This window comes from Pseudomonas sp. AIG, assembly GCF_977020205.1.
Map to the genome: position 1 here is coordinate 1 of NZ_CDROCK010000013.1, position 115,343 is coordinate 115,343.

The following is a 115,343-nucleotide window of genomic DNA, read 5'->3' on the forward strand; positions in this document are numbered from 1 at the left end:
CGGCGCCGTTCGACAGGGTCACGGTGACTGGCGAGCCAGCCGCGTTGGTCAGCGTTGCGGTGTAGATGATCGAGCCACCTTCAGCAACCGAACCCGTCGCGCTGAGCGACAAGTGGGTGGTGTCGACGGTATCGGTGACCGTGGTCGAAACCGGGGTCTTGTCGGCAACGAGGTTCTCGTAGTTGCCGCCGGTCACGCCGGTGATCGAGTTGGTCAGTGGCGCCTGACCGGTCAGCACATCGTTCGGTGCGGTGGTGGTCACGGTGCCGGTGGTTTTGCCGACTTCGATGGTGATGTTCTGGCCGTTGGCCAACGTCACGACGACAGGCGAACCGGTGACTGGCGCGCCGACGGTGGCGGTGTAGGTGACAGTGCCGCCCTCAGCCGCGGTCTCGGTGGCGGTCAGTTTGACCGTCGAAGTATCGATGGTGTCAGTGACGTCGGTCACGGCTGGAACGGTGCTTGGCACCAGGTTCTCGAAGTTGCCGCCCGTGGCGTCCCTGATGGTCACTTCGACTTTGCCGGCGTCTTTGTAGACGTCATCGGCTGGGGCCGCAACGGTCACGGTGCCAGTGGTCTTGCCCGCTTCGATGGTGATGACCGAACCGTTCGAAAGGGTCACGGTCACCGGGGTGCCAGCCGGGTTGGTCAAGGTCGCGGTGTAAACGATCGAACCACCTTCAGCCACGGTGCCAGTGGCGCTGAGCGTCAGGTCGGTGGTGTCAATGGTGTCAGTCACGGTGGTGCTGACCGGGGTTTTGTCGGCCACGAGGTTTTCGTAGTTGCCGCCTGTTACGCCGGTGATCGAGTTGGTCAGCGGTGCATGGTCGTTCAACGCGTCGTTTGGCGCGGTGGTGGTCACGGTGCCGGTGGTTTTGCCCACTTCAATGGTGATGTTCTGGCCGTTGGCCAGGGTCACCACGACAGGCGAACCGGTGACCGGCGCACCCACGGTAGCGGTGTAGGTCACAGTGCCGCCTTCAGCCGCCGTCTCGGTGGCGGTCAGTTTGACCGTCGAGGTATCGATGGTGTCAGTGACGTCGGTGACGGCTGGAACGGTGCTTGGCACCAGGTTCTCGAAGTTGCCGCCCGTGGCGTCCTTGATGGTCACTTCGACTTTGCCCGCGTCTTTATAGACGTCATCGGCAGGTGCAGCGACGGTCACAGTACCGGTGGTTTTGCCGGCCTCGATGGTGATCACCGAGCCGTTCGACAGGGTCACGGTGACAGGCGAGCCTGCGGCGTTGGTCAGGGTCGCGGTATAAGTGATCTGGCCGCCTTCGGCCACTGTGCCGGTTGCGCTCAGCGTCAGGTCGGTGGTGTCAGTGGTGTCAGTAACAGTGGTGCTGACCGGGGTCTTGTCGGCGACGAGGTCTTCGTAATTGCCGCCGCTCACGCCCGTGATCGCGTTGGTGATCGGTGCATGGCCGGTCAACGCGTCATTCGGTGCAGTAGTGGTCACGGTGCCGGTGGTTTTGCCGACTTCAATCGTGATGTTCTGACCATTGGCCAGGGTCACGACCACAGGCGAACCGGTCACCGGAGCGCCAACAGTGGCGGTGTAAGTGACGGTGCCACCTTCAGCCGCCGACTCGGTGGCGGTCAGTTTGACCGTGGTAGTGTCGACGGTATCGGTTACGTCGGTGACGGCCGGAACGGTGCTCGGCACCAGATTCTCGAAGTTGCCGCCCGTGGCGTCCTTGATCGTGACTTCGACTTTGCCGGCGTCTTTGTAGACGTCATCGGCGGGTGCGGCGACGGTCACGGTGCCGGTGGTTTTACCGGCGTCAATGGTGATTACCGAGCCGTTGCTCAAGGTCACAGTGACGGGCGAACCGGCTGCATTGGTCAGCGTGGCGGTGTAAACAATCGAACCACCCTCAGCCACAGAGCCGGTGGCGCTCAGGGACAGGTTGGTGGTATCGGCAACATCGGTAACGCTGGTCGAAACCGGGGTCTTGTCGGCCACCAGATCTTCGTAATTACCGCCCGAAACGCCAGTGATCGAGTTGGTCAGCGGCGCATTGCCGGTCAACGCGTCATTCGGTGCAGTGGTGGTCACAGTGCCCGTGGTTTTGCCGACTTCGATGGTGATGCTCTGGCCGTTGGCCAAGGTCACGACAACAGGCGAACCGGTCACCGGCGCGCCAACGGTAGCGGTGTAAGTGACGGTGCCACCTTCAGCGACGGAGGTGTCGGCCGTCAATTTAACGGTCGAGGTGTCGATGGTGTCGGTGACTTCGGTCACGGCTGGAACGGTGCTCGGCACCAGGTTCTCGAAGTTGCCGCCGGAAGCGTCCTTGATGGTCACTTCAACCTTGCCGGCGTCTTTATAGACGTCATCGGCAGGCGCCGGAACGGTCACGGAGCCGGTGGTTTTGCCGGCGTCGATGGTGATCACCGAGCCGTTGCTCAGGGTCACGGTCACCGGTGTCCCGGCAGGATTGGTCAAGGTTGCTGTGTAAACGATCGAACCACCTTCGGCCACGGTCCCGGTCGCTGTCAGCGACAGGTTGGTGTCGTCGATCGAATCGGTAATGGTGGTGGTCGCTGGCGTGGTGTTCGGCACCAGGTTTTCAAAGTTACCGCCGCTAGTGCCGGTGATGGTGGTGCTGACGGTGCTGCCATTGTTGTAAACGTCATTGGCCGCCGTCGGTACGTTGACGGAGCCGGTGGTCTTGCCGGCTTCAATGGTGATGGTCGAGCCGTTCGACAGGGTGATCGTCACCGGGGTTTGCGCGGCATTGGTCAGCGTCGCGGTGTAAGTGATCTGGCCGCCTTCGACGACCGTACCGGTGGCGGTGAGGCTGACGCTGGTGGTGTCGATCGAATCGGTCACCGTGGTAGTGGCTGGCGTGGTGTTCGGCACCAGGCTTTCGAAGTTGCCACCGGTCGCGCCGGTAATGGTGGTGCTGACGGTGCCGCCATTGTTGTAAACGTCATTGGCCGCCGTCGGCACGTTGACGGTGCCGGTGGTCTGGCCGGCTTCAATGGTGATGGTCGAACCGTTCGACAGGGTGACGGTGACCGGGGTTTGCGCCGGATTGGTCAGGGTCGCGGTGTAGGTGATCTGGCCACCTTCGACCACTGTACCGGTGGCGGTCAGGGTCAGATTAGTGGTGTCGATCGAATCAGTGATGGTGGTCACCGCCGGCGTCGGGTTCGGCACCAGGTTTTCGAAGTTGCCGCCGTTGGCACCGGTGATGGTGGTGGTGACGGTACTGCCGTTGTTATAGACGTCGTTGGCCGGGGTCGGCACGTTGACGGTGCCGGTGGTCTGGCCGGCGCCGATGGTGATGGTCGAGCCGTTCGACAGGGTGACGGTCACCGGGGTTTGCGCCGGGTTGGTCAGGGTTGCGGTGTAAGTGATCTGCCCGCCTTCGGTGACGCTCGGCCCCGCCGTCAGGGTGACGGTGGTGGTGTCGATGGTGTCGGTGACCTGCGTGGTGGCCGGGGTGGTTGGCGGCGTCACGGTGATGCCGTTGCCGCCGGTGGTGCCGGTGACGGTCACATCGATCTGGCTCGGGTCGTTATAAACCGTGTCGTTCGGCGCCAGCGGCACATTGACGGTGCCGGTGGTGGAACCGGCAGGAATCACAATCACCGCGCCGTTGGACAGGGTGATGGTCAGGTCGGTCAATGGCGCCTGGGTCAGGGTCGCGGTGTAGACCAGCACGCCGCCGGCTTCGGTGATGGACGGCGTAGCGCTAAGGCTCAGGGTCGACTCACGCAGAGCGTTAGTGGTGGTATCGGTGGTCTGGCCGCCGGTGATGTTTTGCCCGGCCTGACCGGCAGCATTGATGCCTGCAGTCGGGAAACCAATGGTCGGGTCAACGCGGCCAGCGGTGGCGTCGAGCATCACGAAACTGTGACCGCCACCGGCGGCACCGCCAGTGCCTGCGGCGCTCGGGCCTGCAGCAGTGGCGTCAAGCGCGGTAGTCGGGTCGACACCGGCGGCGATGGCTTGCTGCAGTTCTGCTACCGACGGCGCAGCCTGCGCGGTGGCCTCAGCCAAGTCAGTGCTGGAGTCGGGCGCGGTGGCGCTCCACTGGGTTTCGCGACCCAGATCCAGGGTGCGGCCATCAGCCAATTCAAGCGACACGGCGCCAGACAGACCGGTGTCGATCTGGTCGCCGACAAACAGGCGATCGCCTTCAACGAGTACCCGACGGACGCCCTCTGGGGACACCACGAATACCTGACCGACAATGCTTTTGACGATGGCAACAACACTGCTCATTGAAGACTCTCCGGGGTGTCACGTTCAGTTGACTTCCATGGACCTGATGGCATGGGCGCCGATTCAGTCTGGACGTACTTTAAAAATTTGCGAAACAAGTTTGACGCGTCTTTTCGTCAATAATTTGGCTAGATTCTTTCGCTATTAACTTTATGCCAAACTATTGACCTTCTGGGTGCCATCCTAAACAATCGCCCCACTAATGTCACATTGATATTTCCGCGGCGACCTGTCCTTCAGCGTGTGATCCAGTTCCTGTTTTGAACTTTCCGACATACGGTCAATCTGGTTGCCATCATCCGACGCAGCGCCACGTTTTGCTGTGATTCAAGACAAGAAGTTCTGGGAAATTCCTATCATGCGTTCGCCCCTGCTTTTCGCCGTACCCTTCGCCCTCGCCGCCTCTTTTGTACAAGCACAATCCTTACCAGAAGCCATGCAGCAGGCACTGGATGTCCATCCGGAAATCCAGGCAGGGGTCAACAGTCGTTTGGCGGCGGATTATCAATTAAGAGCGGCAAAAGGTGGATACCTGCCGAAGGTCGATCTGCTCGGCGGTTATGGCCGTGAGGGCACCGACAGCGTCACCACCCGCGCCAATTCCGGTAACCACTACGAAACCCTGAACCGTAGCGAGTCAAGTTTACGTCTCTCGCAAATGGTCTTCGACGGTTTTGCGACGTCCAGCGAAGTCGGGCGTCAACAAGCCACCGTCAACTCGCGCGCTTACTCCTTGCTGGGCACTTCCGAGCGCACCGCGCTGACTGTCGCCCAGGTCTATCTGGACGTGCTGACCCGCCGCGAATTTGTGCGTCTGGCCGAAGAAAACCTCAAGAGCCACCAGCGCATCTACGACCAGATCCAGTTGCGCACCCAACGCGGCGTTGGCAGCGGTGCCGACCTCGATCAGGCTGAAGCGCGGATGGCCCAGGCGCGCAACAACCTGATCACCGAGCAGACCAACCTCGCTGACTCGGAAACCAACTTCCTCAGCGCCGTTGGCCAGATGCCCGATCAACTCGAGCGTCCGGCGCCGTTCATGGCGATGATGCCGGCCAACCTCAATGAAGCGCGCCAGCAGATGCTGGAAAACAGTCCGATCCTGCGTTCGGCCGAGTCCGACATCGCCGCCGCCGAGAAGCAATACGAAACCGCCAAATCGACCTTCTACCCACGTTTCGACGCCGAACTGGGCCGTACCGCCGACAACGATCTCGACGGCCAGAATGGCCACAACAACGAATGGCAGGCGATGTTGCGCATGCGCTTCAACCTCTATTCCGGTGGCAGCAACAAAGCTGATCTGGAATCCAAGTCGTACCTGTCGAACCAGGCGTTGGACATCCGCAACAACGCTTTGCGTCAGTTGAACGAAGAGCTCGGCCTGGCCTGGAACGCCTTGAACAACGCCAACGCGCAGGTGCCGATCGCGCAGCAATACGTCGATCACAGCACCTCGGTGCGCACCGCCTACCAGCGTCAGTTCAGCCTCGGCGAACGCACCCTGCTCGATTTGCTCGACAGCGAAAACGAGTTGTTCACCGCTTCGCGGCGTCTGGCGGAAATCAAAAACATTCAGTTATTTACTCAGTACCGAATCAAGGCGACCATGGGCGAGTTGCTCAGAAGCCAGGGAGTGGTCGCACCGTTGGCATCCGTTGTGCAAAACGACGTCAAGCCCAAGGTCCAGCTGCCTGGGATGAATTGAGTTATCCCTTTTCAACTGTCAAAGAGTGTCGAGCGTGGAATCAGAAGTCAGTCGAGTTCAACTCAGTCATGATCCACGCGCGTTGCACGACGATCCGTTACTGGACGGCCTGCTCGCCCTTTGCATGCTGCATCAGAAACCCGCCAGCGCGGCGATGCTGACCACCGGCCTGCCGCTGCCCAAACAACGCCTGAGTGTCGAGTTGCTGCCCCGCGCGGCGGCTCGCGCCGGCCTGCAAGGTCGGGTGCTACAGCGCAAGCTGGAAGAGATTCCGGCGATCGCCATGCCGGCGTTGCTGCTGCTCAAGGATGGCCGCAGCGCCGTCCTGCTCGGCTGGCAGGGTGACAACGAAGCGCGGGTGCTGCTCAGTGAAACCGACGGTGGCGAGTCCGTCGTCAGTCGCGAACTGCTCGCCGACGACTACACCGGCAAAGTCTTCTTCGCCCAGCCGCAGCACAAATTCGACGTCAACCACGGCACGCTGATTCCGCGTGCACGCTCGTGGTTCCGCGACACCCTCAAGCGTTCGCGCTGGCTGTATGCCGATGCGATCGCCGCGAGTTTCCTGATCAACATCATCGCCATGGCCGCGCCGCTGTTCGTGATGAACGTCTACGACCGCGTGGTGCCGAACCAGGCCGAAGCGACCCTGTGGGTGCTGGCGCTGGGCATCACCGGCGCCTACCTCTTTGACCTGATCCTCAAGAGCCTGCGCAGCCTGTGCCTGGATCTGGCCGGGAAGAAAACCGACCTGATCATCTCCGCCACACTGTTCGAACGCATCGTCGGCATGTCGATGAAATACCGCCCGGCGCGGGTCGGCAGCTTTGCGCAGAACATCCACGAGTTTCAGAGCCTGCGCGACTTCCTCGCCTCGCTGACCCTGACCAGCCTGATCGACCTGCCGTTCACCATTCTGATCTTCATCGTCATCGCCATTCTCGGCGGGCATCTGGTGTGGATTCCGGTGCTGGCCTTCCCGATTGCCCTGCTGATCGGCTATGCGCTGCAGAAGCCTTTGGTGGCCACCATGGAACGCACCATGGCCCTTGGTGCCGAGCGCCAGTCGAGCCTGATCGAAACCCTCGCCGGCCTCGACGCGGTCAAGGTCAACAATGCCGAAAGCGAACGCCAGTATCAGTGGGAACAGACCATCGGCACCCTCAGCCGCCTCGAACTGCGGGTGAAAATGCTCTCCGGTCTGGCGATGAACATCACCTTGCTGATCCAGCAACTGGCCGGGGTGATCATGATCGTCTTCGGCGTCTACCAGATCATTGCCGGCAACCTGAGCATGGGCGGTCTGATTGCCTGCTACATGCTTAGCGGCCGCGCCCTCAGTCCGCTGGCGTCGCTGTCGGGTCTGCTGACCCGTTACCAGCAAGCGCGGGTGACCATGACCTCGGTCGACCAGATGATGGAGCTGCCGCAAGAGCGCAATTTCGAAGAGCGCCCGCTGAGCCGCAAGGTTTTGCAGGGTGCGATCGAGTGCCGCCAGCTCAACTTCACCTACCCGGAACAACAGAACCCGGCGCTGAAGAACATCAATCTGGTGATCCGTCCCGGCGAGAAGATCGGCATCATCGGCCGCAGCGGCTCGGGCAAAAGTTCGCTGGCGAAACTGCTGGTCGGCCTCTATCAGCCGGACGACGGCGCGTTGCTGGTCGACGGTGTGGATATTCGCCAAATCGACGTCAGCGAACTGCGCTACAACATCGGTTACGTGCCGCAAGACATCCAGCTGCTGGCCGGCACCCTGCGTGACAACCTCGTCTCCGGCGCACGTTATGTCGAAGACGAGCTGGTCCTGCAGGCGGCCGAACTGGCCGGCGTCCACGAATTCGCCCGTCTGCACCCGCAAGGTTATGAGCTGCAAGTCGGCGAGCGCGGGCAGAACCTCTCCGGCGGTCAACGACAGAACGTCGCGCTGGCCCGGGCCTTGTTGCTCAACCCGCCGATCCTGCTGATGGACGAGCCGACCAGCGCGATGGACAACACCGGTGAAGAACGCCTCAAGCAACGCCTCGCCGCCGTCATTGAAAACAAGACCGTGGTGCTGGTGACGCACCGGGCTTCACTGTTGTCGCTGGTCGATCGTCTGCTGGTGATCGACCGTGGGCAAATTCTCGCCGATGGCCCGAAAGCCGCCGTGATGGAAGCATTGAAGAAGGGGCAAATCAGTGTTGCTTAAGTCGGGTTTCAAGGATTCGATCCGTCGCTACTTCAAAGGCTCGGCATCACTGCAGGGCCAGCCGCTGCCGGAGGTCAACAAGGCGCTGATCGAAGACGCCCCGCGCGTCGTGCGCCTGACCATCTGGGCGATCATCGGCTTCTTTATCTTTCTGCTGCTGTGGGCCAACTTCGCCGTGATCGACGAAGTGACCAAGGGCGACGGCAAAGCGATTCCGTCGTCGAAGATTCAGAAAATCCAGAACCTTGAGGGCGGGATCATCTCTGAGCTGTTCGTCAAGGAAGGCCAGATTGTCGAGGCCGGCGCACCGCTGATTCGCCTCGACGACACACGGTTTGCCTCCAACGTCGGCGAAACCGAAGCCGATCGCCTGTCGATGCTGCTGCGCGTAGAACGCCTCAGCGCCGAGGTCGATGACCGTCCGCTGAATTTCCCCGAGGACGTGCTCAAAGCCGTGCCGGGTCAGGCAAAAAGCGAAGAGTCGCTGTACATCAGCCGCCGTCAGCAACTGCACGATGAGATCGGTGGTTTGCAGGAACAGTTGATCCAGCGTCAGCAAGAGCTGCGCGAGTTCGGCTCCAAGCAGGCGCAGTATCGTCAGCAGCTCGGCTTGCAGCGGCAGGAAATCAACATGTCCGAGCCGCTGGTGGCCCAGGGCGCGGTTTCGCCGGTGGAAGTGCTACGTCTGAAGCGTGCCGAGGTGGAAACCCGCGGTCAGCTGGATGCAACGACGCTTGCCATCCCGCGTGCCGAATCGGCGATCAAGGAAGTGCAGCGCAAGATCGACGAGACGCGCGGCAAATTCCGTAGCGAAGCGCTGACCCAGCTCAATGAGGCGCGCACCGACCTGAACAAGGCCAGCGCGACCGGCAAGGCGCTGGAAGACCGTGTCAGCCGGACGCTGGTGACATCGCCGGTGCGCGGTATCGTCAACAAGTTGCTGGTCAACACCATCGGCGGCGTGATCCAGCCGGGCAGCGACATGGTCGAAATCGTCCCGCTGGACGACACCTTGTTGGTCGAAGCGAAGATCCGTCCGCAGGACATCGCGTTCCTGCACCCGGGGCAGGAAGCGATCGTCAAGTTCACCGCGTATGACTACACCATTTACGGCGGGCTCAAAGCCAAGCTTGAGCAGATCGGTGCCGACACCATCACCGACGAAGACAAGAAAACCACGTACTACATCATCAAGGTGCGCACTGAGCGCAGCCACTTGGGTACTGATGAAAAGCCATTGCTGATCATTCCGGGGATGGTTGCGTCGGTGGACATCATTACTGGCAAGAAGTCGGTGTTGAGCTACCTGCTCAAGCCGATCATCCGCGCGCGGGCAGAAGCGTTGCACGAGCGCTGATTCTCTAGCGGCCTTACCGGCCTCATCGCGAGCAGGCTCACTCCTACAGTAATCGCATTTCTCCAGATGGAATGCGATCACTGTAGGAGTGAGCCTGCTCGCGATGGCGGCAGCCCAAACACCACATCTCTGTCAATAAGTGACAAAAACCGTCACTCACCATCCAGTCCATTCCTCACCAATCGCCATATCGTTATTCATTAACGGTATTTAATTTCCGATTCTTATAGCTATAAAGTCATCCCCCTGCGTACCTGCCGACCAATCGGCGCGCCGCACGACCTGAACCAACACGCAATCCAGCGTGAGTGTCTGATCGACGAGCGCGCCCGTGAGCGCGCCGTGCGTGGGAGATGGAAAGATGTCCGCAGCTACTGCTTCCCCAAGCGCCGCGACCGCCGCGCCGCAATCCTTTGAAATCCGCCCGTTCAGCGGTGCCGTCGGCGCCGAGATCATTGGCCTCGACCTCACCCTGCCGATCAATGATCAAGACTTTGCGCGCATCCATCGCGCGCACCTGGATCACCACGTCGTGGTATTCCGCGACCAGCAAATCACCCCGCAACAGCAGATCGACTTCAGCCGCCGCTTCGGCGTGTTGCAGATCCACGTGCTCAAGCAATTCCTGTTAGCCAATCACCCGGAAATCCTCATCGTTTCCAACATCATCGAAAACGGCCAGAACATTGGCCTCGGCGATGCCGGCAAGTTCTGGCACTCCGACCTTTCCTATAAAGAGCTGCCGAGTCTCGGCTCGATGCTGCATGCACAAGAGTTGCCGTCCGAGGGCGGCGACACGTTGTTCGCCGACATGCACAAAGCCTGGGACAGCTTGCCCGAAGCGTTGCGCAAAGCGGTTGAAGGCCGCAGCGCTGCGCATTCCTACACGGCGCGTTACAGCGAAACCAAATTCGAAGGCAACTGGCGCCCGACGCTGACCCCGGAGCAACTGGCCCAGGTTGCGGAAGTGGTGCATCCGGTGGTGCGTACGCACCCGGAAAACGGCCGCAAGGCGTTGTTCGTCAGCGAAGGTTTCACCACACGCATCGTCGGCCTGCCCGACGACGAGAGCCAGCAATTGCTAACTGAGCTCTACGCCCACAGCGTGCTGCCGCAAAACATCTACCGCCATCAGTGGCAGCCTCACGATCTGGTGTTCTGGGACAACCGTTCGCTGATCCATCTCGCCGCCGGCTGCCCGGCGCACCTGCGCCGCAAGCTGTATCGCACAACCATTCAGGGCGACGCGCCTTTCTGATTCGCCGGAGATTGATCAAAAAATGAACGCTCCCTTGCCAGGCCACGCGGCCAGCAACCCGATCGCCCGCAGCGACGTGCTGCTGGCGGTTGATCACGTCAGCCTCGAATACCGCACGCCGCAACGTGTGGTGCGCGCCACCCACCAAGTCAGTTTTGAAATCGATCCGGGCGATCGCTACGTGCTGCTCGGCCCGTCCGGTTGCGGCAAATCGACTTTGCTGAAAGCGGTCGCCGGGTTTATTCAACCGTGCGAAGGCGAAATCCGTCTGCAAGGCCAACGCGTCGATGCGCCGGGGCCGGATCGGATCGTGGTGTTCCAGGAATTCGATCAGCTGCCGCCGTGGAAAACCGTCAAACAGAACGTGATGTTTCCACTGCTTGCCTCCCGAACGCTAAAGAAAAAAGAAGCCGAAGAACGCGCGCTGCACTATCTGGAAAAAGTCGGACTGGCGGCGTTTGCCGATGCTTACCCGCACACCTTGTCTGGTGGCATGAAAGCGCGTGTGGCGATTGCCCGAGCGTTGGCGATGCAGCCGAAGATCCTCTTGATGGACGAGCCGTTCGCCGCACTCGATGCACTGACCCGCCGCAAGATGCAGGAAGAATTGCTGCTGCTCTGGGAGGAGGTGCGCTTCACCCTGCTGTTCGTCACCCACTCGATTGAAGAGGCGTTGGTGGTCGGCAATCGCATCCTGCTCCTTTCGCCGCATCCGGGCCGGGTGCGCGCCGAAGTGCACAGTCATCAATACGATCTGCACAGCTTGGGTGGCGTGGCATTTCAGGAATCGGCGCGGCGCATTCATCGTCTGCTGTTCGACGAAGGCCAGTCGCCGGAAACCGAGCGTGACCACGACTTCAACGACATTCGCATCGCCTATTGAGCGGCCAGGAGGACTACCCGATGAGCCATTCATCATCTGTGCGTGAAGAATTTGAGATTGTGCTGGAGCCGCTGACCGAGGTGCCGGTCGAGCGTGAACTGTCGCTCGGCACGCGGCTGTGGCAGCAGGGCTGGCTGCGCAAAAGCCTGATCCTGATTGTGCTCGCTGTCGTGTGGGAAGTGGTCGCGCGGATTCAGAACAACGACCTGATGCTGCCGAGTTTCCTGCAGACCAGCCACGCGCTGTTCGAGGGCCTGCTCAGCGGTGAGTTGCTGGCCAAGGTGTGGATATCGTTGGTGGTGCTGATCAAGGGTTACCTAATCGGTATTGTGCTGGCATTTGCCCTGACCACGCTGGCGGTGTCGACGCAGTTGGGCCGTGATCTGCTGAGCACGATGACCTCGATGTTCAACCCGTTGCCGGCGATTGCCCTGTTGCCCTTGGCGCTGCTGTGGTTTGGCTTGGGGCAGAACAGCCTGATTTTCGTGCTGGTGCATTCGGTGTTGTGGGCGCTGGCGCTGAATACCTATGCCGGGTTCCTCGGGGTTTCCGAAACCCTGCGCATGGCGGGTCGCAATTACGGTTTGAAGGGGTTGCGACTGGTGCTCTTTATTCTGATTCCGGCGGCGTTGCCGTCGATTCTGGCCGGATTGAAGATCGGCTGGGCATTTGCCTGGCGCACATTGATTGCGGCGGAGCTGGTGTTTGGCGCGACCAGTGGCAAGGGCGGGTTGGGCTGGTACATCTTCCAGAACCGTAATGAGCTGTACACCGACAAGGTGTTTGCCGGGTTGGCGGTGGTGATTCTGATTGGCTTGCTGGTGGAGAATCTGGTGTTCGATACGCTGGAGCGGGTGACCGTGAAGCGTTGGGGGATGCAGCGGTAGTTCTGTGGCGTTGCGTCTGGCCCCTTCGCGAGCAAGCTCGCTCCCACAGGAGAATGCATTCCAAATGTGGGAGCGAGCCTGCTCGCGAAGGCGTCTTTGAAGGCGCCGCCAAAGCTGAAGGATGTTTGCTAGCATTGCGCCTAGATCAATCCTGATCAGCCAAGAGTGCTCAGCATGCAGCTCCCGGACATGAACCTTCTGGTCGCCCTCGACGCCTTGCTCGACGAGGGCAGTGTGGTCGGCGCCGCGCGGCGGATGAACCTCAGTCCGGCGGCCATGAGCCGCACGCTGACGCGAATCCGCGAGGCCATCGGCGATCCGATCCTCGTGCGTGCCGGCCGGGGTCTGGTGCCGACGCCCAAGGCATTGGCGTTGCGCGAGCAGGTGCGCGAGGTGGTCGAGCAGGCTGCGCTGCTGTTCCGTTCTGCTGATACGGTGGAGCTCGGCACGCTGCGTCGGCGCTTCAGCATCCGCGCCAATGACTTTTTCATCGGTGTCTACGGCGGCAAGCTGTTCGACACCCTCGATCAACTGGCGCCGCACTGCGAGTTGCGCTTCGTCCCGGAGGGCGACGGCGATGATGAAGCCTTGCGTGAAGGCCGCATCGATCTGAGCGTCAGCAACACTCGGCCGGTCACCCCTGAAGTCAAAGTACAGAACCTGTTTTCTACGCACTTCGTGGGCTTGGTGCGTGAAGATCATCCATTGCTCGACGGCGAAATCACTGCCGAGCGCTACGCCGGGTTTTCCCACATCAGCATGTCGCGACGCGGCATCGCGCGCGGCCCGATCGATACGGCACTGAATGCGCTGGGGCTGGAGCGCCGTGTGGCGGTGATCGCGCCAAGTTTCCATGCGGCGATGTTTGCTTTGCCTGATTCCGATCTGATCTTGCCCGTACCTAAAGAGGCGCTGCTCAGCGTACGCCGGCTCGGATTGAAACTGCGCTCGTTCGACCTGCCGATCCCGTTGCCGACGCTAATGCTGACCCAGGCCTGGCACCCGCGTTTCGACAAGGATCCGGCGCACCGCTGGCTGCGCGAAACCCTCAAGGCTTGCTGCGACGAAACGTGGCTGGCTGCACAACCCTAAAGATCAAAAGATCGCAGCCTTCGGCAGCTCCTACATTGGAATGCATATCCCTGTAGGAGCTGCCGAAGGCTGCGATCTTTTGCTTTTAATGATTGCGTCTAGCGCACTTATAACCTGCCAATAAGTCAATTTTCGTCATTGCCAAGCCCGACTAAGATGCTCCGGTATTTTTCCCTCCGGAGTGAGTATTCATGACATCCCTGACGGCGGCGGCGCCTATCGCTGCGGCCAGCCCGGCGACGGCAGTGACGCCACCGGTATTCGGGGCGCGGATCATCATCGGCCTGGTCGGTGTGCTGCTGGCGGTGCTGGTGTCGGGCCTCAACGAGATGGTCACCAAGGTGGCCCTGGCCGACATCCGTGGCGCGCTGAGCATCGGTTACGACGAAGGCACCTGGCTGGTTGCCAGCTACACTGCCACCTCGGTCGCGGCCATGGCCTTCGCGCCGTGGTGTTCGGTGACTTTCTCGCTGCGCCGCTTCACTCTTTGTGCGATTGGTCTGTTCACCTTGCTGGGTGTGCTGTGCCCGTTCGCGCCGAACTACGAAAGCCTGCTGTTGATGCGCATCCTGCAAGGTCTGGCCGGCGGTGCGTTGCCGCCGATGCTGATGACTGTTGCTCTACGATTTCTGCCCGCCAACATCAAACTCTATGGCCTGGCCGGCTATGCACTGACGGCGACATTCGGCCCGGGCCTCGGCACGCCACTGGCCGGTTTGTGGACGGAATACGTCGGCTGGCAATGGACGTTCTGGCAAATCATCGTGCCGTGCCTGATCGCGATGGCGATGGTGGCGTACGGTCTCCCGCAGGATCCGCTGCGTCTGGAGCGTCTCAAGTCATTTAACTGGAAAGGCCTGCTGCTGGGCTTTCCGGCGATCTGCATGCTGGTGATCGGTGTGTTGCAGGGCAATCGCCTGGACTGGTTCGAGTCGAGCCTGATCTGCGGCTTGCTCGGCGCCGGCTCGCTGCTGCTGGTGGCGTTTCTGATCAACGAGTGGTCGCAACCTGTTCCGTTTTTCAAGTTGCAGATGCTCGGTATCCGCAACTTGTCGTTCGCCTTGATGACATTGGCCGGTGTGCTGGTGGTGCTGCAAGCGGTGGTGTTGATTCCGTCGAGTTATCTGGCGCAGGTGCAGGGTTATCGGCCGGCGCAGACCGCGCCGATCATGCTGATCGCCGCATTGCCGCAACTGATTGCGCTGCCGTTGGTGGCGGCGCTGTGCAACCTGCGCTGGGTCGATTGTCGTTGGGTGCTCGGAATCGGTTTGAGCATGCTGGTGCTGTCCTGCCTCGGTGGCTCGCTGCTGACCGCGCAATGGATTCGCGACAACTTCTACGTTCTGCAATGGCTGCAGATCTTCGGCCAGCCAATGTCGGTGCTGCCGCTATTGATGTTGTCCACCGGCAGCATCCAGCCGCAGGACGGGCCGTTCGCCTCCGCGTGGTTCAACACGGTGAAAGGCTTGGCGGCCGTGGTCGCTACCGGGGTGATCGAAGCGCTGACCACATCGCGCCTGCATTTCCACTCGACCATGTTGGTCGACAGCCTCGGTAATTCGCCGTTGGCCGATCGCAGCGATCCGGGCCTCGCCCATCGCCTGCACGAACAGGCTGTGGTGCTGACCTCTTCCGATCTTTACGTGTGCATGGCTGGCGTCGCGGTGGCGCTGATTCTGCTGATTTTCTGGCTGCCGACGCGGATCTTTCCGCCGCGCGCGCCTACCTGATTGCTGCACTGAACAATGAAGGTTTTTATGACGACTCAAGCAAAGCAAAAACTCGCGGTGGCTGTGGCGGCCGCGCTGGCGGTCGGCGTGCTGGTGTATCTGGCGCTGCCCGGCGTGTTTGGCAAACGTACCCAGCAAAATACCAACGATGCCTTCGTCTCCGCTGACTACACCCTGGTGGTGCCGCGTGTCGCCGGTTTCATCAAGGAAGTGCTGGTGGAAGACAACCAGCAAGTGAAGGCCGGGCAGTTGCTGGCGCTGATCGATGATCGCGATTTGCGCGCCTCAGCCGAAGCGGCGGACGCGCAGACCCTGGTGGCGCGGGCGCAATTGCAGAACGCCAAGGCGACACTGGAGCGTCAGACTTCGGTGATCGCCCAAGCGCAAGCCTCGGTTATGTCGGCCAAGGCTGAAATGTCTTTCGCCCAGCAGGAATTGAATCGCTACAACCACTTGGCGGGCGTTGGTGCCGGCACCGTGCAGAACGCGCAACAGGCGCGTACTCGCATCGATCAGGCCACGGCTCATCTCGACACCGCCACGGCGAAACTGGCGGCAGAGCGCAAGCAGGTCGAGATTCTCATGGCTCAGCGCGATGCCGCCGAAGGCAGTTTGAAGCACGCGCAAGCGGCGCTGGAAATTGCCAGTTTCGAACTCTCCTACACGCGCATCACCGCGCCGCAGGACGGCATGATCGGCGAGCGCGCCGTGCGCGTCGGCGCTTACGTGACGCCGGGCAGCAAGTTGCTGGCGGTGGTGCCGCTGAAGCAGGCGTATGTAGTGGCGAATTTTCAGGAGACGCAACTGACTGACGTGCAGCCGGGGCAAGAGGTGCAGGTGCGTGTCGACAGCCTGGGCGGCGAGGCGTTGAGTGGTCGCGTCGAGAGTATCGCCCCGGCGACGGGCGTGACCTTTGCGGCGGTGAAACCGGACAATGCCACCGGTAACTTCACCAAGGTGGTGCAGCGGATTCCGGTGAAAATCATCCTGGAACCGGGTCAGCCGTTGGCCGAGCGGTTGCGCGTGGGCATGTCGGTGGAGGCGAGCATTGATACGCGCAGTTCAGAGAAGTCCGTGCGTGAGGTGACTCAGCGATGAGCCGTGTTGACCGAACCAACGCCTTCGCGAGCAGGCTCGCTCCCACAGGGAAAACGCAATCCAAAATGTGGGAGCGAGCCTGCTCGCGAAGCGGCCCGTGGCAGCAAATCACCTTGAGTGCCTTGCTCGCACTAACTCTCACCGCTTGCACTGTCGGCCCTGACTTTCAGAAGCCCGAAGCCCCACAAATCGCCGACTGGGCCAAACCCGCCAAGTCCGCCCCCAGCCAGGCCGTCAGCGAACCTCTCAACGAACGCTGGTGGGAAGTCTTCCACGACGCGCAACTGTCCGCGCTCACTCAACGTGCGGTGCAGAGCAACCTCGATCTGCAACTGGCCAGCAGCCGTCTGCAACAAAGCCGCGCCGCTCGCCAGGTCATCACCGCTGACCGCTATCCAAACACTGCGGCCACCGGCAGCTACGCGCGCGAACGCAACAGCGGCAAAGGCCTGAGCGACCCGTCCGGACACAACGGCGATTCCGCCTTCAACCTGTGGGACGCCGGTTTCTCCGCCTCGTGGGAACTGGATTTCTGGGGCCGCGTGCGCCGCGAAACCGAAGCTGCCGACGCCAACCTTGAAGTCGCCGAAAACGACCGTCGCGGGGTGCTGCTGGCGGTGCTCGCCGACACCGCACAAAACTACATTCAACTGCGCGGCGTGCAGAACACCCGCGCCGTCACCGAGCAGAACCTCGACGTCGCGCGGCACAGCCTGAAACTCTCGCAACTACGGCTGGCCGATGGCGTGGCGACTGATCTCGACGTCGCCGAAGCCGCTGCGCAGGTCGCGGCCATCGAATCGCGCTTGCCGGCGCTGGAGCAACGCCAATCGCAACTGATCAATGCGATCAGCCTGTTGATGGGCGAACCACCACAGGCTCTCGCGAAGGAGTTATCCACAGACGCCGCCGTGCCGCAGTCGCCGCTGCAAGTTGCCATCGGCCTACCGTCACAACTGGCCGAACGCCGACCGGATATCCGCCAGGCCGAAGCGCGCCTGCATGCGGCCACCGCCAACATCGGCGTGGCCAAGGGCGATTTCTATCCGCGCATCACCCTGTCGGGCAACCTCGGTTCACAAGCCATGCAACTCAGCGATTTCGGCTCGTGGGGCTCGCGCGCCTTCGGCATCGGCCCGCAATTCAGCTTGCCGCTGTTTGACGGCGGACGCCTGCGTGGCGTGTTGCAATTGCGCGAAGCTCAACAGCAGGAAGCCGCCGTCGCCTATCAGCAAACCGTGCTGCGCGCCTGGCATGAAATCGACGATCAACTGACCGCCTACAACGCCAGTCAGCGCCGCCGCGACAGCCTCGCCGAAGCCGTGCGCCAGAACCAGATCGCCCTGCGCACCGCGCAACAGCAATACGTCGAAGGCGTGGTCGACTTCGTCAACGTCCTCACCGTGCAAGGCGCGTTGCTGGCGACGCAGGAACAGTGGGTGGAGAGCTCGACCGGCGTTTCGCTGGCGATGGTCGGGTTGTACAAGGCGCTGGGTGGGGGGTGGGAGTCGGTGTATCCGGCAGGAGGGATGGCGCAGCTTTGAGGTTTCCGCTAGAGGGCGAATTCGGCTAATAAAGCATTTCAACGGCTGAGTGGGCAGAACCTCAGCCTGCGAAATTTTCGATCTTGATTTGTCCGTCGGGAAACGTGGCGATGATTTCAAGTTCTCCGCCCATCGCCCGGATGTAGTTGCGCAGTGTGCTGATGTACATATCCGTGCGCCGCTCCATCTTCGAGATCGCGGCCTGATTGACATGCAACGTTTCGGCAAGCGTTGCCTGACTCAGCGCTTTGGCCTGACGCAGCTCGTTCAGCGGCATTTCCTTGATGTGTTGTTCGTAGATCGAATGGGCGCGCTCCCGGGCTTCGGGGGTCATGCGCGCCTCGAGTTCGGCAAATTTCTTAGCCATTTTTACAACCCTCTTTGCGCAATGTATTGAGATGCTCATCGTACAGTCGGTCGGCGAGCGGAACGTTAACTTCATACCAGCGATCCTGACCGGTTTTGTCTCCACCGATCAATAGCAGCGCACAGCGTCTTGGATCAAACGCATAGAGTATGCGGTAGGGTCGTCCGGCATGTTGAACTCGCAGTTCTCGTAAATGGCCATGCCGCGCGCCGTTGATCGCGCTGCTGTGCGGAAAGCGCAACCCTGGGCCAAATTGCCCCAGCAGTTTCACGCTCGCAGCCACGGAGCTCTGCTCGTTTTCAGTCAGATCTTCCCACCAGTCGCCGAACTCGTCGGTGTATTCGATATCCCAATTCATGGGGATCGAATATGAGTGTTATGGAATATTCCATCAAGGTTATATTTTCGATAGGTTGACCATAGCTCCTCAATCGATCTACAGCAAGGATTGCGATGCAATGATGGCCTTTCGCTTGACGCTAACCCCCGCTGTCGTAGACTCCGCACATCCGTCAGGGAGTAGCGGTTATGCAGCGTTTTCGCGGTTGGGTTATCGGATTGACCTTAATAACGTGTGCAGTTCAGGCGCAAACGCCCGGGCCAGACGATCCGCTGCTGGATCATCCGGGGACGGCGGCGGCCACCGCGAGCAGTGAGGCGCGGGGGGTGTTGCGGGCGCGCGATCAGGCGACGCTGGCCAGTGAGCTTTCCGGGCGGATTGTCGAGTTGCCGTTCAGCGAGGGCGAGTCGTTCAAGAAGGGCGATACGCTGGCGAAGTTCGATTGCTCTGCTTATCAAGCACAGCTCAATGCCGCACAAGCGGCCAGCCGGGGTGCCGGTGAAGAGCTGGCGCACAACAAACAGTTGGCTGCACTCAATTCCGTCGGGCGTTTCGAAGTGGCGCGGGCCGAGGCCAAGGTCAGCGAAACCCAGGCGCAATCCCAGGTGTATCAAGTGCAGGTCAAACGCTGCAGCGTGATTGCGCCGTTCGACGGGCAAGTGGTCGAGCGTAAAGTGCAGCGCTATGAGAGCGTACCAGCCGGCGCACCGCTGCTCGATGTAGTGGATAACCGCACTCTGGAAATTCATCTGCTGGTGCCGTCGCGCTGGATGGCCAGACTCAAGCCCGGCCAGACCTTCAGCTTCGTTCCCGATGAAACCGGCCAGCCGATCGACGCCACGGTCAAACGCCTCGGCGCGCGAATTGATGAGGGCAGCCAGACCCTGTTGCTGGTCGCAACACTCCCCGAAGCCAAAGGTTTGCTCGCTGGCATGAGCGGTACCGCGCGTTTCCCGGAGCTTAAGTGAACGCGCCGGTGAGCGGCGCCGCTGAACAGGTGTTCGCGCGGTTTCTCGACCTTGAACGGCAGACTCGCGCTGCCCGTGATGCCGCGCAACTGGCCTACAGCCTGGTCAATGACGGCCAGGCATTGTTTGGCTTTCGTCATGCCGCGTTATTGATCGCCGGCAAGGTGCACGCCGTGACGGGCGTCAGCGCGGTCGAGCCGAATGCGCCGTTCGTGGCGTTCGTCGAGCAGGCCGTGGCGCAGTTGTTCAAGCAGGATGTGTTGAAGCAGGCGCGAGTGATCGCGCCGCAGATGCTCAGCGAATCGATTCAGGCCGACTGGCGCAGTCTGTCCGCTGCGCAGGTGTTCTGGTTACCGCTGGTTGATCGTGACGCTCAGGTGTTTGGCGGTTTATGGCTGGCCCGCGATGTGCCGTGGAACCCTTCCGAACAAGTCCTGCTGTCGCAATTGGGCGACACCTACAGCCACGCTTGGCTGGCGCTGCAACCGCGTAAACCTTGGCGGCTGCGCTGGACCCGTAAACGTCAGGTGGCGTTGGTCGCGGTGTTGTTGCTCGGGCTGTTGATCCCGGTGCGTCAATCGGTGCTGGCCCCGGCCGAAGTGGTGCCACTGGGCGGGCGCGTGGTGGCGGCGCCGCTGGACGGGGTGATCGCCGAGTTTCGGGTCAAACCCAATCAAACGGTGAAAAACGGCGACGTGCTGGTGCGTTTCGAAAGCACCACGCTCAAGGCGCAGGCCGACGTTGCCGAGCGTGCGTTGGGTGTGGCCGAAGCTGAGCTGAAATCCAATTCCCAGCGCTCGTTTGCCGATGCCGAATCGAGTGCAAAAGTCGATTTGCTCGCCGCTCGCGTTGAACAGAAACGCGCCGAACGTGACTACGCCCGCGAGCTGCTCAAGCGCAGCGAAGTGCGCGCCGAACGTGACGGCATCGCGGTGTTCGCCGACGCCGAGCGTTTGACCGGCAAACCGGTACAGACCGGCGAGCGCCTGATGGAAATCGCCGATCCGAACCAGGCCGAACTGCGCATCGAACTGGCGGTGGGCGATGCGATCTCGTTGGAGCCTGGTGCCGAAGTGGCGTTGTTTCTCGACAGCGATCCGCTGAAGCGCCATCTCGCCACACTGGAACGCTCGGCGTACGAGGCGCAGCCGACGGCGGGCGGTCAACTGGCCTATCGGCTCGACGCCAATTTTACCGAGGCGCCGCCACGCATCGGTCTGCGCGGCACGGCGAAAATCTTCGGCGACCGCGCGCCGCTGGCGCTGTACCTGCTGCGCCGGCCTTTGGCCGGTTTGCGCCAGAGCGTGGGCCTCTAGATGAATCTGCCGAGCCTGCGTGCCGACCTGCAATTGTCGCCCGCGGCGCCGGCCCTGGACGGTTCGCCGCGCTGGACCCTCGCCGATCCGGTGCGCGGGCGTTACTTCAAGCTCGGCGCGGCGGCGATGCGTCTGCTGCGCCACTGGTCGCTGGGTGAGGCTGAGGAAGTCTTGCGCGCGGCCAATCGTGAGCCTGGCTTGCCGCTGGACGGCACGGAGCTTGAGCAGTTGCTGGCGTTTCTGCGCGGCCACGATTTGATCTCTGCGCTCGACGATCAACAGCGCGCCAGTTATCGACTCAAAGCATTGGCGCAAAAGCAAAGCCTGTGGCAAATCCTCCTGCATCAATACCTGTTTTTCCGCATACCGCTATGGCGCCCGGACGCGTTTCTCAATCGCGCCTGGCCGTGGCTTGCGCGCTTCGGCCCGCGCCTGCTGCGCTACGGGTTACCGGCGACGCTGGCGTTGGGTGTGTTTCTGGTCTCGCGCGACTGGCAGCGTTTTGTCGGGACGTTTCCGCACCTGTTCAGCCTCGGCGGCGCATTGGCGTTTGGCGTGGCGTTGTTCTTTGCCAAGCTCTGTCACGAATTCGGCCATGCGTTCATGGCCAAGCGCGCCGGGTGTCGAGTGCAGAGCATGGGCGTGGCGTTCATGGTCTTGCTGCCGATGTTCTACACCGATGTCAGCGACGCCTGGCGGGTCAATGATCGCCGTGCGCGATTGCTGATCGGTGCCGGCGGCGTGCTCGCGGAATTGCTGTTGGCGTGTATGGCGCTACTCGCATGGTCGTTGCTGCCAGATGGACCGGGGCGCACAGCGGCGTTCATGCTCGCCAGCGCCACGTGGATCACCACGCTGGTGGTCAACCTCAATCCGTTCATGCGTTTTGATGGTTATTTCTGATCAGTGATTTCTGGGAAGTCGACAACTTGCAGGGGCGCGCATTTGCCCTGTGCCGTTGGCGCCTGCGCGAGTTTTTGTTCGGTTATGGCGCCCCGGCGCCGGAGCCGTGGTCGCCGAAGATGCAACGGCGTTTGCTGATCTGGGGGTATGGCTCATGGTTGTGGCGTGCAGCGTTGTTTTTCGGGATTGCACTGGCGGTCTATCACCTGTTCTTCAAGGTGTTGGGGATCTTCCTGATGCTGGTGGAGCTGGTGTGGTTCATTTTTCTGCCGATCATGCGTGAGTGGCGCCAGTGGTGGAGCCGCCGCGAACAGGCGCACGGCCCGCGCGTGTTGCTCAGTGCGTTGGCGCTGCTCGGATTGTTGCTGGTGCTGGTCGTGCCGTGGCGCAGTTCGGTGGAATTGCCGACGATGCTTGAGGCCGGGCGCGCCAGTGCCCTGCATGCACCGACGTCGGCGCGGGTCAAAGCAGTGAACGTGACGGACGGGCAGAAAGTCGCTCAGGGCGATGTGCTGATCGAACTGGAGTCGCCGGATCTAGAATCGCGGCTGGCGATCGTGCGTCGGGAAATCCAGATCCAGCAGCTGTTGATGCGTCGTCAGGCCAGTCGCAGCGAAACCGCCGCCGACGCAGGCATTGTCGAGCAGCGATTGGCCGAAGCGGTCGCCGAATACCGCGGGCTGACGGCGCAACGCGAACGTTTGCTGCTGCGCGCACCGCAGGCCGGCAGCGTGCGTGATCTGCTGCCGAACATGACGGTCGGGCGCTGGTTGTCGACCCGCGATGCACTGGCCCGGGTCGTCGAAGACGGCGCGCGCCTGCGCGGTTATCTCGCCGAAGCCGAATTGTGGCGAGTCAAATCCGGGGCCAGTGGCCGCTTCATCGCCGATGACCCGATGCACCCGGCACTCGCCGTGCAATTGAATGAAATCGACACCAACGGCGTGGCCTACGTCGATCAGGAGGCGCTGACCTCCGATCACCACGGGCCGATTGCCGTGCGCCGCGATCAACAGCAGCGGGCCGAACCGGTGCAGGCGCAATACGGCGCGCGGCTCAGCGTGCTCGATACCGCGCCGACACCGCCGCAACCGTTGCGCGGTGTTGTGATTTTGCAGGGCAGCGGCGAGTCACTGCTCGGCGTAGCCTGGCGGCGAATGGCGGCGCTGGGGGTCAGGGAAAGCGGTTTCTAACGGAGAGCACGATGGCGGACAACGCAGCAGTGGCGGCAGATGGATTGGTGGTGCGGCCTTCGCGGGCAACCGACGCGCCGTTTTTGCAAAGCCTGTATCAGACGGCGCGGCCGGACCTGCAATGGATCGACGGTGAACAGGAGTGGGTGCAGCAAGTGGTCGCGCAGCAGTTTCAGGTGCAGGAGCAGGGCATGGGCGACAACTACCCCAACGCCATGCACTACGTGGTGGAAAAACTCGGCACGGCGATTGGCGCGTTGAGTACTGATTTCGGCGCCAACGAGATTCGCGTGTTGTACCTGGCGTTTATTCCGCAGGCGCGTGGCCAGGGCTTTGGGCGGGCGGTGCTGCAAGGCGTGCAGAAAGCCGCGCAGCAGATTCGCTGCCCGGTGGCGACGGTGGTCTGGACCAGCAATCCCCATGCGCGACGGCATTACCTCGCGCTGGGTTTCGCCGTAGAAGAACGCAACCCGGCGGCAGAGCGACTGGTCTGGTATCCCCATTAATCTCCGTGCAGGAGCCGCCGAAGGCTGCTCCTTCGGTTCGGGTCAGTTGAAGGTGATGTGGAAGTAAGCCAGCTCTGGCGGCCGCCCCATCGGTGGTACGCGCGACACGAAGATGCCGTCCACTCGCCCCAGTTCAGGCAACTCCAGTGCACATAAACCATCGACGAATTCAGTCGCTTCCAGGCTGCTCAGTTCGACGCTGAATGGCATGCGCTCGCTGTAACGCATTTGCGCCAGCGGTTTCTCTGCGAGTTCGCCGATATGGATTTGCAATGCGCTGCCATCGGGCAGATACAGGGTGCCGATCCGCCCGAGAAGGGCCTGGAAATGTTGGCTTTTAACCGATTGCAGCATGGTCTCGCTCCGGCAAAGTGGGGAGCCGGGGGAGGGTGATCCCCCGGTGGTCGATCAGTTACGCGAAGGGAAAATGCCGTTCAGCGCGATGCTGAAGTTGAGCACCAGATACGGGTTCATGATGGGCAGCGGCAAGCCGTTGCCAGTTGGCGAGATCGTGCCGCTGATGGTGGTGGCCGCGCCTTTGAGCGGAACGGGTGACGCGCCCTGAGCATCGGAAAAGATATTCGCCAGACCTGGTCCGGTCCCCGAAGCACCAATGTAGGCATTGGTCGCCGTCGGAGCGCCCAACGGGTTGCTTGCCGGGTTGGCCAGTTGCACGGTGGTGGTGGCGGTGAGGCCGGCGAGGGTGTGGGTGTGGTTCGGCAGGTTGTTGAGGGTGGCGGTGACTTGTTCGGCGCCGGAGATTTCTCCCATGACTCTCGGCGTCAGGCCCCCGCCATTGCCTTGGCAGATCGGCATGCGGCTCTGCAGGTTGGGCAGGCCGAAATTGACGGTGCCGTTGCCGCCGTAGGTGGTGCCGAGCAATGCAAACAGCGCCTGGTTCTGGTTGATTCCGATGATCTGACCGTTGCACAAGGCCCAGCCGCTGGGCGCGTAGTTGAAGGCAAACGTCAGAACAGTGCCCATGTAAACGTCCATAAAGTCCTTATCCTTCTGATTGGTTGTCGGCGGGCCGCTAGTGGGATCAGGCTGATGCTATTGCCTTGGCACTCCGTGGCCAGGTCACGCCACGCCAGAGCGTAGACGCGGATTGGCAAGGTTGCCGGGTGTCGTGAAGTCGCAAATCGGCATCGACGGTGCTCCTGCGCCTGACCTAGAGTGACTGGCAGGTTCTGGCTCATACAGGCGTGGTGTCGTGGCACGGCAAGAGGAAGCAATGGCGGTCAACAGAGTGACACCGGTGGGCGACACACAGGATCCGCATGCGACACCGGGGTCGTGGTTTGCCCGCTTGCGCGTGATCCGCTGGGCCAGGGAACACTGGCTGCTGCCGATCCTGCTCTTGGCCGCCGCTGTGCGTTTTTACGATCTGACCGCTGCGGCGATCTGGGGTGATGAAGGTTCCAGCCTGCTGCTGGCGCGCTATTCGTTGGCCGATATCTGGCGCCACGCCGCATTCGATGTGCACCCGCCGCTGTACTTCATGCTGCTGCATGGCTGGATTGAACTGTTCGGCGACGGCATTTTTGCCATCCGCAGCCTCAGCGCTCTGGCCGGAATCGCCGCGGTCGGCATGGGCATCTGGCTGGTGGATCGCTTGGCCACGCGCCGCGCGGCGATCCTCGCCGGGCTGCTGGTGGCGCTGTTGCCGACGGCGGTGCGCTACAGCCAGGAAGTGCGCATGTATTCGCTGCTCGGCCTGTTGTTGATCGCCGCGACGCTGGCGCTGGTCTACTGGATCCGCCGGCCGCAGCGTCATCGCTATCTGGTGATTTATGCGCTGTTGATGACGGCGGCGCTCTACACCCATTACTTCGCGGTGCTGGCGGCGCTGTGTCACTGGATTTATCTGACGGTGATTCGGTTTCAGCGCGGCTATCGCTTGCGACATATCCAGCGCCCGGGCTGGTGGCTGGCGAATCTGGCCATCGCGGCGGTGTACTTGCCGTGGCTACCCAACTTGCTTGATCTGACGCAGCACATGGAGCAGCTCAAGGTCGGTGGTGATGTCGGCTGGGAGGACCCGGTGACGCTGGCGTCGTTGCCGTCGATGATCTGGACATGGTTGATCCAGGATGACGGCGAACACTTGCCGTTGCTGGTGTTCGGCGCATTGCCGCTGGCGTTGCTGCTGCTGGCGGCGGTGGCGCTGCTGCGTGATCGCAGTGTGTCGCGCGGCAGTGTCCTGCTGGCGTTGTACACCGGCTTACCGCTGTTGCTGGTGTTTGCGGTGTCGTTCATCACGCCGGTATTCATCGAGCGCTATCTGACCGCCTACGCCTTGGGGTTGCCGCTGCTGGCGGCGCTGGCCATCGACCGTTTGTACAGCCGCGTGCGGGTCCTCGCGTTAGCGCTGCTGGTGGCGTTGCTCGGGGTGGAAATGGTTGGTCTGAATAACAACGCGGCGGTCGACAGCAGTGATCAGTTCGATCGCGTGGTGAACTACGTCAATCAGCATTTCCAGCCCGGTGATCGCATCATCACCAGCGACATGCTCTGGTACTTGAGTTACGTCTACTACGATCGCACCGACGCACAGGTGCGGCTGTACACGCCGCCGGCTGCAGATGGCCGCTCGACGCGGCCGAATCAATATGGTTTCGGTACGCTGGTCAGCGACGATGTCTACCTCGACAGCCTTGCCGAGATTTCTGGCAACGCGCGGATATGGCTGGTCGGCACCCAGGATGACCCGACAGAGTTTGCAGCGCTGCCCGCCACTTGGCAGATCAGCGCGCAAGTCCATGCGGGCGGGGCGCAAGCGCGGTTGATCACGCCGCAATCCGCAGCCAAATAGGTGCGGGGCGGACTAAAACGTTTCACCTTTAAATTCGCGATAAAAAATTAACTGGATAGTTCTTTTTGCTCTGATTTGATATCAAAACACTACTAGTCGCAGGGTGGTTGTTGGACTACGCTTTGTCGGACAAAGGGACTTTAGATCAGGGTGAAGGGATTGCAGCAGTTCCACTTTATCTCCGGCTTGCCGCGCTCAGGCTCCACCCTGCTTTCTGCGATTCTTCTGCAGAACCCGCGCTTTCACGCCGGCATGACCAGCCCGGTCGGATCGCTGTTCGCCAGTGTCCTCGAGCAATGCAGCGCCGGCAGCGAGTACGGTGCGGTGATCGACACCGACATGCGCCGTCGCCTGTTGCGCGGTCTGTTCGATTCCTTCTATGCCGACAAGGCCGACAAACCGGTGGTGTTCGACACCAACCGGCAGTGGAGCTCGCGTCTGCCGGCACTCAACGACCTGTTTCCTCACGCCAAAGTCATCGCCTGCGTGCGCAACGTCGCCTGGGTGATGGACAGTCTCGAACGGCTGTACCGCGCCAATCCCTTTGAAAACACCAAGCTGTTTGGCGATGCCGTCGAGCGCAACACGGTGTACAGCCGTTGCGAAACCCTGGCGCAGCGCAATCGCCTGGTGGGTTTTGCCTGGGCCGCGCTCAAGGAAGCCTATTACGGCGAGCATGCCGACTCATTGCTGATCATCGATTACGACCTGCTGACCCAAGCGCCGGAGCGCGTGTTGCGGCTGGTTTACGAGTTCATTGGCGAGCCCTGGTTTGAGCACGATTTCGAACATCTGGCCTATGACGCGCCGGAGTTCGACCAGGGCCTTGGCCTGGCTGGCCTGCACAAGGTCAAACCGAAAGTGGCCTTGCAGTCACGGCGCACCATTCTGCCGCCCGACCTGTTCAAGCAATACGCTGATTTGTCCTTTTGGCTCGATGGCTCAGCCAGCGCCGCCAATGTCATTCGTATGAAGTCCGACGCCGCGATCAGTTGATCGCGGCGTTTTTCATTGATGCCTTACGTACCTTCGTTCGAGTTCGGGTGAGCAACATGTGGTGGAGCATTTTTGGCGGTGCAAAAGTCAGGTCTCGGGCAACCGCAGGTCAGCGTTCGCTGGCCTCGCCGATGATCATGTCGCTGGAGCCGCGCATGCTGTTCGACGGCGCGGTGGCCGCCACCGTGGCCGATACCGCTGCGCAGGCCGACAGCCATGCGCCCACCGCGGCCGAGGCGGCCAAGGCGCCGGTGGCTGACCATCCCGTAGCGAGCAAAGACACCCACGGCCAGGCTGATGCCACACCGGCGGCCAGCCCGGTCGCGGTGCCCGGTCAGAGTGTGGTGTTCGTCGATTCGCGGGTGAAGGACGCCGACAGCCTGCTGCAAGGGATTGCTCCCGGCACGCAGGTAGTAAAACTCGACGCGACCAAGGACGGTTTGCAGCAGATCGCCGATTTTCTCGATCAACATCACGGCGTCAGCTCGGTGCAGATCATTGCCCACGGCAATGCCGGTGATTTGTGGCTGGGCAATAGTTATCTGTCGGCGGACAACGTCGCCCAGCGCAGCGCGGTCCTCGCGGAAATCGGCAAGGACATGAATGCTGGTGGCGACATTCTGATTTACGGCTGCTACACCGCCGAAGGTGATCGTGGCTTGAGTTTCGTCGACTCGCTGGCGCAGTTGACCGGACGTGATGTGGCCGCTTCGAACAATCGCACCGGTGTCGGCGGCGACTGGGATCTGGAGATCGCCACCGGCACCATCGAAAGCGCCAACGTGCTGTCGAGCAAAGCCATGAGCGAGTACCAGTGGGGCCTGGCCACCTGGACGGCGACCAACAACCTCAACTCGGGTGTCGGCTCCCTGCGCGCGGCGCTGGCTTCGGCGCAGAACGGCGACATTGTCACGTTCAGTTCCGGCATGACCGTGCAGCTTACTTCCGAGCTGCTGATCAACAAGAACATCACCGTCGATGGCGACCTGAACAACGACGGCGTGGCCGACGTGACCCTCGATGGTCAGTACAAAACCCGCGTGGTGGAAGTCACCTCCGGCAGCACCGTGACTCTCGACGGCCTGGTGATCACCAAAGGTCTGGTCGCCGGCAATGGTGGTAATGGCGGCTCAGCGGCGGCAGGCGCCATGGGCGGCGGCATTTTCAACGCCGGCATTCTTACCCTGAACAACGTCACCGTGACCGCGAACGCCGCTTCCGGCGGTGGCGGCGGCGGGGGGGTGACCGGCGGTTATGTCGGCGGTGGCGGTGGCGGCGGTGCGGGTATCGGCGGCCAGACCGGTGGCCATGGTGGTTCTTCCGGCCCGGCCACCGGCACCTATGCCGGCGGCGCAGGCAGTGCCAATGCCGGCGGTTATGGCGGTGGTTATAGCCCGACCGACATGGGCGGCCGAGGCGGCACCAGCACCGGTGGCGTGGGCGGCAATGGCGGCAGCGCCGGTGCCGGTTACAGTCATGGCGGCAATGGTGGTTCGGCCAGCAATGGCAGCCTGTCGATTGGCGGCGGCGGTGGTGGTTCCGGCTGGGACAAAGTCGGCGGTGTCGGCGGCAATGCGGCCGGCGGTATCTACAACGCTGCGAGCGGCACCCTGAAAGTCATCGGCACCTCGGTCATCAGCAACAACATTGCTGCCGGCGGCGGCGGTGGTGGTGGCGGTGGGGTCGGCAGCAACGGTGCCGATGGCGGTGCCGGCGGTCGCGGCGTCGGGGCTATCTGGAACAACGGCGGCGTGGTGCTGATCACCGCAAGCAACTTTGCCGCGATCAGCGGCAACGGCGCCGCCAGCGGTGGCGGTGGACTTTCCAACGGTGGTTCGACCGGCACGACGCCGAGCGCATTGGTGGGGATCTACAACAACGGCGGTACGCTCAACACCGCTTACGTGGAACCGCCGACCGCCACTGTCGTGGTCGCCGATCCGTCCTTGAGCATCGGTGAAACGTCCCTGGTGACCATCACCTTCAGCCGCGCCGTCAACGGTTTTACCAATGCCGACCTGACCATTGCCAACGGCACGTTGACCGCTGTATCCAGCGCCGACGGCGGTATCACCTGGACGGCGACGTTTACGCCGACCAACAACATCACCGACACCACCAACCTCATCACCCTCGATAACACCGGGGTGACGGCAGTCTCCGACAGCGTGGCAGGCGTCGGCACCACCAACTCGAACAATTACGCGATCGATACCCAGCGCCCGACTGCGACCATCGCCATGGCCGACACCGCGCTGAAAATCGGTGACACCTCACAGGTGACCATCACTTTCAGCGAAGCGGTGAGCGGGTTCACCAACGCCGACCTGACGATTGCCAACGGTACGCTGACCAATGTCTCCAGTGCCGACGGCGGCATTACCTGGACGGCGACCTTCACGCCGAGCAGCAGCATCAATGACGCGACCAACCTGATCACCCTGAACAACAGCGGTGTCGCGGATCTGGCCGGCAACGCCGGCAGCGGCACCACCGATTCAGCCAATTACGCCATCGACACCGTGCGACCGACAGCGACCATTGTCGTTGCCGACACCAATCTCGCGGCAGGCGAAACCTCTGTAGTGACCATCACCTTCAGCGAAGCGGTGAGCGGCTTCACCGCCGCCGACCTGACGGTGGCCAACGGCACCTTGACCGGACTGAGCAGCAGCGACGGCGGCATCACCTGGACCGCCACGCTGACGCCAACCACGAGCGTCACCGACGCGACCAACCTGATCACCCTGAACAACACCGGCGTCGCGGATCTGGCCGGCAACACCGGTACCGGCACCACCGATTCCAACAACTATGCGATCGATACGCTACGGCCGACGGCAACCATTGTGGTCGCCGACACTGCGCTGAAAATCGGCGAAACCTCGCTGGTGACCATCACCTTCAGCGAAGCGGTCAGCGGCTTCACCAACGCCGATCTGAGCATTGCCAACGGTACGTTGAGCGCAGTCAGCAGCGCTGATGGCGGCATCACCTGGACGGCCACTTTCACGCCGACCAGCAGCATCACCGACGCCACCAACCTGATCACGCTGAATAACAGCGGGGTCGCCGATCTGGCGGGCAATACCGGCGTCGGCACCACCGATTCCAACAATTACGCGGTCGACACCGTGCGGCCGACCGCCACCGTGGTGTTCGCGCAAAACACCTTGAAGATCGGCGACACCTCGCTGGTGACCATCACCTTCAGTGAAGCGGTGAGCGGTTTCACCAACGCCGACCTGACCATCGCCAACGGCACCCTGACGGCGGTCAGCAGTGCGGACGGCGGGATTACCTGGACGGCGACGTTTACGCCAAGCGCGAACATCACCGATGCCACCAATCTGGTGACACTGGACAACACCGGCGTCGCCGACCTGGCCGGCAACGCTGGCAGCGGCACCACCGACTCGAACAACTACAGCATTGATACCCAGCGGCCAACCGCAACCATCGTCATGGCCGATCCTGCCCTGAGCGCCGGCGAAACCTCGCTGGTGACCATTACCTTCAGCGAAGCGGTCAGCGGTTTCACCAACGCCGACCTGACCGTCCCCAACGGTACGCTCACGGCGGTCAGTAGTGCGGACGGCGGCATCACCTGGACGGCGACGTTCACGCCGAACGTGGCGATCAACGACAGCACCAACGTCATCACCCTGGCCAACGCCGGGATCGCTGACCTGGCCGGGAACGCCGGCACGGGCACGACCAACTCCGGCAACTTCACCATCAACACGGTGGCGCCAACCGCCACCATCGTCGTCGCGGACAACAGCCTGACCCTCGGCGAAACGTCGCTGGTGACCATCACCTTCAGCGAAGCCGTGAGCGGTTTCAACAACGCCGACCTGACGATTGCCAACGGCACGCTCAGCGCAGTGAGCAGCAGCGACGGCGGCATTACCTGGACGGCGACCTTCACCCCGACCAGCAACATCACCGACGCTACCAACCTGATCATCCTCGACAACAGTGGTGTGCAAAACGCTTCCGGCAACGCCGGCAATGGCACCACCAACTCGAACAACTACGCCATCGACACTCAGCGCCCGACCGCCACCATTGCACTCGCCGATTCGGCGTTGGGCGTCGGTCAGACCACCACCGTGACCATCACCTTCAGCGAGGCGGTGAGCGGTTTGACTCTGGCTGATCTGACCGTGGCCAACGGCACGCTCTCCGGGCTGAGCACCTCGGACAACATCACCTACACGGCGACGTTTACGCCGTCGGCGGGCATCACCGACACCAGCAATATCATCACTCTGGACAACACCGGCATCACTGACATAGCGGGCAATACCGGCAGCGGCACCACCGATTCGGCCAACTATGTCATCGATAGCCAGCGTCCGACCGCCACGATCGTTATCAGTGACACCGATCTGCGTCCCGGCGAAACTGCGCTCGTCACGATCACTTTCAGCGAGGCGGTCACGGGCTTCGACAATTCCGACCTGAGCGTTGCCAACGGCACGCTGAGCAACGTCTCGTCGAGCGACGGCGGCATCACCTGGACCGCCACGTTTACCCCGACCATTGGCCTCAGCGATGCCACTAACCTGATCGTGCTGAACAACGCGGGCATCAGCGATCTGGCGGGCAATGCCGGCATCGGCATCACCAACTCGGCCAACTACGCGGTGCAGACCGAAGTGCCGACGGCGACCATCGTCGTTGCGGACACCTCGCTCAAGGCCGGTGAAAATTCGACGGTGACCATCACCTTCAGTGAAGCGGTCAGCGGTTTCAGCAACGCTGACCTGACCATCGCCAACGGCACCCTGAGCAATGTGGCCTCCAGCGACGGCGGCATCACCTGGACCGCGACGTTTACGCCGACGGCCAACATCACCGACACCAGCAACCTGATCACCCTCGACAACAGCGGCGTGACCAACGCCTCCGGCAACAGCGGCGTCGGCACCACCGACTCGAACAATTTCGCTATCGACACAGCGTTGCCGACCGCGACCATTGTGGTCGCCGACAATCGTCTGGGCATTGGTGAAACCACCACGGTGACCATCACTTTCAGTGAAGCGGTCAGCGGTTTTGACCTGTCGGACATCAGCGTCGCCAACGGCACACTGGCGAATCTGACCAGCAGCGATGGCGGCATCACCTGGACCGCCACCCTGACGCCAACCGCCAACGTCAACGATGCGACCAACCTGATTATCGTCGACACCGCCGGCGTGCAGGATCTGGCCGGCAACCTTGGCGCCAGCATCGCCATCTCCAACAACTATGCACTCGACGCGATCCGGCCCACGGTGGATATCGTGGTCGCCAATCCGCACCTGGGTATCGGCCAGACCACCACGGTGACCTTCACTTTCAGCGAGGCGGTGAGCAATTTCGACTTGTCCGATCTGAGCGTGACCAACGGTGATCTCAGCAACCTGAGCAGCGGCGATGGCGGCAAGACCTGGACCGCGACGTTCACGCCGACCGTCAATGTTACCGACCCAAGCAACTTCATTGCGCTGGACACCAGCAACGTCACCGACCTGGCCGGCAACGTCGGCAGCACAGTGGCGGTGTCGAACAACTATGCGCTGGACAGTGAGCGCCCGACGGCCACGGTGGTCATCGGCAACCCGAATCTGGGCATCGGCCAGACCTCGCAGGTGACCATCACCTTCAATGAGGCGGTCAGTGGTTTTGATCTGGCGGACATCAATGTCGGCAACGGCAGCCTGTCCAACCTGAGCAGCAGCGACGGCGGCAAAACCTGGACCGCGACCCTGACGCCGAATGCCAACGTCAACAGCGCCAGCAATGCCATCAGCGTCAACAGCGCCGGGGTCAGTGATCTGTCCGGCAACACTGGCAGCGGAATCAACAACTCGAACAACTACGCGATCAACACTGTGCCGCCAGTCGTTCCACCAACGCCGCCCACTGCGCCAACCAGTGTGGTGATTCCCGATCCACTGATTCGCAGCAGCGATCCGGTGGTGCCGCCACCGCCGCCGAACGTCCCGCTGCAACCGATCATTTTCACAGCGCCCACCGGCGATCTCGGTTCACCGCTGACCTTTGCACCCCTGTTCGAGCAACGGGTGATCGGCAATGGCATCCGTCCGTTGGGCGATATCTTCATGAACCACGGTGCCCTCAGCCCGAGCTTCATCGCGCAGGTGTTCAGCAGCAGCGACAGCGGCGGTGATGGCTCCGGCCACGGCTTCCTCGGCTTCGGCGGTGGTGATGGCGGCGTATTCGGTACGAGCACGCTGTCGAGCCTGTTCAACCAGAACAGCGGCGCCGAGCGCGATTCGCTGAACGCGTTTGGCAGTCACTCACTCAAGGCTGGCGACGTTTCTCAAGGCCTGCGTGGCGTATTTGGCGCGCCGACGCTGGGCCAGCAACTGCAACAACTCAAAGACAACGAACAGCACCGGGTCGACAACCTGGCGGCAGCACTGCAACAGGTCGGCATCAGCGAAATATCGGCCTGAAAAACCATAACTCAACACTGTGCGGGACCTAGGGGCGATCCAGGGATGAAGAGAAGTCAGAAGTTGTTCGGCGCCAGCCTGCTGGCGCTGGCGATCAGCGGATGTGCAGTGACCAGTGAACCGATTGAGCGCAGCGTCAGTGAACAGCGTGCCAAAAGCGATCTGCAAGGCATGTACAAGGATCAGGAACCGCTGCGCGGTCCGTTGACCCTGCACCAGGCCATGGCCCGCGCCGTGAAATACAACCTCGAAGGACGCTTGAAGATCATGGAGGAAGCGCTGGCCAAGCGGCAGCTCGACCTCGCCAGTTTCGACATGCTGCCGCGCATGGCGCTGGACGCCGGTTACGTCGGGCGCAACAACGTCAACGCCTCCAGTAGCCAGAGTGTACGCACCGGCACCCAGTCGCTGGAACCGTCGACCTCGCAGGATCGCGACCGCGACGTCGCCGACCTGACCATGGTCTGGAACGTCCTCGACTTCGGCGTCAGCTACATCAGCGCCAAGCAGCAGGGCGACCAGCGTCTGATCGTTCAGGAACGGCGCCGCAAGGTGATCAACACCATCGTTCAGGACGTGCGCTCGGCCTATTGGCGGGCGATGGCCGCCGAACGTCTGCTCAAGCAGATCGACAGCCTGATGGCGCGGGTACAGACCGCCCGCGACAACAGCCAGACCCTGAGCGACCAACGCATTGGCGACCCGGTGCAGTCGCTCGGTTACCAGCGTTCGCTGATCGAGGCGACCCGGCAACTGGAAGAACAACGCCGTGCCTTGTCGCTGGCGAAGACCGAACTGGCGACGCTGATCAACTTGCCGCTGGGCACCCCTTTAACCTTGGCGACCGATGACGGTTATCAGATTCCTGAGCTCAAGGTCGATCTGGCCAAACTCGAACAGGAAGCCCTGACCAGTCGCCCGGAATTGCGTGAGCAGGATTACCAGACGCGCATCAGCGCCGCCGAAACCCGCAAGGCCATGTTGCGCTTGCTGCCGGGCCTTGAGTTCTCTGCCGGCGGTCATTACGACAGCAACTCCTTCCTCGTCGAACAGGGCTGGGCCGACTACGGCGTCAAGGTCACCTGGAACCTGTTCAATGTGATCTCTGCCCCGGCAGCGATCAACGTCGCCAAGGCTGGCGAAGAAGTCGCCACTGCGCGACGTCAGGCGATGTCGATCGCAGTCCTCGCGCAGTTGTATGTAGCGAATGCCAACTATCAAGAAGCCATGCGCCAGTTCAAGACCAACCAACAGTTGTCGGACATCGACGGGCAAATCGTCGGTCAATTGCGCAATCGTCATCAGGCGGCCGGGATTGGTGAACTGGAACTGATTCAAGGCGAGCTGAACAACCTGCAAGCGGACCTGCGTCGCGATCTGTCGTACGCCGATTTACGCAATGCCTACGGCCAGATCTTCGCCAGTGCCGGCCTCGATCCGTTGCCGGATCAGGTGCAGTCGACCGAAGTGCAGTCGATCGCCACCGCGCTGGCCAATCGCGAGTCGGCGTGGGCGTCGGGGGATATTTCGGTGCCGGTGGTGGCGCATGCCCCAGCGCAGTGATGTGCTGGCGCCCGGCGCCAGCATCAGCCGCACGCAACGCGAGGCCCGCAATGGTCATCGGGGTGCGGCGATTCTGCTGACCGGTTTACCGGCGGCAGGCAAATCGACATTGGCGCAAGCGCTGCAGGCCGCCCTGTTCGGGTGTGGCCGGCAAAGTGTGGTGCTCGATGGCGACAGTTTGCGGACAGGGCTCAACCAGGATTTGGGCTTCAGCGATGCCGATCGCCAGGAAAACATTCGCCGCGCCAGCGAACTCGCGGCGCTGCTGGTGGACAACGGGCAGATCGTGATTCTGGCGATGATTGCGCCGCTGGCCGAGCTGCGTGAGGTGTTTGCGCAGCGCTTGGGTGACGACTATCGCGAGGTCTGGTGCAGCGCGTCACTGGCGGTGTGCGAGCAGCGTGATCCGAAAGGGCATTACGCCCGCGCCCGACGCGGCGACCTGCCCGGTTTTACCGGCGTTTGCGCGCCCTATGAGCCACCGGCGCAGCCGTCATTGGTGCTCGACACCGGCGGGAAATCGGTCGACGCCTGTCTCGATCGTCTGCTGACCTGGCTCGGCGAGTGTGCGGTGTTGCCCAAGACATGAGTTGCCCGGCGTATTCGCGATTGCCGGTAACGGTGGATTTGCCCTTGCTGCTGCAGGCACTGGCAGCGATTGCCGACAACGCCTGGCGCAGCCATTTCAATGCAGATTATTTTTCCGGCGACTGGAGCGGTGTGGCGCTCATTTCGGCGGTCGATGCGCTGACCGAGCTGTCTCCCGGGCGCGGTGAGCCGGTGCAGCGTGGCCCTTGGCTGAGTGATGAGCGCTGGCAACAAGGGCTGCAAAATCTTTCACTGGACATCGTCAGCGCGCGATTGCTGCGCCTGGGGCCGGGTGGACGAATTCACCCGCATCGCGATTACGACCTTGATGGCCCGCAGGCCGATCGGCGTTTGCACATTCCGTTGCTCAGTCCGCCGAACGTCGATTTCTGGCTCGACGGGCAGCGCATGCCCATGCAGGCCGGCGAATGCTGGTTTCTTGATCTCGCTCGTCAACATCGTGTGGATAACCGCGATACATCGGCGCGGGTTCATCTGGTGCTCGATTGCCGGCCCGATGCGTGGCTTGAGCAGATGATCAGCGCGGGAGTGGGCAGCACGCCGGAACCGGGTTTGGTGGATACGCCGTTGCAGCGCTTTCAGAGGCTGGTGGCTGAAGATGCTTCGCTGTCTCTGGCCTTGCGTACGCTGCATGATCCAGACGTTTTCATCAATCGAGCGCTGGCGTTGGGCGCTGAGCATGGTTTGTCGTTCTCTTACGAGGAATTGCGTGCAGCGATGCGCGACGGCCGTCGGCAATGGAACGAACAATGGAGCGGGTGAATTTCGACGGCTGGTTGCCGATCCGTGTCTGGCCGGTTGACGGGCAGTGGCAGGTGGACTGGTGCTGGTTCGATGACACGCCGCTGCATCAGCCGTTTTTTCGCGACGCGGTCGAAGATGCATTACGGCTGCCGTTCAATCAGGCGTTTCGGCGCCAGACACCGCTGACAGCGCTGAGCGCATGGCAAGCGCAGAGCCCTGGGCTTGTACCGAGTGCATTTGTGCTGCACGCCTCGCGCTGCGGTTCGACGCTGATCAGTCAGATGCTCGCCCGACTCGACGATCACATCGTCGTGTCCGAGCCACCGCCGCTGGACGCCTTGTTACGCAGTGATCTACCCGCCGGCGAACGCCGGGCCGCCATCATCGGATTGCTCTCGGCCTATGGCCAGCCCCGGCGCGGTGTGGAAAAGCGCCTGGTGATCAAACTCGATGCGTGGAATATCGGTGAATGGCCGCTACTACAGAATTGTTTCGCGGATACGCCGTGGTTGTTTCTCTATCGCGATCCTTTGGAAATTGCCGTTTCTCATCTGCGCCGGCCGGGGATGCACATGGTGCCGGGCATGCTGGGCGAGTGTGTGCTGGAGGACGGTTTGCCGTTCGAGGGGCGCGAAGACTTTATCGCCCGGCGCTTGGGGCGATTGTTGGCGGCGGGGGTGAAGCATTGCCGTGACTCGGGTGGTTTACCGGTGAATTACAGCGAGTTGCCCAAGGCGATGGCGGGGCGGTTGGCGCGGTTTTTCCGCTTGAACGATGAACAGTGCAAGCAGGTCTTTGCAGCGACCGTGCAGCATGCGAAACAGCCCTCGCAAGCGTTCATTGCCGACGGCGAAGACAAACGCCGCGAAGCTTCGGCACTGTTGCGAATGCACGTACAGAATTACACCCGAGCGCCCTACGAGGCGTTGGAAAAACTTCGTCTGAGCGCCACAGGGTCTGCCTCATGACTTGCCGGACAAATCCGCCATGCCCTTGAGCAATTCAATCGGCAACGGAAAGACAATCGTCGAACTCTTGTCGCCGGCAATCGAACTCAAGGTCTGCATATAGCGCAACTGCATCGCCCCGGGTTGACGTCCGAGCATTTCCGCCGCCTGCATGAGTTTTTCCGAGGCCTGCAGTTCGCCTTCGGCGTGAATCACTTTGGCCCGCCGCTCGCGCTCGGCTTCTGCCTGTTTGGCAATGGCGCGCACCATCGACTCGTTGAGGTCGACATGCTTGATCTCGACGTTGGCGACTTTGATCCCCCAGGCATCGGTCTGTGCATCGAGTACCTGCTGGATGTCGATATTCAACTGTTCGCGTTCGGCCAGCAGCTCATCCAGTTCATGTTTGCCGAGCACCGCACGCAGGGTGGTTTGCGCCAGTTGGCTGGTGGCGGAAAGATAATCCTCGACCTGAATAATCGCCTTCTGTGGATCAAGGACGCGGAAATACAGCACGGCGTTGACCTTCACCGACACGTTGTCGCGGGTGATCACATCCTGCGGCGGAACATCGAGCACCACCGTGCGCAGGTCGACCCGAACCATTTGCTGGACCACCGGGATCAGCAGGATCAGGCCGGGGCCTTTGACCTGCCAAAAACGGCCGAGCTGAAACACCACGCCGCGCTCGTATTCACGCAGGATGCGAAACGTCGAGCCGGCGAGGGCAATGACCAGTAACAGCAGCGCGACAAAACCGATTTGCAGACCCATGATCACTCTCCGAGCGGCGCCGCGTCAGCCGCGGCCACTTGCAGCATCAATCCCTTGCGCCCTACCACGCGCACCGATTGCCCGGTGTGCAGCGGTGTCGCGCTGAGCACTTGCCAGCGCTCACCTTGCAGTTGCACCCAGCCGTTACACGCATTGCCCGGTTGCACCGTGGTGATCGCGGTGACACTGCCGAGCAGGCCGGCGTCGCCGCTGACGGCGTGGCGCGGGCGGGTTTTCAGGGCGCGGATCAGCAGCGCGATCAACAGCAGGGCGCTGATCAGACCGAGGCCGATCATCATCGGCACCGGCAGTTCGGCGTTGCTGAGGATCAGCGCGCCGATGACGAACATGATGATCCCGCCCAACCCGATAACGCCGTAATTGGGCAGCGCGGCTTCGGCGATCAGAAAGACGATGCCCAAGGTGATCAACCATAAACCCACCGGGCTCATTGCCGGCAACGGGGTGTCGGCAGCCAGGGCTGAGCCGCTGAACAGCAGGAGCAAGGCAAACGCACAACATCGACTGTTCACGTGACCCTCCGCGAGCGTCATGTCTGGTTCTTACAGTCTAGTTGAGGGATGCAGTGGTTGAATTTTGATCAGTGTGAGGATGTGTCCAGTGAGCGGATTTCCCTGCATCGACGGCCCGCCGAACTAGACTCAAAAGCACGGCAACCACCGTTCAGCGCAACACCGAGGTGCATCATGCGTATGGCTAAAAAGGTGCAGAGCAGCTTGAACCGCGCGCACTGCGAATACGACATCGTCGCCCACCGACATTCGTCCAGCAGCCTGGAAACCGCACGGGTCGCCGGCGTGCCCGCCGAGCGTGTGGCCAAATCGATCATCCTCGACGACCACCACGGCCATTACCTGATGGCCGTGCTACCGGCCAGCCGTCACCTGGATTTGAGCAAAGTGCGCAACAGCGGCGAATGGCAACTGACCCGCGAAAGCAATCTGGCGCACATCTTCGACGACTGCGAACGCGGCGCGGTGCCGCCGCTGGGCGACTCCTACGGGCTGGACATGGTCATCGACCCGCTGCTGACCCGGCAGAAGGATATTTATCTGGAGGCGGGCAACCACAATTACCTGCTGCACATGAGCATGCCGGAGTTTCTGAAAATGGTGCCGCATGCCGAGGTGCGGGAGTTGAGTGATTAGGTTTTGTGGTGCCGGCACCGACGCCTTCGCGAGCAGGTAGACCGCATTCCCCTGTGGGAGCGAGCCTGCTCGCGAATAATCTTCCACACAGCCCATTTTTGAAGGAGTTGATCAATGGAGAGTCCAACGCACAGTTTGCCATCCCTGTTCAAACAACTCGGCCTTCCCGACGATCCGGTCAACATCGACAAATTCATCGCCACCCATTCCCCGCTAAAACCCGAATTGCATTTGGCTGACGCGTTTTTCTGGTCGAAGAGCCAAGCGGAGTTTTTACGGGACGAGATTCTGGATGACGCCGACTGGGCGGAGGTAGTGGATCAGTTGGATGTGTTGTTGCGTAAGGGCAGAAGTGTGTAAAAAAAATTGTAGGAAAAGGCTGAAATGTAAAAAAAACATGCGCGATGTAAAAAAAACTGGGCTTTAATCGTCGCAGTGAATTTTTTGTGTGGACGATGACGATGCCAACTGTTGGATATGCCCACCTGCGTGATGCGCTGAAGCTTAATGCATTTGCCCCCAAGCGCATTGCGATGATCAAACCGGTTACCCGGATTACCTTGATCGGTGAGTGTCTAGCGGTTCCAAACGGCGTCGCGCCGGCACAGGGTTCGACACTTGAGCACATCTTGTTTGCTCTGAAGCATGAGGGAATAAACCTGTGCATTCTTGCTCAGGCGCTTGAAACCGTTGAAGCGGACGAGTTGCTAGGTGAGTTGAGCCGATCACCTAACGGGGTATTTATCCGCAAGGCCTGTTTTCTTTGGGAAAGTTTCACGGGCAAACAGCTGGAATATTCCGTACCGGTTCGGGGCAACGTTGTCGCTTTGTTTGATCCCAAGCGTTATGTCACCGGGCCTGCAATTCGAAATAGTCGTTGGCGGGTAGATTTTAACGGGTTGGGGTCAATGCGTTACTGCACCACAGTCGAGCGTACGACGGAACTGCAGGCGCTGCTTGATCTGGACATCCTTGGTCGAGCCCAGGCTTTTATGGCGACGTTGCCGCCGGAAATGATGGATCGGGCAATCAATTGGGCCTATCTGCATGAGACCCGCGATTCTTTCGCCATTGAGAAAGAAGAGCCCAACGAAGAAAAGTCGCGCCGTTTTGTTCGGCTTCTCCGCCAAGCCCATGAGCGAACAGAGTTGAGCGAAGACTATTTGGTCGAGTTGCAGAACAGTACGGTTTCCAATCCTTTCGATAAAGCTGTGCTTTTCCGTCATGAACAGAACCATTTACACAACGGCTTGAGAGGCGCAGCTGGCGTCAGCTATGTCCCGCCTCCACCGCAATTGTGCAGGGAGTTGATGGACGAGTTGATGAGTTTTGCCAATCACTCAGCCAAGCAGGTTGAACCGTTGATAGCTGCAGCGGTTGTGGCTTTCGGGTTTGTCTTTCTTCACCCGTTCATGGATGGCAATGGTCGACTTTCACGTTTCCTGATTCACCAGACGCTTTGCCACTCTGGCGCTCTAAAAAATGGTTTGTTGTTACCGGTTTCCGTAGCAATGAAACACGAAGAGTCTGGCTATCTCGAAGCGTTAAAGGAGTTCTCGAAACCAGCAAGAGAGTTCTGGAATGTCACTTGGCTGGACGCTGATCAGATGGCTTTCGATTTTATTGGGCACGACTCGATCTATCGATTCTGGAACGGGACTCAATGTGCAGAACTTACCTTGCAGATGGCCTTGCGAGCATTGGAAGTGGAGCTGCGCGAGGAGACCGAGTTTCTTGAAAAATACGACTACGTCATCAAAGAGGTGAATGGGCGTTTTGACGTACGGGGGAGCGACCTCTCGAAACTGGTAATGATGTGTCTGGACAACGGTGACAAAGTTTCAAAGCATCGACGTAAGCAGTTTCAGTTCAGCGTGCCGGAGGAGGTTTTCGATTTCATTGAGCAGATAGCGGGTGATTTCGATTCGGTAGGCTAACCCTGAACAGGCAATTTGTTTCAAAACTTGACTGAAATTCCCCTCCAATGCGATATTGATAGTTAGCAAACTAACAGTGTGCATTCCCCCGTGCCGAACGATCTCGACGCTCTCCAGATGAATATCAGCAGTGCCATGGTGGTGGCCGCCAGGCATTGGCGGAAGATCTGCCAGACCACGCTGGTCAACTACGGAATCTCCGAAGCCTGCGCCGTGCCGCTGTTGATGATCGGTCGCTTGGGCGAGGGCGTGCGCCAGGTGCAAGTGGCGCAGGCCGCCGGGATGGAGAGTCCGTCGCTGGTGCGTCTGCTCGATCAGTTGTGCCATTCCGGTTATGTCTGCCGCACCGAAGATGCTCAGGATCGCCGCGCCAAGTGCCTGAGCCTGACCGACACCGGGCGTGAACTGGTGCAGGCGGTCGAGATCGAACTGGTGCGCTTGCGTCATGAGGTGCTTGAAGGCATCGATCAAAGCGATCTGGAAGCTACGCTTCGGGTACTCAGAGCTTTTGAGGCGGCCAATCCGCCTGTGGTGGTCAATTCTTGAACGGTTTTTTCTCCGGCATTCCGCCGGCCCGCGACTGGTTCTACGGGATCCGGACTTTTGCAGCGTCGATGATCGCGCTGTACATCGCCTTGCTCATGCAAATGCCGCGTCCGTATTGGGCGATGGCCACGGTGTATATCGTCTCCAGCCCGTTTCTCGGGCCGACCAGTTCCAAGGCGTTGTACCGTGCCATCGGTACTTTTCTCGGTGCCGCGGCGGCGGTTTTTTTCGTGCCGATGTTCGTCCAGAGCCCGTATGTGCTGGTGGTGGTCATCGCGCTGTGGACGGGGATTCTGTTGTTCATGTCCCTGCATTTGCGCACGGCCAACAGCTACGCGCTGATGCTCGCCGGTTACACCTTGCCGCTGATTGCCTTGCCGGTGGTGGATAACCCGCTGGCGGTGTGGGACGTGGCGGAAGCGCGCACGGAAGAGATTTTTCTCGGCATCGCCGTCGCTGCGGTGGTCGGTGCGATGTTCTGGCCACGGCGTCTGGCGCCGGTGTTCAACGATGCTGTGAGCAAGTGGTTCGCCGACGCAACGACCTACAGCCTGAAATTCCTCAGCCGCGATGTGCAGCCAGAAGAAGTCACTGCTCTGCGCATGGCCATGGTCGCCAACTTCAACAGCCTTGAGCTGATGATCGGCCAGTTGCCTCACGAAGGCTCGCGACCGCAAACCGTGCGCAATACCAAAGAGTTGCGCGGGCGCATGATTCATCTATTACCGGTGATCGATGCGCTGGAAGACTCGCTCTACGCCCTCGAACGGCGTACCCCGGAATTGGTGGAAAAATTCGAACCGCTGCTGGCCGCGACCCGCGAGTGGCTCGCTCACCAGGACGCCGATCTCGATCGCTGGCAAGCGCTGAAAGATCAGCTCGAAGCCTTGCAACCGAGCGTCGAGGCGCTTGAGGATCGCAGGCAACTGCTGTTCTCCAACTCGATTTATCGCCTCGGCGAATTCATCGATTTGTGGCAGGACTGCCGCAGCCTGCAGGACGCGATTCTTTGCGAGCGCCAGGACAGCTGGCGCGCGGTGTATCGCCACTGGCGTCTGGGTCGGCTGACACCGTTTATCGACCGTGGGCTGATGCTCTACTCGGTGGCCTCGACGATTCTGGCGATCATCACTGCTTCGGTGTTGTGGATTCTGCTCGGTTGGCCGGACGGCGGCAGCGCGGTGATTCTGGCGGCGGTGGCGTGCAGTTTTTTCGCCTCGATGGACGATCCGGCGCCGCAGATTTACCGGTTCTTTTTCTGGACCGGGATGTCGGTGCTGTTCGCCAGCCTTTACCTGTTTTTGATTCTGCCCAACCTGCATGACTTTCCGATGCTGGTGTTGGCGTTTTCCATCCCGTTTATCTGCGTCGGCACCCTGACCGTGCAGCCGCGTTTCTACCTCGGCATGCTGCTGACACTGGTCAACACCTCGTCGTTCATCAGTATTCAGGGCGCTTACGACGCGGACTTTTTCGCCTTCGTGAACTCCAACCTGGCGGGGCCGATAGGTCTGTTGTTCGCGTTTATCTGGACGCTGGTGGCGCGCCCGTTCGGCGCCGAGCTGGCGGCCAAGCGCCTGACGCGTTTCAGCTGGAAAGACATCGTCCACATGACCGAGCCGGCCAACCTCGCCGAGCACCGCAAATTGGGTGTGCAGTTGCTCGATCGGCTGATGCAGCACCTGCCACGTCTGGCCTTGACCGGGCAGGACACCGGCATCGCCATGCGCGAAGTGCGCGTCGGCCTGAACCTGCTCGATTTGCTCGCCTACACCCCACGGGTGACCGGTGCGCCGAACCTGTTGTTGCAGCAAGTGGTCAGTGAAGTCGGCGAGTATTTCCGTGCCTGCCTCAAGGCTGGCGAACGCTTGCCGGCCCCGGCTCCGTTGCTGATGACCCTGGATCGCACCCGCCGTGCGCTCAGTGGCCACGGCGACGATGAAACCCGGCTAAACCTGTTGCACGCCTTGAGCGGTTTGCGTCTGGCGTTGTTGCCCGGCGTTGAATTCGTTTCCAGCGCCGAGCCCGAAGAACCGCTGCCCGATGGAGCGCCCCTATGATCGGTGATCTGGACATCAGCGGCATTTTCCTGCCGACCCTGCTGGTGTTGATGGGCATCACTTATGTGCTGTTTTTGCTGGTGCATGCCGTGCTCACGCGCGTGCACTTTTACCGTCTGGTCTGGCACCGGGCATTGTTCAACGTGGCCCTCTACGCGGTACTGCTGTACGGCGTGGACTCACTCAGTCGATACCTGATGACATGAAAAAACCGTTCTTGACCATCGGTCGCGTGGTACTGACCCTGCTGATCGTGACTTTTGCCGTTGTCCTCGTCTGGCGCATGGTGATGTATTACATGTTTGCGCCGTGGACCCGTGACGGCCACATTCGTGCCGACATCATCCAGATCGCCCCGGACGTGTCCGGACTGATCCAGCAGGTGGAAGTGAAAGACAACCAGTTGATCAAGCGTGGCCAGGTGCTGTTCAGCATCGACCAGGATCGCTTCAAACTGGCCCTGCGCCAGGCCAAAGCGGCTGTTGCCGACCGCGAAGAAACCCTCGCTCAGGCCCAGCGCGAAGCCAAGCGTAACCGTGGCCTCGGCAACCTCGTACCGGCTGAGCAATTGGAAGAAAGCCAGTCGAAGGTTGCCCGCGCGCAATCGGCACTGGCCGAAGCCATGGTCACCGTGGACAGCGCCCAGCTCAACCTCGACCGTTCGGTGATTCGCAGCCCAGTCGACGGTTACGTCAACGACCGCGCGCCGCGTCCGCAGGAATTCGTCACCGCCGGGCGTCCGGTGTTGTCGGTGGTCGACAGCAATTCGTTCCACATCGACGGCTATTTCGAAGAGACCAAACTCGACGGCATTCATGTCGGCCAGTCGGTGGATATCCGTGTGATCGGCGACCGCGCGAAATTGCGCGGGCATGTCGAAAGCATCGTCGCCGGCATCGAAGACCGCGACCGTACCAGCGGCAGCAACCTGCTGCCGAACGTCAACCCGGCGTTCAGTTGGGTGCGGCTGGCGCAGCGGATTCCGGTGCGGATTGCCTTTGACGATGTGCCGGAAGACTTCCGCATGATCGCCGGGCGTACTGCCACCGTTTCAATCATCGAAGGCTCGAAAGTCGACGATAAAAACCAGGAGCCCGCGCAATGAGCAGGGCGCTGATGATCGCCGGGTTGGGCGTGATGCTGTCGGCCTGTCAGATGGTCGGGCCGGATTATCACGTGCCTGAGGAGGCAGCGGTTCAGCGCAAGGATTTTCAGGGCGAACTGGCGGTGGCCGGCAAACCTGTAGTTTCGGCGCCGGTGCCGGCGGATTGGTGGCGTCTTTATAAGGATGCGCGGCTTGATCAACTGGTGCAGCAGGCCATGGCCTCCAACACCGATTTGCGCGTCGCGGCGGCGAACCTGCAACGGGCTCGCGCTCAGGTCGATGAGGCCGAAGCCGCGGGCGGCTGGAGCGCAGGTGTGAAGATGGGCGCGCAGCGTTTGCAAGAGTCTGGTCAGGCATTCTTGCTGCCGGAAAAAGTCCCGGTCGATAACGTCGGCGACATCGGCATCAGCGCTTCTTATCAGTTCGATCTGTGGGGCACTTTGCAACGCGGCATCGAAGGCGCGAAGGCCAATGCCGACGCGACCCAGGCCGCGGCTGATACCGCGCGCATCACCTTGGTGGCGGACGTGGTTCGCGCTTACACCCAAGTCTGCGCGGCCAACGAAGAACGCGAAATTGCCCAGCACTCTCTCGACCTGCAATCGCAAAGCACCACGCTGATCCAGCGGCTGCGTGACGCCGGTCGTGGTGACGAAACCCAGGTCACCCGTTCGCAAACCCAGTTCAAATCTCTGCGCGCCGACTTGCCGCGTTATGAGGCCGCGCGTCAGGCCGGGCTGTTCCGTTTGTCGATGTTGCTGGCGAAACCGGTTGATCAGTTGCCCGCCGGCACCGCGACCTGCGCCGAGTTGCCGAAAATCGCCCAGTTGGTGCCGGTAGGCGATGGCGCTGCGCTGCTCAAACGTCGCCCGGACATTCGCCAGGCCGAACGTCGTCTGGCCGCTTCGACCGCCGGCATCGGCGTCGCCACTGGCGAGTTGTATCCGGACATCAGTATCGGCGCGACCATCGGCACTGTTGGTCTCATCGATGACTTGGGTGATCCGTCGACCAACCGCTGGGGTTTCGGCCCGTCGCTGAGCTGGAAAGTGCCGACCAACGGCGCTCGTGCGCGAATCCGCGAGGCAGAAGCGGCGACCCAAGGCGCACTGGCGCACTTCGACGGCGTGGTGCTCAACGCCATTCGCGAAACCCAGACCGGTCTGGCTCAGTACAGCGCCTTGCTGCAACGCCGCGATGCGCTGGCCGATGCCGAGCAGTCAGCGAAACTGGCCGCCGACCAGACGCACCGCTTCTTTCAGGCCGGTCGCGAGTCGTTCCTCGCCGACCTGCAAGCGACCCGCACCTACACCGATGTCACCGCGCAACTGGCCGCCGCCAACACCCAGGTCGCCATGAGCCAGATCGATTTGTTCCTCGCCCTGGGCGGCGGTTGGGAAAGCGGACGAACGCACGCTGCAAGCCCCGGCAAACCCTGAGGCCGTTGCTATGCTTTGAAGTGTTGGAAGGGCGCCCCGAGCAAGGTGCCGTTTCAGCGCACATTGCTAGCGCTGGTCTAGGGGAAACCAATAATGAAAAACCCTTACGCTCTCGGCTTCTGGTGCGCCCTCGCAGCGCTGGTGCTGCTCTCGGCCACCTATTTCTACGGCATCATGCTGGCCCACCAGATCGACAAGGCGATGGTATTCCTCGACAGCGCAACGGCGTTGATTGCGGTCATGGCAATCGTTGTCGTGGCGTGGGCGTCGGTTCAGGTGCAGCGGGTCAAGAAACGGCAGCTTGAACAGGGCAAGACATTGGTGCTGATCTGGGACACCAAAGTCGCCCTGCGCCGGGTCGAAACCGTGTTCGACCGGTATTTCTGGGGCAGTTACTGGCAACCCGGCCGCACCTTCGCCGAAGTCATGGGCGAACTCACCGGCACACCGCTGGAAAAAAGCCTCGAAGCGCTGAAAAAACAGTGCCTGGAACTCGACAAGCAGATAGATGGCGAGGGCTGGCACTGGCTCAACAATGCCCGGGAATTGTCCGATGTCGCGACGGCCATGGCCCGCGAGCGCTATCAGCTGGATTTCTGTGACCCGCGCGCTGACGGGCCGGGTGGGGCGGTGATTGATCGGGATTTTGAAGTGCTGGTGTACACCTGGACCGCACGCCTCAAAAGCTTTGATCATCAGCTGGATGAGATCGAGGTTCAGTATTCCTGATTCCCGCCGAATCGACCGGCCTCATCGCGAGCAGGCGAAGGCCTACATTTGGAATGCGTTCCCCTGTAGGCCTTCGCCTGCTCGCGATGGCGACTTAAAAAACACCGAAACTCTCACTGCCCGCCCACTGTCCACTCCCCATAGACACTCTTTAACCTTTAAACATTGGGCCACCTTGCGCGCCCGGTGCTAATCTCCACCGCTGAATTCAGCGCAGTCGAGCCGCGACCCGGTCACGGGTTCAGGGAAGACGACCACACTCACAGCCACGGAAATCGATCAGGTCATTCATGAATAAATCAGCAGGCGTGCTCCTCGGAATTGTTGTTGCCATCGGCGCGATCAGCGCGGGTGGGGCCTGGTACACCGGGACCAAGATTGAAGGCGTGCTGAACAACGCCGTCAGCAATGCCAACAAAGAGCTGCAAACCGCCATGGCCGGCTCCAACGGCACCGCGTCGCTGGAGCTGGTGTCGCTGGATCGCCACACTTTCACCAGCACCGCGCACTATCGCCTCAAGGGTGAAGGCGAGATGTTTGGCGACAAGCCGGTCGAACTGTTGTTTGTCGACCACATCGAGCATGGGCCGCTGCCGTTCTCGCGTCTGGTTTCGCTGAAATGGCTGCCGGTCATGGCCACCAGCAACTACGAGCTGGAAAAAAACCCGGCCACCGAAAAATGGTTCGCCGCCACCAAGGGCGCCGCGCCGCTCAAAGGCGTGACCAGCATCGGCTACGACGAATCCACCACCAGCACCCTCGACCTGCTGCCGTTCGAAACCGCGCTGGATGAGCAGTCGAGCCTGAAATTCTCCGGCCTGACCATGAACATTTCTGCCAACGCCCAGGCGCAGAAGGTCAAGGCGGACGGTTACATGGACAACCTGAAACTGGTCACCGTGGCTGAAGATCAGGCGCCAGTGCAGGTCGAGCTCAACGGTCTGACCCTGGCCAGCAACCTTGCCAAGAGCAGCTACGGCTACTACACCGGGGAAAACACCCTGGTGCTGACCAACAGCAAAACCACCTTCGGCACCAAGCAATCGGTGCTCGGCGTGAAGAACTTCGAAATGAAGAACCTCACCGAAGAAAACGGCAGCAATGCGTCTGGCCGTGCGGACTACAAGATTGGCGAAGTCAGCCTCAACGACAAGAAAATCGGCTCGGCGAACATGGCCATGAGCCTGAAAAACCTCGACATCCCGTCGACCATGTCGCTGATGCAGATCTACCAGACCAAATTGCAGCCATACGAAAAAGCCGCCGCCGAAGCCGCCGCTCAAGGTTTGCCAGCACCCGAGCTGAACCTGACCGACGCTGAAAATGCCCAGGTCAAAGCCGACCTGCAAAAACTGCTGGCCGCCGGCCCGCAGTTTGCGCTGGAAAACCTTTCGTTCAACACCGCCAACGGTGAGAGCAAGGCCAATCTGGTCATTGACCTGACCAAACCGCAATCGATGGATCTGCCGCCGGATCAACTGGGCAAACAACTGATCGCGTTGCTTGATCTGAATATCCAGGTTTCGAAGCCGATGCTGATCGATCTGCTCAGCGTGCAGGCGCAACTGGATGGTCAGACCGATGCCAAGGCCATCGTCGATCAGTCCAAGGAAGCGGCCGACATGTTCGCCGGCATGGCGGTCGGTTCGCAGTTGGCCGTTGTCGATGGCACCAATGTGGTGACCAAGCTGCATTACGCCGCGAATCAGGTCGAATTCAACGGCCAGAAGATGACCGTCGAGCAGTTCGTCGGCTTCCTGATGAGCAAGTTCGCGGGCGTCACGCAAGTGCAGTAATTCTGCGTCCTTAATAGCAACGCCCGGCCTCTGTATCGCACAGACGCCGGGCGTTTTGCTGTCTGGCGTTCGGGTTTTCGGTGTGCTGGCTGAACCGCCAGCACGATTCTGAACAATTATTGTGTTCTGGATATTGCTCTACGCTTGCGTGCAAGACTGCCTGACTAAGCTTGGCCGTTGCATGTGCATTGGCGGCCACCGTTACGAATGGGCAAGGAGGGCATTGCGACCCGGCTGGCCATGTAAGGATGCTGACGAATGCCGCGTATTGATGTTCCTGTATTACATCGTGGTTTACGCCCTTTGTTTCGAGTCGCGCTGTGCAGCCAGTTGCTCTGGCCGGCGCTGGCGTTTGCCGACACACCCTACGATCAGATGGTGCGCGACGCCCGTGCCGGGCAGTACACGCCGGCGCTGACGGTTTTGCGCCAGGTGCCACCCGGCCAGTCGAGCACCGGGCAGATCAGTGATCACCTGCAAATCGCCAGTTGGGCTGGCCTCGATGCCGAAGTGGTGCAGGTCTATGAAACCCAGGGCCGCGATCGCGTCCTGCCGGTTCAGGCGCTGACCGCCACCGCCCGCGCCTACCGCAACCTCAAGCGCTGGGATCAGGCGACTCAGGTCTACAACAAGGCCTTGGCGCTGGAGCCGGATAATGCCGACCTGCAATTGGGCCTGGCCCTGACTCAGGCTGACGCTGGTAAACCCGACGAAGCGGTGACCCGCGCCAAAGCGCTGGTGGCGGCCAAGCCCGATGATCCTTCGCGCCGTCTCGCCTTGGGCTACGCCCTGACCCGCGACAACAAACCCTACGATGCCCTGTTCGAATACGATCAGGCCTTCAAGCGCGCCGGCACTAAACCGGAAGTCGCCCGCGAATACGTGGTCGCCTTGCAAAAGGCGCGTCTGCCGGAGCCGGCGCTGCGCCTGGCCAATCAACGTCCGGGCCTGATCGATCCGGTGACCCTGCGTCGCCTCGAAGGCGATCTCGCCGCCGAGCGCGTACGCCTGGCCGAACTCGCCACCCGCAGCGAAAAAGAGCGCTACGTCATCGCCGACCGCGCGTTGGCCGATTACGACAAACTGCTCGCCACCTGGACACCCGACTCGACCGCCCACGACGACGTGATTCGCTGGCGCATTGACCGCATGGGTGCGCTCAAGGCCCGCGCACGCACCGCCGACGTCATCACCGAGTACCAGAAGCTGCAAGCCGAAGGCGTGAAGATTCCGACGTACGCCCTGCGCTGGGTAGCGGCGTCGTATCTGGATCAACGCCAGCCAGAAGTCGCTACCGACCTCTATCGCCAGGTGTTGTCGGCGCCGGACGCTGATGTCGGTGATCGCCTCGAAGACACCACGGCGCTGTACTACTCGCTGCTGGAAAGCGACCGCGCCGAAGAGGCACGCAAGGTCGCCGAAGACTTGGCCAAGACTCAGCGCCCGCGTATCGAGTTAAAAGGCTTGCCGATCGGCAACCCCAACGATGAATGGATGGACGCCCAGCAACTGGCGGCGCAGGCCGGCACCTACGGTTCCGATCTGCCCCATGGCGAGGAGCGCTTGCAGACGCTGGTCGATCAGGCGCCGGGTAACGTCGGTTTACGTCTGGCTCAGGCCGACTTGTACCTGGCCCGCAACTGGCCGCGCCGAGCAGAAATGCAGCTCAAGGAAACCGAGAGCATGGTGCCGCGCGACATGGGTCTGGAAATCGGTCAGGCCCACACCGCCATGGAACTGCAGGAATGGCGGCAAATGGATGCGCTGACCGACGACGTCGTCGCCCGTTATCCGGATAACCGCCAGGTGCAGCGTCTGGCCCGTGAGCGCGAAGTGCATGACATGTCGGAACTGCGCGTCGAAGCTTACGGCGGCAAGGCCAATGGTGGCGGCAGCGGCGATGCCGGCGCCGTCAGCGGCAGCCGCGATTTTGGCATCCAGACCACCCTGTACAGCCCGCCCATCGATGAAGACTGGCGCGTGTTCGCCGGGGCCGGTTATGCCACCGGCGACTTCGCTGAAGGCACCGGTAACCATCGCTTCCAGCGTGTTGGCCTGGAGCGCCGTACCCGCGACATGACCCTTGAAGCGGAAGTTTCCAATCACTCCTACGGTTTCGGCGACAAACAGGGCGCGCGTCTGGCGATCGCCCGAGACATCAACGACAACTGGCAATACGGCGGCAGCCTTGAATACCTGTCGGCCGAGACGCCGTTGCGCGCGCTTAACAGTGACATCAAGGCTAATGGCGGCAGCGGTTTCATCCGCTGGCGCGCCAACGAAAGCCGCGAGTGGCGCCTGTCGGTGAGCCCGTCGCACTTCAGCGACGGCAACAACCGCGTTGAAGCCTTGCTCACCGGTCGCGAGGGCGTCTACAGCGCGCCGAACGTGCAGGTCGATGCCGGGCTGGAAGTTGGCACCAGCCATAACTCCAAGTCTGATGACGTGCCGTACTTCAACCCCAAAAGCGACTTCAGCGTGATGCCGCTGGTCAACGTCAATCACGTGCTCTACCACCGCTACGAAACCTCCTGGAGCCAACAATTCCAGGCCGGGGCAGGTACGTACAGCCAGCGTGATCACGGCACCGGCGGTATGGCCTTGCTCGGCTACGGCCAGCGTTATGCCTGGAACGACGTGTTCGAGGTGGGCGGCTTGTTCAGTGTGATCAACCGGCCTTACGACGGTGATCGGGAGACCGATCTGCGTCTGCTCGTCGACCTCACTTTCCGCTTCTAGAAGAGTTTGAAGATGCCTTTGATTTCGCGTTTCATCCTTCTGCTGGGAGCGCTGCTGGTCAGCGCCTGCGCCCAGCAAGCTCCGGCCTTCGCGCCGCCGTCCGAGCGTCCGCTGGCGGCCAGTGAAAAACCGTGGCCGAAAAATCACGTGCTCGGCATCGCCTATCACGATGTTGAAGACCGCGATCCCGATCAGGCCGTTGTGGCGGTGCGCACCGAACGCATGATCGAACAACTCGCGTGGCTGCGCGAGAACGGCTACAAACCGGTGACGGTCGACCAGATCATGGCCGCGCGCAAGGGCGGCCCGGAGCTGCCAGCGAAAGCGATCCTGCTCAGCTTCGACGATGGTTATTCGAGTTTCTACACCCGCGTACTCCCCGTTTTGCGCGCCTATAACTGGCACGCGCTGCTGGCGCCGGTCGGCAGCTGGATCGACACGCCGCTCAATCAGCCAGTGGATTTCGCCGGTGCCCCGCGTGCGCGTTCCGACTTTTTGACCTGGGATCAGGTGCGTGAAATCTCGCAATCCGGTCTGGTCGAAATCGCCGCTCACACCGACGCCAATCACAAAGGGATTCTGGCCAACCCGCAGGGCAATATGCAGCCGGCGGCAGCGACCCGGCGCTACGATCCAGTGACCAAGCGCTATGAATCCGAAGCCGATTTTCAGGCGCGGATTCGTACCGATGTGAGCAACATCTCGGAGAAAATCCGCAAGGTCACCGGTAAGAAGCCGCGCGTCTGGGTCTGGCCGTACGGCACGGCGGACGGTACTTCGTTGACCGTGGTCGGTGAGCAGGGCTATGAAATGGCCCTGACCCTGGACGACGGTCTCGACGCCCTCGACAACCTGATGAGCAGCCCACGCTTCCTTGTGGCCTCCGATCCTGACGGCGAGCACTTCGCCAACAGCATCGTCGGTGTGCAATCGGATTTCGCCATGCGCGTGGTCCACGTCGATCTCGACAATGTCTACGACCCGGATCCGGCGCAACAGGACATCAACCTCGGCAAACTGGTGCAGCGTATGGCTGACATGGGCGCCAACACGGTGTTCCTGCAAGCCTTCGCCGATCCCAAGGGCGATGGTCTGGTGCACTCGCTGTACTTCCCCAACCGCCACTTGCCGGTACGTGCGGACATCTTCGACCGTGTCGCCTGGCAACTGCGCACCCGTGCCCATGTGAAAGTTTTCGCGTGGATGCCGGTGCTGAGTTTCGGCCTCGATTCGAAACTGCCTCGGGTCACGCGCTGGGATCCGAAAACCGGCACCACAGCAGTCGATCCGGACCAGTACAAACGCCTGTCGCCGTTCGATCCCGAGGTGCGGCGGATCATCGGTGAAATCTATGAAGACGTGGCGCGCCTGACTTCGGTCGACGGCATCCTCTACCACGACGACGCGGTACTGTCGGATTTCGAAGACGCCAGTCCTGAAGCCTTGAAAGCCTACGCCGCCCATGGTTTGCCGGACTCGATTGCCGCCCTGCGCGACGACCCGGCAGCGATGCAGCGCTGGACACGCTTCAAGAGCCAATTCCTGATCGACTTCACCAACGAGCTGACCGCCAAAGTCCGTGCGATTCGAGGCCCGCAGGTGCAGACCGCGCGCAACATCTTCGCCGAGCCGATGCTCAATCCCGGCAGCGAAGCCTGGTACGCACAGAACCTCGACGACTTCTTGCAGACCTACGACTGGACCGCGCCGATGGCCATGCCATTGATGGAAAAACAGACCCAGGCGCAGTCCGGCCCGTGGTTGGAGGCGTTGGTGGCTACGGTCAAGAAACGTCCCGGCGCGCTGGATCGCACGGTGTTCGAATTGCAGGCACGCGATTGGACCAAGAAGGATCAGGCCGACATCGACGGCGCGCACCTGGCGGACTGGATGGGCCGTCTCAAGCGTCAGGGCGCGACCAGTTTCGGTTACTACCCGGACAACTTCCTCGACAACCTGCCGGACCTGAAAACCGTAAGGCCTGCACTCTCCAACAAATGGAATCCATAACATGCTGGATAGACTGTTAGCCCTGCTTGTTCTGGCGCTCGTCCTCGGCGTGCCGCTGGGCCTGATCTTCCTGGTCACCGGGCAGTTCCTGATGGACTTCGTGTTCTTCTACCCGCTGTTCATGTCCGGGTTGTGGATCGCCGGTGGTCTGTATTTCTGGCTGCACTGGGAGCGCCACTGGCCGTGGCAGGACGACACCCTGCCACCGCCACTGGAAGGCGAGCCGCTGATCTCGATCCTGATTCCTTGCTACAACGAAGGTGACAACGCCGCCGACACCATCCACGCGGCGCTGGCCCAGCATTACCCGAACATCGAAGTCATCGCGATCAACGACGGCTCCAAGGACAACACTGCCGAAGTGCTGGATGCGCTGGCCAAGGAAGATCCGCGTCTGCGCGTGCTGCATCTGGCGGAGAACCAGGGCAAAGCGGTCGCCTTGCGCATGGGCGCTATCGCCGCGCGCAGTGAATATCTGGTGTGCATCGACGGTGATGCGCTGTTGGCGCCGAACACGGCGGCTTATCTGGTCGCGCCGATGCTGGATAACGCACGCCTTGGTGCGGTGACCGGCAACCCGCGGATTCGCACGCGTTCGACGCTGGTCGGGCGGGTGCAGGTCGGTGAGTTCTCATCGATCATCGGGCTGATCAAGCGTACGCAACGGGTGTTCGGGCGGATCTTCACAGTGTCCGGGGTGATCGTCGCGTTCCGCCGTACCGCGCTGAACCGCGTCGGTTACTGGAGCCCGGACATGATCACCGAAGACATCGACATCAGCTGGAAGCTGCAACTCGATCACTGGAGCATCTTCTACGAGCCGCGCGCGCTGTGCTGGATCCTCATGCCGGAAACCCTCGGCGGCTTGTGGAAGCAGCGTTTGCGCTGGGCCCAGGGCGGTGCCGAAGTGCTGTTCAAGAACATTCGCGGCATCTGGCAGTACCGCCATCGATACCTGTGGCCGCTGCTGTTCGAATACTGCCTGTCGACCGGTTGGGCGTTTACCTTCCTGCTCTCGGTGATTTTCTGGGGCGTCGGCAAGTTTGTGGTCATGCCCGAGGCGATCGCAGTGGATCACCTGATGCCGCCGGCATTTACCGGGTTGCTGCTGGCGTTTGTTTGTCTGGTGCAGTTCGCCGTCAGCATCATCATCGACCGCCGCTACGAGCCGGGGTTGGGCAAGACCATGTTCTGGGTGGTCTGGTACCCGATTGCGTTCTGGTTTGTCAGTTTACTGACCACGCTGGTCAGCTTCCCGAAAGTCTTGTTCGGTCAACATCAGAAACGTGCGCGTTGGGTCAGTCCTGACCGGGGTATCAAACCGATCGGCGACGACGAAGAGGAGGTCATCAAATGAAAATGATCCGGACCCGCCAGCGGCCCTTTCTGGTCGTGGTCGATGTGGTGCTTACCGTGGTGGCGTGGGTGGGGCTGCTGTTCTTGCTGATACGTGGGTTATGGCCATTGATTGAAACCCATGCCGGTGGACCGCGTATCGATAACTCGGCGTTCGAAGCGCTGGGCACGTTGCAGATTTATCTGTGGGTAGCGTTGGTCAATGCGGTGATTCTGATCGGTTGGGCGCGTTATCAACAGCGCAAAAGCCGCAGTTTCGCCCAGCGCCGGTTGCCGTCGCCGGTAATCGACGATGAAGGGCTGAGCAAGAGTTTCAAACTCTGCGATGAGCGCTTTCAGAAGCTGCGCACGCCTGGGGTGATGACCATCCACAACGATCAGGAAGGTGACATCAGCCATGTGGTGACGCATTTCTGGCCGGTGCAACAGCAGGAATTGCCACCGCCGCTGGCACCGCTGGAGCATCCACGGGTGATCTTTCTGCATGCTGAAGATGACGATAATCGCGAGCCCTTGCTTCGTTAATTGATCGTTCCCACGCTCTGCGTGGGAATGCCTCTTGGGACGCTCCGCGTCCAGTGACGCGGAGCGTCACGGGCTGCATTCCCACGCAGGAGCGTGGGAACGATCAAGCGTAATCGCGGATCAGTTCCCAAGCCTCTTCCATCGGCAGCGGTTGCTTCATGCGCTCGGTGAGTAACGCGATCGCTCTTTCTTTCTCGCAAGCCACGGCGGCAACTACCATACCGTTTCTACCGAACAGCCCAATAAATGGCGGATGTTCAGGCTCGCCGAGAAACTCCACCTCATCCCAGTGCTCAGCGTGGCCGAGGTAGTCGTAATTCTTGCCGAAGTGCCAGGTCCAGAAGAACGGCACGTCGAGGTAATGTTCGTCGCCACCGAGCATGTTGGCGGCAGCGATGCGCGCGTGCTGCTGGGCCAGGCGCCAATGTTCGATCCGTTGCGCCTGGCCGTGGAGCGGGAACGTGGCGATGTCGCCGATGGCCCACAGATTTTCGCTCACACGCATGCCGTCATCGACGCGCAGTGACTGATCCTTTTCCCTCGGCAGTGACGCGAAAGCTTCGGTGGCTGGTTGTACACCGATCCCGACCAGTACCAGATCCGCAGAAAGCCGCAGGCCATTGTCCAGCAGCACCGCTTCGACCTTGCCCTCACCGATGATCTCGGTGGCTTCGTGCTCGGTGATGAACTTCACGCCGTTTTCCTCGTGCAAAGCGCGGATGGCTTTGCCCACGGCCTCGCCAAACTGCGCGGCGAAGGGAATCGCGTGGCGAGCCAGCACCGTGACGTCGAGGCCATACTGGCGCAGGGCCGAGGCGCATTCGAGGGCGATAAAGCTGTCACCGATGATCACGGCGCGTTGATCGGGGCTGGCCGCTTTCATGATCTGTTCGGCTTGGGCTTTTGAGCGCAGCACGAACACCTGCGGAAGTTCGGCTCCGGGTAACTTCAGCGGGTTGGGCTCACCGCCAGTGGCCAGCACGGCCGCGTCATAGCGCAAGATCTGGCCATCGCTCAAGTGCAAAACCTTGCTTGAGGCGTCGAGCGAGGTGATCTCGTTTTCCAGTCGCTCAATACGCTGCTCTTTATAAAAAGCTTCATCTCGCAGCGGAGGGGTTTCCTCGGGGGGCATTTCTCCAGCGAGGACAAATTTGCTCAGCACCGTGCGGTCGTAACCGGCATCCGCCTCGCGATCAATCATCACGATCCGGCCACCAAAGCCCTTTTCCCGCAGCGCCGCCGCACAAGCGGTGCCGGCCGCACCCGCGCCGATAATCACGAAAGTACGCGGATCGTCCGATGGCGGCGTATGTGTATCCGGCAATGACTGGTCATCGACCCATACCTCATCGCCACGCAGTTCCAGCGGATAGCGCTTGAGACTGTCGAGCGCCGGTGGCTCGCACAGCGCGCCGTCTTCTGCGCGAAACGCAGCCTTGTGCCACGGGCAGATCAGGCGCCCGTGACACAACGCACCGTCAGCCAGCGGCGCCCCGGCATGTGGGCATTCACCCTGAAAGGCGCGTAGCTGCTCACCGACGCGCAGCAGCACAATCTTGCAGTCGCCGATTTCAACTGGCAGGCCACGGTCCTCAGGGACATCGGCAATACGGGCGACACGGTGCAGGGACATATTCGACTTCCTCGCAGGCATTTCTCTTGTGAGTTTGCGTCGTAGTGCGAGGTTCAGCCATTTGCCACTGCCACGGCACGAACGGTACAGCTATAGTTTGCAAGCCGACGACGGCCCCACTGCACAAGGTGCTCCCGGAATGACCCGATTGACCTCTCTCAACCCATGGCTGGCGGCTCTCGCCGTCACCCTTTGCGTGCAGTTTCCGGCGCAGGCCCAGGAGCGTTTCACCCTGAACATCCCGGGTGTTTCCGATAACCGCCTGTTCACCTCGGCCGCGGCCAGTGATGCCGCCGGTTGCGGCGGCAAGAACCAGTCGCCAGCCCTAAGCTGGAACGCAGGGCCTGCCGGCACCCAGAGCTACGCGATCGTCATGCACGACCCGGACGGCCAGAAAGGCCTGGGCGTCGATCACTGGATTCACTACGGCATCAAAGCCACCACGCACCAGATTGCGGCGGGCGTCGGTGCCAAATCCGCGTTCGAAGGTGTTGGCGGCACCAACAGCAAGGGCAACACCCATTACATGGGGCCGTGCCCGCCAGTGGGCGACAGTGCGCACCACTACATCATCCAGATCTACGCACTGGATCTGGCGCCAGACGCCTTGCCGGCCGGTTTGACCCGCGCCGAACTGATGGAGAAAATCAAAGGACACGTGTTGCGTAACAGCAGCGCGGTGCGGCGTTATCACCGCTGAAAATATTTTTAGCGGCGTTTAACCCGAACTGAAAGGGCTGCCCGTCTCAGTGGATGAATGATCAATTTCATCCCGAGGTCAGCCCCCATGTCCCTTTCTGTGTATTTCTTGCGGCCCGTCACTGTCGGTGTGCTGCTGGCGGTGGCCGGCTGCGGTGTGTCCTCCAACCCGGAATCCGCCGCCGTGCCGGCACCCGCTCACCCTGCGCAGATGATTCAACAGGACGCCGTGATGGCTGACAGCTCAATGGCCAAACGCGCGCTGTACAGGATGCCCAATGCGGGCAGCGCGCCGATGCCGTTGAGTGAAAGTTATCCACAGAGCTATCGCGACGAGCAGCGCGAGCAGTATCAGGCGTTAGCCGATAACCCGATCCACAGCGTGGCGGAAACGCCGGTTTCGACTTTCAGTGCCGACGTCGATACGGGCGCTTATGCCAACGTCCGCCGCTTACTCAATCAGGGGCGCCTGCCGCCGGAAGGCGCGGTGCGGCTGGAGGAAATGGTCAATTACTTCCCCTACGACTATGCGCTACCCAGCGATGGCTCGCCGTTTGGCGTGACCACAGAATTGGCGGCCTCACCGTGGAACCCGCACACCCGCTTGCTGCGCATCGGCATCAAGGCATCCGACCGCGCGGTGGCGGAACTGGCACCGGCCAATCTGGTATTTCTGGTCGACGTGTCCGGCTCGATGGATCGCCGCGAAGGCTTGCCGATGGTCAAAAGCACGCTGAAATTGCTGGTCGATCAGTTGCGCGATCAGGATCGTGTGTCGCTGGTGGTGTATGCCGGCGAATCGAGAGTGGTGCTGGAGCCGACTTCCGGACGCGAAAAAGCGAAAATTCGTACAGCCATCGAGCAATTGACGGCGGGCGGTTCGACGGCTGGCGCCTCGGGTATCGAACTGGCCTACCAAATGGCGCAGCAGGCCTTCATCCCCAAAGGCATCAACCGCATCCTGTTGGCCACCGATGGTGATTTCAACGTCGGCGTCAGCGACTTCGATAGCCTCAAACAAATGGCTGTGGATAAACGCAAAAGCGGAATTTCCCTGACGACGCTGGGTTTCGGTGTGGATAACTACAATGAACACTTGATGGAACAACTGGCCGACGCCGGCGACGGCAACTACGCCTACATCGACAACCTGCGCGAGGCGCGCAAAGTGTTGGTGGATCAGTTGAGCTCGACCCTCGCCGTGGTGGCGCAAAACGTCAAACTGCAGGTGGAGTTCAACCCGGCGCAGGTCAGCGAATATCGCCTGCTTGGCTACGAAAACCGCGCGTTGAAACGTGAGGATTTCAGCAATGACAAAGTCGATGCCGGCGAAATCGGCGCAGGACACACGGTGACCGCGTTGTACGAAATTGTTCCGGCGGGCGAAAAGGGCTGGCTGGAGCCGTTGCGTTACGGCAAATCTGACGCCGCTGTTTCGGCAAAGAGCGGGGAATTGGCGATGATGCGTGTGCGTTATCAACAGCCTGAAGGTGGGAAAAGTCTGCTGATCGAGCGGCCGATTGCCAATCGGGTCACGCCTGCCAGCGAAGACCTGCGCTTTGCCGCTGCAGTTGCCGCGTTTTCCCAGCAACTCAAGGACGGTCGTTACACCGGCGACTTCAGCCTGAAAGATACGGAGACACTGGCCCGTGGCGCGCGTGGCGATGATCGCTTTGGCCTGCGTAACGAGTTCGTGCAACTGGTCGAGCTGGCGCAGAGCTTGCGCAACTCAACCGCAGCGAGCGCACAGCCCACTGAACGACGGATTGAATAAGTGAGTCGTCTGAAAGGCTTCTTCAGCCAGCTGTTTGCCTCGGCAGACAGCTCAACCGCCAGCAGCGATGAATCGCTGCTGGCGCGTTATCGCGAGGGCGATGGTGCGGCGTTCGAGATCTTGTACGCGCGCCATCGTCAGGGGCTGTATCGGTTTCTCCTCGGATTGAGCGGCAAACCGGAACTGGCCGACGAAGTATTTCAGGAGACCTGGCTGAGCCTGATCCGCAGTAGCAGTCAGCCACAAGGCCGGGCGACTTTTCGTACGTGGCTGTTCCAGATCGCGCGCAATCGCCTGATCGATCACTGGCGCAAGCATGGCGCCCAGCAACCGCTGCACGACAGTTATGATGAACAAGCGCATGCCGTCAGCGACGAGGCGAACGATCCCGAACAATTGCTCAGCCTCAGTCGCGACAGCCAGCGCCTGGAAAGCGCCCTGCAAACCCTGCCCGCCGACCAGCGCGAAGTGTTCCTGCTGCGCGCCCACGGCGACCTCGACCTGGCACAAATCGCCAGCCTCACCGAAGCATCGCTGGAAACCGTCAAAAGCCGCTTGCGCTACGCCCAGCAAAAACTGCGTCGGCTGCTGGCCGAGGAGGTACTGACATGACTGACGCCCGCCAGACACCCGAAAATCCGCTGATCAAACATGTGCGCGAACAGCACAACGCCGAACCACCAGCGCATATCGATGCGTTCATCCTCGACGCCGCGCAGCGTCAAACCCCTGCGCCGAAACCCAGCCTGTGGCAACGCTGGCTGGACGCTTGCCGCAAACCACGCTGGCAAGTCGCGTTCGCCAGCCTCGTCGGCGTGGCACTGATGTTGTCGCTGGTACAGCGCGCGCCTGAACCGGTGCGCCAGTACGACTACGCCCCAGCCCCCGAACTTGCCGTACCGATGACCGACACGGACTCAGCGCAACTGCACCGATTGTCCGCTCCGGCCGGCGCCATGCCTGCACCTGTACCGATGATGGAAATGGCCGCGCCGATGCAAGATCAAGCGATCAGCGCCGATGAAACCAAACTCAGCAAACGCGCCGCCGCCCCGGCCAACGGCCTCGACGCGCAACTGCACGAAGTCCTGCGCCTGCGCGAATCCGGCCAATCGCAAGCCGCCGACAGCCTGTTCAACAACCTGCACAAACGCTACCCGAACGCCGATCTCGACGCCCGACTCGAACAGTTGCAGAAAAAATGACCGCCTGATCCCCCAGCCATTTGGCATTACCCCGCAAAAACGCGCACTATCGGGGCATTGCCGATGCGCTGGAGGACAACGTGGCAGCAAAAATTGACCGCATCGCCCAACTGCTCAACTGCCCGGAGAAGGGCGAAGAGATGCGGCGAGCGATTACCGAGACGCGTAAGGAATTTCTGCTGAATCAGCCGGAAGAGGATGTCGTTGATGAAGACGACGTTTTTGAGGAGGTTGAGGAGGAAGACGACGAGGATGAGGATTACGATGAGTTTGATTGGACAACGGAGTGAAGTCGTTCCGCTCCCTTTGCATCCACAAAAAAGCCCCGGACCATGACAGTCCGGGGCTTTCTCGTTTAAATCGATGGTGCACCAGGCGGGATTCGAACCCACGACCCCTGCCTTCGGAGGGCAGTACTCTATCCAGCTGAGCTACTGGTGCAGCGGGCGACATCATACCTAGGTCGGCTCGGGGCGTCCATGCTGGGTTTTGGCGCGGATTGTCAGTGCGCGTGTCGGCGCAAATCGCGGTATTCCCTAAAGCGGTAACGTCCTGCAAAACCCTCGCTTGGCGCTTTCTCGGGACTGTTCTATGGTTTTGTTGCGGCTGAGGCTTTTGGCTCGTTGATCTGAAAAATTCCACAAACACGCCGTTTTTGTTCTTTTTTTCGAACGACCTATTGTCCTTTACCCCCTTTGATCCTACGATCCGTTTGAGATTTCAAACGCTCGTTGACCGGGCGTTGAAGCGCCGGTGTTTCGAATCGTGCACTGTCGATGCGCCACACCCGGTCACTGATTTCCCTGACGGCAGCCTTGCGAGGCGCCTTTCTACAATCATAATTTGCTCCGCGCAGGCCGCGGTGCTGTTAAGGAAAGCCGACATGCAGCTTAAAGACACCCTGTTGTTCCGCCAGCAAGCCTTCATTGATGGCGCTTGGGTCGATGCGGACAACGGTCAGACGATCAAGGTCAACAACCCGGCCACCGGCGAAATTCTCGGTACCGTGCCAAAAATGGGCGCTGCCGAAACCCGCCGTGCCATTGAAGCTGCTGACAAAGCGCTGCCGGCCTGGCGTGCCCTGACCGCCAAAGAGCGCGCCGGCAAGCTGCGTCGCTGGTTCGAACTGATGATCGAGAACCAGGACGACCTCGCGCGCCTGATGACCCTCGAACAGGGCAAGCCGCTGGCCGAAGCCAAGGGCGAAATCGTTTACGCCGCTTCGTTTATCGAGTGGTTCGCCGAAGAAGCCAAGCGCATCTACGGAGACGTGATTCCGGGCCACCAGCCAGACAAGCGCCTGATCGTGATCAAGCAGCCAATCGGCGTGACCGCCGCGATCACCCCTTGGAACTTCCCGGCGGCGATGATCACCCGTAAGGCCGGCCCGGCACTGGCCGCCGGTTGCACCATGGTGCTCAAGCCTGCTTCGCAAACTCCATTCTCTGCATTCGCACTGGCCGAACTGGCTCAGCGTGCCGGAATTCCTGCGGGCGTGTTCAGCGTGGTGTCCGGCAGCGCCGGCGACATCGGCAGCGAGCTGACCAGCAACCCGATCGTGCGCAAGCTGTCCTTCACCGGTTCGACCGAAATCGGTCGTCAGCTGATGTCGGAATGCGCCAAGGACATCAAGAAAGTCTCGCTGGAACTGGGCGGTAACGCGCCGTTCATCGTGTTCGACGATGCGGACCTGGATAAGGCCGTCGAAGGCGCGATCATTTCCAAGTACCGCAACAACGGCCAGACCTGCGTCTGCGCCAACCGCCTGTACATTCAGGATTCGGTCTACGACGCGTTCGCCGAGAAGCTGAAAGTGGCTGTAGCCAAACTGAAGATCGGCAATGGTCTGGAAGACGGCACCACCACGGGTCCGCTGATTGACGAAAAAGCGGTGGCCAAGGTGCAAGAGCACATTGCTGACGCCGTCTCCAAAGGCGCCACCGTGCTGGCTGGCGGCAAGGCGATGGAAGGCAACTTCTTCGAACCGACCATCCTGACCAACGTGCCGAAAAACGCCGCCGTGGCCAAGGAAGAAACCTTCGGCCCATTGGCGCCGCTGTTCCGCTTCAAAGACGAAGCCGAAGTGATCGCGATGTCCAACGACACCGAGTTCGGTCTGGCTTCGTACTTCTATGCTCGCGACCTGGGTCGTGTGTTCCGTGTCGCTGAAGCGCTGGAATACGGCATGGTCGGCGTCAACACCGGGTTGATCTCCAACGAAGTCGCGCCGTTCGGCGGCATCAAGGCCTCGGGCCTGGGCCGTGAAGGCTCCAAGTACGGCATCGAAGATTACCTGGAAATCAAATACCTCTGCCTGGGCATCTAAGCTCGGACAAGGATCGCTGCAAACGCAAAGGGCACGAGAGCGCTGTCCCTTTGCGTGGTTTCAAACCGGATTTTTCTCTGCGGCCAGGAACGCCGTGGCAGTCGATCATCGCATGCTGCCACCGTCGATTTCTCCCGCTTAATCCTTGAACCACGCCGCCCGATGAGCGGCGAATGAGGACTGTAATGAGCAAGACTAACGCTGAACTGATGGCCCGTCGTACCGCAGCTGTTCCACGTGGTGTTGGCCAGATTCACCCGATCTTCGCTGAATCGGCAAAGAACGCTACCGTGACTGACGTTGAAGGTCGTGAGTTCATCGACTTCGCTGGCGGCATCGCGGTACTGAACACCGGCCACGTGCACCCGAAAATCATCGCGGCCGTGACCGAACAGCTGAACAAGCTGACCCACACCTGCTTCCAGGTGCTGGCCTACGAGCCGTACGTTGAGCTGTGCGAAAAAATCAACGCCAAGGTGCCAGGTGATTTCGCCAAGAAAACCCTGCTGGTCACCACCGGTTCCGAAGCCGTGGAAAACGCCGTGAAAATCGCCCGTGCTGCCACTGGCCGCGCTGGCGTGATCGCCTTCACCGGCGCCTACCACGGTCGCACCATGATGACCTTGGGCCTGACCGGTAAAGTCGTGCCTTACTCGGCCGGCATGGGGCTGATGCCAGGCGGCATCTTCCGCGCGCTGTACCCGAACGAACTGCATGGCGTGAGCATCGACGACTCGATCGCTTCCATCGAACGCATCTTCAAGAACGACGCCGAGCCGAAAGACATCGCCGCGATCATCATCGAGCCGGTACAGGGTGAAGGTGGTTTCTACGTTGCGCCGAAGGAATTCATGAAGCGTCTGCGCGCGCTGTGCGACCAGCACGGCATCCTGCTGATCGCTGACGAAGTACAGACCGGCGCTGGCCGTACCGGTACGTTCTTCGCCATGGAACAGATGGGCGTTGCTGCCGACCTGACCACTTTCGCCAAGTCCATCGCTGGCGGCTTCCCGCTGGCTGGCGTTTGCGGCAAGGCCGAATACATGGACGCCATCGCTCCAGGCGGCCTCGGTGGCACCTACGCCGGTAGCCCGATCGCTTGCGCCGCTGCGCTGGCGGTGATGGAAGTGTTCGAAGAAGAACAACTGCTGGACCGCTGCAAGGCTGTTGGCGAGCGTCTGGTCACTGGCCTGAAAGCTATCCAGGCCAAGTACCCGGTGATCGGCGAAGTCCGTGCCCTGGGCGCGATGATCGCGGTCGAGCTGTTCGAAAACGGCGACAGCCACAAGCCGAACGCTGCAGCAGTAGCATCGGTGGTGGCCAAGGCGCGCGACAAGGGTCTGATCCTGCTGTCCTGCGGCACCTACGGCAACGTTCTGCGCGTCCTCGTACCGCTGACCTCGCCGGACGAGCAACTGGACAAAGGTCTGGCGATCATCGAAGAGTGCTTCTCCGAGCTCTGATCTCCCGTGTGACCTGATCGACAAAAAACCCGCTTCGGCGGGTTTTTTTACGCCCCTTGAAACACATCGGGCGCTTTAGCGCTGTATCGAATCGCCAGCATTGGCTAAGGTTCAGGCATTGCAAGGGAGAGCGCGCATGACTGCCGTTGAATTACCCGCCGTACCGCGAGTGCTGATTGCCGAAGCCGATCCGTGGTCCCGCGACCTGCTCAAACAAGTGCTGTTGAACGTGCGTTGCGATGCGCGGCTGGATCTGTGTGCCGATGGCCAGCAAGCCCTGTCGATGCTCAGCGAAATTCCTTATGACCTCGCCATCGTTGATTGGGAGCTACCCGGTGTCGATGGTTTGAATGTGCTGCGCAGTGTGCGTCAGCGCAAACGCAATCCGCCGCTGCCGTTCATTCTGATGAGCAGCCGCAACGACAGTGCCAGTGTGCGCGAAGCGATTCCGTTGGCGCCGACGGCGTATCTGACCAAACCGTTGAACATGGAAAGTCTGACCGAGCGATTGCAGGGCTTGCTGCTCAATGCCGGTGAGGAAGTGTTCTGTGAGGTGCCGGCATTGGCGCCGGGCATGACTCTGTCGGTTTTCCTTGAGCGCCGCCGAGAGCAGGCTGACGGCGCGCCGTTGATGACCGATGTGCAAGTGGCGGTCAAACGCAGCCTCAACCCCAGCGGGCTGGATCTGAAGCTGCTGGAAGATGAAATTAAAACCGATCCGCAGATCACTGCTGTGTTGATCGCCGCGGCCAACAGCGCCGCGCAGCACCATGGCGCGCCGGTGCAAACATTGGCGCAAGCCCTGCATCGTTTGGGCACCGGACAGAGCATGAACCTCATTCTGGGGCTGGCGCTCAAGCGCAGTGCGAAACTCAGTGATCCGTGTCTGGCTGATTACGCCGAGCGCTATTGGGGGCTGTCGCTGCACACCGCTGAATACGCACGTACCCTGGCGCGCCTGCTCGATCTGGATCAGGAGCGTTGCTATTGCGCGGGCATGTTGCATCGTCTCGGCGATCTGGCGTTGCTGCGGTGTTTGCAGGAATGGCAGCAGGCCGGTGGTGAGCTGGATGAGCTGGAGGAAGTCGGCGAGGCGCTGGCCGAGTTTGGCGCGGCGTATGGTTCGGCCCTGCGTACTCGCTGGCGATTGCCGCTGGAGCTGCGTGAGCTGATTGCCTCGGTGTACCAGCTCGGCGGTGGCGTGTATTCGCGTGAGGCGCTGGTGATGAACATGGCGGCGCAGATGGCACACCTGACTGAGCATGAAGGCATTGAGGAACTGGCGAAGAGTCGCACGGCGCGATTGTTGAAGATCGGCTTGCCGGAATTGATGCGGATGCGCAAATAACCTGACTTACGCAAACCTCTGTAGGAGTGAGCCTGCTCGCGATAGCGGTGTGTCAGTCAATTCTGTGTGTCCGACACACCGCTATCGCGAGCAGGCTCACTCCTACAATGGATCTCTGTGTAGCTGAGATACGGGTCAGGCAGAAATGATGCGGTTCTTGCCCTGTCGCTTGGCCTCATACATCGCCGCATCTGCTCGGGCGAACAGGCTGTCGAGGTTTTCATCGCCATCGGTAAGATTGGTCAGACCCTGGCTGACGGTGATGCCAAATGTCTGCCCGTCATGGCTGAAACTCAAGCGCTGAATCTCCTGCTGCAGCCGTTCAGCCACCTGCATGGCCATGTCCGGGGCGCAACCCGGAAACACCGCCGCAAACTCTTCCCCGCCAATCCGTCCGAACAGATCACCGCGACGTAACGATCCACGCCCGCACTCGGCGATCCGCTGCAACACGTTGTCGCCTTCGGGATGGCCGTAACTGTCGTTGATCACTTTAAAGTCATCGATATCGAGCAGCAAAAACGCCATGGGCGAACCCTGGACACGCGCTTCTTCGAACTCGCGGTTGGCGCATTCGAAGAAGTGCCGGCGATTGCTGCTTTGCGTCAGCACGTCAGTGGTTGCCAAGCGATGCAGCTCGGTTTCCATCTGCTTCTTGTCGGTGATGTCTTCGGCGATGCCGACGATGATCACTGGTTGTCCGGGTTCGTCCTGACGATTGATGAAGCATTTGTCGCTGAGCCAGCGTACCTGGCCGTCGGCGGCGATGATCCGGTATTCGCGGTCTTCCACTGCGCCTCGGTGCAAGACTTCGGCGAGACTGCGTTCGGCGTATTCCAGGTCGTCGGGGTAGATGCTGTCGCGCCATTGGTTGTAGTCGGCGAGCAGCAGGCCGGCGGAGCGGCCGAAAATCCGTTCATAGGCGGGGCTGACGGACAGCACCTGCCGGGTTTCCCAGTTGAAAGCCCAAAGCACGGCGTTGACGCTGACCAGCAATGAGCTGAACAGCTGTTCGCGTTCGCTCAAACGGGCGACTTCGCCTTGGGCGTGCATCAACGCCATGAGGGTTTGCGCGGCCTCGGGCCACTGCGGAAGGGATGAGTCTTTTTGGTTGTTATTGACCATCGGCACAGATCTCAAGGACGTGCCGCAATTCGACAACGGCCACAGTACAGCCCGCCGGGATGGCGAAGTGTCTTTGAGATAGGCGATTTTTAGCGAAGTTCCGAAGGGTGCACCCGGGAGCCGGGTGCACCGATCAACGGTCTCAGACCGCCGCAGGACGCAGCGAGTAGGTCTTCAACTGGTCAGCGAATTCACGCAGGGACTGGATACCGCTGGCTTCTGCCTCGTGAATCCATTCCTTGATGGCGGCGAGCATGTCGTGGCCATTTGCGCTGGTCTTGACCCAGATCTGCTGCAGGGCCAGGCGTTTTTCGTAAATTACCTTCAACGCCTGGCTGTGTTCGAGCATGGTCTGGATGCGCAAGTGGTGGCGATCTTCGAGCAGGCTGGTTTCCCGCGACAGCAGGCGTTTGGCGCGGTGGAACTGATGGCGCACCGAATGATCGACCTTGGCCAGCTCCTGCTTGACCAGCGGCCCGATGACCAACTTGCGGTACTGGGCCATGATCTGGAAGCGGTTGTTGAGGATCGCCATGGCGGTGTCCATGTCCAGATTGCCCTTGCCTTCAACGCGGTGGGCGATCGGCGCCACGCGCTGAACCTTGGCCAGGCGCAGGAAGCAGAAGACTTTGATCCACGCCCAACCGAGGTCGAACTCCCACTTCTTCACCGACAGTTTGGCCGAGTTAGGGTAGGTGTGATGGTTGTTGTGCAGCTCTTCGCCACCGATCAGGATGCCCCACGGCACCAGATTGGTCGCCGCGTCGCGGCATTCGAAGTTGCGATAGCCGACGGCATGGCCCAGGCCGTTGATCACGCCAGCGGCCCAGACCGGGATCCACATCATCTGGATCGCCCAGATGGTGATGCCGATGGTGCCGAACAGCAGCAGGTCGATGACGCCCATGATTGCCACGCCCAACAGCGGGTAGCGGCTGTAAACGTTGCGCTCGATCCAGTCTTCAGGGCAGTTCTTGCCGTAGATGCGCAGGGTTTCCGGGTTTTGCGCTTCGGCGCGGTACAGCTCGGCACCGGTACGCAGCACGGTGGAAAGGCCTTTGATGACCGGGCTGTGCGGGTCGTCTTCGGTTTCGCACTTGGCGTGGTGTTTACGGTGGATGGCGGTCCACTCGCGGGTGTTCTGTGCGGTGGTCAGCCACAGCCAGAAACGGAAGAAGTGCTTCAGGCCGGCATTCAGCTCAAGCGAGCGATGGGCCGAGTAGCGGTGCAGATAGACCGTGACGGCAACAATCGTCACGTGGGTCATCAGCAGGGTGACTGCGACCAGAGACCAGGCCGACAAGCCAAGAAAACCTTCGTACCACATAGGCTATAGGGCCCTCGATAAAGATAAAAACAGCCGTTGCATTATCACCAAGCACACAGATAAAACCAGTCGCCCTTTCAGATAAGAGTCGCTGGATGTTTCTTGACCTATAATTCCAACCTTTTTGTAGGGACATGGACAGCCGAATGCCTGCCACTTACCGCGATGCATTGCGTGCAGCGCTGCTCTATCTCGTGCTTGCCGCTGTCTGGCTGCAAAGCACTGATCATTTATTAAACAATTTCTTCGATAACTCCGTCGATCTTGCCCGATGGCAACTGATCAACGGTTATATCTTTGCGGTACTCAGCGCCGGGTTGATCTTCCTGGCACGGGCGCGCTTGTGTGAGTTTCTCGGGATTGGTGCGCGGTTGCGTGAGCGCCACGCCGATCGCGAACGCCTGCGCCAGGCGGCGGCAGTGTTCGATTGCACCCGCGAAGGGGTGTTGGTCACCAACCATCAAGGGCTGATCGTGCACGTCAATCGTGCGTTCATCGAGATCACCGGTTATCAACGCGAGGAAGTGCTCGGGCAGCAGCCGAGTCTGTTCAAGTCCGGCCATCATCCGCCGGGGTTCTACCAGGCGATGTTTGCCACACTGGAGTCGCGGGGTGAATGGAGCGGCGAGATCTGGAACCGCCGAAAAAGCGGCGAGATTTATCCACAGTGGCAAACCATTCGGGTCATTCACGATGATCAGGGGCGGCTCAGCCATTACGTCGCGGTGTTTTCCGACATCAGTGCGATCAAGGATTCCGAGCATGAACTCAAACACCTCGCGCACCACGATCCGCTGACGGATCTGCCCAATCGACTGCTGTTCAGCGACCGCACCGAACAGGCGCTGGCCTCGGCGCAGAACCACAAGCGCGGCTGCGCATTGCTGATGCTGGATCTCGATCATTTCAAAATGATCAACGACAGCCTCGGCCATAACATCGGCGATCGCTTGCTCAAGGGCGTGGCGACACGCTTGCAGGCGCTGTTTGGCCCCGGCATTACCCTGGCGCGCCTTGGAGGGGACGAGTTCGCCGTGCTGGCGGAAAGTTGTCCACAGTTGGTGCAGGCGGCGGCGCTGGCGCAACACATTCTCGATGCGTTGAAGGAGCCGTTCTGCATCGATGGTCATGAACTGTTCATTAACACCAGCATCGGCATCAGCCTGTTCCCCAGCGACGCGTTGAGTGCCGACCAACTCTTGCGCAATGCCGATGCGGCGCTGTTCAAGGCCAAGAGCAGCGGCCGCAACGGTTACGCCTTGTACACCGAAGAACTCACCGCCCACGCCCAGCAACGGGTCGAAATCGCTTTCGAACTACGCCGGGCGCTGGAGCAGCAGGAGCTGCGGGTTTACTACCAACCCGTACATGACTTGAAAACCAGTCGCCTGATTGGCGTCGAAGCGCTGGTGCGCTGGCAGCATCCGCAGCGCGGTCTGGTCTCACCGGCGGAATTCATCCCGATTGCCGAGCGTACCGGGCTGATTGCCGAAATCGACGCTTGGGTGATGCAGCAGGCGTGTCGACAAATGTGCCAGTGGCAGCAGGCCGGGATCGTGCTGTCGTTTGTCGCGGTGAATGTTTCGTCACGATTGTTTGCCCGTCGTGAGCTGTATCAACAGGTGGCGCAGGTGTTGCGCGAAACCGGGCTGGATCCGGCGTATCTGGAGCTGGAAGTCACCGAGAGCGCGGTGATGGATGATCCGGAAGTGGCGCTGGAGCAGATGCACCGCTTGCGCGAACTGGGCATTCGCCTGGCCATCGATGATTTTGGTACGGGCTATTCGTCGCTGTTACGGCTCAAGCGCTTGCCGGTGCAGAAACTGAAGATCGATCAGGGCTTCGTCGCCGGGCTGCCGTGGGACGAGGATGACGCAGCGATCGTACGGGTGATTATCGCGCTGGCCCGGAGCATGGGCATGCAAGTGCATGCCGAGGGCATCGAGCAGGTTGAGCAGGCGGCGTTTCTGTTGGGACAGGAATGTGATCTGGGGCAGGGGTACTGGTTTGGGCGGCCGAGTCCGGCGAAGGAGATTGATTGGGCAAGGGCGCCGTTGATTAGCTAAGACAGGGGCAAGCTTGTTCCTGCGCTCAGCAAAGGGACGCTCTGCGTCGGCCCAAAATCGCGGCGCAGAGCGCCGCCGGCTGCATTCCTTTGCTGCGCGTGGGAACGATCAGTTTTTCAGTTATATAAACATTCTTAAATAGTCTTTTTAAGAATATCCGCGCCTCTCTTATATTGCTCCTACGCCGAACGCAGTGCCGCCCACTGCCAGGCAAATCCCATTCAAAGGAGCAGCACCATGAGCGCATCCCTTCGCAGCGTTGACGGTCAGGACGAAAGCACCATCTTGCGTGAAATCCAGAGCGCCCTGCGCGATCTGCGGTTTGGCGCGGTGGAGATCACTGTGCACAACGCGCAGGTCGTGCAGATCGAACGCAAAGAGAAATTCCGTTTGCAGCAACCGGGCAAACAACCGGGCTGAGTTGAAGATCAAAAGATCGCAGCCTGCGGCAGCTCCTACAGGGGGCTGTGTGTAGGAGCTGCCGAAGGCTGCGATCTTTAGCCGGCACATCCGATTCCAGATATTCATAAGAAAAAGCCACCACCAAGAATTCCAGGAGCTTTCACCATGTCGTCGATTCGCCGTTACGCTTTGGCCGCGCTGGCCAGTGCCGTGTTTGCCGGTTCCGCGGTTGCCAAGGATTACGAACTGCTCAACGTGTCGTATGACCCGACGCGCGAGCTGTATCAGGACTACAACGCTGAATTCATCAAGTTCTGGCAGAAAGATCACGCCGGCGACACCGTGAAAATCCAGCAATCCCATGGCGGTTCGGGCAAACAGGGCCGTGCGGTAATCGACGGTCTGCGTGCTGACGTCGTGACTTTGGCCCTGGCCGGCGACATCGACGAAATCGCCAAACTCGGCAAAACCCTGCCCGCCGACTGGCAGAAGCGTCTGCCGGAAGCGAGCACGCCGTACACCTCGACCATCGTCTTCCTGGTGCGCAAGGGCAACCCGAAAGGCATCAAGGACTGGGGCGATCTGGTCAAGAACGACGTCTCGGTGATCACCCCGAACCCGAAAACATCCGGCGGTGCACGCTGGAACTTCCTCGCCGCGTGGGCCTACGGCCTGAAAGCCAACGGCGGTGACGAAGCCAAAGCCAAAGAGTATGTGCAGACTCTGTTCAAACACGTGCCCGTGCTGGACACCGGTGCGCGCGGTTCGACCATTACCTTCGTCAACAACGGTCAGGGTGACGTGTTGCTGGCCTGGGAAAACGAAGCGTTTCTGGCACTGAAAGAAGATGGCGGCGCCGACAAGTTCGACATCGTCGTGCCTTCGCTGTCGATCCTCGCCGAGCCGCCGGTTGCCGTGGTCGACAAGAATGCCGAGAAGAAAGGCAACGAGCAGATCGCCGAAGCCTATCTGAAGCACCTGTACAGCCCGGCCGGTCAGGAAATTGCCGCGAAGAACTTCTACCGTCCGCGTGACAAGGACGTGGCCGCGAAGTACGCCCAGCAGTTCCCGAAACTGGACCTGGTGACCATCGACAAGGACTTCGGCGGCTGGAAAACCGCACAACCGAAATTCTTCAACGACGGTGGTGTGTTCGACCAGATTTATCAGGCGCAGTAATCTGACTTCAGCCACACATCAAGCCTGAAGCCAGGCGCGGAAAATGTGGGAGCGAGCTTGCTCGCGAAAGCGCAGTGTCAGACGACGTAGAGTTGGCTGATACTCCCTCTTCGCGAGCAAGCTCGCTCCCACATTGGTGCGTTCAGCGGATCGCTTTTTAACCAAGGACTTTTATGTCGCGTCGTATCTCCCCCGTCATACCCGGCTTCGGGCTGACGCTGGGCTACACCTTGGTGTACCTCAGCCTGATTGTGCTTATCCCGCTGGCGGCGATGTTCGTCCACGCCGCCCAACTCACCTGGGATCAGTTCTGGGCGATCATTTCCGCACCACGGGTGCTGGCCGCGTTGAAGCTGAGCTTCGGCACCGCGCTGTGTGCGGCGATCATCAACGGCATCATCGGCACGCTGCTGGCCTGGGTGCTGGTGCGCTACACCTTCCCGGGGCGCAAGGTGATCGACGCGATGATCGATCTGCCGTTCGCCCTGCCGACCGCCGTGGCCGGTATCGCGTTGACTGCGCTGTACGCGCCGGCCGGTCTGGTCGGGCAATTCGCCGCTGACCTCGGTTTCAAAATCGCCTACACCCCGCTCGGTATCACTCTGGCGCTGACCTTCGTCACCCTGCCGTTCGTGGTGCGCACGGTGCAGCCGGTGCTGGCCGACATTCCCCGTGAAGTCGAAGAAGCTGCCGCGTGCCTCGGGGCGAAACCGTTGCAGGTATTCCGCCACATCCTCGTCCCGGCGCTGTTGCCTGCCTGGCTCACTGGTTTTGCCTTGGCGTTCGCGCGAGGCGTCGGCGAGTACGGTTCGGTGATTTTCATCGCCGGCAACATGCCGATGAAAACCGAGATTCTGCCGCTGCTGATCATGGTCAAACTCGACCAATACGATTACACCGGCGCCACCGCTATCGGCGTGTTGATGCTGGTGGTTTCCTTCGTCCTGTTGCTGCTGATCAATTTGCTGCAGCGGCGCATCGAAACCCCATAAGGAGGCGCGAACAATGTCCCAATCGTCTATTGCGGCCGCCTCTTCGGCCAACGCTGCACGCCGTGGCAGCGCCACGTCGCGCAGAATCCTGATCGGCCTTGGCTGGCTGGTTTTTTTCCTGTTTCTGCTGCTGCCGTTGTTCATCGTGGTATCGCAGGGGTTGAAGAATGGCCTCGGTGCGTTCTTCACCGCGATCTTTGAACCGGATGCACTGTCGGCACTGAAACTCACCGTGTTCGCCGTGCTGATTTCGGTGCCGTTGAACCTGGTGTTCGGCGTCAGCGCCGCGTGGTGCGTGAGCAAATACTCGTTCCGTGGCAAGAGCATGCTGGTGACGCTGATCGACCTGCCATTCTCGGTGTCGCCGGTGATCGCCGGTCTGGTCTACGTGCTGATGTTCGGCGCGCAGGGCCTGTTCGGGCCGTGGTTGCAGGATCACGACATCCAGATCGTCTTCGCCCTGCCGGGCATCGTGCTGGCGACGATTTTCGTCACCGTGCCGTTCGTGGCCCGCGAGCTGATCCCGCTGATGCAGGAACAAGGCACGCAGGAAGAGGAAGCCGCGCGGTTGCTCGGCGCTAACGGCTGGCAGATGTTCTGGTACGTGACCGTCCCCAACATCAAATGGGGCCTGATCTATGGCGTGGTGCTGTGTACCGCGCGGGCCATGGGTGAATTCGGTGCGGTGTCGGTGGTGTCCGGGCACATTCGCGGGGTGACCAATACCTTGCCGCTGCACGTCGAGATCCTCTACAACGAATACAACCACGTGGCCGCGTTCGCCGTGGCGAGCCTGTTGCTGATCCTGGCGCTCTTCATCCTGCTGCTCAAGCAGTGGAGCGAAAACCGTATCAACCGCCTGCGCGCCAGCGCCGCGGAGGAATAATTCATGTCGATCGAAGTGCGTAACGTCAGCAAGAATTTCAATGCGTTCAAGGCGCTGGACAACATCAGCCTGGACATCCACAGCGGTGAACTGGTCGCGTTGCTTGGCCCGTCGGGCTGCGGCAAGACCACCCTGCTGCGGATTATCGCCGGCCTGGAAACCCCGGATCAGGGCAACATCGTTTTTCATGGCGAAGACGTTTCCGGCCACGACGTGCGTGATCGCAACGTCGGTTTTGTGTTCCAGCATTACGCCTTGTTCCGCCACATGACCGTGTTCGACAACGTCGCCTTCGGCCTGCGCATGAAACCGAAAAACCAGCGTCCGAGCGAAAGCCAGATTGCGGTCAAGGTTCACGAACTGCTGAACATGGTGCAGCTGGATTGGCTGTCGGATCGTTACCCGGAGCAATTGTCCGGTGGCCAGCGTCAGCGGATTGCTTTGGCCCGCGCCTTGGCGGTCGAGCCGAAAGTGTTGCTGCTGGATGAGCCATTCGGCGCCCTCGACGCCAAGGTGCGTAAAGAGCTGCGTCGCTGGTTGGCGCGCCTGCACGAAGACATCAACCTGACCTCGGTGTTCGTGACCCACGACCAGGAAGAAGCGATGGAAGTCGCCGACCGTATCGTGGTGATGAACAAGGGTGTGATCGAGCAGATCGGCTCACCGGGCGACGTCTACGAAAACCCGGCCAGCGATTTCGTTTATCACTTCCTCGGCGATTCGAACCGCTTGCTGTTGAGCGACGACAATCACGTGCTGTTCCGCCCGCATGAGGTGTCGTTGTCCAAGCATGAGCTGGAAGATCACCATGCCGCTGAGGTGCGTGATATTCGGCCGTTGGGCGCGACCACGCGGGTGACGTTGAAGGTAGAAGGGCAGACTGATTTGATCGAGGCCGAAGTGGTGAAAGACCACGACAGCCTGATCGGCTTGGCCAAGGGGGAGACCCTGTTCTTCAAGCCGAAGGTCTGGCAGAAAGTCGCCAGCCTTTAAGATCGAAAGCTTCGCGAGCAAGCTCGCTCCCACAGGGAATTCGGTCAGACATGAAGTTTGTGTTCAGCACCAGTCCACTGTGGGAGCGAGCTTGCTCGCGAATGCGATTTAGACAGCCGCACGATTCGGATTAACCCGCACAACCCCCGCCCGCGCCTCGATCTGTTCTTTCAACTCATGCCGCATCCCCAGCATGAACGCCACCTCGGCCACGACAAACAACGGCCCGACAATCAGCCCCGACACATCATCGACAAACGCTGGTTTGCGCCCTTCATAGTGATGCCCGACAAACTGGATCACCCAGCCCACTACAAACATCGCTAACCCGCTGCTCAGCCAGACCATCGTGCTCTGCTGTGCCAATACATGCCCGACCCAGACCGACAAGCCCATCAGCACGGTCATTAACACGCCAAGCTTCACCTCCAGTCGAAGGTAAAACCACGCCGAGGCCAGCGCCACGATCACGGCTGGAGATATCCACAAGCCGCCCAGCGACCATTCTGGCCGTGACAACAACACCGCCACCGCCACCACAATCAGCGGAATGCCGATAAAGTGGCTGGCGATGTTACGCGGGTCACGGTGGTAGGCGGCGTATTGACTGAGATGGTCGACGAGGCTTTTCATTGTTGTTCCTCCGGTAGGGTTGATCGCATCATCCCTCGGGATCAGGGTTCGCTCTGTCAGGCAGGCGACAATCCAGGAGTGTTTATGCAAATACGTTCGCGATTGATGACCGGGCAGTGGTTCAGTCATTTGCCAGTGTCCTTTCAGGATAGTCTGCTGGCGGCGGCCCGGGAGCGGCGGCTGACGGCGGGGCAGCGCTTGTTTCAGCGTGGTGATGCGCCATGCGGCTTGTACGCGGTGCTTGAGGGCGCGGTGCGTATCGGCGCGGTGAGCGAGCAGGGCAAGGAAGCGTTGTTGAGTCTGGTCGAGGCGCCGCATTGGTTCGGCGAAATCTGCCTGTTCGATGGCCAGCCGCGTACGCATGACGCCTATGCCGTCGGGCCGTGCATGTTGCTGAATATTCCGCAGGCGACGCTGTTGAAACTGCTTGATGAGCAGCCGGTGTACTGGCGACATCTGGCGCTGCTGATGAGCCACAAACTGCGCCTGACCTTTATCAATCTTGAACAACTGAGCCTGCTCCCGGCACCGGCGCGCCTGGCCCATCGCTTGCTGATGATTGCCGAAGGCTACGGCGAACTCGACGCGCCACGCCGAGTACTGCAACTGCCCCAGGAGCAGTTGGCCTCGATGCTGTCGCTGTCGCGGCAGACCACCAACCAGATTCTCAAGGATCTGCAGGGGCAGGGGATTATCGGACTCGGGTATGGCGAGATCGAAATCCTCGACGCCGCGCGATTGCGCGCCCTGGCCACGATCTAGGATCTAACACCGAACCATTGTAGGAGTGAGCCTGCTCGCGATAGCGGTCTGTCAGTCACAGATTGATCAACTGACAGATTGCTATCGCGAGCAGGCTCACTCCTACAGGGGGATTTTGGTAGTGCTCAGGAACCGCGATAGGTCGAGAAACCGTACGGGCTAAGCAGCAGTGGGATGTGGTAATGCTGATCGGTCTGCTTCACTTCAAAAATCACCGGAATCTCCGGGAAAAAGGTGTCGTGCTTGATCTTCTTGAAGTATTCGCCGGTCTTGAACACCACCCGGTACTCACCCGCTTCAAAAGGCTGTTTGGCCGGGAACAGCTCGGCGATGCGCCCTTGTTCATTGGTCGTGCCCTGAGCCAGTGGCTGCCAGTTCTGGCCGACGTGTTTTTCCAGCGTCACGTTGATGCCCGGCGACGGCAGGCCGTTTTCCAGATTGAGCACGTGCACGCTCAACGGGTTGCCAGCAGCCAGCGCCAGGCTTGAAAAAGCACTCAGGCCGAGCGCGGCGAAGGTCATGCGCAAAGTATTCATGGATGCATCTCCTTATTGGGAACGGGTGATGGCCAGACCGGTTTTCTCGGCAGCCTTGATTGCACAGTTTTCGTCTTGCTCACCGCCGCCGGAGCCGGCCACGCCCATCGCACCGACCAGTTCATCAGCCGCGAACAGCGGAATACCGCCGCCGAGCAACAACAATTCGTCGAGGGTGTTGAGGTTGGCGGTTTCCGGATTGCTGCGAGCGCGCTCGGCGAACAGTCGGGTGGCGGTTTTGGTCGACAGCGCGGTGTACGCCTTGCGCTGGCTGGCGGCGGTGTTGTGCGGGCCAACGCCGTCGCCGCGCAAGGTCACCAGCAAGTTGCCGCCGCGATCGAGCACCGACACCGTGCCGGTGCAATTGGTCATGGCGGTGTCGGCGAGCAGACGTGCGGTTTTCAGGTCGAGGTCAGCGTGACGCGGCAGTTCCGGGCTGGCGTAAACCCCGGCGCTGAGGCCGAGGGTCAGGCTGGCGAGCAAGAATTTCAGGGTCATGGACAAGCTCCAGAAGCGAAGGTCGCCACCTTAATCGCCGGTCTTCGTCAGAACCTCGTCAGTCTGATTACAAGTTTGTAATGGGCAACGCCGCCGAAGGCGCCTAGCCTGTGTGCCTATCAATCGAGGTGTGCCATGCGTTTGCTGGTCGTAGAAGATGAAGCCAAAACCGCGAATTTCCTCGCCAAAGGCCTGGGCGAGTCGGGTTTTGCCGTGGACGTGGCGCTCAACGGCCTCGATGGGCGCTACTTTATCGAGCAGCAGGAATATGACCTGATCATCCTCGACGTGATGCTGCCCGGCCTCAACGGCTGGCAATTGTTGCAACTGATCCGCCAGCGCGGCGCCACGCCGGTATTGTTCCTGACCGCCAAGGACGCCATTGAAGACCGCGTGCGCGGCCTCGAACTGGGCGCCGATGATTACTTGCTCAAACCCTTCGCCTTCGCCGAACTGCTCGCGCGGGTACGCACGTTGCTGCGGCGGGGGCCGATGCGTGAAGCTGAGTCATACAACATTGCTGATCTGGAAATCGACGTACTACGGCGCCGCGTCAGCCGTGGTGGCCAGCGCATTGCCCTGACTAACAAGGAGTTCGCCCTGCTGCAATTGCTCGCCAGCCGCCAAGGCGAAGTGCTGTCGCGCACGTTGATTGCCTCGCAGGTGTGGAACCTGAATTTCGACAGCGACACCAACATGGTCGAAGTGGCGGTGCGTCGTTTGCGCGCGAAAGTCGATGATCCGTACATGCCGAAACTGATCCACACCGTGCGCGGCGTCGGTTATCAGCTGGAAGCTCCTGACGATGCGCTCTAGGTCGATCGCCTGGCGTTTGGCGCTGGCGTTCGCGATGGTTTGCGCTTTGGTACTGAGCGCGATTGGCGTGTTTCTCTATCGTTCGCTGGCCGCAGAAATCGCCTACCGCGACGACCTCGCGTTGCTCGGTCGACTGGAGCAAGTGCGCGCCTTGCTCGCCGACAGCGACAGCCTAGGCGCACTTCAGGCGCGGCCACGGCTGTATCAAAACATGCTTGGCAATCTCGACAGCCTGTTGCTGGTGCGCCGTGCCGATGGCTCCAGTGTGATCGCCATCAATCCCCGTCAACGCGTTCTCCCGGCGCTCAATGCAATCGCGCGCGAGCAAGCGCCGCAGCGCCGTGACGTGCTGACGTGGCAAGCGCCGGACGGTAGCGAATTGGCGCTGTTGTCCGGCGAAGCGCAAGGGCCGAATGGCGAGCCGCTAACGGTCATCGCCGGTAAAGTACTGAGCGAGCGCGAGCAGATGCTCGGCAGCTATCGCATGCGCTTGTACCTGTCGGTTGGGCTCGGTGCGTTGCTCGCTTTTGCCTTGGGCTTGCTGTTGCTACGCCGGGGCTTGCGACCGTTACGGCAGTTGAGCGCAGCCGTGCGCGGCATCGATCTGCGCAGCCTCGATCAACGTTTACCTGCCGCTGGCACACCCACGGAACTGCTTGAACCGGTACAGGCACTCAACGGCATGCTGGCACGACTGGACGACAGCGTGCAGCGCCTGTCGCAGTTCTCCGCCGACCTCGCCCACGAAATTCGTACACCGTTGCACACGCTGCTCGCCAGTAACGGCCAGGCACTGAATCATCCGCGCAGCACCGAGGAATATCAGGAAGTGCTGGCCTCGAACATGGAAGAGTTCGAACGGCTCAAGCGCATGGCGGAAAACCTGATGTTCCTCGCCCGGGCAGAACAGGCCGAACGCGCGCTGAATCTGCAAACCCTGGATTTGCACAGCGTTGGCAGTGAACTGTGTGATTACTTTGAAGCCTTGGCGGATGACCGTAACGTGCGGCTCGACAATCAACTGCACGGTGAACTGCTTGCCGATCAGCAACTGTTGCAACGGGCGCTCGGCAATCTGCTGGCCAATGCCGTGCGTCATGCCGATCCCGCCAGCGTGATCAGCCTGCGTCGCCGCGACGAGCCGGGTGAGTGCTGGTTGCAAGTGCACAACCTCGGCCCGGCGATTACGCAGGAACATCTAAGCAAACTCTTCGACCGCTTCTACCGCGTTGATCCTTCACGAGCAGAGCCGGGGGATTCGGGTGGCTTGGGGCTGGCGATCGTGCAGTCGATCATGCAGTTGCATGGGGGACAGGTGCGGGTGATTAGTGATGCTGACGGCACCGTTTTTGAGCTGGGGTTTGTGGTGAGCAAGCGCTGCTTAAATCGTGAGGCTAGTCAGATTTAGATTGGCTTGCAGAAATATGCATCAAATAGAATGCATATTTGCTGAATTTTCTAAAATGCATCGTAAGTAATGCAGGCATCCACAATGGAAAAAATAGGTAAGTTGATTCGAGAGCTTCGTAAGGCTGAGGGACTTTCTCAGCATATGTTAGCCCAACAGTACGGCATGAGCCGCGCGACGATTTCTGGTATCGAAAACAACACCGTTTCTGAGATTGGCTTGCGTAAGGTGGAGGCAATATTGAATGGTTTGGGCTATGAACTCGCTGCGGTTTCTCGACCGTCTCGTCCGACGCTGGATACGCTGAAAAAGGAAAACTTCCATCGCTAAGTCAACCTATCAATTGAAAAGCGCTCGTTAGCTGACCATCAACGCAACCCATCACGAAACTGCCCCGGCGTCATCCCTGTCCAGCGCTTGAACGCGCGGCTGAAGCTGCTGGTGTCGGCGAACCCGAGCAAATAACTCACCTCACTCAACGAGCACTGCGGATCGCGCAGGTGCAGCAATGCCAGATTCTCGCGGCTCTCGTTCAACAACGTATCAAAGCGACAACCCTCATCCGCCAGATGTCTTTGCAGGCTGCGCAAACTCAGGTGCAAGGCCTGAGCAATTCGCTCAGCACTCGGCTCACCTTCCGGCAATTGTTCTTCGATGGCATCGCGCACCTTGCGCTCCCAAGTCAGCGGCTGGAGCTGGGCCATCGTGCGTTTAAGCACCGCTTCATTGTGTTCGGCGAGTTCCGGGTTGGCGTCGTCGAGGTGGCTGTCGAAGTCGGCGAGGGCGAATTCCAGGCGATCTTCGGCACAGCCGAAATGCACCGGGGCGCGGAAGACTTTGTGCCATTGGTGCGCATCGTTTGGCTCCGGGCGGCGCAGGTACACGGCCAGCGGCGCGTAGTCGCGGCCGAGGCGATTGCGGCAGGTGCGCACGTAGATCGCGGTGAAGGCGTCGATGGCTTCGAAGGCCGGCGCGGGATTGCCTGACGGAATTTTCAGACGAAATTGATAGCGGTCGTCGCCACGACTCAGCTCCAGTTCCAGCGCATCGCTGACCACCGGGTGATAGCGCACGATACGTTCGAACACCTCGCGCAGGCTGCCGCTGGCCACCAGCGCATAACCGAGGGCATGGAACGTGGTCGGGCTGACGAACCGCGACACGCGCAAACCGATCGCCGGGTCGCCGCTGACCTGCACGGCGATCTCCCACAGGCGCGTGGTGCCTGACAGCGGATAGCGCGCGTTGGGGTCGTCCATTAAATTCGGATCAAGCCCGGCCTGCTGGCACAGGGCAATGCTGTCCAGCCCCAGCGCATCGAGTTGCTTGCGCAAGGCACGGGTCCAGCTGGCGAGGGAGGTCGGTTCCTTCATGCTGATTGGCGCTTCCGGTCAACAGGTTGGCGTTCTCGGCTACCGCAATTGAAGCCTTGGCGAGGCACGATGCGAACATCATAAACCCGAGGATGGAAGCATGGACGGTACTTCTGCAAGTCCCCAGCGACACAATGCGGCGCAGCGATCAGCGCATATTCGCCAAGTGGTGCTGGCCAAAGGCGTTGAATTGCGTGAGCGCTACCCGATTCTCAAGCATCAGGATGCGCTGGGCGCGGGGATTTTGGTCTTTGCCCTGATCGGGATGATCGGCTCGGCGGCGCTGTACATCAGCGGCCATATGGCGTGGTGGTTGTGCCTGCTGCTCAACGCTTTTTTTGCGTCGCTGACCCATGAACTGGAGCACGATCTGATCCACAGCATGTATTTCCGCAAGCAGCGTGTGCCGCACAATTTGATGATGGGCCTGGTGTGGCTGGCGCGGCCGAGCACGATCAATCCGTGGATTCGCCGGCATCTGCACCTCAATCATCACAAGGTCTCCGGCACTGAAACCGACATGGAAGAACGCGCGATCACCAACGGCGAACCGTGGGGTTTTGCACGCTTGCTGATGGTCGGCGACAACGTCATGTCGGCGTTCATCCGCATGCTGCGGGCCAAGACCTGGGCGCACAAGTTCAGCATCATCAAGCGCACACTTAAGGTCTACGCACCGCTGGCGCTGGTGCATTGGGGCGCGTGGTATGTGTTTCTCGGTTTTCATGCAGCCAATGGCATCGCGTACCTGATGGGCTCGCCGATTGAATGGTCAGCGACGACGTTGTCGGTGATGCAGGTAATTGATATCGCCGCTGTGGTGATCATCGGCCCGAACGTGTTGCGCACGTTTTGCCTGCACTTCATCAGCTCGAACATGCATTACTACGGTGATGTAGAGATGGGCAATGTGCTGCAGCAGTGTCAGGTGCTCAACCCTTGGTGGTTGTGGCCGCTGCAGGCTTTTTGCTTCAACTTTGGCAGCAGTCACGGGATCCATCATTTTGTGGTGAAGGAGCCGTTTTATATTCGCCAGATGACCGTGCCGGTGGCGCATAAGGTGATGCGTGAGATGGGGGTGCGGTTTAATGATTTTGGGACGTTTGGGCGGGCTAACCGGTTTGTTCGTCGGGATGAAGTTGCGGTGTCTGGGGAGGCGGTGGAGGCCTGACAAGCAGCCCCTCACCCTAGCCCTCTCCCGGAGGGAGAGGGGACCGATTGGGGGATATTGAAGAGTTACGCCGCCATGAAAGTGCTTCGTTGAATCCATAATCGACTCGTTTTCACAGGTCGATATTTAACGGAAGACACCTCAGTCAGTCCCCTCTCCCTCCGGGAGAGGGTTAGGGTGAGGGGCTTTTGATCTTCCCCTTCAATCCGGCTGAAACGGCGACTCACTCAAAATCACCCCGGTCTCCTCGACATACTGCTGCCAATGCCCGATCAACGCGCTGAGCTTCTGCGGCTGACTCACCGCCAGATCATGAATCTCCCCCGGATCACTACTCAAATCATACAGCTGCCAGGTCGCCGGCCCGACAGGCCCGGGGATCCACACCGCTTTCCACGATCCCTGCCGAATCGCCCTTCGCCCAAACAATTCCCAACCCGTCACCGTGTGCTCGTCATGCACCTGCGCAGTCTCACCCGACAAGAACCCCAGCCACGATTTGCCGCGCAACGGCGCCACCGGTTTGCCGTGCCAGAGCTTGCCCGGATGGCGCACGCCAGCCAGATCGAGAATCGTCGGGGTGATGTCCATCACCGTGCCGAAACCATGGCTGATCTGCCCTTTGATCGCCAATTGTGGATAGTGCAACAGCGCCGGCACGCGAATCCCGCCCTCGGTAGTAAACGCCTTGAACAGCCGCGACGGTGCGGTAGCCACTTGCGCCCAATTCGGCCCGTACCAGACATAGGAATTGGCGCGGCCAATGTTGTCGAGGCTGTTGTCGTAATGCTGGCTGAGGTACGTCACCAGTTCCGGGCCGAATTTGGGGAACGCTTCAAGCAGCGCACCTTCGGCACCGTTGTCAGACATGAACAGGATGAACGTGTTGTCGAGCTGCCCCTGCTGGCGCAGATAGTCGACGACCCGGCCAATGTTCCAGTCCATGCGCTCGACCATCGCCGCGTAGACCTCCATGGCCCGCGCGGAAATCTGTTTTTGCTCCTCGCTCAGCGCGTCCCACTGCTGGGTTAACTGAATCAGCGGGTGCGGCTCTACGTCCGGTTCAATCAGACCGAGGGCTTTGAGTTTTTCCAGACGCTCCAGGCGCAGCACTTCTGGGCCTGCGTCATAGCGGCCACGGTATTTCTCGACGATGTCGGCGGGCGCCTGCAACGGCCAGTGCGGTGCGGAGAATGGCAAATAGGCGAAGAACGGCCGGGTCTGGTCACGTTCCTTGAGGTACTGCAGCAACTTGTCGCCGAAGGCATCGGAGGAATAAAAGTCCTTCGGCAACTCATCAAGGAAAGTATCGTCCTCGATGTACAGCGCCGGAGTGGATTTCAGCAGGCCGGGGGTTTGCTCGTCGTAGGTCGGCTCGAAACCGTAGTGGTTGGCCGCGCCCGGCAGCAGCGAAAACGAGCGCTCGAAACCCCGCGCATGGGGCGCCAGTTCAGCCTTCAAACCGAGGTGCCATTTGCCGCTCATCAAGGTTTGATAACCGGCCTCGCGCAGCAACTCCGGCAGCGCCACCACGCGGTCGTTGAGGTAGCCCTCATAACCCGGTTTACCGATCAGTTCCGGCGTCAGCGTTTCGGCCATGGTGCCGATGCCGGCGATGTGGTGATCGGTGCCGGTGAGCAGCATCGAACGGGTCGGCGAGCAGGTCGGTGCGGTGTGAAAGTCGGTCAGGCGCAGACCGTTGTTGGCCAGGGCATCAAGGTGCGGCGTGGCGATTTCGCCGCCGAACGCACCGATGTCGGAGAAGCCGAGATCGTCGGCCAGAATCACCAGAAAATTGGGACGTTGCGGCATCGCAAAACTCCTGTTCAGCAGGCAATGAACGTCAGCGGCAGATCGCGGATCTGCACCGGCACGCTCGGTTGGTAATGGTCGTCACTGGTCAGTTCGTGCAGCAGCTCTTCACGCAACTGATGGAAGTCGAAACTGCTGCGCTGGCGCGGATGCGGCAGGGCGATGTCGACCACTTGCTTGATCCGCCCCGGACGCGGCTCCATCACCACCACACGGTCGGCGAGGAAGATCGCTTCTTCGACGTCGTGGGTGACGAGGATCGTGGTGATTTTTGCGCGGTCACGGATCGCCAGCAGCTCGTCCTGCATCTGCTGGCGAGTCAGCGCATCGAGGGCACCGAAGGGTTCATCGAGCAGCAGAATGCGTGGGCTGGCAACCAGGCCGCGAGCGATCGCCACACGCTGGGCCATGCCGCCGGAGAGCTGATGCGGATAGGCGCGAGTGAAGTCGCGCAGGCCGACCAGATCGATAAAGTCGTTGATCCGCTGTTGCTTCTGCGCAGCGCTCAGTGGCTCGTTGACCAGGCCCAGGCCGATATTGTCGGCGACGGTCAGCCAAGGGAACAAACGGTGTTCCTGAAAGACGATGCCACGCTCGCCACCGATGCCGCTGACGGCTTTGCCATCCACGGTAATCTGTCCGCGAAACTGCGTATCAAGGCCCACCAATAACCGCAGTAACGTCGATTTACCGCAGCCGCTGGAACCGACAATCGCGACAAACTCGCCCTCGGCAATGTCCAGGTTGAATTCGCGAATCGCCTCCAGTTCGAAACCGTCGACGTCGAAGGATTTGCCTACGTGTTTAAAGCTGACAATCGGTGCGTTCATGCGTGTCTCCAGCGGGTCGCGCGAATTTCCAGGCGTTGGCCAATGAGGTTGAGCAGGGCGCCGGTGAGGCCGACGAAAAGCATGCCGGCCATGATCAAGTCCATGCGCAGCAGTTGTTGTGCGCCGATCATCTGGCTGCCGATGCCGCCGTTGGACGGCATGAAATATTCGGCGCCGATGGTGCCGAGCCAGGCGTAGATCAAGCTCAATCTGAGGCCTGCGAAAATCCCCGGCGCAGCGCCCGGCAGCACCAGTCGGCGCAGGCGTTGGCCGAGGCTCAGGCGCAGCACTTGTGCGGCTTCGTTGAGTTGTGGCGAGAGATTGGCGACGCTGCGTTGCGTGGCGATAAACAAAGGGAAGAACGCGGCGAGGGCGACGAACACCCACTTGGCCAGTTCGCCGAGACCGAACCAGGCAGTGAGCAGCGGCACCCAGGCGAAAATGGCAATTTGGCGGATGGCCGCGAGGGTCGGGCCGAGCAGGCGTTCGCTGATGTTCGATAGACCCAGCAGCAGGCCCAAGGCAAATCCGAGTCCGCCGCCGAGCAACAGGCCGCCGAGCGTGCGGCCGAGACTGAGCGCCATGCCGCTGATCAGCGTGCCATCGAGCAGACCGTCCCAGGCAGTGATCAACACCGCCAACGGGCTGACCAGGATGTTGGCGTCGACCCACTGCTGTTCACTCGCCAATTGCCACAGCGCCAGCAGGCTCAGCGGCAACAGCCACGGTTGCAGACGCTGCCAGCCTTCATGACGCGGGCCGCGACGAATTTCAGCGGTGGCCGGGTGCGGCCAGTGCACCAGTTGTTTGTCCAGCAGACCAATGCCGCGATCCATCGCCACGCCGATCACACCGATGACCACGATGCAGACGAACACGATGTCGAGCATGAACAATTGTCGCGCCCAGACCATCAGGTAACCGATGCCTTCGCTGGAGGCCAATAGTTCGACCGCCAGCAACGAAGTCCATCCGGCGGCCAGTGCCAGACGCACGCCAGCCATAAACGCGGGGAGGGCGGCGGGCAAGACCAGGCGGCGCACCAGCAAGTGCGGCGGCAGACGCAGAACCGCGGCGGCTTCACGCAATTTCGGCTGTGCGTCGCGTACGCCGACCAGTGTGTGCAGGGTCACCGGCACCACCACCGCTTTGATCAGCACCACCAGTTTCAACACCTCGCCGATGCCGAAAAACACCATGAACAACGGAATCCAGGCCAGCGTCGGTATTTGCGAAAGTCCGGCGAAGGTCGGGAAGATCAAACGTTCAAGACGCGGACTGAAACCCAGAGCCGCCCCCAATACCGCGCCCGCCGAAATCCCTGCGAGCAAACCCCAGAACAATCGCTGCAGGCTGATCCACAAATGGCTCCACAGCTCGCCATGCGCCAGCTCGACGGCGCTGTTCCACACCAGTGATGGCGCGGGCAGGATCTGCTCGCTCATCCAGGCATTGCGCGCGGCCAGCCACCACAGGGCGAACAGGCTGAGGGGCAACAGCCACGGCAACAGGCGTTGGTTCAGGCTTGGCCAGGTACGACGGCTTTTCAGCGGCGGCGCGGGGAGTGGGAGACTGAGCAAGGATTGGCGGGCCATGGGTGACCTCCGTTGTCGGGTTGGCTCAAGATCAAAAGATCGCAGCCTTCGGCAGCTCCTACGGGGGGAATGCGTCCTTGAATTGACCCCTGTAGGAGCTGCCGAAGGCTGCGATCTCTTGCGATATTAACTAAGAGCTAATGGTTATAAACAATCTGTAATAAGTTGTTTTTAGAGATAAGCAGCGCCATTTAAGGCTTCCAGACCACACGCATCCAATGCATTCGAAGAATATTTTCGATGCTGTTAATGCATACGCCGCTGCAAGCCCCGTTAATGCTTGCTTAGCGTTAAAAGCTATAAAAATGTGCATTTATAGTATTTAAGCGAAGGTATTCATTCGGCCTACTTTCGGCTCCTCAACGCCCGTCGTGATCAAGGAGCTGCACCCATGAACCTCCCCTTCAAACGTGTTTTCAGTCTGTTTGCCGTTCCTGCACTGGCGGGCCTGCTGGCGTTCACCGCTCACGCTGATGAACTCAAGGAAATCAGAATCGCCGTGCCCGACCTGAGCGCCGGCACCCAGCACAGCGGCGGCGGTGTGGTCGACGTGTTGCGTGATCAGCAGATCTTCGAAAAAGCCTTCGCCGATCAAGGCATCAAGATTCAGTGGAATTTTTTCAAGGGCGCCGGGCCGGTGATCAATGAGGCGTTTGCCAATGGTCAGGTTGATCTGGCGTATCTGGGCGACCTGGCGGCAATCATCGGCAAGTCCAATGGCCTCGATACGCGGTTGCTCAGCGCCAGTGCCCGTGGGGTGAAGCAATATCTGGGCGTGGTGCCGGGCTCCGGAATCAAGACCCTGCAGGATTTGAAAGGCAAGCGCGTGGCAATCTTTCGGGGCACTGCGACGCAACTCTCATTCGATGCAGCGCTGGCCAGTCAAGGCTTGAGCGAGAAGGATCTGAAAGTCATCAACCTCGACTTCACTGGCGCGACCGCTGCGCTGGCGGCGAAGCAAATCGATGCGTCGTGGGGCAGCTCTGGTTTGGCGGCGTTGCAGACCAAGGGTCTGGCCGAGTTGCCGCTGAATACCAAGGATCTCGGTGGTGCGGGCAGTGTGCAGTCGGTGCTGGTTGGCACCGGCAAGTTTGTCGACGCGCATCCGGAGGCGGTGGCGAAGTTGCTCAAGGCGCAGCAGCAGGCGGTCGAGTGGCTGACCCAGGACAGCAACAAGGCTGCTTACGTGCAATTGGTCTCGGGGCTGGCGAGTTATCCACCGGTGATCCTCACTGAGGATCTGAAAGATCAGAAGTTGAGCGACGTGTTCCCGTCGACACTGGATCCGGTGTTCCTTGGCAGCTTGCAGGACAAAGTTGATCTGGCGGCGCAGCAGAAGCTGATTCGCAAGCCGTTCAAGGTCAACGATTGGGTGGCGCCTGAGCTGGCAGCGGCCAAGCTCTAACGTACACCGATCGTTCCCACGCTCTGCGTGGGAACGCATCACTGGACGCTCTGCGTCCGCTTTGGGACGCGGAGCGTCCCGGGCTGCATTCCCACGCAGAGCGTGGGAACGATCCCCTTAAACAGCGACGCTGACGTCCTGCCGATCCACCGCCACCAACGTCTCGATCAGCGCCCGTGCCGCCGGCGACAGGCGAAACCCGGTGCGACTGACAATCCCGCAGCGCGCATTCATGCTCTCCAGGTTCTGCGGCAAATTACGCCAGTGCAACAACACCAGCGACCCCTTGGCAATGTCCTCGACAAACGCCTCTTCCGTACCGACGCCGATCGCATTCGATTGCAGCACCACTTTCACCAGCGCCGGAAAGTGCTCGGTCTCGATGGTCGGTGAAAAATCGATGCGTCCACTGAGGTTCGCCAGCAATTTACGAATGCCCGGCGGGATCAGCGTGGTCGCCAGCGGGTAGTCGAACATGTCGTTAGTCGACAGGCTTTCCTTGGCCAGCAACGGATGCCCCGGCCGGCAGAAAAACACCCCACGCTTGGGTGTCAGTGCCTGGGTCTGGAAGTTTGGATCGGACTCGAAATGGCGGATGTCGGCGATGAAGAATTCGATCTCTTCACGGCTCAGCGCGCGGCTGAGTTTTTCCCAGTTATCCACTTGAAAGCAGGTGCGCACTTTCGGGTGCGCATTGATGAATTGCGCCACCGCGTCCGGCACCAGTTTCACTGCTGGTGCCGGGCCGCAACCGAAGTGCACTTCGCCGGCATCGAGCTTGGTCATCTGCGTCACTTCGGCGCTGAGCAAGGCTGCGCCCTGCACCAGGCTAAGGGCGTGCTGCAGCACGACCTGGCCCTCTGGTGTGGGGCGCAGATCCTTGTTGCCGCGATCCACCAGCACGCAGCCGAACTCTTGCTCGAGCCCCTGAATACTGCGGCTGAACGCCGGTTGAGTGATGCCCATTGCGTCCGCCGCACGGACAAAACTGCGGTGTTCGTTGAGGGCGATGAAGTAACGCAACTGGCGAAGATCCATATGCTTTTCCGGCATCCTAAAAATAGCTCGAAGGCATTTGCGACGAGGGTTGTTAGAGGTTTTAAATGCAAGCTCTTATTCCGTCAACGAAGCATGTGAATATCTATTAGATGTAAATGGAATATAGATAGAGCGTTGTTTCGCTGCCGTCCAACCGTAAGCAGTCGATGAGGGTCTACCCATGAGCAATGCCGCACTCGCAGTAAAACCCGCTGTTCACACGCTGGAAATCCATCCGGTGGCCGGTCGTATCGGTGCCGAGATCCGTGGTGTGCATTTGTCCGGTGAGCTGGACGCCGCCACCGTCGAAGCCATTCAACAGGCGCTGGTGCAATACAAAGTCGTGTTCTTCCGCGAACAGACTCAGCTCGATGATCAGCGCCAGGAAGCCTTTGCCCATTTGCTCGGAGAACCTGTGGCGCATCCGACCGTGCCGTCCCGTGAAGGCACGCGTTATCTGCTCGAACTGGACGGCGCTGAAGGCCAGCGCGCCAACTCCTGGCACACCGACGTGACCTTCGTCGATGCCTACCCGAAAGCCTCGATCCTGCGCTCGGTGGTAGCCCCGGCCTTCGGTGGCGACACCCTGTGGGCCAACACCGCCACGGCGTACAACGGCTTGCCGACCGAGCTGCGTGAACTGGCCGACAAACTGGTCGCCGTGCACAGCAACGAATACGACTACGCCAGCGCGAAACCGGACGTCTCGGCGGAGAAGCTTGAGCGCTATCGCAAAGTCTTCACCTCGACCGTGTACGAGACCGAGCACCCGGTGGTGCGCGTGCACCCGATCAGCGGCGAGAAGAGTTTGCTGCTGGGGCATTTCGTCAAACGTATCAAGGGTTATTCGCAGGCGGATTCGGCGCATCTGTTCGGCTTGTTGCAGAGCCATGTGATTCGCCAGGAAAACACCGTGCGCTGGCGCTGGAAGGCCGGTGATGTGGCGATCTGGGATAACCGTTCGACGCAGCATTATGCGATTGATGATTACGGGACTCAGGATCGGGTGGTGCGTCGGGTGACGCTCAAGGGGGAAGTGCCGGTTGGGGCGAATGGGCAGCGTAGCCAGACCATCAAAGGTCGCGATTGAAGATCAAAAACCCCTCATCGGAACGCCGCCCGCCCAGCCCTCTCCCAGAGGGAGAGGGAGCCGACCGAGTTGTCTCGCGTTAGATATCGACCTGAAAGACCTTATCGATTATGGATTCGGTGAAGCACGATCAGGTCGGTGTACCTCTGAAATATCCCCCATTTAGTCCCCTCTCCCTCTGGGAGAGGGTTAGGGTGAGGGGCTCTTAAAGCTACCAAACACCAATCTGAACAACCTTCTCTGTCTCCGGCTCACCATAACGAAACCGCTGCCCCCGCCAATCAATCTCCTGATGGCTGATGGTCGTGCGCCGCTTCAACCCACGCACCCATTCAAACAAATACCCCGAATGCTCCTCACGCACCACCGCATACGCCGGATCCTCGCCCAAATCCCGCAACTCCTGCGGATCATTCAACAGGTCAAACAACTGCGGCCGAAAGCCGTCGTACGCCAGGTATTTCCAGCGCTCGCTGCGCACCATGGTCATGCGGCAACGATCAATCGGCTGACCCAGACGCTCACGCGCCGGCGCCTGGAAGGCGTAGTCGTATTCGCTGATTGCATAGCGGCGCCAGTCCGGATTTTCGCCGTGCAACAGTGGGATCAACGAACGGCCTTCAAGCCGATGCTCTGCCCCTGGCAAGCCCAGAGCCGCAAGGAATGTCGGCACCGCATCGATGGTTTCTGTCAGTCGATCATCGACGGTTCCCCGGGTGACATCCGCCGCCGCCCGAGGGTCGCGCACGATCAATGGCACCCCCACTGCCTGCTCCAGCAAGAACTCCTTCTCGCCGAGCCAGTGATCACCGAGAAAGTCGCCGTGATCGCTGGTGAACACGATCAGCGTGTCATCCCAGCGGCCATTGCTCTGCAGAAAATCGAACAGCCGCCCGAGTTGATCATCCACCTGCTTGATCAGACCCATGTACGTAGGGATTACAGTTAATCGTACTGAATCGCGGGAAAAGTTGAGGCTTTCCTCATGCTGGCGAAAGGCAGTGTATACGGGGTGTTTGCTGGCTTCGGAGGGCGTCGCGCGGACCGCTTCGAGAATCGATTTCGTACTGTACAAGGCGTGGTACGGCGCTGGTACGATGTAGGGCCAGTGCGGTTTGATATAGGAAAGGTGTAAACACCACGATTTCTCGCCTTGCTCGGTGATGAAGTCGATGGCTCGATTTGTAGTGTAGACAGTCTCTGAGTGCTGCTCGGGAATTCGTGCTGGCAAATTCGCATGACGCATTTGCCAGCCGCTGAGGATTTCACCATTGGCGCCTTCGGCGGCGTTGGCCCAGTCGTGCCAGGGGTTTTTGCCGTCGAAGCCGTGTTCACGCAGGTAATGGGTATAGGGCGCGGATTCGCGTTTGTCGTCGAACAGCGGATCGTCGGGGTAGATGCCGTCGTGGCGCATGTACGGTTCGAAACCGACTTCGTTGAGGATTTCGGCTTGCTCGCTGTCAGGATTGATCGCCAGGCGTTGCAAGGCATCGACATTCGCCGTGGCGTGGGTCTTGCCGACCAGCGCCGTACGGATGCCGTGAGGGCGCAGGTAATCGCCAATCGTCAGTTCCTCCAGCGGCAGCGGCACGGCGTTCCACGCCACTTGATGGCTGCTGACATAACGTCCGGTGTAGGCCGACATCCGCGATGGGCCGCAGATCGTGCCTTGGGTGTAGGCGCGGCTGAAACGTACACCGGCGGCGGCCAGGCGATCGATGTTTGGCGTGTGCAGATGCGGATGGCCGTAGCAGGACAGGTAATCGCGGCGCAGTTGGTCGCACATGATGTACAGCACGTTGCGCACGGGGTTTGGCGGGGTGGGCATGGGGTTCACCGGTCAGAAGGACAGGCGAGGGTTTTCGCTTTCGGCGGGGGTGTTCGGCAAGTGCATTTGGGGAATGGGTTTTATGCAGGAAATGCATCGGTGCCTGTGCCGGCCTCTTCGCGAGCAGGCTCGCTCCCACAGGGTTGGTGGCGATCACAAATTCTGTATTCACCACAGTCCACTGTGGGAGCGAGCCTGCTCGCGAAGGCGTCATCTCAGACAGCGAGATTCTGCAGCGAGCAAACCTCCTCATCCTGCTGATCTATCTCTTTGATCTGCTCGATCATCGCCTCCGCCAACGGCGACAACCGATACCCCGCGCGGCTGACAATTCCGTAACGGGTGTACAGCTCCTCAAGATCATCCGCCAGTCCTTCGATGCGCAAGCACACCAACTCGCCCCTGGCCTGATGCAACGCATCGGAATACGCCCCGACAATCCCGATCGCATCCGAACGCAGCACCACGCTGAGCAGGCTCGAGCTGTTTTCACACTCCACATTTGGTGTGAAATCCGGCCGCCCGCTGAGGTCGACTATGACCTTGCGCAGGTTCGGCGGACGAATACTTACCGCCAGGGGATAGCTCATCAATTGCTCGGCCGTGACCCGTTCAAACCCGGCCAAAGGGTGGCCGGCACGGCAGCAGAAATACCACTTGCGCGGTCGCAACCGGTGGGTCAGGTAATCCGGATCTGCCTCGAAGTGCCGAGTGTCCGCGACAAAAAATTCAAACTCTTCGCTGAGTAACCGCTTACTCAGACTCTGCCAGTCATCGACCTGAAACTGCACCCGCGCTTTCGGATAACGCCCGATAAAGCTGCCAATCGCCCGCGGAATCAAACCCGCCGCCGGCGCCGGCCCACAACCGAAGCGCAATTCCCCCGCCTCCAGCCCGTTGAACTGGCTGATCTCGTTGGCCATCTGCTGCGCGCCGCTGACCAGTCGCCGCGCGTGTTCAAGCAGCACCTGGCCCTGTTTGGTCGGCGGTAATTCCTTGCGTCCGCGATCAACCAACTGACAGCCGACGCTGTGCTCGAGTGCCTGAATGCTGCGGCTGAACGCTGACTGCGACAGGTTCACCGCCTGCGCGCCGGCGACGAAGCTGCGTTGTTCAGCCAAGGCGATGAAGTGACGAAGTTGGCGCAAGTCGATATGCATTTTTCACATAAAAAATATCCGGGAAATGCATTGGATATGCATTAGGTCGACTCCTTATAAAGGCAATCTCTTATGCAGTAAATATTTGTAAATCCATAAATAAATAACTTAAAAGAATATGCAGCGCTAAAGATGTCTGTGTGTTTTTTGACCAGGAGCCGCGCCATGAGTCCGTTGAACCTTGCGTCACCCCTAACGCCACGACGGCTCAAACGCCTGCCTCTGGCCCTGTTGCTGGCAGGGTGCGCGAGCTGGACTCACGGTTACGCCGCCGACTCCGAAACCCCGGCGCCGGTGCCGGCCGGCAAGCCGGCCGCCAACAGTTCGCAATTGGAAACCGTGACCGTTACCACCCGTCGCCGCGAGGAAAGTTCGCAGGATGTACCGACGCCGATGAGCGTGGTCAGCGGGCAGAATCTGGAGACGCAACGGGTCTACCGGATTCAGGATTTGCAGCAACTGGTGCCTAGCGTCAACGTCGCCTACATGCACGCACGCCAGTCCAGCGTGTCGATCCGTGGCCTCGGTAATAACCCGGCCAGTGATGGTCTGGAAGGCAGCGTCGGCTTGTACATCGACAACGTCTATCTGGGCCGTCCGGGGATGGCGGTATTTGACTTGATGGACATCGAACAGCTCGAAGTCTTGCGTGGTCCGCAGGGCACGCTGTTCGGCAAAAACACCACCGCTGGGGTGATCAATATCAGCACCCGCGCGCCAAGCTTCACCCCTGAACGCAGCATCGAAACGTCGGTCGGCGAGGACGGTTACTTCCAGACCAAGGGCACCATTTCCGGCCCGCTCAACGATCAACTGGCCGGGCGCTTTTCGGCCTATCGCACCCGTAGCGACGGCGACATCAAAAATGAATACGACGGCCATGATTTGAATGGCGGCTCGCGCGAGGGCTTCCGCGCGCAACTGCTGTTCAAGCCCAACGAAGATTTCAACCTGCGCTGGATCGGCGACTACAACGAAGAGGATTCCAGCGCCGGCACTCGCGTGTTGTACAACACCGGGCCGACAATCAACGGCGTCAACCTCTACCAGGCGCGCGCCAATGCGGCCGGCGCGACGCTGGTCAACGGCTCGCACCGCAAGGTCAATCTGGACAACGATCAGCACGTCACCGTGCATCAGGGTGGCACGTCCGTGGAGGCCAACTGGACACTGCCGAGCGACTTCACGCTGACCTCGATCAGCTCCTACCGCTTCTGGAATTTCACCCCGCGCAACGACGACGGCCTCAACGTGCCGGCGAGTTACAACGCCGGGGTCTCGGTGGAGGACAAACAGTACTCGCAAGAATTTCGCCTGGCCTCGCCTAAGGGCGAGTTCTTCGATTACGTCGTCGGCGCTTACTACTTCGGTTCGGATCTGGACAACAAATCCTTCGCTTATTACGGCCCGCAAGCCGACATCTGGAACGGCACGGCGCGCGGTGCTTTAGCCAACGTCACCAGCATTGGCAACGGCCATATCAAGACCGACAGCTTTGCCCTGTTCGCCCAAGGCACCTGGCACCTCACCGAACGGCTGGATTTCACTGCCGGGGTGCGTGGCACTTATGAAGAGAAATCCGCTTGGGTCACGCGCGATGCGCCGATTGGGGGCGCTGCCGTAACGGGCGCTGCAGCCACGGCGCGACGCGGGCGTGCCGGCGCTTATGATTCCGGCGACTTGAACCAGTACAGCTCCAGCCCGTCCGGGTTGCTCAACCTCAGCTATCGCATCACCGATGATGTATTGGGTTATGCCACGTTGTCCCACGGCGAAAAATCCGGCGGGGTTAACCTCGCGGTCGGTTCCGCGCCGGTGGCCGGCGCCGATTCACTGCTGATCGGCACCGAACGCGCGAACAACGCCGAGCTCGGCTTCAAAAGCACGCTGTGGGACCACCGTCTGCAACTCAACGCCAACGTCTTCTGGACCCAGGTCAACGCTTACCAGACCAACGCCTACGACGCGGACAATCGCGTGCAATACCTGACCAACGCCGGCTCCGTGCGCTCGCGCGGCGTCGAATTCGAAAGCACGGTGATCCCGCTGCGCGGCCTGACCCTGAACATCAACGGCTCCTACAACGACGTCAGCTACCTCTCGTACAAAGATGCGCCGTGCCCGCCGGAAGTCAGCCAGGCGCCGGGCGCTCCTGCCTCTTGCGACCTCAGCGGCCATCAAGTGGTCGGCGCCTCGAAATGGATCGGCAACGCCAACGGCGAATACAAATGGAATCTGGATAACGGCTTCGAACCTTACGTCACCGCGAGCTATGCATTCCGCTCCAAAGCCGTCGGCACAGTCGAGGATTCCGACTACGGCCAGATCCCGAGTTACGCCGTGGTCAACTTTTCCACCGGTCTGCGCGGCGACTTCAACCAAGGCCAGTGGGACGTGTCGCTGTGGCTGAAAAACGCCTTCGACAAAACCTACTACACGACCCTGTGGACGGGCGGTAACGGCGGCTATGAAGGCCTGCTCGGCACACCCCGCACCCTCGGCGTCACCGGTCGCTACGACTTCTGATTCGTTACTCAAGGAGCTGCATCATGTTGCCTATCAAAACGGCTTTGCCGGTGTTGCTGTCCGGCGCAGTGCTCAGTGCCGGCGCCTTCGCCGCGCCGAGTGTTTACCCGACGGGCGTCACTCGTTACGACCCGAACAAGGCGTTCAACCAGTACGTGATTTTCAGCGGCGCCGACAAGCAAACGCACCTGATTGATATGAACGGCAACGAGGTGAAAACCTGGCCGCAGGCGGGTTTCCCGTCGGCGATCATCGATCCAAAACTGGTCGGCGGCGAACGCGGGCATGTGTTGCTGCAACTGAGTGACAAGGATCCCGGCAAGCTCGGTTCGGCTGGCAATGGTCTGGGCAATCAGAGCGTTGGCGAGCTGGACTGGAGCGGCAAAGTCGTCTGGCAGTGGGGCGACAAGGCGCCCGGTGGCGCAGCGCAACAGCATCATGATCAACGTCGTTTGAGCAACGGCAACACCGTGGTGCTGGCGAACAAGGTGCACACGGTCAAAGGCTTCAAAGTGCCCGAGGTGATCGACGATGCCATCTATGAAGTCAGCCCGGACGGCGCGGTGAAATGGCAGTGGCTGGCCTCGGAGCATCTGAATGAGTTCGGCTTCACGCCAGAGCAATTGAAGCTGGTACGGGCGAGTGATGATGCGGATTACCTGCACATCAACAACCTCAGTGTGGTCGGGCCGAACAAATGGTTCGATGCCGGTGATAAACGCTTCAATCCGGACAACCTGTTGTTTGATTCACGCAACGCCAACTTCATCGCGATCATCGACAAAAGCAGCGGCAAAGTGGTCTGGCGCCTCGGGCCGAATCTGCCACTGATCAATCCGAAAGCGCCCCGGACATTGCCGCGCCCGGTGGATCAGTTTGTCGGCCAGCACGATGCTCATATCATTCCTGCCGGATTGCCTGGTGCCGGCAACTTGCTGGTGTTCGATAACCAGGGTTCGGCGGGTTATCCGAACGTCACCCTCGGGCTGATTTCCGGTTCGCGGGTGTTGGAAATCGATCCGCTGAAAAACGAGATCGTCTGGCAGTACAGCGCGGCGAATTCGAAGCAGCCGGGATGGGCGTTCTACAGTTCGTTTATCAGCAGTGCTCGGCGTTTGCCCAATGGCAACACGTTGATCGACGAGGGCATGAACGGGCGGTTTTTCCAGGTGACGGCCAGCGGTGAAAACGTCTGGGAATACGTCAGCCCGTATCTCGGCAAAGCGCCGGGCAGCGACGCGATCAGCAACTGGGTGTATCGGGCGCTGCCTGTGAGTTATGACTGGGTGCCAACGGGTACGCCGCGCTCCGAGACGGCGGTTAATGCCCCGGTTGTCGGTGTGCAGCAAACCAATGCCAGTCGTTAGTTGAAATGGCATTAATGCTCGAACCAACGGCGATAACTGATGAGCGAGTTGAATGGTACTTATCGCCATTTCGTTAGTAACTCGTGTGGACAATAATTGAATGTCCAGCCATCCTGACTGTCGTGAGTTTCCAGGAGGAAACTTGCTCTCATCGGAAGACACTTATCCCCACGATAAAGGAAATCGAATCATGTCGAGCATTAATGGCACTTATGTGAACGCTAACGCTGGCGCCAAACTGACGATTACCGATGGCAACGACTCCAACGGTACATTCAGCGGGACGTTCAGCCAGGGCGGCGTTAACTATGACGTCAGCTACGGGCATTACCATTTCCAGAACAGCACCGGACAACCTACCACCATTACATTTGTCGGTCTGAATGGTAATAGCGGATTTCAAGCGTGGTCATTGTTTTCTCCTGATCACAATTACGCAAAAGTTCGCGCGGCCGGTTCCCGTACTAACTTTGACGGTGAAGTAGTGACCCTTGCAGGGGAATTCGTCAAACAATAAGACGCACGCAATCGATAAAGGCCGGTGCACGAAAGTGCTCCGGCCTTTTTGTTGTTTCGGAAAAATAACAATCAACTATCTACTTGGCATTAGTTGTCCAGCAAAACCGGGTCAGGCGAATTTGATGCGTTGAATGAATACTTTCCATGCCTGAAAAGCATGCGATTTTTCACGTATCGCTGCAGCCCGCGTGGTACGTGGCTTTGGCAGAATTGATCAATTTATATATTCCATAAAAGCCTATGCATAACGTTAAAGATTACTTTCGGAGATAAGCGTCAAGCCCAATGATTCACCCATCGATCCGCCGTGGGGGATTCAGCAAACGGTCGATCGGCAGTTTTTGTAGAGAACGCAAAAAGACCGCAGGGAGTGAATCAATGGGCAATGTCCAGACCGCCGCCAGCGCAGAGGAATTGCTGTGGCGTCAGACGCCGGGTGGCGAATTGGTCGATCTCGGCCGGCCGCATCGTGTGCCGTTGGGGCAGTTGCGTTTGCAGCGTGCGCCCAAAGGCATTCTGAGTCGGCGCGAAACAATTCTGCTCGGCATGCTCGCGTTGGTGGTGCACGGCGCGGTGATCTACTGGATCAGCCAAAAACCGACGCCGGTGCTGCCGATCGTGCCGCCGGAAATTCCGCCGATGACCATCGAGTTCTCGCGCCCGGCACCGCCAGCACCACCGGTTGTCGAGCCACCGCCGCCTGCGCCTGTGGTTGAGCCGCCACCGCCAGTGGAAGACGAACTGGCGGTTAAGCCACCGCCGCCAAAACCGCTTCCGAAACCGAAACCGGTGGTTAAACAGGCACCCAAACCGGCACCAAAAGCCGTCGAGCAACCACCGGCGCCGCCACAACCGGCAGCCCCGGTTGCCGCGCCAGCGCCACCTGCTCCTCCCGCGCCGGCACCGGTAACCCCGGCATCAGCGAATGCCGCGTACCTGAAAAACCCGGCGCCGGAATACCCGTCGCTGGCCCAGCGTCGCGGTTGGGAAGGGACGGTGTTGCTGCGCGTGCATGTGTTGGCCAGCGGCAAACCGGGCGAGATCCAGATTGCCAAAAGCAGCGGTCGGCAACAGCTCGACGACGCGGCGCTGAACGCCGTGAAACGTTGGAGTTTCGTTCCGGCCAAGCAGGGTGATGTCGCCCAGGACGGCTGGGTCAGCGTGCCCATCGATTTCAAGATTCATTAAACCGAAACCAAATTCGCGCGAAACGTTTACACGAGGGAATACATCATGACGTTACTGGCATCTCCACTGGAATCCATCGAAAGCGCGGTGATCTGGCTGCTGGTGGTTTTTTCCGTCGCCACCTGGGGTCTGGCATTGCTCAAGGCTTGGCAGTTCGGGCGTCTGAAGGCGCAGGATCGCCGTTTTCATAAAAGTTTCTGGGCGGCGTCGAGTCTGGATTCAGCCGCTGAATTGAGCGAGACCCAACCCGGCGCAGCCGCACGAGTAGCGCAGGCCGGTTACGCAGCGATCCAAGTGGGCGAGGCGCCGCAGGCCAATGATTTGAGCCAGGCGATCAACCATCAGGATCGCCTGGAGCGCGCCCTGCGTCAGCAGATCGTCCGCGAACGCCGTTCGCTGGAAACAGGCTTGGCAGTGGTCGCCAGTATTGGCAGTACGTCGCCGTTCATTGGTTTGTTCGGCACGGTCTGGGGAATCATGGAGGCGTTGAAAGGCATCAGCGCGGCGGGGTCGGCGAGCCTGGAAACAGTCGCAGGTCCGATCGGTGCAGCCTTGGTTGCAACGGGTGTGGGGATCGCCGTCGCGGTGCCGGCGGTGCTGGTTTACAACTACTTTTTGCGTCGTTTGAAGCTGACGGCGGCGGACCTGGATGACTTTGCCCACGACTTCTACAGCCTGGCGCAGAAGAGTGCATTCCGCGTGTTGATCCACCCGACGGCGCACAAGGTCGCAACGCCGGGTAACGCGGCAAAAGTGAAGGAGGCGTCCTGATATGGCCTTCTCCACGCAAGACAGTGATGAGGTGCTCAGCGAGATCAACGTGACGCCGCTGGTGGACGTGATGCTGGTGCTGCTGGTGGTGTTTATCGTCACCGCGCCGCTGCTGACCAACGCGATCCCGATCAACCTGCCGAAGACCGAAGCGGTGGCGCCGGTCGAGCAGAAGGACCCGCTGGTGGTGAGCATCGACGGTGCCGGCAAACTGTTTATCAACAAGGATGAGATTCAGCCGGACTTGCTGGAATTCAACCTCAAGTCGGCCAAGGCCAAGGACCCGGAAGTGCGCGTGCAGTTGCAGGCGGATGATGGGGTGAACTACGGCGAAGTGGCACGGGCGATGGCTTCGATTGAACGGGCGGGGATTACCAAGTTGTCGGTGATTACTGCGCGGTAACAGGATTTACGTTTTTCCGGGGCCGTCTCCTTGGCAGGGTGCGGCCCTTTTTTTATTTCTGGCATTAGAAGCGAAGCCCTCACCCTAGCCCTCCCGAAACGTCGGACCGCCCATAGGGAGAGGGGACTGGTCGCGTTGTTCTTACGAGTTACACCGACATGAAAAATCCAGTCGAACTCCGGATTTGAAAGGCCTGGTGATCGGCTCCCTTTCCCCCTCGCCCCCATGGGGGAGAGGGCTGGGGTGAGGGGGGAAAAGATTTCAAGCCATGCACAAATCTCATATTCATTTCAGGTCTTAATAAATAGCTTCTTATTCCTTAACGAATATAAATCCCCTCCCTATACTCGTTCAGGAACAGACACGACGCAGGAGAGCTCCCCATGCGCAACGAATCAATCCGCTACCTGATTGTGCCGGGCTGGCAAGGATCGCCAGAAGATCATTGGCAAAGCCACTGGCAAAACAGCCTGCCGAACAGTGCGCGGGTCGAGCAGGCCGATTGGCTGACGCCGCGCCGCGAAGACTGGGTCGCGGCATTGGCCGAGGCGATTGCCGCCGACAGCACGCCGGTGATCCTTATCGCTCACAGTCTCGGTTGCATCACCGTTGCCCATTGGGCGGCCACGGCGCCGTTGCAATACCTGCGTCAGGTACGCGGCGCCTTGCTGGTCGCGCCAGCGGACGTCGAGCGTCCGGCCTGCGCGCCGGCACTGCGCAACTACGCGCCTATTCCGACTGACCTGCTGCCGTTCCCGAGCCAGGTCGTCAGCTCCGACAACGACGCCGCCGTCAGCGCGCCGCGCGCTCTGGAGCTGGCGCGTAACTGGGGCGCCGAGGCGGGGATTCTTGCCGGTGCCGGGCACATCAACGTCAAATCCGGGCATCAGCGCTGGGAGCAGGGATTTGCTTATCTCTATCGCCTGCAAAACCGCATGGAACACCACGCCCGCCGTCGCGCCTGATTTTATTTCTTTCAACGCCCCCGTCTCCGGCGGTTCTGGGCGGGAGTCTGCCATGAGTTTTGAAACTTTCGGTCAGCCGTTGCTGACCTTTCCCGATGCGGAAAAAAGCCCCCTGAGCATTCGCGCCAAGGCGCTGGTGTTTGTCGATCCGCGTTCGCGTCAGTTGCGCGAGGAGTTGGAGCAATTAGCCCCGCGTGCGATTTCAGTATTGATTCGCGGTGAGACGGGGACAGGTAAAGAACTGCTCGCCCGGCACATCCATCGCGCCAGTGATCGCAGCGGTCTGTTCGTTTCGGTCAATTGCGGTGCGATCAGCCCGACCTACGCCGATGCCGAACTGTTTGGCTATGCCGCCGGCACCTACAGCGGTTCGGCGAGCAGTCGCGCCGGATGGTTCGGTTCGGCCAATGGCGGCACCTTGTACCTCGATGAAATCGGCGACTTGCCGCTGCCGATCCAGATCAAACTACTGGCAGCGCTGGAGAACCACGAAGTCACCCGTGTCGGTGCGCCTCAGCCGAGCCCGGTAGACGTGCGCCTGGTGGCCGCGACCAGCATCGATCTGGCGCAAGCGGTGGACGCGGGGAAATTCCACGAGCGGCTCTATCACTACTTGAGCGAAGGGCAACTGGAACTGCCCGCCTTGCGCGCGCGCATCGGCGACATTCTTTCGCTGGCCGAATATTTTCTCGGCATTTACAGCCAGCGCCTCGACTTGCCCGTGCCGCTGATCAGCGAAGCCGCGCAGCACGTGCTCGAACAACACAGTTGGCCGGGCAACACCCGCGAGCTGGAAAATGTCATTCACTTTGCCTTGCTGGTGAGCACCGGCGACGAGATTCTGCCGGAGCACTTGAACCTGCCCGAGGTGTCTGGGCCGCAGCTTCAGATCGAACGGCTGGTTACACAAATCAACATCGGCGGCAGCGTCGCCGAGCGTAAGGCATTGAAAGATCTGCTGATTCGTTTGAGTGAGGCGGTGTAACTGTTTCGTTCAACATGAACAAAATGGAATATGAAGCTGAATAAACGTTATTGTCCGGGAATAAAAAATCCCGGTATTGTCCGACCCACGCCAGCGATATCACTTCACTGGCACACGTATTAATGCCGTCGTCGATGACGACCGTGATTTTCGATAAGGACACTGCATGAAAAAGGTTCTGTTGTTTACCGCATTGGCGGCTGCTCTGACTGCTTCCCTGGCCAATGCCGGCGAGAAACTGGTGGTTGCCGCGACCCCGGTGCCGCACGCTGAAATCCTTGAGCTGATCAAACCGACCCTGGCCAAAGAAGGCGTGGATCTGGAAATCAAGGTGTTCACCGACTACGTTCAGCCGAACGTACAGGTTGGCGAGAAGCGTCTGGACGCCAACTACTTCCAGACCCTGCCGTACCTGAACAGCTTCAACCAGGGCAAATACAAGGACGACAAATCCAAGTACCTGGTGACCGTGCAGGGCGTGCACGTTGAACCGTTCGGTGGCTACTCGAGCAAGTACAAGACCCTGGCTGAACTGCCGGACGGCGCCACCATCGCCATCCCCAACGAAGGTAGCAACAGCGGTCGCGCGCTGATCCTGCTGCAGAAGGCTGGCCTGATCGAGCTGAAAGATCCGAAAAACGCTCTGGCAACGCCAAAAGACATCGCCAAGAACCCGCACAACTTCAAGTTCAAGGAACTGGAATCGGCCCTGCTGCCACGCGTTCTGAAGGAAGTTGATCTGGACATGATCAACACCAACTACGCGCTGGAAGCCAAGTTGAATCCGCAGAAAGATGCGCTGGTGATTGAGGGCGCTGACTCGCCGTACGTGAACTTCCTGGTGGCCCGTGAGGACAACAAGAACAGCGACGCGATCCAGAAACTGGCCAAAGCCCTGACCAGCCCGGAAGTCAAAGCGTTCATCGAGAAAAAGTACAACGGCGCGGTACTGCCGGCGTTCTGATCTGACGCTTGAACCACCCCCTTCAAGGTGTGAAAACGCCGATGGCCAGTGATGGGCATCGGCGTTTTTGTGTGTGCGTTGAAAAGCCCCTCACCCTAGCCCTCCCGAAACGTCGGACCGCCCAGAGGGAGAGGGGACTGATCGGGGGATGCTGTGGAAGTACGCCGACGTGAAAGAGCTCTGCCGAATCCATAATCGACTCGATCTCTCAGGTCGATGTTTGACGCAAGACAGATCAGGTCGGCTCCCTCTCCCCCTGGGAGAGGGCTGGGGTGAGGGTGCTTTTGATCTTGAGCTCAGGCCACCTGGGCCTTCAACGCCCGCCTCAACGCCACCAACAATTTCACAATCTCCTGCGGATCCAGTCGCTGCGGCACTTTTACGTCCATGTTTTCTTCCTTGTTATGGGTTTGGCCGGGAGAGTCTGGCCAAAAGCTGATCATCCTTGGAGGGCTTTCGTGAAAAAAAGATCCGTCCTACAGCGCAAAGGAAAATAGCCTTCTTATTCCTTCCCGGCAAACCCACAAGATAGTTTTTTGGGTGATATCAATATGCTTTAACGGTATTTAAATTCTTGTTTTTATACCTATAAAGTCGGTGCTTGCCGGACAGCCATCCGCTGTCCATGGACTGCACCACCGTCGCTTACCGAGCGGCGTCCAGGACGTTTCATGACTTTCGATTACGCATTTATCCTCAGCACCCTGCCGGCGTTTCTCAAAGCCGTGGGCGTGACGCTGCAGGTGGGTTTTATCGCCATTGGCACCTCGTTGCTGGTGGCGCTGCTCAACGCGTCGATTCTGGTATTTCGCACGCCTTACCTGCAAAAACTGGTGGGCCTGTATGTGGAGCTGGCGCGTAACACGCCGCTGCTGATCCAGTTGTTTTTCGTCTACTTCGCCTTGCCGGCCGTGGGGATTCAGGTGTCCGGTTTCACTGCCGCGATCATCACCATGACCTTCCTTGGCGGCGCTTACCTCACCGAAGTGCTGCGTGCTGGCGTCGATGCGGTGCCGCAGGCACAACTGGAATCGGGGCGCTCGATCGGCCTGTCCCACGGCCAGTTGCTGCGCTACGTGATTCTGCCGCAAGCGGGGATTCTCAGCCTGCCGTCGCTGTTCGCCAATTTCATATTCCTGCTCAAGGAAACCACCGTGGTCTCGGCGGTGGCGGTGCCGGAAATCCTCTACACCACCAAGAGCTACATCGCGCTCTATTACAAAACCTACGAAATGCTCGCCGTGCTGACGCTGATCTGCGTGCTGCTGTTTTTGCCGCTGTCGCTACTGCTCAGCCGTCTGGAAAGGAGGCTCCAGCATGGCCAGTTCGGGTCTTGAGTTGCTCTGGGTGTCGCTGCCGCAATTGGCCAAAGGCGCCGGGCAAACCTTGTCGATCTCGTTTCTGAGCATCGCCATCAGCACCGTCGGTGGCGTGCTCTACGGCGTGTTGCGCACGTTGAACGTGACGTGGCTGAACGCGATCCTGCGGGTGTATCTGGAGCTGTTCCGGGCGATCCCGGTGCTGGTCTGGTTGTACCTGCTGTTTTTCGGCTTGCCGATTTTCTTCGGCCTGAGCATTCCGAGTTTCTGGTGCGCGGTGCTGGTGCTGTCGCTGTGGGGCGCCAGCGAGGTCGGCGAAGTGGCGCGCGGAGCCCTGCATTCGTTGCCGCGCGGGCAGCGTGAGGCGGGGCTGTCGATTGGTCTGAACGCCGCGCAACTCTACGGCTACGTGCTGCTGCCGCAAGCGCTGAAACGCATGACGCCGCCGACCATCAACGTCTACACGCGGATCATCAAGACCAGCTCGCTGGCGGTGCTCATCGGTGTGGTCGACGTGATCAAGGTCGGCCAGCAGATCATCGAGCGTACTTACGAATCGGTGCTGATCTACGGCGCGCTGTTCCTGTTTTTCTTTTTCATCTGCTACCCGTTGTCGGCCGCCTCGCGCGTGCTGGAGCGGCGCTGGACGCAAGCATGAGCGCATTGATCGAGTTTCACGGCTTCAACAAATTCTATGGCGAGCAGCAGGTGCTCAACGGCATCGACCTGCAGGTGCAGAGTGGCGAAGTGATCGTCATCCTCGGCCCCAGCGGTTGCGGCAAAAGTACCTTGCTGCGGTGCCTCAATGGACTGGAACAGGCCCACAGCGGCAGCCTGAAATTCCTCGGCCGTGAGCTGCTGGACAAGGCCACCGACTGGCGCGAGATCCGTCAGCAGATCGGAATGGTGTTTCAGAGTTACCACCTGTTCCCGCACATGAGTGTGCTCGACAATTTGCTGCTCGGTCCGCTGAAGGTGCAAAAACGTCAGCGCCGCGAAGCGCAACAGCAAGCCGAAGCGCTGCTTGAACGCGTGGGGCTGGCGGAGAAGCGCGATGCCTTCCCGCGTCAGCTCTCCGGCGGTCAGCAGCAACGCATCGCCATCGTTCGCTCGCTGTGCATGAACCCGCGCGTGATGCTCTTCGACGAAGTCACCGCCGCCCTCGACCCGGAAATGGTCAAGGAAGTTTTGCAGGTCATCCAGGGCCTGGCCCGTGAAGGCATGACCCTGTTGATTGTCACCCATGAAATGGCCTTCGCCCGCGCGGTGGCCGACCGCATCGTGTTCATGGATGCCGGGCGCATCCTTGAACAGAACCCGCCCGAGATTTTCTTTACGAACCCGCAAACCGCACGCGCGCAGCAGTTTCTGGAGAAGTTCTCCTTCGTGGCAACACTGCCAAAAACGAATCCGACAAAGGAACTGGAACTGTTATGAAAACTGCCGCTTTTTTACTGCCCCTGCTCAGCCTCGCCTTGCTCGCCGGTTGCGGCAAGACCGAAGAAACACCGAAGCCGAAAGTCGCCAGCGAAAGCACCGCGCCCGCCGGTTATCTGGACAAGATCAAGGCCCGCGACAAACTGATCGTGGGTGTCTTCACCGACAAACCGCCGTTTGGTTTCGTCGATGAAGCCGGACGCTACGTCGGCTTCGATACCGACATCGGTCGTCGTTTCGCCAAGGATCTGCTCGGCGACGAAAACAAGGTCGAATTCGTTGCCGTCGAACCGGCAAGCCGTATCCCGTTTCTGCAAAGCGACAAAGTCGATCTGATCCTCGCCAACATGACCGTGACCCCGGAGCGCAAGGAAGCGGTGGAATTCACCAATCCGAATCTCAAGGTCGCGGTGCAGGCGCTGGTGCCGCAGAGCAGTTCGGTGAAAAACCTCGATGATCTGGCGACGCGCACCACCATCGTCACCACCGGCACTACCGCTGATATCTGGCTGACCAAGAATCATCCGGACTGGAAATTACTGAAGTTCGAGAAAAACTCCGAGTCGCTGCAAGCCCTGGCCAACGGGCGTGGCGATGCTTATGCACAGGACAATCTGGTGCTGTTCAGCTGGGCCAAACAGAACCCGGGTTATCGCGTGCTGGATGACAAACTGGGTGCCGAAGCGCCGATTGCGCCAGCGGTGAAGAAGGGCAATATCGAGCTGCGTGACTGGGTGAATACCGAGCTGGCCAAGTTGGGTGAGGAAAAGTATCTGCTCAAGCTGTACGACCAATATGTGCGTAAAGAGCTGAGTGATGACACCAAGCCTGAGAGCGTGATTGTTGAAGGCGGCAAGTGGCAGGGGTGATTGTCTGTCAGGTCGGTGGTGAGGTCTGCCCCTCACCCCAGCCCTCTCCCGAGGGAGAGGGAGCCGACCGAGGTGTCTTGCATCGGACATCGACCTGACAAACCGAATCGATTATGGATTCACAGACGCATTTCGCGTCGGCGTCACTTCGACTTTGGATTCACAGAAGCATTTTCACGTCGGCGTCACTCTTGAGCATCCCCCAATCAGTCCCCTCTCCCTTTGGGAGAGGGTTAGGGTGAGGGGCTTTTAATCCGGCCAGTTCCACGCCGGCTCATCCAGCACCCGCTGCCCGACAATCCCGGTCTGTCCCAAGGTTTTCTCCAACACGATGCAATTGCACTCCGGGTCTTCCTGCAACGCCGCAATCAACCGCCGCGCATGCGAAACCACCCACACCTGACACTGCTCCGACGCACGAATGATCAACCGCGCCAACGCCGGCAGCAGATCCGGGTGCAGACTGGTTTCCGGTTCGTTCAGCACCATCAGCGACGGCGGCCTCGGCGTCAGTAGTGCCGCAACCAACAGCAGATAACGTAGCGTCCCGTCCGACAGCTCCGCCGCGGACAATGGCCGCAACAAACCTTCCTGATAAAACTCGATGGCAAACCGTCCACCGGCCTGCGCTTCGATATGCACGCGTGCACCGGGAAACGCATCGGTTATCGCCCCACGCATCGCGTCGCCATCACCAATCTCGATGATGGTCTGCAACGCCGCCGCCAGGTCTCTGCCATCGTGGTGCAGCACCGGCGTGCGCGTGCCTAATTGCAGCTGACGCACCGGTGCATCGGCATCACTGCGAAAGTGATCGTAGAAGCGCCAGCGGCGAATGAACTCGCGCATCTGGAACACTTCCGGCGAGCTGCGCAGGCTGCCGACCTGATCGAACAGGCTGTCAAAGTTCGGCGTGTGCTGTGCCAGCACATCCCATTTGCGCTCGGCCCGTGCGCGGATCATCGGACCGTCACGATCCACCAGCAGGCTGGCGGGACGGTAAAGCGCGCCGGCCCAGATGCATTCGCGTTTGATCTGCGGGTCGAGGCTGAAGCGCGAGGGGATTGGCCGCGAATGCTCGGGCAACATGAAGTGCCCGTTGGAGTCAGGCAGCCCGAGGCTGATCGAGTAACTGAAATCTTCCCCGGCGAACCCCAGGCGCAGTCGCTTCACACCCTGACGCACCGTCGATTGAATGGGCACTTCGCCGTTGCGCATGCGCCGGCTGAGGGTTTCCGGCCCGGCCCAGAAGGTCGACTCCAGTCCGCCCTCGCGGGCCAGCGCATTGACCACGCCACCCTGAGCGGTTTCCGCCAACAGGCGCAAGGCCCGGTAGAGATTGGATTTGCCGCTGCCGTTGGGGCCGGTGATCAGGTTCAGCCGGCCCAGCGGGATCACCAGTTTGTTGATCGAACGGTAATTGGCCACTGCCAGAGTGTTGAGCATGGAATTCCTTCTCTTGAGACGCCTATTGTAGGAGCTGCCGCAGGAAAACATGGGGGACGAACGGGCGAACGTTGAACCCTGTTCTAAGCTCACAGTCGTATCGTCACTTGCACGTTCGTACACAGGAAGGAGTCTGCATGGCGAGTCCCGGTTTGAAAACAGCGGTCATGCTGAGTCTGTTCACTTTGGTGACCGCATGCGGCGAGAAAAAAGCTCCTGAGGAATACCTGCCCAGGGTCTTCGTACAGGAAGTCAAACCCACGGATTACGCCGCTGCGGTGACATTGACCGGTGACGTGCAGGCGCGCGTGCAGACCGAACTGTCGTTCCGCGTCGGCGGCAAGATCATCCAGCGTATGGTCGACGTCGGTGACCGGGTCACGGCCAAACAGGTGCTGGCCAAGCTCGACCCCAAGGATTTGCAGACTAACGTCGATTCGGCTCAAGCCCAGGTCGTCGCTGAACAAGCCCGGGTGAAACAAAGTGCGGCCGCCTTCGTGCGCCAGCAAAAACTCCTGCCCAAGGGCTACACCAGCCAGAGCGAATACGATTCCGCCCAAGCGGCGTTGCGCAGCAGCCAGAGCGCCTTGAGCGCGGCGCAGGCGCAATTGGCCAACGCCAAGGACCAGCTCAGCTATACCGCGCTGATCGCCGATGCCCCGGGGGTGATTACCGAGCGCCAAGCCGAAGTCGGCCAGGTTGTGCAGGCCACGGCGCCGATTTTTTCGTTGGCCCGCGACGGCGACCGTGACGCGGTGTTCAACGTCTATGAATCGCTGCTGGCCGAGCGTCCTGCGGATCCATCGATCGTCGTCAGCTTGCTCGATAACCCTGCCATCAAAACCACCGGCACGGTGCGTGAAATCACCCCGGCGGTGTCGGCGCAGTCCGGCACGGTGCAAGTCAAAGTCAGCCTCGACAGCCTGCCACAAGGGATGCAGCTGGGCTCGGTGGTCAGCGCCACCGCCAAGGGCAGCGGCAAGTCGGCAGTCGAATTGCCATGGTCAGCGCTGACGAAAAACATCAGTGATCCGGCGGTGTGGATGGTCGACGATAAAGGTGAGGCGCAGTTGCACAACGTGACCGTCGGCCGCTACCTGATCGGCAAGGTCATCATCAGCGAAGGCCTCAAGGGCGGGGAAAAAGTCATCGTCGCCGGTGGGCAGTTGTTGCATCCCGGCATGAAAGTCGAAATCGCTGAAAACACCTACAAGGGTCTGCAACCGGGAGCACAGCCATGAAGCGTCTGGGGCTGTTATTCGTGGGTGTGTTGCTGGCGGCCTGCTCGAAAAGCGAGCCTCCTCCGGAGCCGGTACGTCCGGTGTTATCGGTCAAGGTTCAAGCGTTGAGCGAGGAAAGTCTCGGGCGTTTCGCCGGCAGCATCCAGGCGCGTTATGAAAGCAACACCGGTTTCCGCGTCGGTGGCCGCATCGCCAGCCGCAACGTCGATGTCGGAGCCGAAGTACAAAAGGGCACGCTGCTCGCCACCCTCGATCCGTCTGATCAGCAGAACCAATTGCGTTCGGCTCAGGGCGACCTAGCCAAGGTTCAGGCGCAACTGATCAATGCCCAAGCCAATGCCCGCCGTCAGCAGGCGCTGTTCGATCGTGGCGTCGGGGCGCAGGCCCAACTGGACATCGCTACAACAGACCTGAAAACCACCCAAGCCTCGCTGGACCAGGCACGGGCGGCGGTCAATCAAAGCAAGGATCAGCTCGGCTACACCGAACTGCGTTCCGACCATAAAGCCGTGGTCACCGCGTGGAACGCCGAAGCCGGGCAAGTGGTGACGGCGGGCCAGCAGGTCGTGACCCTGGCGCAACCGGACATCAAGGAAGCGGTGATCGATCTGCCGGACACCCTGGTCGATCAGATTCCCTCCGACGTGGTGTTTCTGGTGGCCGGGCAACTCGACCCGAGCATCAACACCACGGCAACCCTTCGCGAGATCGAACCGCAGGCGCAAAGCGCCACGCGTACTCGTCGTGCACGCCTGACGCTGGCCGAGACACCGGACGGTTTCCGCCTCGGCACGGCGATCAGCGTGACCCTCAGTTCGGCGATCAAACCGCGCATCGAATTGCCGGCTACCGTTTTGCAGGAGGTCGACGGCAAACCACGGATCTGGGTCATCGACACCCAGAGCAAAACCGTCAGCCCCCGCGACGTCAGCGTGATCAGCCGCACCGACAGCAGCGTGGTGCTTGCGGGCGGCGTGAAGAATGGCGAGCGCGTGGTCAGCGCCGGCGTCAACAGCCTCAAACCCGGACAATCGGTAAAACTTGACGAGGACAGTCAATGAAAGGCTCTTTCAACCTCTCCGAATGGGCCCTCAAGCATCAGTCATTCGTCTGGTATCTGATGTTCGTCGCGTTGCTGATGGGCGTGTTCTCGTACTTCAATCTGGGCCGCGAAGAAGACCCGTCGTTCACCATCAAAACCATGGTGATCCAGACCAAATGGCCGGGCGCGACCCAGGAAGAAACCCTCGCGCAGGTCACCGACCGCATCGAGAAAAAACTCGAAGAACTCGACTCCCTCGACTACGTGAAAAGTTACACGCGCCCCGGCGAATCGACGGTGTACGTGTACCTGCGCGACACCACCAGCGCCAAGGACATCCCGGAAATCTGGTACCAGGTGCGCAAGAAGATCGACGACATTCGCGGGCAGTTCCCCCAAGGTATTCAAGGGCCCGGGTTCAACGACGAGTTCGGTGATGTGTTCGGCTCGGTCTACGCCTTCACCGCCGACGGCCTGACCATGCGCCAGTTGCGCGATTACGTAGAACAGGCGCGGGCCGAGATCCGCAATGTACCGGGGCTGGGCAAGATCGAAATGATCGGCCAGCAGGACGAAGTGATTTATCTGAACTTCTCTACCCGTAAACTGGCGGCGTTGGGTATCGATCAGCGTCAGGTTGTGCAGAGTCTGCAATCGCAGAACGCCGTGACCCCGGCGGGTGTGATCGAGGCCGGCCCTGAGCGGATTTCCGTGCGCACTTCCGGGCAGTTCGCCTCGGAAAAAGACCTGGCCGAGGTCAATCTCAAGCTCAACGACCGTTTCTATCGCTTGGCTGACATCGCCGACATCACTCGCGGTTACACCGATCCGGCGACCCCGGAATTCCGCTTCGACGGTAAACCGGCCATCGGTCTGGCGATTGCCATGCAGAAGGGCGGCAACGTTCAGGCGTTCGGCAAGGCGTTGCACCAGCGCATCGATGAACTGACCGCAGACTTGCCGGTTGGCGTGGGTGTACACACCGTGTCCGATCAAGCGGTGGTGGTGGAAGAAGCGGTCGGTGGCTTTACCAGTGCGCTGTTCGAGGCGGTGATCATCGTGCTGGTGGTCAGCTTCATCAGCCTCGGCGTGCGCGCCGGCCTGGTGGTGGCGTGCTCGATTCCGCTGGTGCTGGCGATGGTCTTTGTGTTCATGGAATACAGCGGCATCACCATGCAGCGGATTTCTCTCGGTGCCTTGATCATCGCCCTCGGCCTGTTGGTGGACGACGCGATGATCACCGTGGAGATGATGGTCACGCGCCTGGAAATGGGCGAGAGCAAGGAGGAGGCCGCGACGTACGCCTACACCTCGACGGCGTTCCCGATGCTAACGGGGACGCTGGTGACGGTCGCCGGTTTCGTGCCCATCGGCCTCAACGCCAGTTCCGCCGGTGAGTACACCTACACGCTGTTTGCAGTGATTGCCGTGGCCATGATTGTGTCGTGGATTGTCGCGGTGTTCTTCGCTCCGGTGATCGGTGTGCACATCCTCAGCGCCAACGTGAAACCTCATGACGCTGAGCCGGGCCGCGTCGGGCGTGCGTTCAATGGCGGCCTGTTGTGGGCGATGCGCAATCGCTGGTGGGCGATCGGTATCACCGTGCTGCTGTTTGCCCTGTCGATTTTTTGCATGCGTTTTGTGCAGAACCAGTTCTTCCCGGCGTCGGACCGCCCGGAAATTCTCGTCGACCTGAACCTGCCACAAAACGCCTCCATCGACGAAACACGCAAGGCCGTCGACAAGCTGGAAGAAACCCTCAAAGGCGACCCGGACATTGTGCGCTGGAGCACCTACATCGGTCAGGGCGCGATCCGTTTCTATCTGCCCCTCGACCAGCAATTGCAAAACCCGTACTACGCACAACTGGTGATCGTCAGCAAAGACTTCGCGGCCCGTGAGGCACTGAGTCAGCGTCTGCGCGAGCGCTTGCACAAGGATTTCGTCGGCATCGGCAGTTACGTCCAGGCGCTGGAAATGGGCCCGCCGGTGGGGCGTCCGATCCAGTACCGGGTCAGTGGCAAGGACATCGATCAAGTGCGCAAGCACGCCATCGATCTGGCCACCGAACTGGACAAGAACTCGCACATCGGCGAGATCATTTATGACTGGAACGAGCCGGGCAAAGTCCTGCGCATCGACATCGCCCAGGACAAGGCGCGACAGCTCGGGTTGTCCTCCGAAGACGTGGCGAACCTGATGAACAGCATCGTCAGCGGCGCGCCGCTGACCCAGGTCAACGACGACATCTACCTGATCAATGTGGTCGGCCGGGCGGTGAATTCGGAGCGCGGTACGCCGGAAACCCTGCAGAATCTGCAGATCGTTACGCCCAATGGCACGTCGATCCCGCTGCTGGCTTTCGCTACCGTGCGTTATGAGCTCGAACAGCCACTGGTGTGGCGTCGCGACCGCTTGCCGACCATCACCATCAAGGCCTCGGTGCGCGACGAGATCCAGCCGACCGATCTGGTGAAACTGCTCAAACCGTCGATTGATGCCTTCGCTGACAAACTGCCAGTGGGCTACAAAGTCGCCACCGGCGGTACGGTCGAGGAAAGCGGCAAGGCCCAGGGGCCGATTGCCAAGGTCTTGCCGTTGATGTTGTTCCTGATGGCAACCTTCCTGATGATCCAGTTGCACAGCGTGCAGAAGATGTTCCTCGTCGCGAGTGTTGCGCCGCTGGGACTGATTGGCGTGGTGCTGGCGCTGGTGCCGACCGGCACGCCGATGGGCTTCGTGGCGATTCTGGGGATTCTCGCGCTGATCGGCATCATCATCCGTAACTCGGTGATTCTGGTGACGCAGATCGATGAGTTCGAGCGCAAGGGTTACGCGCCGTGGGATGCGGTGGTCGAAGCGACCGAGCATCGGCGCCGGCCGATCCTGCTGACCGCGGCGGCGGCGAGCATGGGCATGATCCCCATCGCCCGGGAAGTGTTCTGGGGGCCGATGGCGTACGCGATGATTGGCGGGATCGTGGTGGCGACGTTGTTGACGCTGCTGTTCCTGCCGGCGCTGTATGTGGCCTGGTACAAGATCCGCGAGCCGGAGAAGGACGCTTCGTCAGCGACCCACTGAGGGAGCTTGTTACACCTTTGGGAACGGTCTGACTTACAACTGTGATGCATTGCGTTACCGTCCTTCCTCCATGTGGAGGAGGGACGCCTGATGTCGACGGTCACTTGCTGGCTGCGCCAACTGCTATTAGTGGCCGCCCTGAGCCTGTCGCCCGCATCGCTGGCCGAAACGCTGCTGCAAAACCCGCTGTGGCGCGTACAACTCGACCCCGCAACCCTCGCTGTGCGAGTCACCCCGGCCAACGGCGCGACTGTGCAAGCCTCGACGGGTGTCGCTGCGCACAAGGTCAGCAACCTGGTGCAACGCGACAATCGCGTCGACTGGCAATGGGACGATGGCGCCTTGTCACTCAGCGTTGATCTCGATCAACGCGACCTGAACCTCTCGATCACCGCACGCGCCCCGGCTGAACTTGAGTTCTTGCGCCAGCCCGGCAATGCCATGGGCAAGGGTCTGATCTGGCCCTTGGCCGAGGGCCATTATGTGCCGCGCGGCGATCCGGTGTGGCAGGCATTTCTGGTGAGTCAAGGGGTGCTCAATGCCACTCAGGATATGAGTCTGCCGATCTGGGGCGTCGAGCATGAGGGGTTCAGCCTCAGCTGGTTGCTGACCAACCCCTACAACAAGCAACTGCTGTTCAGCGCCGAGGGCGATACGCTCGCTTTGTCGGTGCGGCATCAATTCACCTCACTCAAGCCGTCGACAGCGCTGACGTTCAGCCTGTTTCTGGGTGACGCCGAGCCGCTGGCCGGTGCCAAGCGCTATCGACAATGGTTGATCGACACCGGTCGTCACGAAAGCCTGAGCCGCAAGCTTGAGAAAACACCGGCGTCGCGAAAGCTGTTGGGCGCCAGTCATGTCTACCTGTGGGGTAACGATCTGCTGGGGCAAAAGGATGTGCGTAACTGGCCGGCGTTGCTTGGCAAGTTGCGCGGCCAGAGCCAGCTTGCCGGTGCTCTTCGAGGCGCGATGGAGCGTGAGGCCTTGCAGCTGCTCGCCCAGCAAACGGTGCTCAATCGTTATCAGCAAGGTGTGCTGCTGCACAGCCTCAATCGGGCGCTGAACACTCAGGCGCGCAAAACGTGGCAAGCCCGCGCGGTGCCGGACATGCAGGCACTGGTCAACAGCTACGCCGCTCTGCGCGGGCAACTGTCCCGCGAGTTCGCCGGTGCCGTCACAGCCAATCCCGAGCAATGGGGCAATACCTTGTCGCTGGATACCATTGAACAATTGCAAAACGCCGGGCTGTCGCGCTTGTGGCTGGGTCTTGGGGAGGGGTGGGAGGGCGGGCTCTGGCATCCCGAGGCGGTTCGAGCAGGCGTGCAGGCCGGGTATCTGCTGGCGCCGTATGATTCTTACGAGACGGCGCTGAGTCGGGATGAGAACCCGGACTGGACCACCGCGCATCTGGGTGACACGGCTTACCGCGAGTGCGCCATCGTGCTGGAAAATCGCACGCTGAAAAGCGGCTTTCAGCAATCGGGTCATTACACCGACCCACGCTGCGTGCGCCATTTGCTGGAGAAACGAGTCAAAGCGGTCAGCGTCGCCGCCGGTTTCAACAGCTGGTTTCTCGATGCCTACGCCACCGGCATGTTGTTCGACAGCTACCGCGCGGAAGCCCCCATGACGCAGGCGCAGAATGCCGAGGGCAACGTCGCGGCGTCGCGTTGGATCAACGAAACGCTGCAATTGCCCAGCGGCTCCGAGGATGGCAATGCGACAACGGCTCAAGGCGTGCTGTTCGCCCATGGCATGCAGACACCGGTGATCGGTTGGGGCGATGCCGACATGAGTAAAAACCCGGATTCCGAATACTTTGTCGGCAAGTGGTTTCCGCCGGAGCAACCGGCCCTGTTCTTCAAATCGGTGCCAATAAAGGAACCGTTGCGGCGCATTCACTTTGATCCGGCCAGCCGTTTGCCGCTGTATCA

Annotated in this window: 93 protein-coding genes, 1 tRNA gene and 1 pseudogene (1 of these 95 running past the window's edge); 73 read left to right on the plus strand and 22 right to left on the minus strand. The window is 60.4% G+C overall.

Going from position 1 to position 115,343, the window contains the following annotated elements:
- A partial coding sequence (locus ACWR1S_RS10325) for a retention module-containing protein (protein WP_454563398.1) occupies positions 1 to 4,240 on the minus strand: 4,240 nt, incomplete at its 3' end.
- Positions 4,241 to 4,598: 358 nt separating this feature from the next.
- Here ACWR1S_RS10325 and ACWR1S_RS10330 point away from each other — a divergent pair.
- The 10 genes from ACWR1S_RS10330 (at position 4,599) to ACWR1S_RS10375 (ending at position 17,988) form a co-directional block, all read left to right on the plus strand.
- Positions 4,599 to 5,948, plus strand: coding sequence for a TolC family outer membrane protein (locus tag ACWR1S_RS10330; protein ID WP_007918308.1), 1,350 nt, complete (start codon positions 4,599 to 4,601; stop codon positions 5,946 to 5,948).
- A gap of 34 nt (positions 5,949 to 5,982) precedes the next feature.
- Complete coding sequence (locus ACWR1S_RS10335) at positions 5,983 to 8,139, plus strand: type I secretion system permease/ATPase (protein WP_454563399.1); 2,157 nt, start codon at positions 5,983 to 5,985, stop codon at positions 8,137 to 8,139.
- Complete coding sequence (locus ACWR1S_RS10340; RefSeq protein ID WP_034151794.1) at positions 8,129 to 9,496, plus strand: HlyD family type I secretion periplasmic adaptor subunit; 1,368 nt, start codon at positions 8,129 to 8,131, stop codon at positions 9,494 to 9,496. Before ACWR1S_RS10335 ends, ACWR1S_RS10340 begins: the two co-directional genes overlap by 11 nt.
- 361 nt (positions 9,497 to 9,857) lie before the next feature.
- The gene (locus ACWR1S_RS10345; RefSeq protein WP_454563400.1) at positions 9,858 to 10,754 is read left to right on the plus strand and encodes a TauD/TfdA dioxygenase family protein; all 897 of its coding nucleotides are present in this window, start codon (positions 9,858 to 9,860) and stop codon (positions 10,752 to 10,754) included.
- A gap of 22 nt (positions 10,755 to 10,776) precedes the next feature.
- Positions 10,777 to 11,637 (plus strand): ABC transporter ATP-binding protein, encoded by an 861-nt coding sequence (locus tag ACWR1S_RS10350; RefSeq protein ID WP_454563401.1) that lies wholly within the window; start codon positions 10,777 to 10,779, stop codon positions 11,635 to 11,637.
- 20 nt (positions 11,638 to 11,657) lie between these two features.
- Complete coding sequence (locus ACWR1S_RS10355) at positions 11,658 to 12,524, plus strand: ABC transporter permease (RefSeq protein ID WP_454563402.1); 867 nt, start codon at positions 11,658 to 11,660, stop codon at positions 12,522 to 12,524.
- A gap of 174 nt (positions 12,525 to 12,698) precedes the next feature.
- Positions 12,699 to 13,616, plus strand: coding sequence for a LysR family transcriptional regulator (locus ACWR1S_RS10360; protein ID WP_454563403.1), 918 nt, complete (start codon positions 12,699 to 12,701; stop codon positions 13,614 to 13,616).
- A 191-nt stretch (positions 13,617 to 13,807) separates the two neighbouring features.
- The gene (locus tag ACWR1S_RS10365; RefSeq protein WP_454563404.1) at positions 13,808 to 15,346 is read left to right on the plus strand and encodes an MFS transporter; all 1,539 of its coding nucleotides are present in this window, start codon (positions 13,808 to 13,810) and stop codon (positions 15,344 to 15,346) included.
- A gap of 27 nt (positions 15,347 to 15,373) precedes the next feature.
- Entirely contained in the window at positions 15,374 to 16,444 is a 1,071-nt protein-coding gene (locus ACWR1S_RS10370) for an HlyD family secretion protein (RefSeq protein WP_454563405.1), read from the plus strand.
- Positions 16,441 to 17,988, plus strand: coding sequence for an efflux transporter outer membrane subunit (locus tag ACWR1S_RS10375; RefSeq protein ID WP_454563406.1), 1,548 nt, complete (start codon positions 16,441 to 16,443; stop codon positions 17,986 to 17,988). Before ACWR1S_RS10370 ends, ACWR1S_RS10375 begins: the two co-directional genes overlap by 4 nt.
- Positions 17,989 to 18,049: 61 nt before the next feature.
- Here ACWR1S_RS10375 and ACWR1S_RS10380 read toward each other — a convergent pair whose 3' ends face one another.
- Positions 18,050 to 18,355: an XRE family transcriptional regulator gene (locus tag ACWR1S_RS10380; protein WP_008080340.1), complete on the minus strand. Its 306-nt coding sequence runs from the start codon at positions 18,353 to 18,355 to the stop codon at positions 18,050 to 18,052.
- Positions 18,348 to 18,713 (minus strand): type II toxin-antitoxin system RelE/ParE family toxin, encoded by a 366-nt coding sequence (locus ACWR1S_RS10385; protein ID WP_454563407.1) that lies wholly within the window; start codon positions 18,711 to 18,713, stop codon positions 18,348 to 18,350. The genes ACWR1S_RS10380 and ACWR1S_RS10385 overlap by 8 nt, the downstream gene beginning before the upstream one ends.
- 170 nt (positions 18,714 to 18,883) lie before the next feature.
- On the opposite strand from ACWR1S_RS10385, the gene ACWR1S_RS10390 reads away from it, so the two are divergent.
- The 4 genes and pseudogenes from ACWR1S_RS10390 (at position 18,884) to ACWR1S_RS10405 (ending at position 23,581) form a co-directional block, all read left to right on the plus strand.
- Positions 18,884 to 19,663 carry an efflux RND transporter periplasmic adaptor subunit gene (locus ACWR1S_RS10390; protein WP_454563408.1) on the plus strand — a complete coding sequence of 260 codons (780 nt, stop codon included), beginning with the start codon at positions 18,884 to 18,886 and terminating at the stop codon, positions 19,661 to 19,663.
- Complete coding sequence (locus ACWR1S_RS10395) at positions 19,660 to 20,979, plus strand: efflux RND transporter periplasmic adaptor subunit (protein WP_454563409.1); 1,320 nt, start codon at positions 19,660 to 19,662, stop codon at positions 20,977 to 20,979. The genes ACWR1S_RS10390 and ACWR1S_RS10395 overlap by 4 nt, the downstream gene beginning before the upstream one ends.
- Positions 20,980 to 23,075, plus strand: a pseudogene (locus ACWR1S_RS10400) (biotin/lipoyl-binding protein). It abuts the gene before it with no gap.
- 11 nt (positions 23,076 to 23,086) lie between these two features.
- Entirely contained in the window at positions 23,087 to 23,581 is a 495-nt protein-coding gene (locus ACWR1S_RS10405) for a GNAT family N-acetyltransferase (RefSeq protein WP_454563410.1), read from the plus strand.
- Positions 23,582 to 23,623: 42 nt separating this feature from the next.
- On the opposite strand, the gene ACWR1S_RS10410 is transcribed toward ACWR1S_RS10405, so the two are convergent.
- Both ACWR1S_RS10410 and ACWR1S_RS10415 read right to left on the minus strand, forming a co-directional pair.
- Entirely contained in the window at positions 23,624 to 23,935 is a 312-nt protein-coding gene (locus tag ACWR1S_RS10410) for a DUF6916 family protein (protein ID WP_064117422.1), read from the minus strand.
- A gap of 54 nt (positions 23,936 to 23,989) precedes the next feature.
- Positions 23,990 to 24,577 carry a phage tail protein gene (locus ACWR1S_RS10415; RefSeq protein WP_454563411.1) on the minus strand — a complete coding sequence of 196 codons (588 nt, stop codon included), beginning with the start codon at positions 24,575 to 24,577 and terminating at the stop codon, positions 23,990 to 23,992.
- 238 nt (positions 24,578 to 24,815) lie between these two features.
- Here ACWR1S_RS10415 and ACWR1S_RS10420 point away from each other — a divergent pair, with 238 nt between their 5' ends.
- The 7 genes from ACWR1S_RS10420 (at position 24,816) to ACWR1S_RS10450 (ending at position 37,749) form a co-directional block, all read left to right on the plus strand.
- Positions 24,816 to 26,396, plus strand: a complete 1,581-nt coding sequence (locus ACWR1S_RS10420) for a glycosyltransferase family 39 protein (RefSeq protein WP_454563412.1) — start codon at positions 24,816 to 24,818, stop codon at positions 26,394 to 26,396.
- A gap of 150 nt (positions 26,397 to 26,546) precedes the next feature.
- Positions 26,547 to 27,392, plus strand: coding sequence for a sulfotransferase family protein (locus ACWR1S_RS10425; protein ID WP_454563413.1), 846 nt, complete (start codon positions 26,547 to 26,549; stop codon positions 27,390 to 27,392).
- A gap of 56 nt (positions 27,393 to 27,448) precedes the next feature.
- Positions 27,449 to 33,865 carry an Ig-like domain-containing protein gene (locus ACWR1S_RS10430; RefSeq protein ID WP_454563414.1) on the plus strand — a complete coding sequence of 2,139 codons (6,417 nt, stop codon included), beginning with the start codon at positions 27,449 to 27,451 and terminating at the stop codon, positions 33,863 to 33,865.
- Between the two features lie 45 nt (positions 33,866 to 33,910).
- Positions 33,911 to 35,428: a TolC family protein gene (locus ACWR1S_RS10435; RefSeq protein ID WP_454563415.1), complete on the plus strand. Its 1,518-nt coding sequence runs from the start codon at positions 33,911 to 33,913 to the stop codon at positions 35,426 to 35,428.
- The gene (gene cysC, locus ACWR1S_RS10440; RefSeq protein WP_454563416.1) at positions 35,412 to 36,017 is read left to right on the plus strand and encodes an adenylyl-sulfate kinase; all 606 of its coding nucleotides are present in this window, start codon (positions 35,412 to 35,414) and stop codon (positions 36,015 to 36,017) included. The genes ACWR1S_RS10435 and cysC overlap by 17 nt, the downstream gene beginning before the upstream one ends.
- Entirely contained in the window at positions 36,014 to 36,799 is a 786-nt protein-coding gene (locus ACWR1S_RS10445) for an aspartyl/asparaginyl beta-hydroxylase domain-containing protein (RefSeq protein ID WP_454563417.1), read from the plus strand. Before cysC ends, ACWR1S_RS10445 begins: the two co-directional genes overlap by 4 nt.
- Positions 36,787 to 37,749: a sulfotransferase family protein gene (locus ACWR1S_RS10450; protein ID WP_454563418.1), complete on the plus strand. Its 963-nt coding sequence runs from the start codon at positions 36,787 to 36,789 to the stop codon at positions 37,747 to 37,749. Before ACWR1S_RS10445 ends, ACWR1S_RS10450 begins: the two co-directional genes overlap by 13 nt.
- Here the strand turns inward: ACWR1S_RS10450 and ACWR1S_RS10455 are convergent.
- Both ACWR1S_RS10455 and ACWR1S_RS10460 read right to left on the minus strand, forming a co-directional pair.
- The gene (locus ACWR1S_RS10455) at positions 37,744 to 38,502 is read right to left on the minus strand and encodes a slipin family protein (protein ID WP_007917711.1); all 759 of its coding nucleotides are present in this window, start codon (positions 38,500 to 38,502) and stop codon (positions 37,744 to 37,746) included. The two genes, ACWR1S_RS10450 and ACWR1S_RS10455, sit on opposite strands and share 6 nt — an antisense overlap.
- A 2-nt stretch (positions 38,503 to 38,504) precedes the next feature.
- Entirely contained in the window at positions 38,505 to 39,035 is a 531-nt protein-coding gene (locus ACWR1S_RS10460; protein WP_454563419.1) for an NfeD family protein, read from the minus strand.
- A 174-nt stretch (positions 39,036 to 39,209) separates the two neighbouring features.
- Here ACWR1S_RS10460 and ACWR1S_RS10465 point away from each other — a divergent pair, with 174 nt between their 5' ends.
- The 14 genes from ACWR1S_RS10465 (at position 39,210) to pgaD (ending at position 55,913) form a co-directional block, all read left to right on the plus strand.
- The gene (locus tag ACWR1S_RS10465; RefSeq protein WP_454563420.1) at positions 39,210 to 39,671 is read left to right on the plus strand and encodes an aminoacyl-tRNA deacylase; all 462 of its coding nucleotides are present in this window, start codon (positions 39,210 to 39,212) and stop codon (positions 39,669 to 39,671) included.
- A gap of 114 nt (positions 39,672 to 39,785) precedes the next feature.
- Positions 39,786 to 40,031 carry a DUF2789 domain-containing protein gene (locus ACWR1S_RS10470; protein WP_454563421.1) on the plus strand — a complete coding sequence of 82 codons (246 nt, stop codon included), beginning with the start codon at positions 39,786 to 39,788 and terminating at the stop codon, positions 40,029 to 40,031.
- A 101-nt stretch (positions 40,032 to 40,132) separates the two neighbouring features.
- Positions 40,133 to 41,608, plus strand: a complete 1,476-nt coding sequence (locus ACWR1S_RS10475; RefSeq protein ID WP_454563475.1) for a Fic family protein — start codon at positions 40,133 to 40,135, stop codon at positions 41,606 to 41,608.
- Positions 41,609 to 41,725: 117 nt separating this feature from the next.
- On the plus strand, positions 41,726 to 42,154 hold the full coding sequence (locus ACWR1S_RS10480) for a MarR family winged helix-turn-helix transcriptional regulator (RefSeq protein WP_064117434.1): 429 nt from the start codon (positions 41,726 to 41,728) through the stop codon (positions 42,152 to 42,154).
- Positions 42,151 to 44,214, plus strand: a complete 2,064-nt coding sequence (locus ACWR1S_RS10485; RefSeq protein ID WP_454563422.1) for an FUSC family protein — start codon at positions 42,151 to 42,153, stop codon at positions 44,212 to 44,214. The genes ACWR1S_RS10480 and ACWR1S_RS10485 overlap by 4 nt, the downstream gene beginning before the upstream one ends.
- Positions 44,211 to 44,420 carry a DUF1656 domain-containing protein gene (locus tag ACWR1S_RS10490; RefSeq protein ID WP_007917703.1) on the plus strand — a complete coding sequence of 70 codons (210 nt, stop codon included), beginning with the start codon at positions 44,211 to 44,213 and terminating at the stop codon, positions 44,418 to 44,420. Before ACWR1S_RS10485 ends, ACWR1S_RS10490 begins: the two co-directional genes overlap by 4 nt.
- Positions 44,417 to 45,319 carry an efflux RND transporter periplasmic adaptor subunit gene (locus ACWR1S_RS10495; RefSeq protein WP_454563423.1) on the plus strand — a complete coding sequence of 301 codons (903 nt, stop codon included), beginning with the start codon at positions 44,417 to 44,419 and terminating at the stop codon, positions 45,317 to 45,319. Before ACWR1S_RS10490 ends, ACWR1S_RS10495 begins: the two co-directional genes overlap by 4 nt.
- Positions 45,316 to 46,758, plus strand: coding sequence for an efflux transporter outer membrane subunit (locus ACWR1S_RS10500; protein WP_454563424.1), 1,443 nt, complete (start codon positions 45,316 to 45,318; stop codon positions 46,756 to 46,758). The genes ACWR1S_RS10495 and ACWR1S_RS10500 overlap by 4 nt, the downstream gene beginning before the upstream one ends.
- 93 nt (positions 46,759 to 46,851) lie before the next feature.
- Positions 46,852 to 47,487: an NADH:ubiquinone oxidoreductase subunit N gene (locus ACWR1S_RS10505; protein WP_242208780.1), complete on the plus strand. Its 636-nt coding sequence runs from the start codon at positions 46,852 to 46,854 to the stop codon at positions 47,485 to 47,487.
- A 290-nt stretch (positions 47,488 to 47,777) separates the two neighbouring features.
- Positions 47,778 to 49,283: a YdgA family protein gene (locus tag ACWR1S_RS10510; RefSeq protein ID WP_454563425.1), complete on the plus strand. Its 1,506-nt coding sequence runs from the start codon at positions 47,778 to 47,780 to the stop codon at positions 49,281 to 49,283.
- Between the two features lie 258 nt (positions 49,284 to 49,541).
- On the plus strand, positions 49,542 to 52,022 hold the full coding sequence (gene pgaA, locus ACWR1S_RS10515) for a poly-beta-1,6 N-acetyl-D-glucosamine export porin PgaA (RefSeq protein ID WP_454563426.1): 2,481 nt from the start codon (positions 49,542 to 49,544) through the stop codon (positions 52,020 to 52,022).
- Positions 52,023 to 52,034: 12 nt separating this feature from the next.
- The gene (gene pgaB / locus ACWR1S_RS10520; RefSeq protein WP_454563427.1) at positions 52,035 to 54,032 is read left to right on the plus strand and encodes a poly-beta-1,6-N-acetyl-D-glucosamine N-deacetylase PgaB; all 1,998 of its coding nucleotides are present in this window, start codon (positions 52,035 to 52,037) and stop codon (positions 54,030 to 54,032) included.
- A 1-nt stretch (position 54,033) separates the two neighbouring features.
- The gene (gene pgaC / locus ACWR1S_RS10525) at positions 54,034 to 55,389 is read left to right on the plus strand and encodes a poly-beta-1,6-N-acetyl-D-glucosamine synthase (RefSeq protein ID WP_016987619.1); all 1,356 of its coding nucleotides are present in this window, start codon (positions 54,034 to 54,036) and stop codon (positions 55,387 to 55,389) included.
- Complete coding sequence (pgaD, locus tag ACWR1S_RS10530; RefSeq protein ID WP_454563428.1) at positions 55,386 to 55,913, plus strand: poly-beta-1,6-N-acetyl-D-glucosamine biosynthesis protein PgaD; 528 nt, start codon at positions 55,386 to 55,388, stop codon at positions 55,911 to 55,913. Before pgaC ends, pgaD begins: the two co-directional genes overlap by 4 nt.
- A gap of 103 nt (positions 55,914 to 56,016) precedes the next feature.
- On the opposite strand, the gene ACWR1S_RS10535 is transcribed toward pgaD, so the two are convergent.
- Positions 56,017 to 57,546, minus strand: a complete 1,530-nt coding sequence (locus tag ACWR1S_RS10535; RefSeq protein ID WP_454563429.1) for an FAD-dependent oxidoreductase — start codon at positions 57,544 to 57,546, stop codon at positions 56,017 to 56,019.
- A 139-nt stretch (positions 57,547 to 57,685) separates the two neighbouring features.
- Here ACWR1S_RS10535 and ACWR1S_RS10540 point away from each other — a divergent pair, with 139 nt between their 5' ends.
- From ACWR1S_RS10540 to ACWR1S_RS10560, 5 genes are all read left to right on the plus strand, one after another.
- Positions 57,686 to 58,246, plus strand: coding sequence for a YbhB/YbcL family Raf kinase inhibitor-like protein (locus ACWR1S_RS10540; protein ID WP_277760099.1), 561 nt, complete (start codon positions 57,686 to 57,688; stop codon positions 58,244 to 58,246).
- 87 nt (positions 58,247 to 58,333) lie between these two features.
- Entirely contained in the window at positions 58,334 to 60,019 is a 1,686-nt protein-coding gene (locus ACWR1S_RS10545; RefSeq protein WP_454563430.1) for a vWA domain-containing protein, read from the plus strand.
- A gap of 30 nt (positions 60,020 to 60,049) precedes the next feature.
- Complete coding sequence (locus ACWR1S_RS10550) at positions 60,050 to 60,631, plus strand: RNA polymerase sigma factor (protein ID WP_454563476.1); 582 nt, start codon at positions 60,050 to 60,052, stop codon at positions 60,629 to 60,631.
- On the plus strand, positions 60,628 to 61,224 hold the full coding sequence (locus ACWR1S_RS10555; protein ID WP_454563431.1) for a hypothetical protein: 597 nt from the start codon (positions 60,628 to 60,630) through the stop codon (positions 61,222 to 61,224). The genes ACWR1S_RS10550 and ACWR1S_RS10555 overlap by 4 nt, the downstream gene beginning before the upstream one ends.
- Positions 61,225 to 61,244: 20 nt before the next feature.
- Complete coding sequence (locus ACWR1S_RS10560; protein WP_454563432.1) at positions 61,245 to 61,514, plus strand: hypothetical protein; 270 nt, start codon at positions 61,245 to 61,247, stop codon at positions 61,512 to 61,514.
- Between the two features lie 74 nt (positions 61,515 to 61,588).
- On the opposite strand, the gene ACWR1S_RS10565 is transcribed toward ACWR1S_RS10560, so the two are convergent.
- Positions 61,589 to 61,665: transfer RNA gene (locus tag ACWR1S_RS10565), tRNA-Arg, on the minus strand.
- 442 nt (positions 61,666 to 62,107) lie between these two features.
- Between ACWR1S_RS10565 and gabD the strand changes: the two genes are divergently transcribed.
- The 3 genes from gabD to ACWR1S_RS10580 all read left to right on the plus strand — a co-directional run bounded on the left by gabD (position 62,108) and on the right by ACWR1S_RS10580 (position 66,361).
- Positions 62,108 to 63,550 (plus strand): NADP-dependent succinate-semialdehyde dehydrogenase, encoded by a 1,443-nt coding sequence (gabD, locus tag ACWR1S_RS10570; protein ID WP_038367265.1) that lies wholly within the window; start codon positions 62,108 to 62,110, stop codon positions 63,548 to 63,550.
- A 185-nt stretch (positions 63,551 to 63,735) separates the two neighbouring features.
- Positions 63,736 to 65,013: a 4-aminobutyrate--2-oxoglutarate transaminase gene (gene gabT / locus ACWR1S_RS10575; RefSeq protein ID WP_007917687.1), complete on the plus strand. Its 1,278-nt coding sequence runs from the start codon at positions 63,736 to 63,738 to the stop codon at positions 65,011 to 65,013.
- 136 nt (positions 65,014 to 65,149) lie between these two features.
- A complete protein-coding gene (locus ACWR1S_RS10580) occupies positions 65,150 to 66,361 on the plus strand; it encodes an HDOD domain-containing protein (protein ID WP_454563433.1) in 1,212 nt (403 codons plus the stop codon).
- Between the two features lie 135 nt (positions 66,362 to 66,496).
- Here ACWR1S_RS10580 and ACWR1S_RS10585 read toward each other — a convergent pair whose 3' ends face one another.
- A complete protein-coding gene (locus ACWR1S_RS10585) occupies positions 66,497 to 67,486 on the minus strand; it encodes a GGDEF domain-containing protein (protein WP_454563434.1) in 990 nt (329 codons plus the stop codon).
- Positions 67,487 to 67,628: 142 nt separating this feature from the next.
- Complete coding sequence (gene desA / locus ACWR1S_RS10590) at positions 67,629 to 68,813, minus strand: delta-9 fatty acid desaturase DesA (protein ID WP_034151820.1); 1,185 nt, start codon at positions 68,811 to 68,813, stop codon at positions 67,629 to 67,631.
- 146 nt (positions 68,814 to 68,959) lie between these two features.
- On the opposite strand from desA, the gene dibA reads away from it, so the two are divergent.
- The 6 genes from dibA to ACWR1S_RS10620 all read left to right on the plus strand — a co-directional run bounded on the left by dibA (position 68,960) and on the right by ACWR1S_RS10620 (position 75,331).
- Entirely contained in the window at positions 68,960 to 70,879 is a 1,920-nt protein-coding gene (gene dibA, locus ACWR1S_RS10595; protein WP_454563435.1) for a phosphodiesterase DibA, read from the plus strand.
- A gap of 237 nt (positions 70,880 to 71,116) precedes the next feature.
- Positions 71,117 to 71,299: a sulfur starvation response protein OscA gene (gene oscA / locus ACWR1S_RS10600; protein WP_007917682.1), complete on the plus strand. Its 183-nt coding sequence runs from the start codon at positions 71,117 to 71,119 to the stop codon at positions 71,297 to 71,299.
- Positions 71,300 to 71,446: 147 nt separating this feature from the next.
- Entirely contained in the window at positions 71,447 to 72,460 is a 1,014-nt protein-coding gene (locus ACWR1S_RS10605) for a sulfate ABC transporter substrate-binding protein (RefSeq protein WP_007917681.1), read from the plus strand.
- 173 nt (positions 72,461 to 72,633) lie between these two features.
- On the plus strand, positions 72,634 to 73,452 hold the full coding sequence (gene cysT, locus ACWR1S_RS10610; protein WP_008080019.1) for a sulfate ABC transporter permease subunit CysT: 819 nt from the start codon (positions 72,634 to 72,636) through the stop codon (positions 73,450 to 73,452).
- Between the two features lie 13 nt (positions 73,453 to 73,465).
- Entirely contained in the window at positions 73,466 to 74,338 is an 873-nt protein-coding gene (gene cysW, locus ACWR1S_RS10615; RefSeq protein ID WP_454563436.1) for a sulfate ABC transporter permease subunit CysW, read from the plus strand.
- 3 nt (positions 74,339 to 74,341) lie between these two features.
- Positions 74,342 to 75,331: a sulfate/molybdate ABC transporter ATP-binding protein gene (locus ACWR1S_RS10620; protein WP_102354732.1), complete on the plus strand. Its 990-nt coding sequence runs from the start codon at positions 74,342 to 74,344 to the stop codon at positions 75,329 to 75,331.
- A 108-nt stretch (positions 75,332 to 75,439) separates the two neighbouring features.
- On the opposite strand, the gene ACWR1S_RS10625 is transcribed toward ACWR1S_RS10620, so the two are convergent.
- Positions 75,440 to 75,964 carry an Mpo1 family 2-hydroxy fatty acid dioxygenase gene (locus ACWR1S_RS10625; RefSeq protein WP_454563437.1) on the minus strand — a complete coding sequence of 175 codons (525 nt, stop codon included), beginning with the start codon at positions 75,962 to 75,964 and terminating at the stop codon, positions 75,440 to 75,442.
- 84 nt (positions 75,965 to 76,048) lie between these two features.
- On the opposite strand from ACWR1S_RS10625, the gene ACWR1S_RS10630 reads away from it, so the two are divergent.
- Positions 76,049 to 76,726, plus strand: coding sequence for a Crp/Fnr family transcriptional regulator (locus ACWR1S_RS10630; protein WP_454563438.1), 678 nt, complete (start codon positions 76,049 to 76,051; stop codon positions 76,724 to 76,726).
- 125 nt (positions 76,727 to 76,851) lie between these two features.
- Here the strand turns inward: ACWR1S_RS10630 and uraH are convergent, their stop codons facing one another.
- Together uraH and ACWR1S_RS10640 are read right to left on the minus strand one after the other, a co-directional pair.
- Entirely contained in the window at positions 76,852 to 77,262 is a 411-nt protein-coding gene (gene uraH, locus ACWR1S_RS10635; protein ID WP_311884858.1) for a hydroxyisourate hydrolase, read from the minus strand.
- Positions 77,263 to 77,274: 12 nt separating this feature from the next.
- A complete protein-coding gene (locus ACWR1S_RS10640; RefSeq protein ID WP_454563439.1) occupies positions 77,275 to 77,760 on the minus strand; it encodes a GlcG/HbpS family heme-binding protein in 486 nt (161 codons plus the stop codon).
- Between the two features lie 135 nt (positions 77,761 to 77,895).
- Between ACWR1S_RS10640 and ACWR1S_RS10645 the strand changes: the two genes are divergently transcribed.
- The 3 genes from ACWR1S_RS10645 (at position 77,896) to ACWR1S_RS10655 (ending at position 80,314) form a co-directional block, all read left to right on the plus strand.
- Positions 77,896 to 78,576, plus strand: a complete 681-nt coding sequence (locus ACWR1S_RS10645; protein WP_454563440.1) for a heavy metal response regulator transcription factor — start codon at positions 77,896 to 77,898, stop codon at positions 78,574 to 78,576.
- Entirely contained in the window at positions 78,566 to 79,984 is a 1,419-nt protein-coding gene (locus ACWR1S_RS10650) for a heavy metal sensor histidine kinase (RefSeq protein WP_454563441.1), read from the plus strand. The genes ACWR1S_RS10645 and ACWR1S_RS10650 overlap by 11 nt, the downstream gene beginning before the upstream one ends.
- Before the next feature lie 84 nt (positions 79,985 to 80,068).
- On the plus strand, positions 80,069 to 80,314 hold the full coding sequence (locus tag ACWR1S_RS10655; protein ID WP_454563442.1) for a helix-turn-helix domain-containing protein: 246 nt from the start codon (positions 80,069 to 80,071) through the stop codon (positions 80,312 to 80,314).
- 38 nt (positions 80,315 to 80,352) lie between these two features.
- Here ACWR1S_RS10655 and ACWR1S_RS10660 read toward each other — a convergent pair whose 3' ends face one another.
- Positions 80,353 to 81,357 (minus strand): AraC family transcriptional regulator, encoded by a 1,005-nt coding sequence (locus tag ACWR1S_RS10660; protein ID WP_257356748.1) that lies wholly within the window; start codon positions 81,355 to 81,357, stop codon positions 80,353 to 80,355.
- A 100-nt stretch (positions 81,358 to 81,457) separates the two neighbouring features.
- Here ACWR1S_RS10660 and ACWR1S_RS10665 point away from each other — a divergent pair, with 100 nt between their 5' ends.
- The gene (locus ACWR1S_RS10665) at positions 81,458 to 82,528 is read left to right on the plus strand and encodes a fatty acid desaturase (protein WP_454563443.1); all 1,071 of its coding nucleotides are present in this window, start codon (positions 81,458 to 81,460) and stop codon (positions 82,526 to 82,528) included.
- A 201-nt stretch (positions 82,529 to 82,729) separates the two neighbouring features.
- On the opposite strand, the gene ACWR1S_RS10670 is transcribed toward ACWR1S_RS10665, so the two are convergent.
- The 3 genes from ACWR1S_RS10670 to ACWR1S_RS10680 are packed head-to-tail and all read right to left on the minus strand — an operon-like array spanning position 82,730 to position 86,765.
- Positions 82,730 to 84,340 (minus strand): arylsulfatase, encoded by a 1,611-nt coding sequence (locus tag ACWR1S_RS10670; protein WP_454563444.1) that lies wholly within the window; start codon positions 84,338 to 84,340, stop codon positions 82,730 to 82,732.
- A gap of 14 nt (positions 84,341 to 84,354) precedes the next feature.
- Positions 84,355 to 85,170, minus strand: coding sequence for an ABC transporter ATP-binding protein (locus tag ACWR1S_RS10675; RefSeq protein ID WP_150649892.1), 816 nt, complete (start codon positions 85,168 to 85,170; stop codon positions 84,355 to 84,357).
- A complete protein-coding gene (locus tag ACWR1S_RS10680) occupies positions 85,167 to 86,765 on the minus strand; it encodes an ABC transporter permease (RefSeq protein ID WP_454563445.1) in 1,599 nt (532 codons plus the stop codon). Before ACWR1S_RS10680 ends, ACWR1S_RS10675 begins: the two co-directional genes overlap by 4 nt.
- Positions 86,766 to 87,156: 391 nt before the next feature.
- Between ACWR1S_RS10680 and ACWR1S_RS10685 the strand changes: the two genes are divergently transcribed.
- Positions 87,157 to 88,170, plus strand: a complete 1,014-nt coding sequence (locus ACWR1S_RS10685; RefSeq protein ID WP_454563446.1) for an ABC transporter substrate-binding protein — start codon at positions 87,157 to 87,159, stop codon at positions 88,168 to 88,170.
- A gap of 117 nt (positions 88,171 to 88,287) precedes the next feature.
- On the opposite strand, the gene ACWR1S_RS10690 is transcribed toward ACWR1S_RS10685, so the two are convergent.
- Positions 88,288 to 89,208, minus strand: a complete 921-nt coding sequence (locus ACWR1S_RS10690; protein ID WP_016985202.1) for a LysR family transcriptional regulator — start codon at positions 89,206 to 89,208, stop codon at positions 88,288 to 88,290.
- Positions 89,209 to 89,389: 181 nt separating this feature from the next.
- Here ACWR1S_RS10690 and ACWR1S_RS10695 point away from each other — a divergent pair, with 181 nt between their 5' ends.
- A complete protein-coding gene (locus tag ACWR1S_RS10695; RefSeq protein WP_454563447.1) occupies positions 89,390 to 90,298 on the plus strand; it encodes a TauD/TfdA dioxygenase family protein in 909 nt (302 codons plus the stop codon).
- 211 nt (positions 90,299 to 90,509) lie between these two features.
- On the opposite strand, the gene ACWR1S_RS10700 is transcribed toward ACWR1S_RS10695, so the two are convergent.
- On the minus strand, positions 90,510 to 92,126 hold the full coding sequence (locus ACWR1S_RS10700; protein ID WP_454563448.1) for an alkaline phosphatase family protein: 1,617 nt from the start codon (positions 92,124 to 92,126) through the stop codon (positions 90,510 to 90,512).
- 215 nt (positions 92,127 to 92,341) lie between these two features.
- Positions 92,342 to 93,286, minus strand: coding sequence for a LysR family transcriptional regulator (locus tag ACWR1S_RS10705; protein ID WP_454563449.1), 945 nt, complete (start codon positions 93,284 to 93,286; stop codon positions 92,342 to 92,344).
- Between the two features lie 165 nt (positions 93,287 to 93,451).
- Between ACWR1S_RS10705 and ACWR1S_RS10710 the strand changes: the two genes are divergently transcribed.
- From ACWR1S_RS10710 to ACWR1S_RS10770, 13 genes are all read left to right on the plus strand, one after another.
- Positions 93,452 to 95,812 (plus strand): TonB-dependent receptor, encoded by a 2,361-nt coding sequence (locus ACWR1S_RS10710; RefSeq protein ID WP_454563450.1) that lies wholly within the window; start codon positions 93,452 to 93,454, stop codon positions 95,810 to 95,812.
- A gap of 23 nt (positions 95,813 to 95,835) precedes the next feature.
- Positions 95,836 to 97,179 (plus strand): aryl-sulfate sulfotransferase, encoded by a 1,344-nt coding sequence (locus ACWR1S_RS10715; RefSeq protein ID WP_454563451.1) that lies wholly within the window; start codon positions 95,836 to 95,838, stop codon positions 97,177 to 97,179.
- A gap of 190 nt (positions 97,180 to 97,369) precedes the next feature.
- Positions 97,370 to 97,696 (plus strand): hypothetical protein, encoded by a 327-nt coding sequence (locus tag ACWR1S_RS10720; RefSeq protein WP_038359731.1) that lies wholly within the window; start codon positions 97,370 to 97,372, stop codon positions 97,694 to 97,696.
- A gap of 380 nt (positions 97,697 to 98,076) precedes the next feature.
- The gene (locus ACWR1S_RS10725) at positions 98,077 to 98,886 is read left to right on the plus strand and encodes an energy transducer TonB (protein ID WP_454563452.1); all 810 of its coding nucleotides are present in this window, start codon (positions 98,077 to 98,079) and stop codon (positions 98,884 to 98,886) included.
- Between the two features lie 45 nt (positions 98,887 to 98,931).
- Positions 98,932 to 99,657, plus strand: a complete 726-nt coding sequence (locus ACWR1S_RS10730; protein ID WP_454563453.1) for a MotA/TolQ/ExbB proton channel family protein — start codon at positions 98,932 to 98,934, stop codon at positions 99,655 to 99,657.
- Between the two features lies 1 nt (position 99,658).
- Complete coding sequence (locus ACWR1S_RS10735; RefSeq protein ID WP_003220570.1) at positions 99,659 to 100,060, plus strand: ExbD/TolR family protein; 402 nt, start codon at positions 99,659 to 99,661, stop codon at positions 100,058 to 100,060.
- A 383-nt stretch (positions 100,061 to 100,443) separates the two neighbouring features.
- Entirely contained in the window at positions 100,444 to 101,025 is a 582-nt protein-coding gene (locus ACWR1S_RS10740; RefSeq protein WP_454563454.1) for an alpha/beta hydrolase, read from the plus strand.
- Between the two features lie 52 nt (positions 101,026 to 101,077).
- On the plus strand, positions 101,078 to 102,010 hold the full coding sequence (locus ACWR1S_RS10745; RefSeq protein WP_454563455.1) for a sigma 54-interacting transcriptional regulator: 933 nt from the start codon (positions 101,078 to 101,080) through the stop codon (positions 102,008 to 102,010).
- A 166-nt stretch (positions 102,011 to 102,176) separates the two neighbouring features.
- Complete coding sequence (locus ACWR1S_RS10750) at positions 102,177 to 102,974, plus strand: MetQ/NlpA family ABC transporter substrate-binding protein (RefSeq protein ID WP_007918708.1); 798 nt, start codon at positions 102,177 to 102,179, stop codon at positions 102,972 to 102,974.
- Between the two features lie 671 nt (positions 102,975 to 103,645).
- The gene (locus tag ACWR1S_RS10755) at positions 103,646 to 104,311 is read left to right on the plus strand and encodes an amino acid ABC transporter permease (protein WP_454563456.1); all 666 of its coding nucleotides are present in this window, start codon (positions 103,646 to 103,648) and stop codon (positions 104,309 to 104,311) included.
- Positions 104,292 to 104,951, plus strand: coding sequence for an amino acid ABC transporter permease (locus ACWR1S_RS10760; RefSeq protein WP_007918714.1), 660 nt, complete (start codon positions 104,292 to 104,294; stop codon positions 104,949 to 104,951). Before ACWR1S_RS10755 ends, ACWR1S_RS10760 begins: the two co-directional genes overlap by 20 nt.
- Positions 104,948 to 105,730, plus strand: coding sequence for an amino acid ABC transporter ATP-binding protein (locus ACWR1S_RS10765; protein WP_454563457.1), 783 nt, complete (start codon positions 104,948 to 104,950; stop codon positions 105,728 to 105,730). Before ACWR1S_RS10760 ends, ACWR1S_RS10765 begins: the two co-directional genes overlap by 4 nt.
- A complete protein-coding gene (locus ACWR1S_RS10770) occupies positions 105,727 to 106,599 on the plus strand; it encodes a transporter substrate-binding domain-containing protein (protein WP_454563458.1) in 873 nt (290 codons plus the stop codon). Before ACWR1S_RS10765 ends, ACWR1S_RS10770 begins: the two co-directional genes overlap by 4 nt.
- Positions 106,600 to 106,848: 249 nt before the next feature.
- Here the strand turns inward: ACWR1S_RS10770 and ACWR1S_RS10775 are convergent, their stop codons facing one another.
- Complete coding sequence (locus ACWR1S_RS10775; RefSeq protein ID WP_454563459.1) at positions 106,849 to 108,045, minus strand: AAA family ATPase; 1,197 nt, start codon at positions 108,043 to 108,045, stop codon at positions 106,849 to 106,851.
- A gap of 137 nt (positions 108,046 to 108,182) precedes the next feature.
- Here ACWR1S_RS10775 and ACWR1S_RS10780 point away from each other — a divergent pair, with 137 nt between their 5' ends.
- The 4 genes from ACWR1S_RS10780 to ACWR1S_RS10795 form a co-directional block, all read left to right on the plus strand.
- Positions 108,183 to 109,286 carry an efflux RND transporter periplasmic adaptor subunit gene (locus tag ACWR1S_RS10780; RefSeq protein WP_454563460.1) on the plus strand — a complete coding sequence of 368 codons (1,104 nt, stop codon included), beginning with the start codon at positions 108,183 to 108,185 and terminating at the stop codon, positions 109,284 to 109,286.
- A complete protein-coding gene (locus tag ACWR1S_RS10785) occupies positions 109,283 to 110,347 on the plus strand; it encodes an efflux RND transporter periplasmic adaptor subunit (RefSeq protein ID WP_454563461.1) in 1,065 nt (354 codons plus the stop codon). Before ACWR1S_RS10780 ends, ACWR1S_RS10785 begins: the two co-directional genes overlap by 4 nt.
- Complete coding sequence (locus ACWR1S_RS10790; protein ID WP_454563462.1) at positions 110,344 to 113,409, plus strand: efflux RND transporter permease subunit; 3,066 nt, start codon at positions 110,344 to 110,346, stop codon at positions 113,407 to 113,409. Before ACWR1S_RS10785 ends, ACWR1S_RS10790 begins: the two co-directional genes overlap by 4 nt.
- A 90-nt stretch (positions 113,410 to 113,499) precedes the next feature.
- Positions 113,500 to 115,343, plus strand: partial view of a glycoside hydrolase gene (locus ACWR1S_RS10795; protein WP_454563463.1) — the 5' portion only. 409 nt of this gene lie beyond the right edge of the window; the window shows 1,844 of its 2,253 coding nt (coding positions 1–1,844); the start codon lies at positions 113,500 to 113,502; the stop codon falls past the right edge of the window.

Excerpts from the sequence above, each read along its gene's own strand:
- ACWR1S_RS10390 (WP_454563408.1), top strand. The coding sequence starts at position 18,884 with ATGCAGCGTTTTCGCGGTTGGGTTATCGGATTGACCTTAATAACGTGT.
- ACWR1S_RS10640 (WP_454563439.1), bottom strand. The coding sequence starts at position 77,760 with ATGACCCTGAAATTCTTGCTCGCCAGCCTGACCCTCGGCCTCAGCGCC.
- ACWR1S_RS10725 (WP_454563452.1), top strand. The coding sequence starts at position 98,077 with ATGGGCAATGTCCAGACCGCCGCCAGCGCAGAGGAATTGCTGTGGCGT.
- ACWR1S_RS10455 (WP_007917711.1), bottom strand. The coding sequence starts at position 38,502 with ATGGGTCTGCAAATCGGTTTTGTCGCGCTGCTGTTACTGGTCATTGCC.
- ACWR1S_RS10710 (WP_454563450.1), top strand. The coding sequence starts at position 93,452 with ATGAGTCCGTTGAACCTTGCGTCACCCCTAACGCCACGACGGCTCAAA.
- ACWR1S_RS10670 (WP_454563444.1), bottom strand. The coding sequence starts at position 84,340 with ATGCCGCAACGTCCCAATTTTCTGGTGATTCTGGCCGACGATCTCGGC.
- ACWR1S_RS10540 (WP_277760099.1), top strand. The coding sequence starts at position 57,686 with ATGACCCGATTGACCTCTCTCAACCCATGGCTGGCGGCTCTCGCCGTC.
- ACWR1S_RS10545 (WP_454563430.1), top strand. The coding sequence starts at position 58,334 with ATGTCCCTTTCTGTGTATTTCTTGCGGCCCGTCACTGTCGGTGTGCTG.
- gabT (WP_007917687.1), top strand. The coding sequence starts at position 63,736 with ATGAGCAAGACTAACGCTGAACTGATGGCCCGTCGTACCGCAGCTGTT.
- ACWR1S_RS10535 (WP_454563429.1), bottom strand. The coding sequence starts at position 57,546 with ATGTCCCTGCACCGTGTCGCCCGTATTGCCGATGTCCCTGAGGACCGT.
- desA (WP_034151820.1), bottom strand. The coding sequence starts at position 68,813 with ATGTGGTACGAAGGTTTTCTTGGCTTGTCGGCCTGGTCTCTGGTCGCA.
- ACWR1S_RS10740 (WP_454563454.1), top strand. The coding sequence starts at position 100,444 with ATGCGCAACGAATCAATCCGCTACCTGATTGTGCCGGGCTGGCAAGGA.
- ACWR1S_RS10730 (WP_454563453.1), top strand. The coding sequence starts at position 98,932 with ATGACGTTACTGGCATCTCCACTGGAATCCATCGAAAGCGCGGTGATC.
- cysW (WP_454563436.1), top strand. The coding sequence starts at position 73,466 with ATGTCCCAATCGTCTATTGCGGCCGCCTCTTCGGCCAACGCTGCACGC.
- ACWR1S_RS10385 (WP_454563407.1), bottom strand. The coding sequence starts at position 18,713 with ATGAATTGGGATATCGAATACACCGACGAGTTCGGCGACTGGTGGGAA.
- pgaC (WP_016987619.1), top strand. The coding sequence starts at position 54,034 with ATGCTGGATAGACTGTTAGCCCTGCTTGTTCTGGCGCTCGTCCTCGGC.
- ACWR1S_RS10715 (WP_454563451.1), top strand. The coding sequence starts at position 95,836 with ATGTTGCCTATCAAAACGGCTTTGCCGGTGTTGCTGTCCGGCGCAGTG.
- dibA (WP_454563435.1), top strand. The coding sequence starts at position 68,960 with ATGCCTGCCACTTACCGCGATGCATTGCGTGCAGCGCTGCTCTATCTC.
- ACWR1S_RS10680 (WP_454563445.1), bottom strand. The coding sequence starts at position 86,765 with ATGGCCCGCCAATCCTTGCTCAGTCTCCCACTCCCCGCGCCGCCGCTG.
- ACWR1S_RS10345 (WP_454563400.1), top strand. The coding sequence starts at position 9,858 with ATGTCCGCAGCTACTGCTTCCCCAAGCGCCGCGACCGCCGCGCCGCAA.
- ACWR1S_RS10750 (WP_007918708.1), top strand. The coding sequence starts at position 102,177 with ATGAAAAAGGTTCTGTTGTTTACCGCATTGGCGGCTGCTCTGACTGCT.
- ACWR1S_RS10380 (WP_008080340.1), bottom strand. The coding sequence starts at position 18,355 with ATGGCTAAGAAATTTGCCGAACTCGAGGCGCGCATGACCCCCGAAGCC.
- ACWR1S_RS10785 (WP_454563461.1), top strand. The coding sequence starts at position 109,283 with ATGAAGCGTCTGGGGCTGTTATTCGTGGGTGTGTTGCTGGCGGCCTGC.
- cysT (WP_008080019.1), top strand. The coding sequence starts at position 72,634 with ATGTCGCGTCGTATCTCCCCCGTCATACCCGGCTTCGGGCTGACGCTG.
- cysC (WP_454563416.1), top strand. The coding sequence starts at position 35,412 with ATGCCCCAGCGCAGTGATGTGCTGGCGCCCGGCGCCAGCATCAGCCGC.
- ACWR1S_RS10770 (WP_454563458.1), top strand. The coding sequence starts at position 105,727 with ATGAAAACTGCCGCTTTTTTACTGCCCCTGCTCAGCCTCGCCTTGCTC.
- ACWR1S_RS10605 (WP_007917681.1), top strand. The coding sequence starts at position 71,447 with ATGTCGTCGATTCGCCGTTACGCTTTGGCCGCGCTGGCCAGTGCCGTG.
- ACWR1S_RS10760 (WP_007918714.1), top strand. The coding sequence starts at position 104,292 with ATGGCCAGTTCGGGTCTTGAGTTGCTCTGGGTGTCGCTGCCGCAATTG.
- ACWR1S_RS10465 (WP_454563420.1), top strand. The coding sequence starts at position 39,210 with ATGCGTATGGCTAAAAAGGTGCAGAGCAGCTTGAACCGCGCGCACTGC.
- ACWR1S_RS10505 (WP_242208780.1), top strand. The coding sequence starts at position 46,852 with ATGAAAAACCCTTACGCTCTCGGCTTCTGGTGCGCCCTCGCAGCGCTG.
- ACWR1S_RS10370 (WP_454563405.1), top strand. The coding sequence starts at position 15,374 with ATGACGACTCAAGCAAAGCAAAAACTCGCGGTGGCTGTGGCGGCCGCG.
- ACWR1S_RS10705 (WP_454563449.1), bottom strand. The coding sequence starts at position 93,286 with ATGCATATCGACTTGCGCCAACTTCGTCACTTCATCGCCTTGGCTGAA.
- gabD (WP_038367265.1), top strand. The coding sequence starts at position 62,108 with ATGCAGCTTAAAGACACCCTGTTGTTCCGCCAGCAAGCCTTCATTGAT.
- ACWR1S_RS10470 (WP_454563421.1), top strand. The coding sequence starts at position 39,786 with ATGGAGAGTCCAACGCACAGTTTGCCATCCCTGTTCAAACAACTCGGC.
- ACWR1S_RS10745 (WP_454563455.1), top strand. The coding sequence starts at position 101,078 with ATGAGTTTTGAAACTTTCGGTCAGCCGTTGCTGACCTTTCCCGATGCG.
- ACWR1S_RS10480 (WP_064117434.1), top strand. The coding sequence starts at position 41,726 with ATGAATATCAGCAGTGCCATGGTGGTGGCCGCCAGGCATTGGCGGAAG.
- ACWR1S_RS10625 (WP_454563437.1), bottom strand. The coding sequence starts at position 75,964 with ATGAAAAGCCTCGTCGACCATCTCAGTCAATACGCCGCCTACCACCGT.
- ACWR1S_RS10360 (WP_454563403.1), top strand. The coding sequence starts at position 12,699 with ATGCAGCTCCCGGACATGAACCTTCTGGTCGCCCTCGACGCCTTGCTC.
- ACWR1S_RS10720 (WP_038359731.1), top strand. The coding sequence starts at position 97,370 with ATGTCGAGCATTAATGGCACTTATGTGAACGCTAACGCTGGCGCCAAA.
- ACWR1S_RS10490 (WP_007917703.1), top strand. The coding sequence starts at position 44,211 with ATGATCGGTGATCTGGACATCAGCGGCATTTTCCTGCCGACCCTGCTG.
- ACWR1S_RS10330 (WP_007918308.1), top strand. The coding sequence starts at position 4,599 with ATGCGTTCGCCCCTGCTTTTCGCCGTACCCTTCGCCCTCGCCGCCTCT.
- ACWR1S_RS10430 (WP_454563414.1), top strand. The coding sequence starts at position 27,449 with ATGTGGTGGAGCATTTTTGGCGGTGCAAAAGTCAGGTCTCGGGCAACC.
- ACWR1S_RS10350 (WP_454563401.1), top strand. The coding sequence starts at position 10,777 with ATGAACGCTCCCTTGCCAGGCCACGCGGCCAGCAACCCGATCGCCCGC.
- ACWR1S_RS10755 (WP_454563456.1), top strand. The coding sequence starts at position 103,646 with ATGACTTTCGATTACGCATTTATCCTCAGCACCCTGCCGGCGTTTCTC.
- ACWR1S_RS10700 (WP_454563448.1), bottom strand. The coding sequence starts at position 92,126 with ATGCCCACCCCGCCAAACCCCGTGCGCAACGTGCTGTACATCATGTGC.
- ACWR1S_RS10685 (WP_454563446.1), top strand. The coding sequence starts at position 87,157 with ATGAACCTCCCCTTCAAACGTGTTTTCAGTCTGTTTGCCGTTCCTGCA.
- ACWR1S_RS10415 (WP_454563411.1), bottom strand. The coding sequence starts at position 24,577 with ATGGACGTTTACATGGGCACTGTTCTGACGTTTGCCTTCAACTACGCG.
- ACWR1S_RS10765 (WP_454563457.1), top strand. The coding sequence starts at position 104,948 with ATGAGCGCATTGATCGAGTTTCACGGCTTCAACAAATTCTATGGCGAG.
- ACWR1S_RS10405 (WP_454563410.1), top strand. The coding sequence starts at position 23,087 with ATGGCGGACAACGCAGCAGTGGCGGCAGATGGATTGGTGGTGCGGCCT.
- ACWR1S_RS10645 (WP_454563440.1), top strand. The coding sequence starts at position 77,896 with ATGCGTTTGCTGGTCGTAGAAGATGAAGCCAAAACCGCGAATTTCCTC.
- ACWR1S_RS10555 (WP_454563431.1), top strand. The coding sequence starts at position 60,628 with ATGACTGACGCCCGCCAGACACCCGAAAATCCGCTGATCAAACATGTG.
- ACWR1S_RS10580 (WP_454563433.1), top strand. The coding sequence starts at position 65,150 with ATGACTGCCGTTGAATTACCCGCCGTACCGCGAGTGCTGATTGCCGAA.
- ACWR1S_RS10500 (WP_454563424.1), top strand. The coding sequence starts at position 45,316 with ATGAGCAGGGCGCTGATGATCGCCGGGTTGGGCGTGATGCTGTCGGCC.
- ACWR1S_RS10475 (WP_454563475.1), top strand. The coding sequence starts at position 40,133 with ATGCCAACTGTTGGATATGCCCACCTGCGTGATGCGCTGAAGCTTAAT.
- ACWR1S_RS10660 (WP_257356748.1), bottom strand. The coding sequence starts at position 81,357 with ATGAAGGAACCGACCTCCCTCGCCAGCTGGACCCGTGCCTTGCGCAAG.
- ACWR1S_RS10690 (WP_016985202.1), bottom strand. The coding sequence starts at position 89,208 with ATGGATCTTCGCCAGTTGCGTTACTTCATCGCCCTCAACGAACACCGC.
- ACWR1S_RS10665 (WP_454563443.1), top strand. The coding sequence starts at position 81,458 with ATGGACGGTACTTCTGCAAGTCCCCAGCGACACAATGCGGCGCAGCGA.
- ACWR1S_RS10620 (WP_102354732.1), top strand. The coding sequence starts at position 74,342 with ATGTCGATCGAAGTGCGTAACGTCAGCAAGAATTTCAATGCGTTCAAG.
- ACWR1S_RS10585 (WP_454563434.1), bottom strand. The coding sequence starts at position 67,486 with ATGGTCAATAACAACCAAAAAGACTCATCCCTTCCGCAGTGGCCCGAG.
- ACWR1S_RS10655 (WP_454563442.1), top strand. The coding sequence starts at position 80,069 with ATGGAAAAAATAGGTAAGTTGATTCGAGAGCTTCGTAAGGCTGAGGGA.
- uraH (WP_311884858.1), bottom strand. The coding sequence starts at position 77,262 with ATGAATACTTTGCGCATGACCTTCGCCGCGCTCGGCCTGAGTGCTTTT.
- ACWR1S_RS10695 (WP_454563447.1), top strand. The coding sequence starts at position 89,390 with ATGAGCAATGCCGCACTCGCAGTAAAACCCGCTGTTCACACGCTGGAA.
- pgaA (WP_454563426.1), top strand. The coding sequence starts at position 49,542 with ATGCCGCGTATTGATGTTCCTGTATTACATCGTGGTTTACGCCCTTTG.
- pgaD (WP_454563428.1), top strand. The coding sequence starts at position 55,386 with ATGAAAATGATCCGGACCCGCCAGCGGCCCTTTCTGGTCGTGGTCGAT.
- ACWR1S_RS10675 (WP_150649892.1), bottom strand. The coding sequence starts at position 85,170 with ATGAACGCACCGATTGTCAGCTTTAAACACGTAGGCAAATCCTTCGAC.
- pgaB (WP_454563427.1), top strand. The coding sequence starts at position 52,035 with ATGCCTTTGATTTCGCGTTTCATCCTTCTGCTGGGAGCGCTGCTGGTC.
- ACWR1S_RS10780 (WP_454563460.1), top strand. The coding sequence starts at position 108,183 with ATGGCGAGTCCCGGTTTGAAAACAGCGGTCATGCTGAGTCTGTTCACT.
- ACWR1S_RS10510 (WP_454563425.1), top strand. The coding sequence starts at position 47,778 with ATGAATAAATCAGCAGGCGTGCTCCTCGGAATTGTTGTTGCCATCGGC.
- ACWR1S_RS10450 (WP_454563418.1), top strand. The coding sequence starts at position 36,787 with ATGGAGCGGGTGAATTTCGACGGCTGGTTGCCGATCCGTGTCTGGCCG.
- ACWR1S_RS10355 (WP_454563402.1), top strand. The coding sequence starts at position 11,658 with ATGAGCCATTCATCATCTGTGCGTGAAGAATTTGAGATTGTGCTGGAG.
- ACWR1S_RS10630 (WP_454563438.1), top strand. The coding sequence starts at position 76,049 with ATGCAAATACGTTCGCGATTGATGACCGGGCAGTGGTTCAGTCATTTG.
- ACWR1S_RS10410 (WP_064117422.1), bottom strand. The coding sequence starts at position 23,935 with ATGCTGCAATCGGTTAAAAGCCAACATTTCCAGGCCCTTCTCGGGCGG.
- ACWR1S_RS10375 (WP_454563406.1), top strand. The coding sequence starts at position 16,441 with ATGAGCCGTGTTGACCGAACCAACGCCTTCGCGAGCAGGCTCGCTCCC.
- ACWR1S_RS10495 (WP_454563423.1), top strand. The coding sequence starts at position 44,417 with ATGAAAAAACCGTTCTTGACCATCGGTCGCGTGGTACTGACCCTGCTG.
- ACWR1S_RS10735 (WP_003220570.1), top strand. The coding sequence starts at position 99,659 with ATGGCCTTCTCCACGCAAGACAGTGATGAGGTGCTCAGCGAGATCAAC.
- ACWR1S_RS10445 (WP_454563417.1), top strand. The coding sequence starts at position 36,014 with ATGAGTTGCCCGGCGTATTCGCGATTGCCGGTAACGGTGGATTTGCCC.
- ACWR1S_RS10790 (WP_454563462.1), top strand. The coding sequence starts at position 110,344 with ATGAAAGGCTCTTTCAACCTCTCCGAATGGGCCCTCAAGCATCAGTCA.
- ACWR1S_RS10650 (WP_454563441.1), top strand. The coding sequence starts at position 78,566 with ATGCGCTCTAGGTCGATCGCCTGGCGTTTGGCGCTGGCGTTCGCGATG.
- ACWR1S_RS10775 (WP_454563459.1), bottom strand. The coding sequence starts at position 108,045 with ATGCTCAACACTCTGGCAGTGGCCAATTACCGTTCGATCAACAAACTG.
- oscA (WP_007917682.1), top strand. The coding sequence starts at position 71,117 with ATGAGCGCATCCCTTCGCAGCGTTGACGGTCAGGACGAAAGCACCATC.
- ACWR1S_RS10420 (WP_454563412.1), top strand. The coding sequence starts at position 24,816 with ATGGCGGTCAACAGAGTGACACCGGTGGGCGACACACAGGATCCGCAT.
- ACWR1S_RS10435 (WP_454563415.1), top strand. The coding sequence starts at position 33,911 with ATGAAGAGAAGTCAGAAGTTGTTCGGCGCCAGCCTGCTGGCGCTGGCG.
- ACWR1S_RS10365 (WP_454563404.1), top strand. The coding sequence starts at position 13,808 with ATGACATCCCTGACGGCGGCGGCGCCTATCGCTGCGGCCAGCCCGGCG.